This window comes from Levilactobacillus muriae, from assembly GCF_045862015.1.
Taxonomy (GTDB): Bacteria; Bacillota; Bacilli; order Lactobacillales; family Lactobacillaceae; genus Levilactobacillus; species Levilactobacillus muriae.
Genome location: NZ_BAAFRU010000001.1, coordinates 1 through 115,343 on the forward strand (window position 1 = coordinate 1; position 115,343 = coordinate 115,343).

Annotated in this window: 104 protein-coding genes and 2 pseudogenes (1 of these 106 running past the window's edge); 63 read left to right on the forward strand and 43 right to left on the reverse strand. The window is 49.3% G+C overall.

Annotation, left to right across the window (positions count from 1 at the left end; all coding sequences use genetic code 11):
• The first annotated feature begins 259 nt into the window (after positions 1 to 259).
• Both ACKTSF_RS00005 and ACKTSF_RS00010 read left to right on the forward strand, forming a co-directional pair.
• A complete protein-coding gene (locus ACKTSF_RS00005; protein ID WP_407885411.1) occupies positions 260 to 1,270 on the forward strand; it encodes an alpha/beta hydrolase in 1,011 nt (336 codons plus the stop codon).
• Between the two features lie 165 nt (positions 1,271 to 1,435).
• Positions 1,436 to 2,026, forward strand: a complete 591-nt coding sequence (locus ACKTSF_RS00010) for a DapH/DapD/GlmU-related protein (protein WP_407885413.1) — start codon at positions 1,436 to 1,438, stop codon at positions 2,024 to 2,026.
• A 189-nt stretch (positions 2,027 to 2,215) separates the two neighbouring features.
• Here ACKTSF_RS00010 and ACKTSF_RS00015 read toward each other — a convergent pair whose 3' ends face one another.
• Positions 2,216 to 3,097 carry a LysR family transcriptional regulator gene (locus tag ACKTSF_RS00015; RefSeq protein WP_407885415.1) on the reverse strand — a complete coding sequence of 294 codons (882 nt, stop codon included), beginning with the start codon at positions 3,095 to 3,097 and terminating at the stop codon, positions 2,216 to 2,218.
• A gap of 312 nt (positions 3,098 to 3,409) precedes the next feature.
• Here ACKTSF_RS00015 and ACKTSF_RS00020 point away from each other — a divergent pair, with 312 nt between their 5' ends.
• From ACKTSF_RS00020 to ACKTSF_RS00065, 10 genes are all read left to right on the forward strand, one after another.
• Entirely contained in the window at positions 3,410 to 4,369 is a 960-nt protein-coding gene (locus ACKTSF_RS00020; RefSeq protein WP_407885417.1) for an alpha/beta hydrolase, read from the forward strand.
• Positions 4,359 to 4,733, forward strand: a complete 375-nt coding sequence (locus tag ACKTSF_RS00025) for a MerR family transcriptional regulator (protein WP_407885419.1) — start codon at positions 4,359 to 4,361, stop codon at positions 4,731 to 4,733. The genes ACKTSF_RS00020 and ACKTSF_RS00025 overlap by 11 nt, the downstream gene beginning before the upstream one ends.
• Positions 4,720 to 5,571 carry an aldo/keto reductase gene (locus ACKTSF_RS00030; RefSeq protein WP_407885421.1) on the forward strand — a complete coding sequence of 284 codons (852 nt, stop codon included), beginning with the start codon at positions 4,720 to 4,722 and terminating at the stop codon, positions 5,569 to 5,571. The genes ACKTSF_RS00025 and ACKTSF_RS00030 overlap by 14 nt, the downstream gene beginning before the upstream one ends.
• A 31-nt stretch (positions 5,572 to 5,602) precedes the next feature.
• A complete protein-coding gene (locus tag ACKTSF_RS00035) occupies positions 5,603 to 5,980 on the forward strand; it encodes a DUF2255 family protein (RefSeq protein ID WP_407885423.1) in 378 nt (125 codons plus the stop codon).
• 17 nt (positions 5,981 to 5,997) lie between these two features.
• A complete protein-coding gene (locus ACKTSF_RS00040) occupies positions 5,998 to 6,942 on the forward strand; it encodes an aldo/keto reductase (RefSeq protein ID WP_407885425.1) in 945 nt (314 codons plus the stop codon).
• A gap of 120 nt (positions 6,943 to 7,062) precedes the next feature.
• Positions 7,063 to 7,704: an NAD(P)H-binding protein gene (locus ACKTSF_RS00045; protein WP_407885427.1), complete on the forward strand. Its 642-nt coding sequence runs from the start codon at positions 7,063 to 7,065 to the stop codon at positions 7,702 to 7,704.
• Positions 7,705 to 7,715: 11 nt separating this feature from the next.
• On the forward strand, positions 7,716 to 8,624 hold the full coding sequence (locus ACKTSF_RS00050; RefSeq protein ID WP_407885429.1) for an amidohydrolase family protein: 909 nt from the start codon (positions 7,716 to 7,718) through the stop codon (positions 8,622 to 8,624).
• A gap of 43 nt (positions 8,625 to 8,667) precedes the next feature.
• A complete protein-coding gene (locus tag ACKTSF_RS00055; RefSeq protein WP_407885431.1) occupies positions 8,668 to 9,252 on the forward strand; it encodes a DapH/DapD/GlmU-related protein in 585 nt (194 codons plus the stop codon).
• Between the two features lie 70 nt (positions 9,253 to 9,322).
• Complete coding sequence (locus ACKTSF_RS00060; protein ID WP_407885433.1) at positions 9,323 to 9,961, forward strand: putative quinol monooxygenase; 639 nt, start codon at positions 9,323 to 9,325, stop codon at positions 9,959 to 9,961.
• A gap of 291 nt (positions 9,962 to 10,252) precedes the next feature.
• Positions 10,253 to 11,260 carry an aldo/keto reductase gene (locus ACKTSF_RS00065; protein ID WP_407885435.1) on the forward strand — a complete coding sequence of 336 codons (1,008 nt, stop codon included), beginning with the start codon at positions 10,253 to 10,255 and terminating at the stop codon, positions 11,258 to 11,260.
• A gap of 251 nt (positions 11,261 to 11,511) precedes the next feature.
• Here ACKTSF_RS00065 and ACKTSF_RS00070 read toward each other — a convergent pair whose 3' ends face one another.
• Together ACKTSF_RS00070 and ACKTSF_RS00075 are read right to left on the reverse strand one after the other, a co-directional pair.
• Positions 11,512 to 11,793, reverse strand: coding sequence for a type II toxin-antitoxin system RelE/ParE family toxin (locus tag ACKTSF_RS00070; protein WP_407885437.1), 282 nt, complete (start codon positions 11,791 to 11,793; stop codon positions 11,512 to 11,514).
• Positions 11,786 to 12,085: a type II toxin-antitoxin system RelB/DinJ family antitoxin gene (locus tag ACKTSF_RS00075; protein WP_407885439.1), complete on the reverse strand. Its 300-nt coding sequence runs from the start codon at positions 12,083 to 12,085 to the stop codon at positions 11,786 to 11,788. Before ACKTSF_RS00075 ends, ACKTSF_RS00070 begins: the two co-directional genes overlap by 8 nt.
• A gap of 104 nt (positions 12,086 to 12,189) precedes the next feature.
• Here ACKTSF_RS00075 and ACKTSF_RS00080 point away from each other — a divergent pair.
• From ACKTSF_RS00080 to ACKTSF_RS00090, 3 genes and pseudogenes are all read left to right on the forward strand, one after another.
• Positions 12,190 to 12,480, forward strand: a pseudogene (locus ACKTSF_RS00080) (transposase); the annotation flags it as partial.
• A gap of 127 nt (positions 12,481 to 12,607) precedes the next feature.
• Positions 12,608 to 12,958, forward strand: a complete 351-nt coding sequence (locus ACKTSF_RS00085; RefSeq protein ID WP_407885443.1) for a hypothetical protein — start codon at positions 12,608 to 12,610, stop codon at positions 12,956 to 12,958.
• Between the two features lie 855 nt (positions 12,959 to 13,813).
• On the forward strand, positions 13,814 to 15,187 hold the full coding sequence (locus ACKTSF_RS00090; protein ID WP_407885444.1) for an LPXTG cell wall anchor domain-containing protein: 1,374 nt from the start codon (positions 13,814 to 13,816) through the stop codon (positions 15,185 to 15,187).
• A 55-nt stretch (positions 15,188 to 15,242) separates the two neighbouring features.
• Here ACKTSF_RS00090 and ACKTSF_RS00095 read toward each other — a convergent pair whose 3' ends face one another.
• The 3 genes and pseudogenes from ACKTSF_RS00095 to ACKTSF_RS00105 all read right to left on the reverse strand — a co-directional run.
• Positions 15,243 to 15,803, reverse strand: coding sequence for a L,D-transpeptidase (locus ACKTSF_RS00095; RefSeq protein WP_407885446.1), 561 nt, complete (start codon positions 15,801 to 15,803; stop codon positions 15,243 to 15,245).
• A 206-nt stretch (positions 15,804 to 16,009) separates the two neighbouring features.
• Positions 16,010 to 16,288, reverse strand: a complete 279-nt coding sequence (locus tag ACKTSF_RS00100; RefSeq protein WP_407885448.1) for a type II toxin-antitoxin system PemK/MazF family toxin — start codon at positions 16,286 to 16,288, stop codon at positions 16,010 to 16,012.
• Positions 16,285 to 16,371 (reverse strand): annotated as a pseudogene (locus ACKTSF_RS00105) (IS200/IS605 family transposase); the annotation flags it as partial. The gene ACKTSF_RS00100 and the pseudogene ACKTSF_RS00105, both read right to left, overlap by 4 nt.
• A 409-nt stretch (positions 16,372 to 16,780) precedes the next feature.
• On the opposite strand from ACKTSF_RS00105, the gene ACKTSF_RS00110 reads away from it, so the two are divergent.
• On the forward strand, positions 16,781 to 16,993 hold the full coding sequence (locus ACKTSF_RS00110) for a hypothetical protein (RefSeq protein WP_407885450.1): 213 nt from the start codon (positions 16,781 to 16,783) through the stop codon (positions 16,991 to 16,993).
• Between the two features lie 122 nt (positions 16,994 to 17,115).
• On the opposite strand, the gene ACKTSF_RS00115 is transcribed toward ACKTSF_RS00110, so the two are convergent.
• The gene (locus tag ACKTSF_RS00115) at positions 17,116 to 18,798 is read right to left on the reverse strand and encodes a hypothetical protein (protein ID WP_407885451.1); all 1,683 of its coding nucleotides are present in this window, start codon (positions 18,796 to 18,798) and stop codon (positions 17,116 to 17,118) included.
• Positions 18,799 to 19,125: 327 nt separating this feature from the next.
• Here ACKTSF_RS00115 and ACKTSF_RS00120 point away from each other — a divergent pair, with 327 nt between their 5' ends.
• The gene (locus ACKTSF_RS00120) at positions 19,126 to 19,764 is read left to right on the forward strand and encodes a helix-turn-helix transcriptional regulator (protein ID WP_407885453.1); all 639 of its coding nucleotides are present in this window, start codon (positions 19,126 to 19,128) and stop codon (positions 19,762 to 19,764) included.
• Positions 19,765 to 20,419: 655 nt separating this feature from the next.
• Here ACKTSF_RS00120 and ACKTSF_RS00125 read toward each other — a convergent pair.
• The 3 genes from ACKTSF_RS00125 to add form a co-directional block, all read right to left on the reverse strand.
• A complete protein-coding gene (locus ACKTSF_RS00125; protein ID WP_407885455.1) occupies positions 20,420 to 21,274 on the reverse strand; it encodes a polysaccharide deacetylase family protein in 855 nt (284 codons plus the stop codon).
• A gap of 66 nt (positions 21,275 to 21,340) precedes the next feature.
• Complete coding sequence (locus ACKTSF_RS00130; RefSeq protein WP_407885457.1) at positions 21,341 to 22,165, reverse strand: site-specific integrase; 825 nt, start codon at positions 22,163 to 22,165, stop codon at positions 21,341 to 21,343.
• 78 nt (positions 22,166 to 22,243) lie between these two features.
• Positions 22,244 to 23,284 carry an adenosine deaminase gene (gene add / locus ACKTSF_RS00135; RefSeq protein WP_407885459.1) on the reverse strand — a complete coding sequence of 347 codons (1,041 nt, stop codon included), beginning with the start codon at positions 23,282 to 23,284 and terminating at the stop codon, positions 22,244 to 22,246.
• Positions 23,285 to 23,961: 677 nt separating this feature from the next.
• Between add and ACKTSF_RS00140 the strand changes: the two genes are divergently transcribed.
• A complete protein-coding gene (locus tag ACKTSF_RS00140; RefSeq protein ID WP_407885461.1) occupies positions 23,962 to 25,899 on the forward strand; it encodes an acyltransferase family protein in 1,938 nt (645 codons plus the stop codon).
• 336 nt (positions 25,900 to 26,235) lie between these two features.
• Entirely contained in the window at positions 26,236 to 26,994 is a 759-nt protein-coding gene (locus tag ACKTSF_RS00145; RefSeq protein WP_407885463.1) for a hypothetical protein, read from the forward strand.
• A gap of 325 nt (positions 26,995 to 27,319) precedes the next feature.
• Here the strand turns inward: ACKTSF_RS00145 and uidA are convergent, their stop codons facing one another.
• Positions 27,320 to 29,125 carry a beta-glucuronidase gene (uidA, locus tag ACKTSF_RS00150; RefSeq protein ID WP_407885465.1) on the reverse strand — a complete coding sequence of 602 codons (1,806 nt, stop codon included), beginning with the start codon at positions 29,123 to 29,125 and terminating at the stop codon, positions 27,320 to 27,322.
• Positions 29,126 to 29,282: 157 nt separating this feature from the next.
• Here uidA and ACKTSF_RS00155 point away from each other — a divergent pair, with 157 nt between their 5' ends.
• From ACKTSF_RS00155 to ACKTSF_RS00165, 3 genes are all read left to right on the forward strand, one after another.
• Positions 29,283 to 30,365: an AraC family transcriptional regulator gene (locus ACKTSF_RS00155; protein ID WP_407885466.1), complete on the forward strand. Its 1,083-nt coding sequence runs from the start codon at positions 29,283 to 29,285 to the stop codon at positions 30,363 to 30,365.
• A gap of 484 nt (positions 30,366 to 30,849) precedes the next feature.
• Positions 30,850 to 32,544: an oleate hydratase gene (locus tag ACKTSF_RS00160; protein WP_407885468.1), complete on the forward strand. Its 1,695-nt coding sequence runs from the start codon at positions 30,850 to 30,852 to the stop codon at positions 32,542 to 32,544.
• 470 nt (positions 32,545 to 33,014) lie between these two features.
• On the forward strand, positions 33,015 to 33,182 hold the full coding sequence (locus ACKTSF_RS00165) for a hypothetical protein (protein ID WP_407885470.1): 168 nt from the start codon (positions 33,015 to 33,017) through the stop codon (positions 33,180 to 33,182).
• Positions 33,183 to 33,340: 158 nt separating this feature from the next.
• Here ACKTSF_RS00165 and ACKTSF_RS00170 read toward each other — a convergent pair whose 3' ends face one another.
• From ACKTSF_RS00170 to lepB, 4 genes are all read right to left on the reverse strand, one after another.
• The gene (locus tag ACKTSF_RS00170; protein ID WP_407885472.1) at positions 33,341 to 34,282 is read right to left on the reverse strand and encodes a LacI family DNA-binding transcriptional regulator; all 942 of its coding nucleotides are present in this window, start codon (positions 34,280 to 34,282) and stop codon (positions 33,341 to 33,343) included.
• 22 nt (positions 34,283 to 34,304) lie between these two features.
• Positions 34,305 to 35,630 (reverse strand): SLC45 family MFS transporter, encoded by a 1,326-nt coding sequence (locus tag ACKTSF_RS00175; protein ID WP_407885474.1) that lies wholly within the window; start codon positions 35,628 to 35,630, stop codon positions 34,305 to 34,307.
• A gap of 11 nt (positions 35,631 to 35,641) precedes the next feature.
• A complete protein-coding gene (locus ACKTSF_RS00180) occupies positions 35,642 to 37,294 on the reverse strand; it encodes an alpha-glucosidase (RefSeq protein WP_407885476.1) in 1,653 nt (550 codons plus the stop codon).
• A gap of 222 nt (positions 37,295 to 37,516) precedes the next feature.
• Positions 37,517 to 38,101, reverse strand: a complete 585-nt coding sequence (gene lepB, locus ACKTSF_RS00185; protein ID WP_407885478.1) for a signal peptidase I — start codon at positions 38,099 to 38,101, stop codon at positions 37,517 to 37,519.
• A gap of 183 nt (positions 38,102 to 38,284) precedes the next feature.
• Here lepB and ACKTSF_RS00190 point away from each other — a divergent pair, with 183 nt between their 5' ends.
• From ACKTSF_RS00190 to ACKTSF_RS00215, 6 genes are all read left to right on the forward strand, one after another.
• Positions 38,285 to 38,677 (forward strand): cytidine deaminase, encoded by a 393-nt coding sequence (locus ACKTSF_RS00190; RefSeq protein WP_407885480.1) that lies wholly within the window; start codon positions 38,285 to 38,287, stop codon positions 38,675 to 38,677.
• A 618-nt stretch (positions 38,678 to 39,295) separates the two neighbouring features.
• Positions 39,296 to 40,060, forward strand: a complete 765-nt coding sequence (locus tag ACKTSF_RS00195; RefSeq protein ID WP_407885482.1) for an ABC transporter ATP-binding protein — start codon at positions 39,296 to 39,298, stop codon at positions 40,058 to 40,060.
• Between the two features lies 1 nt (position 40,061).
• A complete protein-coding gene (locus ACKTSF_RS00200) occupies positions 40,062 to 40,796 on the forward strand; it encodes a multidrug ABC transporter permease (RefSeq protein WP_407885484.1) in 735 nt (244 codons plus the stop codon).
• Positions 40,797 to 40,798: 2 nt separating this feature from the next.
• The gene (locus tag ACKTSF_RS00205) at positions 40,799 to 41,515 is read left to right on the forward strand and encodes an antibiotic transporter permease (protein ID WP_407885486.1); all 717 of its coding nucleotides are present in this window, start codon (positions 40,799 to 40,801) and stop codon (positions 41,513 to 41,515) included.
• A gap of 292 nt (positions 41,516 to 41,807) precedes the next feature.
• Positions 41,808 to 42,158: a PadR family transcriptional regulator gene (locus ACKTSF_RS00210; protein WP_407885488.1), complete on the forward strand. Its 351-nt coding sequence runs from the start codon at positions 41,808 to 41,810 to the stop codon at positions 42,156 to 42,158.
• A gap of 2 nt (positions 42,159 to 42,160) precedes the next feature.
• Positions 42,161 to 43,642 carry a DUF4097 family beta strand repeat-containing protein gene (locus tag ACKTSF_RS00215; protein ID WP_407885490.1) on the forward strand — a complete coding sequence of 494 codons (1,482 nt, stop codon included), beginning with the start codon at positions 42,161 to 42,163 and terminating at the stop codon, positions 43,640 to 43,642.
• Positions 43,643 to 44,010: 368 nt separating this feature from the next.
• Here ACKTSF_RS00215 and ACKTSF_RS00220 read toward each other — a convergent pair whose 3' ends face one another.
• Entirely contained in the window at positions 44,011 to 44,256 is a 246-nt protein-coding gene (locus ACKTSF_RS00220) for a hypothetical protein (RefSeq protein WP_407885492.1), read from the reverse strand.
• 251 nt (positions 44,257 to 44,507) lie between these two features.
• Here ACKTSF_RS00220 and ACKTSF_RS00225 point away from each other — a divergent pair, with 251 nt between their 5' ends.
• Positions 44,508 to 45,050, forward strand: a complete 543-nt coding sequence (locus ACKTSF_RS00225; RefSeq protein ID WP_020090473.1) for a MarR family winged helix-turn-helix transcriptional regulator — start codon at positions 44,508 to 44,510, stop codon at positions 45,048 to 45,050.
• An 806-nt stretch (positions 45,051 to 45,856) separates the two neighbouring features.
• Here ACKTSF_RS00225 and ACKTSF_RS00230 read toward each other — a convergent pair.
• Positions 45,857 to 47,185, reverse strand: coding sequence for an MFS transporter (locus ACKTSF_RS00230; RefSeq protein WP_407885494.1), 1,329 nt, complete (start codon positions 47,183 to 47,185; stop codon positions 45,857 to 45,859).
• A gap of 167 nt (positions 47,186 to 47,352) precedes the next feature.
• Positions 47,353 to 47,871 carry a DUF1440 domain-containing protein gene (locus tag ACKTSF_RS00235; RefSeq protein ID WP_407885496.1) on the reverse strand — a complete coding sequence of 173 codons (519 nt, stop codon included), beginning with the start codon at positions 47,869 to 47,871 and terminating at the stop codon, positions 47,353 to 47,355.
• A gap of 267 nt (positions 47,872 to 48,138) precedes the next feature.
• On the opposite strand from ACKTSF_RS00235, the gene ACKTSF_RS00240 reads away from it, so the two are divergent.
• The 7 genes from ACKTSF_RS00240 (at position 48,139) to ACKTSF_RS00270 (ending at position 57,120) form a co-directional block, all read left to right on the forward strand.
• Positions 48,139 to 50,409 (forward strand): ATP-binding cassette domain-containing protein, encoded by a 2,271-nt coding sequence (locus tag ACKTSF_RS00240; protein WP_407885498.1) that lies wholly within the window; start codon positions 48,139 to 48,141, stop codon positions 50,407 to 50,409.
• 346 nt (positions 50,410 to 50,755) lie between these two features.
• The gene (locus tag ACKTSF_RS00245; RefSeq protein ID WP_057734670.1) at positions 50,756 to 51,145 is read left to right on the forward strand and encodes a tautomerase family protein; all 390 of its coding nucleotides are present in this window, start codon (positions 50,756 to 50,758) and stop codon (positions 51,143 to 51,145) included.
• Between the two features lie 434 nt (positions 51,146 to 51,579).
• Positions 51,580 to 52,425, forward strand: coding sequence for a GRP family sugar transporter (locus tag ACKTSF_RS00250; RefSeq protein WP_407885500.1), 846 nt, complete (start codon positions 51,580 to 51,582; stop codon positions 52,423 to 52,425).
• Positions 52,426 to 52,628: 203 nt separating this feature from the next.
• On the forward strand, positions 52,629 to 54,164 hold the full coding sequence (locus ACKTSF_RS00255) for a hypothetical protein (RefSeq protein ID WP_407885502.1): 1,536 nt from the start codon (positions 52,629 to 52,631) through the stop codon (positions 54,162 to 54,164).
• Between the two features lie 463 nt (positions 54,165 to 54,627).
• Positions 54,628 to 55,389 (forward strand): WxL domain-containing protein, encoded by a 762-nt coding sequence (locus tag ACKTSF_RS00260; protein WP_407885504.1) that lies wholly within the window; start codon positions 54,628 to 54,630, stop codon positions 55,387 to 55,389.
• Between the two features lie 120 nt (positions 55,390 to 55,509).
• Positions 55,510 to 56,571, forward strand: a complete 1,062-nt coding sequence (locus ACKTSF_RS00265) for a WxLIP family cell surface protein (protein WP_407885506.1) — start codon at positions 55,510 to 55,512, stop codon at positions 56,569 to 56,571.
• Between the two features lie 27 nt (positions 56,572 to 56,598).
• Complete coding sequence (locus ACKTSF_RS00270) at positions 56,599 to 57,120, forward strand: LPXTG cell wall anchor domain-containing protein (protein WP_407885508.1); 522 nt, start codon at positions 56,599 to 56,601, stop codon at positions 57,118 to 57,120.
• Between the two features lie 207 nt (positions 57,121 to 57,327).
• On the opposite strand, the gene ACKTSF_RS00275 is transcribed toward ACKTSF_RS00270, so the two are convergent.
• Positions 57,328 to 57,891 carry a hypothetical protein gene (locus ACKTSF_RS00275; protein WP_407885510.1) on the reverse strand — a complete coding sequence of 188 codons (564 nt, stop codon included), beginning with the start codon at positions 57,889 to 57,891 and terminating at the stop codon, positions 57,328 to 57,330.
• Positions 57,892 to 57,978: 87 nt separating this feature from the next.
• Here ACKTSF_RS00275 and ACKTSF_RS00280 point away from each other — a divergent pair, with 87 nt between their 5' ends.
• From ACKTSF_RS00280 to ACKTSF_RS00295, 4 genes are all read left to right on the forward strand, one after another.
• Complete coding sequence (locus ACKTSF_RS00280; RefSeq protein ID WP_407885512.1) at positions 57,979 to 58,629, forward strand: Crp/Fnr family transcriptional regulator; 651 nt, start codon at positions 57,979 to 57,981, stop codon at positions 58,627 to 58,629.
• Positions 58,630 to 58,826: 197 nt separating this feature from the next.
• A complete protein-coding gene (locus ACKTSF_RS00285; RefSeq protein ID WP_407885514.1) occupies positions 58,827 to 59,201 on the forward strand; it encodes a GntR family transcriptional regulator in 375 nt (124 codons plus the stop codon).
• Positions 59,194 to 59,907: an ATP-binding cassette domain-containing protein gene (locus ACKTSF_RS00290; RefSeq protein WP_407885516.1), complete on the forward strand. Its 714-nt coding sequence runs from the start codon at positions 59,194 to 59,196 to the stop codon at positions 59,905 to 59,907. The genes ACKTSF_RS00285 and ACKTSF_RS00290 overlap by 8 nt, the downstream gene beginning before the upstream one ends.
• Positions 59,900 to 60,664, forward strand: a complete 765-nt coding sequence (locus ACKTSF_RS00295; RefSeq protein WP_407885517.1) for an ABC transporter permease — start codon at positions 59,900 to 59,902, stop codon at positions 60,662 to 60,664. Before ACKTSF_RS00290 ends, ACKTSF_RS00295 begins: the two co-directional genes overlap by 8 nt.
• 242 nt (positions 60,665 to 60,906) lie before the next feature.
• Here ACKTSF_RS00295 and ACKTSF_RS00300 read toward each other — a convergent pair whose 3' ends face one another.
• From ACKTSF_RS00300 to ACKTSF_RS00320, 5 genes are all read right to left on the reverse strand, one after another.
• A complete protein-coding gene (locus tag ACKTSF_RS00300) occupies positions 60,907 to 62,256 on the reverse strand; it encodes a hypothetical protein (protein WP_407885519.1) in 1,350 nt (449 codons plus the stop codon).
• A 766-nt stretch (positions 62,257 to 63,022) separates the two neighbouring features.
• Entirely contained in the window at positions 63,023 to 63,685 is a 663-nt protein-coding gene (locus ACKTSF_RS00305; RefSeq protein ID WP_407885521.1) for an ABC transporter permease, read from the reverse strand.
• Positions 63,686 to 63,687: 2 nt separating this feature from the next.
• Positions 63,688 to 64,617: an osmoprotectant ABC transporter substrate-binding protein gene (locus ACKTSF_RS00310; RefSeq protein ID WP_407885523.1), complete on the reverse strand. Its 930-nt coding sequence runs from the start codon at positions 64,615 to 64,617 to the stop codon at positions 63,688 to 63,690.
• A gap of 10 nt (positions 64,618 to 64,627) precedes the next feature.
• The gene (locus ACKTSF_RS00315; RefSeq protein ID WP_407885525.1) at positions 64,628 to 65,254 is read right to left on the reverse strand and encodes an ABC transporter permease; all 627 of its coding nucleotides are present in this window, start codon (positions 65,252 to 65,254) and stop codon (positions 64,628 to 64,630) included.
• On the reverse strand, positions 65,251 to 66,456 hold the full coding sequence (locus ACKTSF_RS00320; RefSeq protein WP_407885527.1) for a betaine/proline/choline family ABC transporter ATP-binding protein: 1,206 nt from the start codon (positions 66,454 to 66,456) through the stop codon (positions 65,251 to 65,253). Before ACKTSF_RS00320 ends, ACKTSF_RS00315 begins: the two co-directional genes overlap by 4 nt.
• A gap of 450 nt (positions 66,457 to 66,906) precedes the next feature.
• Here ACKTSF_RS00320 and ACKTSF_RS00325 point away from each other — a divergent pair, with 450 nt between their 5' ends.
• The gene (locus ACKTSF_RS00325) at positions 66,907 to 67,380 is read left to right on the forward strand and encodes a Rossmann-fold NAD(P)-binding domain-containing protein (RefSeq protein WP_407885529.1); all 474 of its coding nucleotides are present in this window, start codon (positions 66,907 to 66,909) and stop codon (positions 67,378 to 67,380) included.
• A gap of 266 nt (positions 67,381 to 67,646) precedes the next feature.
• Here the strand turns inward: ACKTSF_RS00325 and ACKTSF_RS00330 are convergent, their stop codons facing one another.
• From ACKTSF_RS00330 to purH, 8 genes are all read right to left on the reverse strand, one after another.
• On the reverse strand, positions 67,647 to 68,882 hold the full coding sequence (locus tag ACKTSF_RS00330) for an MFS transporter (protein WP_407885531.1): 1,236 nt from the start codon (positions 68,880 to 68,882) through the stop codon (positions 67,647 to 67,649).
• A gap of 246 nt (positions 68,883 to 69,128) precedes the next feature.
• On the reverse strand, positions 69,129 to 70,364 hold the full coding sequence (locus ACKTSF_RS00335; protein ID WP_407885533.1) for an MFS transporter: 1,236 nt from the start codon (positions 70,362 to 70,364) through the stop codon (positions 69,129 to 69,131).
• Positions 70,365 to 70,757: 393 nt separating this feature from the next.
• Positions 70,758 to 71,714, reverse strand: a complete 957-nt coding sequence (locus tag ACKTSF_RS00340; RefSeq protein WP_407885535.1) for a Dyp-type peroxidase — start codon at positions 71,712 to 71,714, stop codon at positions 70,758 to 70,760.
• A gap of 236 nt (positions 71,715 to 71,950) precedes the next feature.
• Positions 71,951 to 73,117, reverse strand: a complete 1,167-nt coding sequence (locus tag ACKTSF_RS00345) for a MalY/PatB family protein (RefSeq protein WP_407885537.1) — start codon at positions 73,115 to 73,117, stop codon at positions 71,951 to 71,953.
• Complete coding sequence (locus tag ACKTSF_RS00350; protein ID WP_407885539.1) at positions 73,117 to 73,971, reverse strand: DUF3737 family protein; 855 nt, start codon at positions 73,969 to 73,971, stop codon at positions 73,117 to 73,119. Before ACKTSF_RS00350 ends, ACKTSF_RS00345 begins: the two co-directional genes overlap by 1 nt.
• A gap of 114 nt (positions 73,972 to 74,085) precedes the next feature.
• On the reverse strand, positions 74,086 to 76,158 hold the full coding sequence (locus tag ACKTSF_RS00355) for a hypothetical protein (RefSeq protein WP_407885541.1): 2,073 nt from the start codon (positions 76,156 to 76,158) through the stop codon (positions 74,086 to 74,088).
• 11 nt (positions 76,159 to 76,169) lie between these two features.
• The gene (locus tag ACKTSF_RS00360) at positions 76,170 to 77,192 is read right to left on the reverse strand and encodes a glycosyltransferase family 2 protein (protein ID WP_407885543.1); all 1,023 of its coding nucleotides are present in this window, start codon (positions 77,190 to 77,192) and stop codon (positions 76,170 to 76,172) included.
• Positions 77,193 to 77,386: 194 nt separating this feature from the next.
• Complete coding sequence (gene purH / locus ACKTSF_RS00365) at positions 77,387 to 78,919, reverse strand: bifunctional phosphoribosylaminoimidazolecarboxamide formyltransferase/IMP cyclohydrolase (RefSeq protein WP_407885545.1); 1,533 nt, start codon at positions 78,917 to 78,919, stop codon at positions 77,387 to 77,389.
• A gap of 599 nt (positions 78,920 to 79,518) precedes the next feature.
• Here purH and ACKTSF_RS00370 point away from each other — a divergent pair.
• From ACKTSF_RS00370 to ACKTSF_RS00390, 5 genes are all read left to right on the forward strand, one after another.
• A complete protein-coding gene (locus ACKTSF_RS00370) occupies positions 79,519 to 80,868 on the forward strand; it encodes a GH25 family lysozyme (protein WP_407885547.1) in 1,350 nt (449 codons plus the stop codon).
• 23 nt (positions 80,869 to 80,891) lie between these two features.
• Positions 80,892 to 81,539, forward strand: coding sequence for a hypothetical protein (locus ACKTSF_RS00375; protein ID WP_407885549.1), 648 nt, complete (start codon positions 80,892 to 80,894; stop codon positions 81,537 to 81,539).
• A gap of 646 nt (positions 81,540 to 82,185) precedes the next feature.
• On the forward strand, positions 82,186 to 83,361 hold the full coding sequence (locus ACKTSF_RS00380; RefSeq protein WP_407885551.1) for an AI-2E family transporter: 1,176 nt from the start codon (positions 82,186 to 82,188) through the stop codon (positions 83,359 to 83,361).
• 180 nt (positions 83,362 to 83,541) lie between these two features.
• Complete coding sequence (locus ACKTSF_RS00385; protein ID WP_407885552.1) at positions 83,542 to 85,011, forward strand: ABC transporter permease; 1,470 nt, start codon at positions 83,542 to 83,544, stop codon at positions 85,009 to 85,011.
• 12 nt (positions 85,012 to 85,023) lie between these two features.
• Positions 85,024 to 85,683, forward strand: coding sequence for an ABC transporter ATP-binding protein (locus tag ACKTSF_RS00390; protein ID WP_407885554.1), 660 nt, complete (start codon positions 85,024 to 85,026; stop codon positions 85,681 to 85,683).
• Between the two features lie 121 nt (positions 85,684 to 85,804).
• On the opposite strand, the gene ACKTSF_RS00395 is transcribed toward ACKTSF_RS00390, so the two are convergent.
• From ACKTSF_RS00395 to ACKTSF_RS00405, 3 genes are all read right to left on the reverse strand, one after another.
• Complete coding sequence (locus ACKTSF_RS00395) at positions 85,805 to 85,945, reverse strand: hypothetical protein (RefSeq protein WP_407885556.1); 141 nt, start codon at positions 85,943 to 85,945, stop codon at positions 85,805 to 85,807.
• 480 nt (positions 85,946 to 86,425) lie between these two features.
• Positions 86,426 to 86,920, reverse strand: a complete 495-nt coding sequence (locus tag ACKTSF_RS00400; protein WP_407885558.1) for a GNAT family N-acetyltransferase — start codon at positions 86,918 to 86,920, stop codon at positions 86,426 to 86,428.
• Between the two features lie 15 nt (positions 86,921 to 86,935).
• The gene (locus ACKTSF_RS00405) at positions 86,936 to 87,388 is read right to left on the reverse strand and encodes a MarR family winged helix-turn-helix transcriptional regulator (protein ID WP_407885560.1); all 453 of its coding nucleotides are present in this window, start codon (positions 87,386 to 87,388) and stop codon (positions 86,936 to 86,938) included.
• A gap of 146 nt (positions 87,389 to 87,534) precedes the next feature.
• On the opposite strand from ACKTSF_RS00405, the gene ACKTSF_RS00410 reads away from it, so the two are divergent.
• The 9 genes from ACKTSF_RS00410 to ACKTSF_RS00450 all read left to right on the forward strand — a co-directional run bounded on the left by ACKTSF_RS00410 (position 87,535) and on the right by ACKTSF_RS00450 (position 99,212).
• The gene (locus tag ACKTSF_RS00410; RefSeq protein ID WP_407885562.1) at positions 87,535 to 88,929 is read left to right on the forward strand and encodes an FAD-binding oxidoreductase; all 1,395 of its coding nucleotides are present in this window, start codon (positions 87,535 to 87,537) and stop codon (positions 88,927 to 88,929) included.
• A 257-nt stretch (positions 88,930 to 89,186) separates the two neighbouring features.
• Positions 89,187 to 90,824, forward strand: coding sequence for an alpha-glucosidase (locus ACKTSF_RS00415; RefSeq protein ID WP_407885564.1), 1,638 nt, complete (start codon positions 89,187 to 89,189; stop codon positions 90,822 to 90,824).
• Positions 90,825 to 91,151: 327 nt separating this feature from the next.
• On the forward strand, positions 91,152 to 91,574 hold the full coding sequence (locus ACKTSF_RS00420) for a MarR family winged helix-turn-helix transcriptional regulator (protein WP_407885566.1): 423 nt from the start codon (positions 91,152 to 91,154) through the stop codon (positions 91,572 to 91,574).
• A gap of 326 nt (positions 91,575 to 91,900) precedes the next feature.
• A complete protein-coding gene (gene pnuC, locus ACKTSF_RS00425; protein ID WP_407885568.1) occupies positions 91,901 to 92,653 on the forward strand; it encodes a nicotinamide riboside transporter PnuC in 753 nt (250 codons plus the stop codon).
• 803 nt (positions 92,654 to 93,456) lie between these two features.
• Complete coding sequence (locus ACKTSF_RS00430) at positions 93,457 to 94,377, forward strand: magnesium transporter CorA family protein (RefSeq protein WP_407885570.1); 921 nt, start codon at positions 93,457 to 93,459, stop codon at positions 94,375 to 94,377.
• A 350-nt stretch (positions 94,378 to 94,727) separates the two neighbouring features.
• Positions 94,728 to 96,488, forward strand: coding sequence for a pyruvate oxidase (spxB, locus tag ACKTSF_RS00435; protein ID WP_407885572.1), 1,761 nt, complete (start codon positions 94,728 to 94,730; stop codon positions 96,486 to 96,488).
• 336 nt (positions 96,489 to 96,824) lie between these two features.
• On the forward strand, positions 96,825 to 97,274 hold the full coding sequence (locus ACKTSF_RS00440) for a MarR family winged helix-turn-helix transcriptional regulator (RefSeq protein WP_407885574.1): 450 nt from the start codon (positions 96,825 to 96,827) through the stop codon (positions 97,272 to 97,274).
• Between the two features lie 4 nt (positions 97,275 to 97,278).
• Positions 97,279 to 98,679, forward strand: coding sequence for a DHA2 family efflux MFS transporter permease subunit (locus ACKTSF_RS00445; protein WP_407885576.1), 1,401 nt, complete (start codon positions 97,279 to 97,281; stop codon positions 98,677 to 98,679).
• A gap of 86 nt (positions 98,680 to 98,765) precedes the next feature.
• Positions 98,766 to 99,212: a hypothetical protein gene (locus tag ACKTSF_RS00450; protein WP_407885578.1), complete on the forward strand. Its 447-nt coding sequence runs from the start codon at positions 98,766 to 98,768 to the stop codon at positions 99,210 to 99,212.
• A 363-nt stretch (positions 99,213 to 99,575) separates the two neighbouring features.
• Here ACKTSF_RS00450 and ACKTSF_RS00455 read toward each other — a convergent pair whose 3' ends face one another.
• From ACKTSF_RS00455 to ACKTSF_RS00465, 3 genes are all read right to left on the reverse strand, one after another.
• Positions 99,576 to 99,827 carry a hypothetical protein gene (locus ACKTSF_RS00455; protein WP_125700934.1) on the reverse strand — a complete coding sequence of 84 codons (252 nt, stop codon included), beginning with the start codon at positions 99,825 to 99,827 and terminating at the stop codon, positions 99,576 to 99,578.
• 240 nt (positions 99,828 to 100,067) lie between these two features.
• Entirely contained in the window at positions 100,068 to 101,420 is a 1,353-nt protein-coding gene (locus ACKTSF_RS00460) for a sensor histidine kinase (RefSeq protein WP_407885580.1), read from the reverse strand.
• Entirely contained in the window at positions 101,410 to 102,111 is a 702-nt protein-coding gene (locus ACKTSF_RS00465; RefSeq protein WP_407885582.1) for a response regulator transcription factor, read from the reverse strand. Before ACKTSF_RS00465 ends, ACKTSF_RS00460 begins: the two co-directional genes overlap by 11 nt.
• A 181-nt stretch (positions 102,112 to 102,292) precedes the next feature.
• On the opposite strand from ACKTSF_RS00465, the gene ACKTSF_RS00470 reads away from it, so the two are divergent.
• Positions 102,293 to 102,586 carry a hypothetical protein gene (locus ACKTSF_RS00470; RefSeq protein ID WP_407885584.1) on the forward strand — a complete coding sequence of 98 codons (294 nt, stop codon included), beginning with the start codon at positions 102,293 to 102,295 and terminating at the stop codon, positions 102,584 to 102,586.
• Between the two features lie 181 nt (positions 102,587 to 102,767).
• On the opposite strand, the gene ACKTSF_RS00475 is transcribed toward ACKTSF_RS00470, so the two are convergent.
• Positions 102,768 to 102,956, reverse strand: coding sequence for a hypothetical protein (locus tag ACKTSF_RS00475; protein WP_407885586.1), 189 nt, complete (start codon positions 102,954 to 102,956; stop codon positions 102,768 to 102,770).
• 300 nt (positions 102,957 to 103,256) lie between these two features.
• Positions 103,257 to 103,907 (reverse strand): SDR family oxidoreductase, encoded by a 651-nt coding sequence (locus ACKTSF_RS00480; RefSeq protein WP_407885588.1) that lies wholly within the window; start codon positions 103,905 to 103,907, stop codon positions 103,257 to 103,259.
• A 372-nt stretch (positions 103,908 to 104,279) separates the two neighbouring features.
• Here ACKTSF_RS00480 and ACKTSF_RS00485 point away from each other — a divergent pair, with 372 nt between their 5' ends.
• The 5 genes from ACKTSF_RS00485 to ACKTSF_RS00505 all read left to right on the forward strand — a co-directional run bounded on the left by ACKTSF_RS00485 (position 104,280) and on the right by ACKTSF_RS00505 (position 109,627).
• Positions 104,280 to 105,482 (forward strand): NAD(P)/FAD-dependent oxidoreductase, encoded by a 1,203-nt coding sequence (locus ACKTSF_RS00485; protein ID WP_407885590.1) that lies wholly within the window; start codon positions 104,280 to 104,282, stop codon positions 105,480 to 105,482.
• An 86-nt stretch (positions 105,483 to 105,568) separates the two neighbouring features.
• A complete protein-coding gene (locus ACKTSF_RS00490) occupies positions 105,569 to 106,093 on the forward strand; it encodes a methylated-DNA--[protein]-cysteine S-methyltransferase (protein ID WP_407885592.1) in 525 nt (174 codons plus the stop codon).
• Between the two features lie 301 nt (positions 106,094 to 106,394).
• Complete coding sequence (locus ACKTSF_RS00495; protein WP_407885594.1) at positions 106,395 to 106,961, forward strand: TetR/AcrR family transcriptional regulator C-terminal domain-containing protein; 567 nt, start codon at positions 106,395 to 106,397, stop codon at positions 106,959 to 106,961.
• 292 nt (positions 106,962 to 107,253) lie between these two features.
• Positions 107,254 to 108,669, forward strand: coding sequence for an NAD-dependent succinate-semialdehyde dehydrogenase (locus ACKTSF_RS00500; RefSeq protein WP_407885596.1), 1,416 nt, complete (start codon positions 107,254 to 107,256; stop codon positions 108,667 to 108,669).
• Positions 108,670 to 108,877: 208 nt separating this feature from the next.
• On the forward strand, positions 108,878 to 109,627 hold the full coding sequence (locus ACKTSF_RS00505) for a glucose 1-dehydrogenase (protein ID WP_407885598.1): 750 nt from the start codon (positions 108,878 to 108,880) through the stop codon (positions 109,625 to 109,627).
• A 99-nt stretch (positions 109,628 to 109,726) separates the two neighbouring features.
• Here ACKTSF_RS00505 and ACKTSF_RS00510 read toward each other — a convergent pair whose 3' ends face one another.
• The 3 genes from ACKTSF_RS00510 to ACKTSF_RS00520 all read right to left on the reverse strand — a co-directional run bounded on the left by ACKTSF_RS00510 (position 109,727) and on the right by ACKTSF_RS00520 (position 112,407).
• Positions 109,727 to 110,278: a GNAT family N-acetyltransferase gene (locus ACKTSF_RS00510; RefSeq protein ID WP_407885600.1), complete on the reverse strand. Its 552-nt coding sequence runs from the start codon at positions 110,276 to 110,278 to the stop codon at positions 109,727 to 109,729.
• Positions 110,279 to 110,356: 78 nt separating this feature from the next.
• On the reverse strand, positions 110,357 to 110,896 hold the full coding sequence (locus ACKTSF_RS00515) for a GNAT family N-acetyltransferase (RefSeq protein WP_407885602.1): 540 nt from the start codon (positions 110,894 to 110,896) through the stop codon (positions 110,357 to 110,359).
• A 131-nt stretch (positions 110,897 to 111,027) separates the two neighbouring features.
• Positions 111,028 to 112,407, reverse strand: coding sequence for an Nramp family divalent metal transporter (locus tag ACKTSF_RS00520; protein ID WP_407885604.1), 1,380 nt, complete (start codon positions 112,405 to 112,407; stop codon positions 111,028 to 111,030).
• 620 nt (positions 112,408 to 113,027) lie between these two features.
• On the opposite strand from ACKTSF_RS00520, the gene ACKTSF_RS00525 reads away from it, so the two are divergent.
• Positions 113,028 to 113,882 (forward strand): DegV family protein, encoded by an 855-nt coding sequence (locus tag ACKTSF_RS00525; RefSeq protein WP_407885606.1) that lies wholly within the window; start codon positions 113,028 to 113,030, stop codon positions 113,880 to 113,882.
• Positions 113,883 to 114,779: 897 nt separating this feature from the next.
• Positions 114,780 to 115,343, forward strand: the 5' portion of a protein-coding gene (locus tag ACKTSF_RS00530; RefSeq protein WP_407885608.1) for a VTT domain-containing protein. It continues 78 nt past the right edge of the window; 564 of the gene's 642 nt are visible here — the first part of the coding sequence; the start codon lies at positions 114,780 to 114,782; the stop codon falls past the right edge of the window.

Below are 115,343 nucleotides of genomic sequence, written 5' to 3' on the forward strand. Positions count from 1 at the left end.
GAATTCTCCTTGTATATTGTTTTTTAGTCGACTCAATTATACTCGTGGAGCAATCCATGTCTATTTTTGTACAGTAAAAGCCCGACGCGTCGGGCTTTTACTGTACTTTTTAACTTTCAACCTTTAGATTAGTAATAAGTATGGGGGAAAGATCGTATGCGTAAATGGTATGAGAATACATACAATCTAAGTAATCGTAATTTTTCGTTGCAATCGGTAGAATGGAATTGTTGCAAAAAACGTTAGGAGGAATCAGGAAATGCGCAAATCAGTGAAACCAGTCTATCTAGCAGGTCAAGCCAACGTCACGAGTCGTAATCAGGACTTACCCACCGGTGATCAGTCACGAGGGGCCGATAATTGGTATGAAAGTGAGCAGGTCGTGAAGACGCCAATTCGGTTTAAGAATCTCTATGATATGGAATTAACCGGTAACTTGTTCGTCCCTAAGAATTTGGATCGGACAATGAGGCATTCAGCCATTATTGTTGGTGCGCCAAATGGTGCCGTTAAGGAACAGTCGGCGAACCTGTATGCTACGAAACTAGCCGAGTTTGGATTCGTCACGCTGTCTTTCGATCAAGTCTTCTGGGGAGAGAGCGCCGGATCACCTCGAAATGCCATGGCACCCGATCTCTATTCTGAAAGTTTCTCTGCTGCTGCAGACTACCTGACGACGCTGACTTATGTCGCGGAAGATCAGATCGGCGTGCTGGGAATTTGTGCATCTGGCAGCTTTTCGTTAAATCAAGCGAAAGTTGATACCCGATTGAAAGCGATTGCCACGGTCAGTCTGACCGATATGGGTGCTGTGGCTCGGGGAATGCGTGACGCTATGGGAGGCCACACCATGGTTGACCAAGCCGCCACACAACGGACCCAGGAAGAAGTGGGAGCTGAAGTACTCTATACTAGTGGGACGCCGGAAAAAATTGGGCCTGATTCCGATGCGTTCTCCAAAGAATTTTACGATTTTTACCGGACGCAACGAGGAGCCGGCAATACCACAACGCAACCAACGCTGACGAGCTTTGTGAAGTTGTTGAATTTTTATTCGTTAAGTGATATTGCGACGGTTTCACCACGGCCCCTACTTTTTATTGCGGGTGAAAATGCCATTTCGTTGGGGTTTAGTGAAGACGCCTACGCTGCGGCGACAGAACCTAAAGAGCTGTACAAAGTCGCCGATGCGGGTCACGTCGACTTGTACGACCGAACGGCATTAATTCCATTCGCAAAATTGAACGATTTCTTTAGTCGGAATTTGTAAGAGAATTGGATTCTTAACTGAAAACGAGACGGGCCACGCCTAATCTCGTTTTTTTTGAACAAATTTGTATGCTTAAAAGCTATAGTAGATGATTTAATTTAAGCATTTGATATAGGAAACGTCGCCGCATATACTAATTCTCAGTTAAGCAAAGGAGTGAATCAGATGACAAATCCAGCTATTTTTGAACGTGCCTTGTCTGGGGAAAAATTAGACTTTGCTGGAGAGGATTTTCAGGCAATCACGGAAACCGTTCAGCACACACAGGAACTTTTGAAAAAGTTCAATTATACTGATCAAACCCGAGAACAGCGCCGGGCTACGCTCAGTCAGGTTGTTGGGTACAGTGTTCCCGAATCGGCTGAAATCAATGCACCGATCCATAGCGATTTTGGTCCGCATATTTTCATCGGGGAGCATGTTTTCGTTAATCAAGACGTTATCTTCGTGGACCTCGGGGGCATCTACTTGGCTGAAGGGGCGCTGATTGGGCCAAGGGCAACGTTAATTACGGTTAATCATTTAGAAGATCCGGCCCACAGACGCGACATCCGGGCCCAAGCAATTCATATTGAAAAGAACGCATGGGTTGGTGCTGGCGCCCTGATTCTTCCCGGCATAACGGTGGGGGAAAATGCGATTGTTGGTGCTGGTGCCGTGGTAACTAAGGATGTACCAGCTAACATGATTGTTGTGGGGACACCGGCCAAAATTCTACGCCGGGTGAAGGGCACGTCTACGGATGACCAAGGCTAGTAGCCTTTTAACTGAGGGTTGAAAGTCCAAGTACACCTAGAAAGACCCAGCTAACAGAGATTTAATCCACAAAATTAGTTGGAAATTACCACCTGTGGCTGCCAGAGATTCCGGCTGCTGTGGGGACCGCCTGCGGCCTGAGAAGCGGTCCTCCGTCTCGGTTTGAAGCCTGCTATAAACCTTCAGTCTCTAATTAGCAGTTGGCACCAATTCCCCTTGAATCTGCGACAACAAGGCTTGGGCTGCGGCGGATAATCGTTGTCCTTTGAGCCAGACTAGACTTGAGCCAGAAGATATTCTGGGGGCCAATGGAATGAATGCTAGGTCAGATTGATTCGTATTGATGATGCCATCTAAGCCAAGGGCATTACCAACACCGGCCGAGACTAATAAAGACGCGTTGTAGAGGAGGTTGTAAGTCGCGACAACGTTGAGATTTTCCGTAGTGAAGCCGAAGACATCGTGTAGGCGTGCGTTACCCCCTTGTTGTGGCAAGATCAATCTTGTCTGTGCGACATCTTCTAGGCTAACAGTCGTTTGCTGAGCTAGGGCGGAACGACTTTGGACGAGTAAGCCCCAACGACTTTCACCTGGTAAACGTAGAAAGTCATAATCAGTCTTATCGACGGGTTCCATGACGACACCAAAATCAAACACCCCCGAGGTCAGCTGTTGGTGGATATCCGCAGCATCCATACTGACGAGGTTGACCCGTATGTGGGGATGTTGGTGATTGAGGTGGCCGATTGCTTGAGCGACCGTTAACATGCTCCGTGCCTCAGCACTGCCGACCAAGACTGAGCCGCTGACATCCTTTTCTTGGTGAATATTTGCTAGTGTCTTATCACTCAGTGAGAGAATTTGTCGGGCTTGATTGGCAAAGTATTCGCCGTCGGGTGTGAGCCGAATTGTACGATTTCCCCGCACAAAGAGTGTCGTGCCTAATTCCTCTTCCAGTTCCTTCAGTTGACGGGATACGGTAGGCTGGGATACATGCAAACGCGCCGATGCTTTACTAATATTCTTTTCTTGAACAATCATTAAGAAGTAACGTAAAACGCGTAACTCCATGGCTGTCATCTCCTATAGCTCACTTGAATAGTCTTCGAGTTAATCTAATCATTTGGTATATTAAAAGTCAAGTTGCAACTAAAGCACAGCAAAGTTAACAGTGGCCGTGGTGTACCAGTGAATTTAGGGTCAGCATGCTGTGCTTCTGGCAGGACTGCGAGTCGCAACAATCACGGTTGTCGCAGGTTGAAACTAGTATGCAAAAATCGAATGGCACAATATTAATTATAGGTATTAGACATTGAAATGAACTGCTCGTATGCTAAGGTTATTGATTAAGTAATTTATAGAAGAGAAAGGTGACTTATCAGTATGAATGATTACATTTTTGATTTAGACGCAGCCGTTATCCGCAAATCAGTGACCTACCCCAATCGCTTTGGTCTTACATTGGCCGCGGATCTCTACTACAGCAAAGATACCGATTTAAGTCACCAACATCCGGCTCTACTAGTGGGGTCACCCTATGGTGGTGTCAAGGAGCAGGGACCCGGGATCTATGCGCAGAATATGGCTAAACGGGGCTTCATTGTTGTAACTTTTGATGAATCGTATAACGGCTATAGTGGTGGTCAACCGCGTCATATTTCTTCACCGGATATTTTCGTGGAGGATTTTAGTGCTACTGTGGATTTTCTGGGGACGCGACCATTTGTAGACCGCGACCGAATTGGCGCAATCGGTATCTGTGGGAGTGGAAGCTTTGCATTGAGTGCGGCTGGAATTGATCCACGAATTAAAGCGGTGGTAACGGCTAGTATGATTGATATCTCTGCCACGGATGCCGTCTACACGCCGGAGCAGAAGCGGGCGACACAGTTGCAAATTGCTGAGCAACGTTATGTGGATTTTGAGACGGGCCACCCTGTGATGGGAGCCCGGGGGTATGCCTTACAGTGGGATGAAAAGACCAATCCGGTAGCTCGAGAATTTGGGGAATTCTATGCCACCACGCGAGGTTACCACCCCAATGCCATCGGTCAATTTAGCTGGTCGAGTGAACCGTCCTTTATGAACTTCAATCTGTTGGATCATGTGGACGATATTGCACCACGGCCAATCATGCTGATCGTCGGCACTGCGGCATTTTCTCGCAGTTTCTCTGATGAGGTTTACGCTAAGGCAGCGGGGCCCAAGGAACTGGTCGAGGTGCCGGGAGCGATTCATATTGATTTGTATGATCAATGTGATAAAATTCCGTTCGAAAAAATTAACGCGTTCTTTACGCAAAACCTAGCAAAAGCGGGGAAGGGGCAGTCAAATGAAAATTAACGAAGTGGCTAAGCTTCTACACACGAGTGCGTGGACGTTGCGGTATTACGAACAGGTCGGGGTGATTGCACCGATTGCCCGGACTAAAGGCAATCGCGATTATTTAGCGACAGACGTTACTCAGGTACGGCGAGTCTTAGACTTGCGTCGTTGTGGGTTGACGTTAGAAGAAATTAAGCGGTTGGTCCATTTACGGGCAACTACTGGAACGGCATCGATTCAGCAACAGATTTTACAGACCCGAGCAGCGAATCTCCGCCATGAGATTACGGGCCTGCAGTCTTCGCTGAATCGCTTGGATACAAAAATTATGGCAATTTCAGTTGAGACATCAAAGGAGTTGAGCGGTAATGGCACAAACTAAGCTAAATAATGGTGTGATGATGCCCTTACAAGGATACGGTGTCTTTCAGATCACGGATCTGGAACAATGTGAGCAAGCCGTCGTTGAGGCACTGCACACCGGGTATCGTCTGCTTGATACGGCGGCTACGTATGGGAACGAAGCTGCGGTCGGACGCGGTATTCAACGTAGTGGCGTTGCTCGCGAGGACATTTTCATTTCTTCTAAGGTATGGATTCAGGATGCCGGCTACGACAAGACTATGGCCTCCTTTGCCAAAACATTGGCGAACTTACAGACGGACTATCTGGATCTTTATTTGATTCATATGCCTTATGGTGACTATCAGGGAAGTTGGCGCGCGATGGAGGACCTCTATGAGGCCGGCAAAATCAAGGCAATCGGCGTTTGTAATTTTGAGGCGGATCGCCTCTTAGATCTAATTTTATCGAATCGGATCGTTCCAGCAATTGATCAAATGGAAATGCACCCATTTACGCAGCAAAAGGCCTTGCGTCACATTTTAGATCAGTATGGAATTAAGTTGATGGCATGGGCACCGTTTGCCGAGGGGCACAACAATCTATTTACACAACCGATTTTGAAAGCGATTGGTGATCAATACGGTAAGACGCCAGCACAAGTCGTTTTGAGATGGCTATTGCAAAGCGACGTTATTGCAATTCCCAAGTCTGTTCATGCTGAACGGATGGCACAGAACTTTGCCATCAATGACTTCCAGTTGACCGCTGCCGATCTGATTCAGATTGCTACGCTGGACACGGAGCGGCCACTAATCTTACAAATTCGCGCCGTATCTGAGGTATTTCGATTGCACGGGATTACGTTTGACCAGTAAACCTGACGTGAATCATGAAAGGATTTTTGAAATGAGTCAATGGACAGCAGAACAATTGAATGACTTTTCAACAGCCGATGATATGCGAGTCGCACCGTTCTATGCGGACGGCAAAACCTCTGGTACGCCCACTTGGATCTGGTCGGTCGTCGTTAAGGGAGCACTTTACGTCCGGGCCTGGAACGGTCAGCACTCTGGCTGGTATCAATCTGCCAAATCACAGAAGGCGGGCCGGATTCACTTGGCTGGTCAGAATTTTGCGGTGACCTATCTACCAATCACTGCTGACGACCAACTGACGGCCGCCATCAATCAAGCCTATGAGGCTAAATATGCGGGGAGTCCGTACCTGCCCCCCATGCTGGAGACCGGCCCCGTAAGTGCTACCGTTCGTTTAGATTTAAAATAAAAGGAGAAGTGATCATCATGACAACAACACAAGCTAAAATTGCATTGGGAACCTGGGCCTGGGGTGATACGCCTGAAGGCCAAGTCTTTGGAAATTATTTAACGGCCGCCGCTTTAAAGCCAGTCGTTAAGGCAGCAATGACTGCTGGATTCAATTTATGGGATACGGCCTACGCCTATGGTGCCGGAGAGTCTGAGGCGAAGTTGGGCGAGCTACTACAAGATTATCCGCGGGACAGCTACCAACTGTCCACGAAGTTCACGCCGCAGATGGCCGCTGGTGACAGTGACCACGAAGTTGCCGATATGCTCGAGGGTAGTCTGAAGCGTCTGCACACCGACTATATCGATATTTACTGGATTCACAACTCTGGTGATGTGGAAAAATGGACGCCGCAACTGATTCCGTTGGTTCAAAGTGGTAAAATCAAGCGCGTTGGGGTATCTAACCACAACCTTGATCAAATTAAGCGCGCTAATGAAATTCTGGGCAAAGCGGGCATTCACATTTCAGCTGTGCAAAATCACTTTAGTCTGTTATACCGTTCCTCAGAAGAGGCTGGGATCATCGACTACTGCAAGCAACATGAGATCACGTTCTTCGGCTACATGGTCTTGGAACAAGGACTCTTAACGGGACGGTACAACGTTGCTAACCCGTTGCCTGCTGGGAGCATGCGGGCGAACATCTACAACGATGTATTGCCACAAGTTGCGGCCCTAACAGATGAACTAAAGGTAATTGGGGCGAAGCAAGAGGCTTCTGCAGCTGAGGTTGCCACGGCCTATGCTTTGTCAAAGGGCGTGACACCAATCGTTGGGGTCACAAAGGATAAGTACATTCCAAGTGAAAGCAAGGCACTAGCATTAACGCTTAGCGCTGCCGATATCAGTAGACTAGAAGAACTTGCCACAGCGGCTAACGTGAATACCAAAGGTTCTTGGGAAGCGCCCATGGCCTAAAATGGTCTACTAGCGAAAGTGTGAAAACAGTTAGATGACGATTGGGTGAATTTAGGTCGGAACGCGGTGGTCATCATGCTATCGCAGGTAAAGAAGTTAGAGATATGGGAGGATTTGTGAATGACTAAAGTAATGATTGTCGGCGCACACGGCGCCATGGCACGATTGGTAACGGAACGTCTACTGAACGAAACGACGGACACACTGACCTTGTTTCTACGCGATGCCGCGCGGTTGAATCAGTATGCAGACAACGACCGGGTGACGCTCGTCGATGGTGATATCAAGGATACGGCGGCAGTTACGCAGGCGATGGCGGACGTGGATATCGTTTATTCTAATTTGGGCGGTGTTGATTTAGCTGAACAGACACAGAGCGTCCTGACCGCCATGGCACAGACCAGGAAGCACCGCTTGATCTATATCAGTTCGTTAGGCGCTCATCATGAAGTTCCCGGAAAATTCGGCGCGTGGAATGAACAAGCAATCGCTGCCTTTCTGCCGGGGTTCCGTAAGACCGCTGAACTGGTCGCCAATTCTGGCCTGACCTATACGGAGATTCGTCCGGCATGGCTAACTAACAATGACGAAGTCGCTTACGAGGAAACGCAGCTGGGCGAGGACTTTAAAGGGACCGAGGTCTCTCGGCAGAGCGTCGCAGACTTTGCCTTTAAGGTCATCACGCAACCAGACACTTATCAGAATGTCAGCGTTGGTTTGGACAAGTCCGGAACTGCTGGCGACCAGCCCAGCTGGGTTTAAGGGGCACACTCATGACAGTTATTGATGTTTTTGCGCATAGCTTAGCGCCTGAGTTTCTTGCTCAGATGAATACGATTCGGCCCCATATTTTGGATGACTTTCCCTATATGAAGAACGACTTGTTGACGGACGTGGGCAAACACCGTGCGTCCTTACCCGCCGATCATCAACAGATTCTCTCGGCGGTCAACTTGAACCCCGAGGATTTTGTTGGACCCGAGCAGGCGGCGGAACTTTGCCGCAGTGCCAATGCGGAATTGGCCGCAATGGTCCGCGATAACCGTGATGTCTTCCCGGCTGGGGTAGCGATGCTGCCGATGAATAATGTGCCGGCAGCTCTCAAACTGATCGATGAGCAAGTGGTTGGTAGCGATGCATTGGTTGGGGTGCAACTCTTCACGCAGGCGCTGGGGCAGCCGATTACGGCGGCCGTTTACGAACCGATTTTTGCCAAACTCGCCGCAATCGGCGCCCCGATTTGGCTTCATCCCGTCTTTGATGCGCGCAAGCCAGACAACAATCTGACGTTTAGCTGGGAGTACGAGTTGACTCAGGCTATGTACGGCATTGTAGCGGCGAAGTACTTTCGCAAGTATCCGGGGCTCAAGGTCATCGTGCATCACGCCGGGGCCATGGTGCCATACTTTAGCCAGCGCATCACGTACATTCAGGGGCCAGCAGACGTCGCTGACTTCCAGAAATTCTATGTTGATACGGCGATCTTGGGAAATCCCAAGGCGCTGGAACTCGCCGTTGATTTCTTCGGTAGTGACCACGTGCTCTTTGGGACGGATTCGCCATTTGGCATTCCGCCGGTCGGGCCGACAAGGGTTATTGAAGAGGCCGTCAATGCGATGGCCATCACGACGCAACAACGGCAGGGCATTTTACACGACAACTGGCAGGCGCTGATGGCGTAGCCTGGTGACTGCAACAACAAGCTAATAGGAGGCCACATTAACTATGAAGACGGAACACGAAAAGTTATTAGCAGGTCAGGATTACGATTACCGGGATCCCGAACTTCAGCAGCTCATTGCCCGGGGGAAGCAACTCCTCACGGTCATCAATGGCGGACAGGGTGCTGCTAGACAAGCGGCTATGCAGGATTTCTTTGGCCGCGTCGGTCAGCGGTTGACGATCAACGGACATTTTAGCGCAGTTTACGGCGTGCACATCCAGGTTGGTGATGATGTCTTTATCAACGGCAACTGTACCTTTCAGGATTCTAATCAGATTATTCTGGGTGACCGGGTGATCATTGCGCCAGATGTGAAACTTTACTGTGGGTCTCATGCGTTGGATGCCACGCAGCGGTTCGGTGTGCGGCCGGATGGCTCACGCTACTTAATAACCACGACCAAGCCCATCACAATCGGCAACGATGTTTGGATTGGAGGTAACGTGACCATTATCGGTGGCGTGCACATTGGCAATAATGTCGTAGTCGGCGCGGGTGCCGTGGTGGCCAAGGACGTGCCAGATAATGTCGTGGTTGGTGGCGTGCCCGCACGGATCATTGAGACGTTGCCGCCATTGGTCCGGTAATAGATTGCCCTTTGGCAGATAAAGGAAAGTGATGCGTATCGCAAACGACCAAGTAATACCGTTGTTTCGATTGTTCAAATTGACTATTACCGCCGCCCAGCGGGTTAACTTCGTTGCGGCAGGAAAACACAACCTAGAGACCTCAATTCAAAATGAGCCCGGGACGCTGGCCATGTATGCCATGCACGTGGCACCGGCTGGACTGGAGAATCGGGTCATCGAGGTCTATCGTGATGCTGACAGTTACGATCGCCATGCCAATTCACCACAGTTCAAGGCGTTCCGGGCAGTGGCGAAGGATGCGGTGAGCCAGCAGGCTGTGGTAAATCTCACGCCAATCGTGCTTAGAGAACAAGCAAAGCCCCTCAAAGTGAGTGGTGAGTCCCACTTCCTACAATTGACGGAGGTGACCCTAAAGCCAGGACAGGCGGCCGCGTATCAGGCGCTGGTCACGGCGTCGGGTTCGGCGGCGACAATGTCTCAGGCTGGCCGGTTGGTCATTGCCATCGGGCGGGTCGTTGATGATCCGCAAAAGTGGGTGATCTTTGAGGTCTATCAGGACAAGCTGGCCTATCAACGCTACCAGCAGACGCCGGCTAATAAACACGATCAGCGTGCGAGCCGGGCGCTGATTCAGACGACACAAACGACGGTTCTGTGTCCGGATACCTTGGTCAATCAGGGCGGATTGACGCTGGTTAATCACTAGGGTTAGGCATGATGACACCTTTGCGATCGTTGGATTTGTCACCGCTAGATTAGTGACAAGGGTCGCACTCCGGCCGCCAGGGATTCCGCTTGCTGTGGGGAACGCCTCCAGCCAAAGGACGGGCCGGGGGCTCGCCTGAAAGCCGCCAAGTTCAGGCGTCTCTCAGGTCGTCCCACGATGTAAGCCGGAAGTGTGCCGACTTACATCGTTGACACAACAGTCATAATGAGTATTTTGGAACTTTCGACCTTCAGTTAGGGATGAAATGGCAGTTTAGAAAGAAGTGGCACTATGGATTATACGAAATTTGGAAATACGGGATTAGATGTTTCGCGCCTGTGTCTGGGCACTATGGGCTTTGGCAATGCGTCGACGGGGATGTTTCCGTGGGCCATTGACGAGGAAAAGAGTGAACAGGTCATCAAGCAGGCGCTGGACCTTGGCATCAACTTCTTTGATACCGCGAATATTTATTCGCACGGCGACAGTGAACGTTTCGTGGGCAAGGCCCTGAAGAAGCTGGCTAACCGGGATGAGATCGTCCTGGCAACCAAGGTCTTCTTCACGCCGGAACAGGCGCCGAATGTGGCCGGGCTCTCGCGCAAAGCGATTTTTTCACAGATTGATCAGAGTCTGAAACGCCTGCAAACGGACTACGTGGATCTATACGTGATTCATCGGTGGGATTACAATACGCCGATCGAAGAAACGATGGAAGCTTTGAACGATGTGGTTAAATCCGGGAAGGTTCGCTACATTGGGGCCTCGGCAATGTTCGCCTGGCAATTTGAAAAGGCCCAAGCGGTCGCGGAACGGCACGGTTGGACCAAATTTGTCTCGATGCAAAATCACTTGAACTTACTCTATCGTGAAGAGGAGCGGGAAATGCTGCCGCTGTGCGCGGACCAGGGGATTGCGGTCACGCCGTATAGTCCACTGGCATCTGGTCGGTTGACGCGGGATTGGTCCGGTGAGACCAAACGCTATGCCACGGATAAAGTTGCGCGTTCGAAGTACGACGACAGTAAACAACTGGACTTACCGATCATTCAGCGAGTTGGTGAGCTGGCCGAGAAGTACGACGTGGATCGGGTTCAGATCGCGTTGGTCTGGCTGCTGCAGAAGCCAACGGTGACGGCCCCCATCATTGGTGCCACCAAGTCGTCGCATTTAACGGGTGCGGTCAAAGCATTGGACGTGCACTTGAGCGCGGATGATGTGGCATACTTGGAAGCGCCTTACCTGCCACATGAATTGGTCGGGCCATTGACGGCGGATGAGACGGATTATCAACGGTAAATAGATTAGGTGAGAAAATCGGTGACACCCCAGACAGGCGCGACATCGATTTTTTGATAAATAGCACAAAACACACTTAGTACCGTTGGGTTAGCCGGGGATTGTTCCCGTTGAATAAGGTGATCTGCTTTACTATAACTGACTTGTAGGAAAACACGGTGGCCAATCGTTGCACTTGATTTGACAATTCGCCAGTCAAAAAAAGACTATCGCCAATGCAATAGTCCAAGATTTTACTATTTAGAATGTCGTTACAAGATGTCATGCCCGCCTGTGTCAAGCAAAAGTAAGACAAGTTCATTATCATGAATGATCTGGTATAGGAGCAGCCAATTCTTATCTAGGTGAATTTCGTTGATTCCCGCAAGATTACCTGTCAACAGGTGCCAGTCAAATTGATGCACGAGTGTTTCATGATCTTCCACTAAAATTGTATTGACAGCCGCTTTTAGTCGTTTCATATCATAGTGCTTTTTGGCTAATTTCTTGTAAGCACGATCAAAGCGGGCAGTGGTAAGTGAACGATTAATCATCTACTGAATCCTCTAGTTTTTGTAGGTGTGAAAAAAGTTCATCAGCATTATTAAATTTCGTGACACGGCCAGCTTTGACATCAGCTAGTGCTTCATTGAGTTCTGATATAACACTGTTGGTGGTCGGCCTAAATGGCAAACCACTCTCTTTGACTAATTGTGCTATGAAAATATTGACTAAGTTAGGTAAATCTGTACCCATTTCCTTTGCAATCGCATCGGCGTCTTGTTTACGTTGATGATTCACTCGAATTGTCAAGCGATCTTTAGCTTGCTGATTTGGATTGATCACAAATACCCCTCCATTCATTTTGTTGTCTTATTGGTGACATTTTAACATTTGTTAGACATTCTTTCCAATGAAATCACTTTAAGTGCTAGGTGTCGCCTTGCTCTAAGTGGAAAGATGCTTATCCTAAAGTGATGAGCAAGCTGGAAAACAATCAGAATCTCTTGACTTGTTTTACGTTTCCAGCTGCGACCTGTAGCAGTATTTACAGCACTAACCTCATTGAATCCTTCAACAAGCAGCCAAAACGTCAGACTAAGAAGAAGGAACAGTCCCCCAACGAATCAGCTCTGGAACGGGTTTTAGTCACGGTTATCCGGAATTATAATGGCCGAAACTTTGAGCGAACACATCGAGGATTTAAGCAAATCCAGGACACGTTGGAATCAATGTATTAACAGCTAACTAATGGGAGAGGACTTTCATTTACACAAGATATTTGACACTCCCTTTTCTAGCCATACTTGCACACCTTATAGTATAATTTGATTGTGTAAATAACTCACGTTAAAGGGGAGATGTAACATGATTTCAGCTGATAATTTGTTTTTGCTGTACTTAAAGCTCACATTATTTAGTTTCGATGAAAATGATAATGCAATTGCATGTCTGAAAAACTTCAGTGTGATTAAGAGTAATTCGTTGATCATCTTTGAAATAACGAGAATAAATTCTGCGTTTCTCATTGCAGATGCTCTTGGAAAAATTGAAACTAATTTTTCACTCTCCTTGGATTATAGCTATCCAGTTGATCCGCATCGGGTTGTGCAATCGAAAGCTTTACCGGATTCTATTTTCTTCACCGTTGAAGGGTGGAACCATTTGAAGTTGAATAACCTCAAGAATAAAATATTGGATTTTGAACGTTTTTTATAAAATCATCTCCATCAGTTTTGAACTATAAACACATACAGTCCATAGTGGGGATTTCAAACAAATATGTTTTATTGGCGAATTTTATAATCAAGTTAGCCACTTATAATTTAGGGAAAAATACATACACTAAGACACAAATCTCGGGTATCATTTCATTCAACGGGTCGGTGAGATGACCAAGAAGTATGACGTGGATCGGGTTCAGATCGCGTTGGCCTGGCTGCTGCAGAAGCCAACGGTGACGGGCCCCGATCATTGGCGCCACCAAGTCGTCGCACTTAACGGGTGCGGTCAAAGCATTGGACGTGCACTTGGGCGCGGATGATGTGGCATACTTGGAAGCCCCTTACCTACCGCATGCGTTGGTGGGACCATTGACGGCTGATGAGATGGATTATCAACGGTAAATAGGTACGACTAAAAGCCGGTGTCACCCCCAGATAGGAGCGACACCGGTTTTTTTGATAATTATCAGCAGCCATACTTAGTAACGGTAGAATGCTATTGAAAGTAGTTCGGTTGTCAATAGTAGCTGATCGGCCAGTACGATAGGGTACATTGGTTTGATGCGTGCCCACTGGTCATTAGTTAGTTCGTAGCGCTTTGGTATAGTCATAATGGACGCCAATTTTTTTTGATGGCGTATACCATGAATCACTCTTTAGGAGCAGGACCTAGTCAGCATATTATTCTAAAACAACTGACAGATTGCCTATCTTAGTGGCAATTGTGCTTTAAAGATAATGTTGACTCGAGGAATATTTTAGCGTAATTTTTATGTATAGAGATTATCACACATCACTCAAAACGGATAGGTCGACAATCTTAGGTGCTTGAAATTGGAGGAAGTTCAGCATGTATAAAAAGTTGCGGGGAATGTATGATTGCCGCCCGAAATTTACTTGTCGCAGAAAATATCAGTATTGGGGACTATTGGGGGCCGCACTGGTCGCTTTGTCATTTAGCCAGCTACGGCCAGTTCAGGCGCAAGCGGATGCGACCGGGACAGCAGCGGAACAAGTCGTGACGCAAAGTAACCGTGATTCTGTAGGGGACGATTCGACTGAGAGCACGCAAAAAGCTGAAGAGCAGGCGAATGCAGAGTCTAATGGCGGTGCTAAGACAACAGTGCAGAGTAATCAGCAGATAGATAAGGTTGACTTTGATGGCACCTCTGCACCAACTAATCCGCAGGCAACGCATGGGTCAACACCTACTAGCAAGGTGGTGCACCCAACTTCTACGGACTCAGATACCGAGACAATCACGGTTTACCATTATAAAAAAGGAACAACGGAAAGCCTAGCACCAGATGATGAGCTACCGGTGACAGCTGGGCAGACATATAGCGCGAAACCTAAAGAAATGACGCATTATCGTCTGGTGAATCAGGTTAATACAACGGGAATTTATTCAGGCCAAGAGGCCGCTTACTTTTACTATGAGCCTAAATCGTACCAAATTAAAATTAAGTATCAGGTTAAATTTCATGGCGCTGAAGCAAGTATCGCAGGAAGAAGCGTCACAACGTGGACAACGAAGGTTTTGAATGTGCCTTATGGAAAAGTCTACACAATTCCGGTTTTGAATCTCGAGAGTTCGGGTTTGTATGTGGTTAAGCAGCAGTTACCCAAGTCGTTAACCGGCATAATGGAAGGTAAACCGCTTAACGTGACAATCACTTATGGCGGCTTAACCAGTCAAACAGTTTGGCATCGTCAAAATGACACCTTGACCCATTACCTAACAGAGCCCAATGGTACTTTACAATACGCCGAGCTGGATGAGAATGAATCGAGCCATACGCTGCTCATGTTCACTTTCCCGCAGAGTGGCAAACGTATTGAAATGGTTATGATCAATAATGACAATGGCGATCATGTTCAAAAGCTTTACTTGGTGGAAGGTCAGAGGTTAACCGTTACCTTACTAGATGGTAGCCGGCACATCATTCAAGTGAAAAATGGGGTCATTTATGACCGTGCTCTGGACTCGAAAAAGCAAGCAAAGAGCGGACGCCAAAAACGACCAATGGCAGTGCAGAAAATGGGAAAAGCGACAGTTACTCATCTAAATGGGACCGGTTATTTTAAAGATAAAACGTCGAAAAACAAAGTGTACCTACCGAAAACAGGAGATCAGACTAACGCGTGGCCGAGCATGGCTGGTTTAGGTCTATTGGTCCTAGCAAGTACGGGTCACTTTTTAAGTCGGAAAAAGCGTGACTAAAAATTCAAAAAATCCGGTATCACCCAGGTTCAGAGTGATACCGGATTTTTTGAATCTAGTGAATGACAACCTTCATCTTGTAAGGCACATGGCTGTAAATCCAGTGGGCGTCGGCAACCCGTAGTCGCACGCAACCGTGACTGGCGCGTTTGCCTAACTTCTTAGCTTCACTGGCGATATACTTGCCATGCGCATTGACGGGCACGGAGTGGAAGAGATAGGTCCCCCAGTACTTGAAGGACGTCCAGTAGTTGGCACCTTCTTTGGAACTGGCGTTGTAGAAGTGAGTTCCCCGATTTTGAATATGGAACGTTCCGGTAGGGGTCGGGGATGATTTCTTCCCGGTCGAGCAGATCATGGTGTAGAGCACTTTCTTCCTGCTAGCCATGATGTACACACGTTGCTTGGCAATGGACACCTTGATGAAGGCCTGCTTATGCTTCTTCAAATTCGGATAAGCCTTTGCCTCGGAAGGTTGCTTCCAGGACGGGGTCGTCGTCTTCGTGGTTTTGGCGCTAGCGGTGGCCGTCCAGGTAGGCGTTGCGAGTGCAGTGATACCGACGCCTAAGCCCAATATGGCCAACAGGCCGGCAATAAATATTTTTGGTTTATGCATGGAATTCCTCCTTGTAGAATACGTTATTATTCTATAAGTGTTGGGAAACACTGTCAATGTGGAGAACATACAACCGGTGGAACCATTGGATGGATGATTGTCTAAGCGGAGCCAGTTGGCTTTTTGTCGCACGTTTCAGCAATATAGTTTTGGAGAACCAAAACAAGCCTGGGGTTTTATCCCAGACTTGTTTTTGATGATAACAATCAGAGCATGCGTTTTACTAGTATGGGAAGCAGGTAGCGACTTTGCTCGTTTTTTGTCGTGATTGGGGAAACGATAGACATGCCGCCCTGGTTGTACTGATGATTTGAAGCAACAACGACTGGCCGACGAATGTTACCTAGGGTTTTGTTGTGGCCACCTTCTTCGTGACCGGCGTGAGGGTCCACATTTACCCAGTAGAGGTGACCTTGTTTAATACGAGTTAGGCAGAATTCCCTTATTTTCAAACAAGGGATGAATGCCATCATGCTTTTTGTCATTTTATGATATTGTTTTCCACGGTCTCCTTGCTCATGTCACCCGAGGTACTCATGAAGTAACTAGGAGACCAGAGATGCCCACTCCTGATTAGGTAAAGCCTTGACAACCATCTATTCAAAATCAAGATGATGTTGAAAATCACCCATCAGCCATAAGCCGGCATTATTAGTAATGTGGGGACCATCGTCACAGAAAGAAATACTTGAATTGAAGTCTAAGCAACGTTCGAGTATATTAGGCAGTAGGAAGTCTCCACGGAGGTGTTCCTTAAAGCTTCTGGCGTACGGACGGATCTTTCACGTTAAAGGTGGTAAGGATAAGTCATGGTCCTATCAACAAAAAATGACCTTTTCATTTTTCTCAGCATCTTTTTGCCCATATTCTTTGGACTGAATTTACGGGAATCATTGGGGATTAAGCTCTTAATTACCGCAGTGCTACTGACAGTGTCATTATTGGCGGTTGCTTATGCCACCAAATATCCTAAAAGAATGTGGACAGGGAAATATGGTGTCTACGCAATTGTGATGCTAGGTGTCATGGGCTGGGTCGTGCTGCTCTTATTTGAGTCGGCGTCGACGCTCTTAACCGGTTGGTTGTACTGGGCATGGTTGGTGGCAAGCATGCTATGTTGTGGGATTGTGATGGGTTTTGCCGCGATCGTGCATGATATAGTTGTCGATCGACGTCGGGTAAAAAAGTAACAAGTTTGCTATTGGCGTACGATGAGATGTAAAAACAGGTGTCCCTTCCTAATATGGAGGGACACCTGTTTTTGAGAACCATTACTATGAGTACATTGTGGCGTCTATGATTATCAGCAAGGCTACTTAAACGACTGATTCGTAAACGTCTCAACAGTCCCCGTTTTAGCAGCTTCGTTGACCCGACCGGTCAGTTTGACTTGGTCGCCAGCCTTCATTAGCACAGCCTTTGGATAGTCGGCGGTACCGACCGTCCAGAGGGTATCGTTACCCTTAACAGCGAACAGCACATTTTGGCTATCACCATTCGGGATGACCACGACCCGTTCGACCGCGCCCTTCAACTTAATGGTCTTGGAGTTCGTCGTTGAGCTAGCCGTTGACCCGACCGTCGCGAGTTGGACCCGGTACTGGTCAAGCGCTTGGGCTGCCGTGGTGGCGTATGCCTTCACACTTTGATCGGCCGCCTTGATGTAGGCGTAGCTCCGGAAGGCCCCCGTGGAGTCTAGCAGTGAAACGACCCAGGTTGGGGTGCCATCGATGTTATACATAATCGGCATTGTCGCAGACCATTTCTGGGCGACGTATTCCTTTTCGGCGATCTTCTTGGCCCCGTCACTGTCCATGACTCCGATATTTTTACCGGTGTAGTAAGTCAGGGTTCCCGTGCGGGCGTTGATCATGGAGTAACCCATGGTCGAGTCGGCACTGGTCTTAGGTGAGGTGAAGTCGTTGAAGTAGGAGATGTCACCGTGCTTGTCTACGACAGGGGTGACGCCATCCTCGGTCCCGTTACTATTTGGATCCTTGACGCCGGTCTTGTTAAAGTGGGCGTTGAAGTAACCGTTGCCGTACCAGCCGAAGATTTCATTCATTTCTGCCGCTGTTGAAGAGGCGATGGATTCGTTGATGAATTTCGGCGCGCCGGCCGCTGAGTAAAGCTTGGTATCACCGGTCTTGGCATTCAAAACGACCACGTGCAGGCTCTTGTAGTTGATTCGACTGGAAACGCCGCGCGCCTTGTAGACGGTCTGGATGAAGTAGGGTTCGCCGCTATCCTTGATTTCGAGTTGCGGTTGCCCTTCCTGGACCCAGCCAGGAAAACGGTTGTAGATGACCCGTTGTGCGTCTTCGAAGAGGTAGGCACTAGGGGTGTATTTCATGGATTGTTTGACGAAATGGGGCTCAGCGTTCACGTTGGTGGCGTCAATCATGAAGTAACCGGGTGACTGCCGCGCCCGTTGCCAGCGCCAGAAACCGTCGAATTCAACGGGGGCGATATAGACGGTCTTGCCCTTGACGACCTGCGTCTGCAGAGCACCTAACTTATAATAAGAGGTGTTCGGCACGGCACTCATGGCCTTGTTCATCTTGTTACGAACGGTCTTGGGTGCGATGGCGATTGGCGTCGCGTCCTTATCCAGCAGAGGTGCCGTCTTCATTGTCTTGATCTTCAAAGAGTTATAGACTGGCTTCACACCAAACTTGGTCTGAGCAGCGCCGAAGAGGCTGACAACGAAGAGTAGTGCCAAGATGCCAGCAGCTACGTTGAGACCTTTATTTTGGCTACGTACGTGGGGACGCTTATCCCCGCTGCCAGTCTCGACCGTCACGTTGGGACTACTGAGTGCCAGAAATGGCAGGTAGAGCACCCCGCTGATGACGTTCATGATAATTAGGCTGAATAGCGCCTTACTAGGTAGAAGCACGAAGACCACACCGACGGCGATGATGTAGTAAATGATGTAGACTCCCGCCAGCATTTGTAAGTGTTGGGGACGTTGCACGATGCCCATGATTGCCATGATGAAGGCAGATAGGGTGCAGAAAAAAGCAACTAGTAACATGAGATAAACCCTTTCCAATTTATGTCTAGAGAAGCATCCGAATCAACCCGTTGCGAGGACTAGTGGCAAGAAGCTTGCAGTGAACGCAGCGCATCAATATATGTAAAAAATAATAACCTCCTCTAGTTTACCCTATTTAGCGATGCGACTAAAGGGGAACAGGTCAATGCCGAAAGAAGGATGACCTGCAAAAGCCCGCTATAGCAGCATAGCAAGCAAACTTAGCGTGACAAAATAACGTGTATTTGCTAGAGTTAGGGCATACATACGTAGGGAGGGAACAGGATGACACTTGGGGAAAAATTAAAACAAGCCCGGTCGGATCATGCGTTGACCCAGCAGGCTGTGGCACAGCAGGTAACCGTTTCGCGACAAACCATTTCAAGTTGGGAAACCGGGAAAAGTTATCCGGATATTGATAGTCTGGTGGCGCTGAGCAATTTGTATGGACTGACACTGGATACGCTCATTAAGGAAGACACTGGAATGCTGCATTATCTGCGCAAGTCGGAAATTATGACGCGATTGCGGCCAATCCGCCAAGCCATGCTGATTTTGAACAGCTTGTTTGTGGTCATTCTAATTTTCTTTTTGCCAAGTCGTTTGGGTGGCGGAATTTTAATTGCCGCGGTGCTGGCTAACCTGGCTGGTTTTGCCTATTTGCAAAGATTTGAGGAGGCGCTCAGTGACCTGCCAATATGGGAACAGCGGTGGCAGAGAGGCTGGCTGCCGGGACTACTGGGAAGTTTAGCAGCAACCGGTGCCTTAATCGCAACCAATTGGTGGTCAGTCTCCGCGGCGGTTGCCAGTAACCTGGTCAGTATCACCTGGGTAGGCTGGCTGACGCTGTTACTGATCTGGATGGGTCACGTGATTGGACGGCTTAAGCAACAAGAAGAGAAAGTGGCAAGATCCAAAAAGTAGGGCGTAGGTCGGGGCTTTACCAACTGATAATGAGCGTCATCGGAGAAACACCTTCGCCAATTTAGGGTAGTGGGGTGTTTTTTGAGGTGGCATTGTGTACAAAACAAAAGGACTAGCCAATTCAGCCAGTCCATTAAACACGTTTATCTTCGAGTTGGGGTCATTAATGCTTAAACATGAAAATGCCCCGCACGATTTCGGCACCAATTAGAACCACCATGAATGACCAAGTAACGAGTGTTGCGACGCTTCCCATTTTAAAGACCTCCTCGATTTCGTCCGGTTTCTGATTACCTTTATTGTACGCCGAACACCGAAATGGCACAATAGGAACCGCTTACATTTTTTAATAAATCCATCATCAGGAAAAGTGGTTTATGCCACGTTTCACCTGGTGATGGATTTGATTTATGACGAATGTGGTTTAGTTAACATGGCATGTCGTACTTTGCCAGTTCTCGGAGTATTTAGATTAGCAATGTTGTTACTCACAGATTCAGAATTAAATCATTGCCAGATTATACGTTAGTTTAGCCGGAAGCAGTCAGGGATGGCGCCGGCTGTGACGACGCTGGAAGCCCGCTCTTTGGCTGGAGGCGGTCCCCACAGCGGCAGAATCCCTGGCTGCCGCAGGCGACTATAACGCGCAGTCTGATCAGCGATTGGTCACAGTGATGAGGCTGGCGAAGGTAGCGGTGCTCATGCCGGGGGTAACCCGCAGGCGTGAGAGGTTGTAGCGTCCCTGTTTCAGAGTGGCCATGCCCTCTTGCGTCGTCAGTGCCAGTGTATAGCCGCTCTGCTTAGCCAAGCGGTGAGTCGTAGCATTGGCCCGTCCCGCTGGATAGCACAGCATCCGTGTGTGTTGCGCAAGATGTGTGTCTAGCCACTTCTTGGAATTCACCAGTTCCTGTTTCTGCTGAGTCGCTGACAGTTCATCGAGATTCAGATGCTGGACGGTGTGGCTGGCGAAATCCACGTGGCCAGTGGCCTTCATCCGCTTCATTTCCGCTAATGAGAGGTGATTATGTTTGTGTGTAAAGCCCGTGATCACGTTAATCGTCGCGTGGAGGTTATATTTCTGTAAGGCAGGCAATCCATTGGTCAGATTGTCCTTATACGCGTCATCTAGTGTGATCCAGACCACCTTTTTTTGTGGTACGGTATTGGTGGTCAGTGCGCGAATCGCTTCGGTCGTGGTTAACGTTCGGTAGTGGTGCTGCTTAAGATAGGCCATTTCACTGGCAAACTGTTTTTTCGGTACGCGTAGCTGGTTGCCACTGGAGATACTGTGATACATCAAAATGGGCAACTTAAGTGGTTGCTTCAACTTGATCCAAGGCTTAGCTTTGACGACCTTGACCTCTGTGGATTCGGCGTCTTGCGTTTGAACCCGATTGTGGCGCGCAGGGCGACTAACGGTGTTGGGGCGCGACTGACTCCATACGAAACCACCACCCAATAAGGCAATCAAAACCAGACAGCCCCCCAAGAGCCACCATTTCCTCTTCATAACATACTCCCCCAGTTTGTTCGTTTACTATTTAGTATAGGGGGTTCAATGGCGGGTGGCACGTAATTAGTCTGTACGTTGGGCCAGCCGGCGATAATAATCGATAGAATCGGGCTCCAGATGGAGAGCCAAAATCGCTTCACGGTCGGAAAGCTGGGGGTGGCGTCGGAGATAGTTAACTAAATAACCTTGGTATAAAACGGTCGGACTCAGGGCAAAACCAGCCACCGATTCGTCTGGTTTTAGATATTTATGCAGCCCAGGCAAAGTTAAGTGAGGATCGGCCGCGGCACGCTGCTTCAGGAACCAGTCGTTGGACTGGAAACGTTGCTGCAAGGGCGTGAGAAAGGCCTGCAGTTCAGTCAAGAATTGTTGCGCCGAGGCTGACCAATTCTGGGTCTTCAGATGGGCTGTGAAATTGGGCTGGAGGAAGGCCTGTACTGGGTAACCGTGGGCCACGAGCAGGAGTGTCAGTCGGGTATATACGTGAAGCCGCGGGTCGGCCAACAAGCTGTCGAGGTCGTCGACCCAGCGGTAATTCAGTGGTTGGGCGGCCTGCTTGGGCTTACTCTTTAAATCCAGCGTGGGTAGGTAGGGTGTCCAGCTGTGGGAGAAGAGAAACTTAAAGTAGACGTTGAGGTGTGACAGGACCTTATTATAAGTCTGATTCTGAATCTGACGGGCATCCCCCAACATCGCCAAGTACTGTTCCACATCGGGCGTCTGAAGCTGATTGACGCGGTGGTCTCGTTGATAGGTGGGGTTGAAATTCTCCAAGTATTTGAAAAAGTCCGTGAGGGTCGCGTTGTACTCGTCTTGGGTGGCTTGCGCCATGGCCCGTTGCTGGAGCGTGCGGTTGAAGGCGTCTTGATAGGGATAGGATTGGGACATGGCAATAGTCTCCTTTGCTAAAAATTACGTTAACTTAGAGCGACGACCACGACCGTTAAGCCGTGGTGGTGAGGGGGGTCAGGCGGTCGTTGAGGTACGTGCGGCCTGAACCTTTTCACGTAAGTGTTCTTTCTGGTCGTCATCGATAAAGGCAGCGTCGATGGCGTTGAGTGTCAGGCGTTCCAGCAGAGACCAATTCAGGCCGAACTGCTTGCGAAGCGTGATGAATTCATCGGTTAAGGTGACGTTAGAGACGGTTCGGTCGTCGGTGTTGACCGTGACTTTTAGGCCAGCGCTGAGAAATTCTGACAGGGGGAAGTCGTCCCAACTTTGGACGGCCTTTGTCTGGATATTACTCGTTGGACAGATCTCGATGGTCGCACCGGCCGCCTTGGTTTGGGCGATCGCTGCGGGGAAACCACTCATGTGAACGCCGTGCCCGATACGTTTGGCGCCCATGGTCAAAGCAACCACAACGTTATCGACAGGGCCGGCTTCACCGGCATGTACCGTGAATGGCAGGCCAGTTGCTTGGCCCACACGGATAGCGTCGACTAGATCAATCGTGGGGTGGTTGTACTCATCCCCAGCGAAGTCCAGGCCAACGACGCCTTCGTGTTTAAAGTCGGCAGCGGTCTGGAAGACCTCGATGCATTCGTCTAGGGGACGGTCACGCATCGCGCAAACGATGGCGTTGACTGGAATGCCGAACTCGGCGGAACCAGCGTGCAGGCCTTCCAGTGTGGCGGCGATGGCTTCGCGAATGGAGAGGCCTTTTTCGGTAAAGATAGCGGGGGCAAACCGCGTTTCTAAGTAAATCAGACCATCTTCGGAAGCAGTCTGGACCATGTCGTAACCAGCAATTCGGAGCTGTTCCGGCGTTTGCATCAGATCGGTCACGACCTTGAATCGTTTTAAGTAGTCAATTAAGCTGACGGTATCAATGGGTGCCGATACCAAAGTCCGGAGTTCCGCGTCGCTGGCTGGCAACTCGGCACCGGTCACGGCCGCCATTTTCCGAAGCGCGGGTAGCGAGATAGAGCCATCGAGGTGACAGTGCAACTCAACTTTGGGATACTGACGTACGGCGTCTGCGGTAAAAGGGTTAACTTGAGACATGGTGAGGTCCTCCTTTGGAATACGATGCTTCAGTTTAGTATACCATGAGAGCGCTTAACTACGCGACCTTGCGGGATAAATTGTCTGTTCTGATACCTTGTCGGGTGGTGTCAATAACCCCGTGAGGTTGTGGGTGGACGTTCGGCGCAATACGCGGTGATTCGGCGGATAGGGGTTAAATTCAAATGGTACCATTCGCTAAAACTCATCCGACTTAAAGACTGTTCTAGCCATTTAGTAAATCTTTTCATTTTCAATCGGGCTACAAGGAAAAGTTAGCGAACAAACCGATCGGCTAAAACCGTGATATATTGCGGTTTGTCGTCCTATGTGCGTGCCAGTTAGATGTCAAATTTTACAAATTCAAATTTTTGTCAAAAAACATTGTGTTTCGCGACCAAACACTATAGAATTGATTTAATCGTTAGGGGGTTAACAAATGCCCCAGTACCAGAGTATTGGCACAATAAATAAATTTTAATAATGACTATTAATAGGATTGGCGACGTCATTTTGGGTAACGGAATTTTGGGGCATGCTCACAGGTGGCAGTCATTGGTTAAACGGTCCTTGTTGGATCGAGTTGACTGTTTGTAGATGGTGATGGTTTCCATCAGAGGTACGCACAGTCTGGCTTTGGGGAGTAACCGGGGCGTTAAAGAGAAGGAGTAATTGTGATGGATCATTTCAACACAGAGCTGACGCGGATGGGGGTCCGAGCGCGTCAAGCGGGCAAGCGCCGGTATATTACCGGCTTTGATGGCATTCGGACACTTGCCGTTTTGGGGGTTATCATTTACCATTTAGCGCCATCCACGTTGCAAGGGGGATATTTAGGCGTTCCCATCTTCTTCGTGGTTTCAGGCTACTTGATTACATATCTATTAATTCAGGAATTCGATACGCAGAATCACATCGATATTATTGGTTTTTACGGACGGCGGTTAAAACGGCTCTACCCGGCATTGGTGACGATGATTCTGGGGACGACCGCTTACATCACGCTGTTTCAACGGAGTCTCTTGGTTAACATTCGTGGTACGGTTATGACCAATCTGATTTACGGCTACAACTGGTTCGAGATTAATCATGGGCAGTCCTACTTTGATCGATTTAGTGGGGAATCACCATTCACCCATCTATGGTCGTTATCAATTGAAGGACAATTCTATCTGGTCTGGCCACTGGTCGTGCTGGGTCTACTGTTCTTTGTGCATAAAAAGTCGTATCGCTTAGGTATTTTGATGGCCGTTGCGGTAGCGTCCGCGATCGTTATGGCGGTCTTGTACAGCTCCAACAATCCCAATCGGTCTTACTACGGGACGGACACGCGGATGTTTGCAATTCTGATTGGTGCGGGAATGGCCTTCGTTTGGCCAGCACACAAATTAAATGCGGATATTGGCCGCCAGCAGCGGCTGACCCTGGATATTGTCGGGGGACTCTCGTTACTGGCACTGATCTACCTGTTCTTTACCATGAATGGGCAGGCCACTAGCACCTATCGTGGTGGGATGTTCTGGTTTACCATTCTTTCTGGTATCCTTGTTGGCACAGTGGCCCATCCCGGAAGTGATATGAACCGCCTGTTGACCAATCGCGTCTTTAGTTACGTGGGCCAACGGAGCTACGGTATCTACCTTTACCAATTTCCTGTGATGATCTTCTATGAAGCCAAGGTCAACATCGGCAACCACCCTCTGTTCAATGCGGTCATTGAAGTGGCATTGATTATGCTAGTCACGGAGCTGAGTTACCGGTGGATTGAGAACCCGATGCGGCACTACCACTATGGTCAGTTGACCAGCGACATTGTCCGTTATTTCCAGCAGCCCAAGACGCATCGGTTGGCCAATACCTTAGGTGTGGTCGCTGCACTACTCTTTGGTCTGACGGCAGTTGGGTTTATGCAACAACCCGCTGCGGCAAAACCAACGACTTTACAAAAGACTATTACGGCACGGCAGGCAGCGACGAAGCAAAAGAATGCCGCTGCCGTTAAGAAACAAAAAGCCTTAGCGGCAGCTTCTTCCAAGAAGAAACACGATAAGGCAGTGGCCTTTTCTAAACTATCAAAAACCAATCAAAAATTGGCGAAATACTATTATTTGACGCCGGATGAGGTTCTTAATAGTAAACAAACGCCCCTGACAGCCATCGGAGATTCCGTCTTGCTCGACGATTCCGGGGACTTGCAGGAAGTCTTCCCTGGGGCCATCGTTAATGGCAAAGTGGGTCGGCAAGCTGCCGATATGCACGATGTGATCGTCAGCATGGCCCAACAGGGACAGTTGGCCAAGAACGTCATGATTAATATTGGGACGAATGGTTACGTGACGCCAGAACAAGCTGATGACATTGTCCATGCCATTGGCCCGGGACACGAGATCTTCTGGGTGACGGCGCACGTGCCAACACGTGAATGGCAGAATTCCGTGAATAATCGGATCGCGAAGACCGCAGACAAGTACCACAATGTTCACGTGATTGACTGGTACACGACTGCCAAGAATCAGCCAAAGTGGTTCGTCAGTGATCACGTACACCCTAATAATTATGGGAACCGGCACTACACCTCGTTGATTGCCAAGGCTATCGCTAAGGTTAATCAGTAGAGTGGTCATAATGAAATGACAAACTGCGTTATCCAGAGCCTAGCCGGCGCGGGATAACGCAGCTTGTCGTCTACGGCTGGCAGTAATCTGTGTGTGGTGACGAAAGTCAATTACCCCAAAAATTGTCGTGAACGCTACTCATTTGCCATTCCCGTTTTTTCGCCAGAGACACCACTAACGTCTCGTAAGGTTAGTTCCATTAATTTACGGGTGGATCAGGATTTATGGCGATTTTTGAAGTAAATTGAGCGTTCATTTCTACTCGCAAAAAAAGGCCGTGTTATGATAGCAACTGAGTTCAGGGATGAATTCGAAATTTACTGGGGGGTAATTGTTATGATGAAAAAAGTTGCAATGATCGCAGCGGCAGCAGCTATGGTATTACCATTGGGGATTGGCGTTATTGCTCCGGAAGCCGGCAACGTGACGGCGTTTGCGGCTGCGAAACCAGCAGCCAAAAAAGTAACCCACACGTTAGTCAGTGCTACAGCCATCAAGAAGGCAGCGTTCCATGTCAAGAGTGGCAAACCAGCACTGTATAACGCAGCGTTTGCCGCTGACCAAGCAAAGGTCGGCATGACGAAGAAGGGCACCTTAGCCGGTGGTAAGACCTACTACGCAACCAAGAAAATTGTTGTGAAAGTTAAGGCTACGAAGACGACCAAGGCCAAGAAAGTTACCTACGCCTACATTAAGACGTCCAACGGCAAGATCAAGGGCTGGGTTGCACTTTCTAAGTTAACGGCTGGGAAGTTCATGGCCGCCGACGGCAATGCTGATGCTAAGAAGGCAGCCGACAAGATTGCAGGGAAGACTTACACGTTGATCAGCACCAAGAACCTCAAGAAGAGTGCTTTCCACTTCAAGGGGAACCAACCCGCAATCTACACCGGCAAATTCGCTGCGAACAAGGCCAAGGTCACGTTAACCAAGAAGGGTGTATTGCCACAGAGCAAGACCTTCTACGCGACCAAGACAATTACAATCAAGCAAGCTAAGAAGAACGTGAAGTACAACTATGTAACCAGCGGCAACACTAAGGGCTGGGTCTTAGCTTCTCAATTAACGGCTGGCAAGTTCCTGGCAGCTGATTAAGTGACATACTCCAGTATCTTTAAAAAAGACGGGTGGCTTACGGGCCATCCGTCTTTTTGTGTATTATGTGGCCTGTGACTGCTAGGGGAGCTATCCGGTGTGGAGCATTTCTGCCTTTTCAGAGTTAGTCGTTCCGCTGGCAGTTCTACAAGAGATTCCAAGAGAAATGAATGACGAGAAAAGAAAAGCTGATTCTTCCTCACGTTAATATGGGGAAGAATCAGCTTTTTAGTGACAGTTTTTGATTAGGCCTTGGGGGATGTCTAAAGTGAGGTGTGAAGGGGACAAAGCACCTCTGACTGTGAGTGACAACGGTCAACCATTTTTATTTCTTGTAATTAAAGTTAGGAATATTGTTCCACCGATGACTCAGCCAAATAGCGGCCGCCTTAGGTTCGCGGGAACGCGTGAAGATCCCTTTCTTATTCCCTTGAACCCGGTTAATGCCGAACTTGGTCTGGAAGTCGGCGAAGTTCCAGAGCTGTTCGCCGACGAAGTTATCGATCTTGTCGAAAATCTGAGCGTTCATGTCGTAGTAAGCCACCTGATACTCTTCTGAGAAGGGCTCGTTGTAAGCACTGTGCACGCCGGCAACGGTGTCAGCGCCGAATTCCGTGAACATAATGGGTTTATCTGGCCACTTCTCTTGCCAAGTGCGCAATTCAGCTTCTTCGGCGGCAGCCGCGGTCTTAAGGTCACCAGTCTGAAGGTACCAACCGTAGTAACGGTTCAGCGTCAACAGGTCGGCAAGGTCGGAACAGTTGTCGCGGTCCGGTGTGGACATCATGATATTGATGTAGGTGCAGGGGCGGTCCTGGGGATCGAGGTTACGGGCTAGGTCGAAGAGCGGTTTGAAGTAATCATGGGCCCCAGGAAGGAAGGTTGCGGGTTCGTTCGCAATCGACCAGATAACGACGGACGCGTGATTCTTATCGCGGCCAATCATTTCCTTTAGCGCCTGTTCGTGGGCTTCCTGCGTTTTGACCGTGGACCAGAATGGATTTTCAGTATCTTTGAAGGCACTGGACACGTCGAAGTTGAAGTCGGGCATCAGACCAACTGCAGGGACTTCGTCAATGACGACGATACCCTCGCGGTCACAGAGCCGCATCATTTCTTCAGAATAAGGGTAGTGAGAAGTCCGGAATGAGTTGGCGCCCATCTTCTTCAATAGATTCAGATCCAGGACGTTGACGGCTTCGTTCATGCCGCGCCCGTTGACGTAGGAGTCTTCGTGCTTCCCGAAACCTTTGAAGTAGAAGGGCTCGCCGTTGATGAGAAATTTACCTGACTTGATCGCAACGGTCCGAATCCCAAAGGGCTCTGTGTAACTGTCAAGGATAGTGTTACCATCCAGAATTTCTACGCGCGTCTGGTAGAGATAGGCATGGAGGGGTTGCCAGAGATGGATGTGATCTAAGTGAATGGTGTTCGTGGCACCAGTGGCCGTGGCGACAATCTTCTCAGCTTCATCCAGCAGCGTAACTTTGACCGTCGCAGTAGCCGTCGTCTTGACGGTCACCGCAATGTCGGCACTGTGGTTGGATAAGTCAACCTTGGGGGTCACAACGATATCTTCTACTCGGTTCCACGGCGTTGCCATTAAGTTGACATTCCGGTGGAGGCCTGCGTAGTTAAAGAAGTCGAAATTTTCATCGACATGAGCTACAATATTGCCGTCTGCATCCTTGGTTTCGGTGTAATTACCAACGGGTAAAGTTGAGTGGTCCAGTAAGTTACTGATCTTCACAGTCAAACGATTGGTTCCCGCCTGAACAGCATCGTTGATCGGTAATTCGAATGGCGTGAAGCCGCCCTTGTGATGGCCCACCGCGGTGCCGTTAACGAAGACCCAAGCCTCATGAGTTGCTGAACCAAAACGCAGACTCAGTCGTTGATCCATTAACGCTGCAGGGACGGTAAAGTTGCGTTCGTACCAGAAGTAGCCACTGTGGTCTCGCAGCTCTGGATTCGCTGTTTGGTCATTGAAGGAAGCCGGAACGGCCATGACGTCGGTGGTCTTCAGTGGCATAACGGGATCAATCACATCACCGGCCGCTTGCATCTTAAAGGACCAAATACCATTTAAGCTCAGTACGGAACGGGTTGTGGTCATCAAAGGGTATAACATTCAAATCACTCCTAAATTAATTTTCGATCACTCTTGCAATCGCTTACAAGAAGGATAAACTATAATTGAGAAACGTGCTTGAACAATATTGCGGTTTTAAATACTATCTTGACTTTGACCGAAATAATTTTAATCTTTGAAGGGAACGGTGATGACGATGGCGTTAACCGAAATCAGTCGGCTGAGTGCCAACTTAGCCCGTATTAGTGGCGTCAGTATGCGGGTGTGTGATGCCCAGTTAGCAACGGCCTCGTTGAGTGGGGATGACGCGGTACTGCCAGTCTTTCGGACATTGCCGACTCTTCCAACACAAGTCGAACGAGCGATTACGACGCAGGGGGACTTTCTAGCCGTGGGTATCTTCACGGGTGCTACGGTTACGGGGTATCTGATTGCTGGTCCCTGTGAATCGGAGAGCGGTAGTCTAGCCCAGATTCTAGTGGCTAGTCTGGCCGGTGCCCAACAGACGGCCACGGTGCACGATGACCACATCAAGGTGCCGCCACTGACGATAGACCTAGCTGCGACGGCTGGTGATGATGACGCCGTAATTACTGAGCGGTATGCGAACCAGAATCGGCTGATGCAGTTGATTACGCAGGGCGACACCGAACAACTGCCACAGGCGATTGAGGCGGCTGCCTCGGTGCACGATATTACGGTCTTCTTCTCCCGGGTTCCCAATCGACGGCTGCGCTCCGCTAAGAACATTCTGTATGTCTTCAACACAATGTGTCGCCTGGCCGCTGAGCGGGGAAATGTCAGCCCGGTCACGCTGGACCGCGTGTCGAGTCACTTCGCCATTGCCATCGAACAGTTGCCGTCGTTAAAGAATCACCAGCGATTGACCACGGAGATGGCGACGCAGTATTGTGAAATCGTGGCCGCACGTCGGCATAACCAGTACAGTAGCAAGGTCAATCAAGCATTGCAGTTCATTTACCGTCACTACCAGGAGGACTTGAGCTTAGCAACTGTGGCGACTGCGGCAGGGGCGGCGCCAACCTATTTGTCGCGGCTTTTCAAGGAAGAGACTGGCGAGACCATTTTTGAATTCATCAACCGTTATCGGGTGAAGATGGCGCAACAGTACCTCCGCCATCGCCCAGAGTCCGTAACCGATGTGGCGTTTCACGTGGGCTTTAACAACGTGACGTACTTTAATCGGATGTTCAAACGATACACGGAAATGACGCCGCTGGCCTATCTGCGGGGGAGTGAACCGGCGAGTCAAGGCTGAAAGCGAGTTGGCAGACCGTTTCTCAGGCTGGCGGCGTCCTACCCGCAGCGTTCCAGCTTAAATTTGGTGAACGGTAAGCCGGCTGGTTTAGACAATGTAGCCAATATTTCATCTTTCAACCTTTTGACTTTGTTATGTAATTGCGTGTCATGACCAATAAGGCGTTAAAACGATAGTTCTAGGCGATCCGCCAGGCGCGTGTTATGCTGAGACAGCATAACCAGCAGGGCGTGAGAAAGCTGGCTGAAAATAAGCCGATTTCTGAGACAATTACCGGTACAAGATTCACTGCAGGTTTTAACGATTTATATTGTCATCCACAGAATTACAATTGCAACACGCCCTGTTACAATGGCCGGTAGATTAAGGTTTCCTTGCGTTTCTTAGAAGTTGCTAATTACTTTGTGTAAACGCTTTACAATACATGACAAAGCAAGCATAATGAAGGCGTAAAGGGCTCAAAGAATCTACGGAGGTGTTTTTGATGATTAAAACAAAAGCAGTAATGATCGGTGCCGGTTTATCGAATATGGCCGCAGCGGTTTACCTGATTCAAGAAGGCCATTGGCGCGGTGAGAATATCACTTTTTACGGCGCTGATATGCATGGGGCTAACGACGGTGGCGAAACGACCGATTTCAGTGATGAATATTGGAACAAGGAACACCCGTTAGACAACCATACGGGGTACGTTGCCCGTGGTGGCCGGATGTTGAATTACCGGACGTACGTTGATTTAATGGACTTACTGGACCGGATTCCATCGGCGACTGAAGAGGGCATGACCGCGGCCGAAGATACCCGTGACTTTGACGCACACCACAGAACGTTCGATATTGCACGTTTGATGGAAGGCGGCAAGGGCATTATCGATGGGGGCAAATTAGGTCTGAATAACAAGGACCGGGTGCTGTTATCGAAACTCGTTTTGATGCCGGATGAAGAAGAAACGAAGCTGGATAACATTACCATCGCTGAATTCTTCAAGGATGATCCACACATGTTCCAGACCAACTTCTGGTTCATGTGGGAAACCACCTTCGCCTTCCGGATTCAAAGCTCCGTTCAGGAACTTCGGCGTTACATGCATCAAATGATTTACGAATTTACGCAAATTGAACATTTAGTTGGGGTCAACCGGACCCGTTACAACCAATTTGAAAGTATGATGCTTCCTCTGATCAATTACTTAAAGGATGAGGGTGTGACCTTCATTTCTAACCGGATCGTCACTGATTGGGAATTCGCCGACAGTGCAATGCAGGACGAAATTACGGTTACGGGCTTGCACGTGAAGAACGTGGAAGATGACTCCGAAGAACTGGTCACGATTGACGACGATACCGCAGTCATCTTCACCAACGGGTCGATTACCGACTCCGCCACGATGGGGGACTACAACACGCCGGCACGTGAAAACATGGAATACGGGATCAGTGCCGCACTGTGGAAGAAAGCGACGAACCGCTTCTACAACTTGGGAACGCCAGATAAATTCTTCGATGACCGGAAGAATTCCGAGTGGGTCAGCTTCACGTTGACTACGAAGAACCACCTGTTGTTGAACGAAATTACCCGGATTACCACGCAAGTGCCTGGGAACGCGCTGAACTCCTTCTTGTCGACGACGCCAATCACGCCGCTCGGGCAAAAGGACGTCAACATGTCGATCGTGGTTCATCATCAACCTCACTTTACGACCCAGAAGCCAAACGAATCCGTTATCTGGGGTTACTTCCTGTACCCACGCCGTCAGGGTGAATTTGTCCACAAGCAGTACATCAAGATGACCGGTAAGGAAATGGCTCAAGAACTGATTGGGCAATTGTCCAAGGTCGATCCTGGACCAAACAACATCAAGAACCGTGAAGCCGAAATTATGGATAGCATCATCAACAATATTCCAGTCTACATGCCATACGCCTCAGCCTTGTTCAACAACCGGGCTAAGAGCGACCGGCCTGAGGTCATTCCGGCACATTCCACGAACTTAGCCTTTACCGGTGAATTCGTTGAACAACCGTATCAGATGATCTTCACGGAACAGAGTGCTACGCGTTCCGGTGAAATTGCGGCCTTCCACTTCGCAGGTGTGCCAATGGATAATCTGGTTGATACACCACGCTATGACAAGGATCCGAAGACCTTGTTAAAGGCAACTAAGCGGATGTTTAGCTAAGATCTTAAAGTTAATAATCGAGAAAAGCGAGCTACTGGCCCGCTTTTCTCTTGGTGTGAAATTAGATGGATTGCTAAGAGTCTGCAAAAGTCTTTGTTACACTTGGGATTCGGTTTGATGATCATCACTGAATTGACCACGTTTGCCTGTCATCATGGGTAACAGCTAACAGGGATTCAATCCACAAAATTAGTTGGAAATTACCACCTGCGGCTGCCAGAGATTCCGGCTGCTGTGGGGACCGCCTGCGGCCTGAGAAGCGGTCCTCCGGCTCGGTTTGAAGTCTGACACAAATCGTCAGTCTCCAAACACGTCCCACGCTGTAAGCTGGTTCCCAGCTAACACCGTCGACACAGCTACCTACATCTCTGGCCGCCTCCGGTTATGACTGTTCTTCAACAGAACATTGCGGTGACAATCGCTGAACCGGCAACGTTAGTCCACGATAGTTGGTCACTGTTTACGTAGGCGTGAGTGAGCCAAATTTAGGCTCAGCCGTGGGATTTTCCAAGTGGGTTAACTTGGAAAATGGCGACTTTGAAACGCGGGTTGGGCGGTTCAAAGCGAGCTGGCAGACCGCTTCTCAGGCTGACGGCGTCCTACCCACTGCGTTCCAGCCTAAATTTGGTGAACGGTAAGCCGGCTGGTTTAGACGCCGCTGCCTAAGTTAGTCTCAATATCGTTGTTGCAACAGTCATAATGGGTATTTTAGATCTTTCAACCTTCAGGTAACAGCTAAAAAAATGCTAACCCTAGTCATCTGACGCGGGTTAGCATTTCTTTCGTGTAAGCCAGACTATTTAATTAAGAACAAGTGATGCTGAGAGAAATCCGCTAGTTCGAAGACCTTCTGTGCCGCAACTTCACCAATCTTACGTGGTTTCAGATCGAACGAATAGATATTCTTACGATCGGGAAAGCCATGCAAAAGATTGTTAAAAGTCACGATTGAGAGGGGCTGTTCCTCGTGAAGAAAGGCTTGATAGGCGAACTCGCCAATCTCATCTTGCGAGGCCACAATTCCATCGATATCGGTAAGCTTCTGCTGAATCGCGGTCAGTGCCTGACGGGGATTCTTGAGATCCACAGAGAGTGCAGTAACTTTTCGAGGGCTTGTCAGAACTGACTTGAGGCCAGTCAGACGTTCTTCCTCAAATTTGAGCTGACGTTGGGTCTGTAAGAACAAAACATGACGAGCTGCGGACATCGTCAACAGCTTTTCACCCGCCAGTTTGCCGAATAGCTGATTGTCGTTATCGATGAACACACGATTCGTTTGCGGGTCATTCCCGATAATCACGTAGTCTAAGTGATGTTGATCCAGGTAAGCCCGTATCGAATCGTTCTGTTCGAAATAAAGAAAAATATATTTGGTAATGTGGGCCTGATGCGCCATGGTGCCAACAATTTCCATGATCTGATCCGTGGAGTCGGCAAGGGCCACCGTAGAAACAAAACCACGACGGTTCAACTCGGAACCGATACCTGAGATAATTTCCAGGTAAAATGGATTGGTCTGATACCGTTCATTGGAGGGGAAAATAATGCCAACCGAACGGGAGCCACCAGTGGCCAGAGTTTTGGCGTTAAAGTTTGTTTTGTAATCGAGTGCCTGGGCAACCTGCATAATTCGCGTCTTGGTTGCTTGCAGAATATGCGGGTCATCGTTCAATGCCCGTGATACGGTAGAAGTTGATACACCGGCTTTTGCGGCGATATCCTTGATAGTTGCAGTCATGGCAACGGCGTCCCTTCAAACGTTATTTACCAAAATAGTCTGAGTTGACAAAGAAGACGGTTGCCGAGCCAATTGCCATCCCAATCCCAGCAACGATAATCATTGCGGTGAATGAGGAACCCACGAGTGGGAATAAGGCAAAGCTCAACAGTGAGGCGGCAATCTGAGGCACGCAGATACTGCCGTTAAAGAGTCCCAGATAGGCCCCCATGTTGCTACCGTCAATCGCGTTAGACACTAACGTGAATGGGAACGTATGCATTGAAGCCCAGGCTATTCCAATTAAGATAAATGATAACACAAGGGCGTACTTATTATGAATAGTTGCGATTAAAATTAAACCAACGGCACCGGCAACAAGGCTAGCAGAGTAGACCCGCTTGCTAGATTTATTGGTAACCCGCGTCAGAACGAGTGACCAGATAACGGCGGAGATGGCTTGTACGGCGGACATGATTCCATACCAATTGCCAGCGGCCTGAAACCCACTGGAGGCGGCGTTGCTGGTGTGCCAGATATTTTGCGCTAGGGCACCGTTGGCATAGGTCCACAGGTATTGGAAACCAAACCATGAGAAGAATTGAATGACACAGACCACCCAGAAGATCTTGGGGGCTTCTTTAAGCAGCATGAAGAAACTCTTGTGCTCCTTGAGATCCTCCTTGGTAATGTGGTGATAGGCGTTGTACTCTTCGGGAGCGTATTCCCGAACGCGAAGAATTGTGACCAGTGAGGAGAGAATCAGTACGGTCGCGCCGATATAGAAGGCAATCTTGACGGACGCTGGGACTTCACCCTTGGGGGCAACGTTGGCGATCCCCAGTGCCGTTAAGATAAACGGAATCACACTGGCTAAGATTGAACCGGAGTTGGAGAAGAAACCTTGGATGGAGTAAGCGAGTCCCCGTTGATCCTCCTCAACCATGTCGGCAATCATCATCTTGTACGGCTGCATGGAGACGTTGTTGGAGAGGTCCAGGAACGTAATGGCTAAGGCACCGAACCAGAGAGCCTGAATAAAGGTGAAGCCAAAGCTACCCGCATTTGGGAGCAATAGGAGCACGGTAAAGGCGACAAGGATTCCGGCAATTAGGTAGGGAATTCGCCGGCCCAGATGGGGAACCCAGGTTCTGTCGGAGAATTTACCGATCAGGGGTTGGATGATCAAACCGGCCAGAGGGGGCACCAGGAAGAAGAATCCGAGATTGTTGGGGTTGGCACCCAGCGTTTGGAAGATCCGGCTCATGTTGGAACTTTGCAAGGAGAAGGCCATTTGCACGCCCAAGAAGCCAAAGTTGATCAGCCAAATCTTGCGGACGGGAAGTTTGGGAAGACTACTTTTTTCCATTTTGTTCACTCCTATTTCTCAAATTTTAACAGGACAGCGCCCCAAGCAGCCAGCTCTAATTGCGCTTGTTGCGGGATGGTACAGCCATGATTGCCTAAGACGACCTGATAGGCATGATTGGCTAAGTCTGGTGGGAGCTGATAGGCTTCGACGTTATTTGACAGATTAGCCACGACGATCCAAGTTGCTTGATCGTCAAATCGCCGGTAAGCCATCACATTTGCAGCCGCTGTGGGGTCGAGGGCGTATTGGCCATCTTGAAGCGTTGCGTCTGTTTTCTTCAGGTTAATTAATTGACGATAAAAGTTCAAAACGGACTCTGGGTCTGCTTCCTCCTCAGCTACGTTGATTGATTTGAAGGAGTCAGCGACCTTGATCCAGGAGGTGTTTTTGGAGAAGCCAGCGAGGGGCTTGGCCGACCATTGCATGGGTGTCCGGGCATTGTCCCGACCCTTGAAGGCGACTTCGTGGAGTGCCATTTGGGTGTTATAGCCGGACAGAATTCTTTCCTGGTAGTGCCGGCGGCTATCTATGTCAGTCACGTCGTTGATTGAATCGATGTGATCGTTGATGGCACCTAGCTCTTGGCCTTGATAGATAAAGGGGGTGCCCTTCATCATGAAGTACATGAGGCCAACTGTCTTGGCCGACCGCTGACGATATTGCCGTTCTTCACTACCGAAGTAAGAGACTGCGCGAGGGAGGTCGTGGTTCTCAATGAATAGGCCTAAGTTGCCCTTTTGTGCCGCAGCCGACTGCCACGCCGTTAGCTTTTCTTTCACCGTGGGAATGGATTTTGTCGCAAAGTCAAATTTGTGGGCGTCGCCAAAGTTAACGTGATCGAACTGGAAGAGAAGGTCCATGTAGCCCGTGTCGGGATCGACCCACTTGATCGCCGATTCTGGCGGGACAGCGCCAACTTCACCAACGGTCATGACGCCATAGTCATCATAGATTTTTTTGAGTTCGCGTAGGAAAACGCCAATGCCGGGGATGTTGCGGGAGGCCTGATCGGGGTTATCGACGTCCGCGAAGGTCTGGAGTTTCTTGAGATGGGTGATGGCGTCCAGTCGGAAACCATCAATACCTTTTTTGATCCAAAACTTAATGATCTCGTGCATCTCATGGCGCAGTTCGGGATTCTCCCAATTCAAGTCGGGCTGTTGCCGGGCATACAGGTGATAGTAGTATTCATCGGTAGCCTGGTTGTACTGCCAAGCAGAACCGCCAAAGAGGGACGTCCAATTGTTGGGGGTACCGCCATCTTTGCCTTTTTTCCAAATATAGTAGTCATGATGCGGACTGTTAATGTCGCGCTTGGCATCTAAAAACCATTGATTCTGATCGGAAGAATGGTTGAGGACCATGTCCATGACGATTTTAATCTTGTGGTTATGTAATTCCTGGATCAGAACATCTAAGTCAGCCATCGATCCATACTGGGGATCAACGTCGCGGTAGTCGGCAATGTCGTAGCCGTTGTCGACACCGGGAGATTTGTAGATCGGGCAGAGCCAGACAAAGTCAATGTTCAGAGAATCCAAGTAGTCAATTTTTTCTTTAATACCGGCCAAGTCACCAATGCCATCGCCATTTGCATCAAAGAAACTTTTGGGATAGATTTGATAGCCGACACCGTGTTGCCACCAGTTTGTTTTTGTCACGAGTAACACCTCTCAGTTATTATGGGAACGCTTCCATGGGAACGTTCCCATAATAATCCATAACCATCGAAATTGCAACCACCGGCTGGGAAATGGGGATAATCACTGTGGCAAGATAACGCCGGTAAGGTTGATATAACAGTGTTTATGAATTAAAAAAGGCGCCACCAATTTCTTGGTGACACCCTATAACACTCACAAAATTTGAGAGTGGCAGCTTAGCTAGCTCGCCATCCCATTCACATTGATCCGGTGTTCCTTAGTTCCTTGCCAGAAGGGAACCTTCACGACCCCCATGATCTTGTTGGCTTCAACGTAGCCCCAGGCTCGGCCGTCCTCGGAGATACTCCGGTGGTCTCCCAGCACGAAGTAGTGGCCCTTAGGCACGGCATTGCCCTTGTAGGACCAGTTATGTTCCTTAGCCAGACTACTTAAGGTCCAGTTGCCGGTTCCAGTCGTTCGTTCAGACTTGCTGATAAAGGATTGATTGATCTTTTTGTTATTCACGTAGATGTAGCCATTTTTGCTCACGACCTTGTCACCCGGCATCCCAATGACTCGTTTGACGTAGTTCGTGTTCTTGGCGGCGTTGGGATCTTCCCCATAGGCGTCAAAGACGATCACACTCAGGCGCTTGACGGTGAGGGGCTTGACCACGATCATCCGTTCCGCATCGGCCAAGTTGGGTTCCATGGAGCCCCCGGAGACCTTGACCACTTCGACGCCATAGGTCCGCACGAGCAAGACCAGCGCTGCGGCGATCACAATGGGGACGATCCAGCTTAAGATGTTACGTAATATTTTCATTTTGACAGACGGCTCCCCTAGATAAGTTTAATGTTTTTAGTTTACCATGAGTCTCCCAATCTGTTGCGCGTTTAGTCAAAAGTTAAAGAATTCCCTAGAAATTTCGTTCAAATGGTAGCGCTTTCCGTGAAACTATGCAACAATTAAGAGGCATCAATAGACATACGCTAAGGAGGAAATACCATGGCAGAGCTAGAAGAATTATTGCAAGTTGCGACCAACATGTTGGACCGTTCTTACGCGCCGTACTCGAAATTTCACGTAGGGGCTGCAGCGGTCGGTGCCAGCGGTAAAGTTTACGGTGGGTGTAACGTTGAAAATGCGGCGTACGGTGCAACGAATTGTGCCGAACGGACGGCCATTTTCTCAGGGATTGCAGCTGGGGAAAAGCGGTTCACCGCGCTATTGGTTACTGGCAACACCGATGGCCCGATTGCCCCATGTGGCTCGTGCCGGCAGGTGATCAGTGAGTTCTTTGATCAGGACGCCGTTATCTACCTGACCAACCAGAAGGGATCCTTGGCCGAAACGACGGTGGCGGGACTCTTACCGGGTGCCTTTCTAGAGTTGAAGTAGTAAAACGTTTTTGTTACATACGGACTGGGATGATAATCCTAGTCCTTTTTGTGTTGGTGGTGTGCTTCAGGAGATGTTGGTGTGTGTATTAACGGGTGAGGACTGCAGTTGCCGCCAAAAAAGTTGGTTCTGTGACAAAGTAAACAAAGTTAGATAACAATGATAAATCAATTATCAAAGATCGTTTTCCCTTAAATATTAAAAGTATACTAGTTGTATGAATGGGGAATTGATGCTATTCAAATTAATTTTATGAGGTGGGTCGTATGACACGAAGCCTGGCAAATATTGTTAAAAGTTTTGATGGAAGTGCATATCTGATGTTAGAGGACACTCTCTATAGAGAATAAAATCATAGCTAACTGAGCCTAAACCTAGAGAGTGTTAGAAAAGCCCATCAATTCAAGTGATTGCTCAACCATTTGAAGATCCGGATAGTCGCATACAATTAGTCAATTGAGTCTCAGTTATTTATGGAAAGGTCAATCAGCTCGCTTGCATATTATAAGATACTTTTTTGGTTTCTGTTGATAGGTTGGATAGTTTCTTAAACGGGTATATTTTAATGACGGTGATTATAATCTGTTTTATAGCGCATTAGCGAAATAGGGTGATCTTATGACTGCAGTCCTTTCAGTTCGAAATTTAAGTAAAACCTTCCGCTCCAAAGGTGAGCAATTTAATGCTGTCGTAAATGTCAGCTTTGATATTCAAAAAGGTGAAATCGTTTCACTTTTAGGACCCAATGGCGCTGGTAAAACGACGACAGTTTCCATGATTGGCGGTTATTTACTTCCAACAAATGGGGAAGTTCTTATTAACGGAGAAAATCGGTTTCAAAAGAAGATGCCGCCTAAAGTTGGAATCGTATTTGGCGGTGATCTAGGATTCTATGGAAGGGCCACGGCATTAGACAATCTTTTATTTTTCGCTGACTTGGCCCGTCTACCACATCGAGAACAACTTGGCGAAGCTAGGCGTGTCATGGATATAGTAGATTTAACAAATGTTGCCAATAAAAAAGTTCAATTTTTTTCAAAAGGGATGAAGCAACGTCTGCATATTGCGCGTGCACTACTGGGTAATCCGCCGTTACTACTTTTGGATGAGCCTACAAATGGTCTAGATGTTGAAATTGCTAACGAAATTCATCACACCATCAAGCAATTAGCACAACAGGGTGTCTCCGTTCTTTTAACTAGTCACACAATGAGCGAAATTGAGTCGCTTACTGATTACGTCTATCTCATTGGGGCTGGGAAAATCTATACTTCTGGGACGGTTAGAGAGATTGTACAGCAATCAAACGTACATCATATCAATCGTCCAGCAACCCTAGAGGAATCGTACCTTGCTATCGCCCCACATTTACGGAGGTCTTAGTATGCGGTTCTTACGTCTTTTTTGGTTTCACCTTAAGATATATGCGACAAATCAGTATTTTCTTTGGCTTACAATTTCTAGCACCCTATCAATCTTTCTTCTCCAGTATGTTGCTGCCTATATCTCACATCAGCTGAATGACCCAACACTTTGGGTCCGAAGTGGGATTTTTGGGCTATGGTCATCTGCAACGACAGCGGCTGGATGTATTGGATTTCAACGTTATCAAGGAACACTGCCTTACTTAACAAATACGCGTATTGACGATCGCGTCTCACTGGTGGCTCTTTTGTTGCCTGCGGCCAGTTTCGGACTATTAGCTTTTCCAATTTCATATGTAATGGCTAGTTTTCTTGGCGTTTCACATACCAACGTGTCACTACATTTGATTATATCGGTAATTGCGCTCTGGGCCGCCGCTGCGCTGATGGATCTCCTGATTGCCGCATTTTTCTTGCTTACAACAAATGCAATAGTGTATGAAGAGCTGATCACTATTCCACTTTTACTTTTATCTGGCTTATTTTCACCTGCCCCCATACTTCAAAATTTTCTTTTACCATTTCAGTGGATAATTCCTTTAGCAGCTCCTATTCATAGACTTTTAAACGAGTCTCCGCGATTCGATATAGCAGCTTTTCTATTCAGCTGTTTACTATGGGTTGTGACCACCTTGCTGCTGACTAAGCGCGTACTCATGCTATCAAAACGTACAGGGAATGTGAGGTTGATGTAAAAATGAAAGTGCAGTTTTCTTCACTTGCTTATTTGCAGAATTGGCGGACTAGATTCGTATATTTTCTCCTGATGCCAATAATTAGCCTCAGTCTGCTCATTTTAATCAATGCACAATATACGAATAGTTTGCAATGGCCGGTGGCTGTCGCAACGATTGTTCTTTCGGGTGGTACATTAGCTATGACAAGCATCGCACAACTTTTTGTGATGGATCGGAATTTAAAAATCGATTTAGAAATGGTAGTGAACCGGCCACTATCGCTTCACTATTGGGGGACGAAAGTTGCAACTGCGATGTTAGCTGGTCTAGTACTGATTGGCATCAACTTGGTACTTCTAAGTGTTTTTCGGGCACCTTATCTATTAATTATTCGTGCACTAACGATGTCACCAATCATAGTGGTTTCGGGTACAATTGTTGGCTTCTTTTCAGCCATTGCGGCTTGGCAGAATAATAATCCTTATTTTTATTTGAATATAGTTAGTGCGTTAGCAACAATTGTAGCCGGAACTTTGATCCTAATCGATCACTACCCATTGTGGCTTAGAATCATAAGCTTGTTTTTCCCATTTTCACAGACAATTAAGTATGTTGTTGTCGGTAGCGGTAAACTTTATATCGATTTGGGGATCGATGCAATCTGGTTGTTGCTGGGAATAGTTCTCTACAGAGTTCAATGTCATACTGTCTTAAAGCGGCATCATCAGATTTGGTAGTGAAATACGATGCTAAAAGGCAAGAAAGACCTCATCAGTTTATTTGATGAGGTCTTTCTTATGGTGACAATTTAGGATGAAATTCAATGATACCGCCGAAATACCAATGACCTCCGAATAAATTTTTTGGAGTGTCCCTCACGTCTCTCACAGTATACTAGGAAGCAGAGCCTAGGGACGGGACAGACCCAAGTTAAAAAGTTAATTACTATTTCAGATAAATTACTTTGACACGCATAGTAGTATGTGATACATTATATCCAACAAAGAAAAGCTGAAAGGAAGTGGCAACATGGCTGAGGTGATCTCCAAGGATTTAATCCGGGGCCATACGGATACCATTGTTTTGAATATTTTACAGCAGGGTGATAGCTACGGATATCAGGTGGCCAAGCGGGTGCGTGAGCTCAGCCAGAGCCATTACGAACTCAATGAAGCAACGCTCTACACGGTGTTTCGACGGTTAGAGAAGAACGGCGCGTTGACTGATTATTGGGGCGATGAGACGCAGGGGTCGCGGCGGAAATACTATCACGTTACGGCCGTCGGGCAAGAGATGCTGGCAGACAAGAAGGCCGCCTGGCAGTTTGCCAAGCCGATTATTGATGAATTGATTACGGGTCAGATTACCGAGGAGGACTAAGCATGGACGATATGACAATGGAGATTCGCACGCGGTTGGACCAACTTTTCAGCCAGTACCAGCCATCGCGGGCATTAACGGAACTAAAAGAGGAGCTGGTCGGTGACCTGACTGAGGCCGTGGCCGATAAGATCAATCAAGGCACGACACCAGCCAAAGCCATCGATGAGGCCATGAGCCAACTCGGTGATATTGACAGCCTGCTTAAGGAAGTCGCCGCTGAGGACCAGATGGCTGATGCTGAAACGCAGGCAGAGAGTGGCAATGCTGACAGCACACGAGCCGATCGCGGTCGTACAACGACTAACACGGATACCAATGATGGCGTTAGTGCAGACCGGAACAGTCACTCACACGTCCAGATCGGCAAGCTTCACATCACTGATGACCAGGTCACCTGGGGTGATCACGTGGTCGTCGATGGTGATGACAAGGTTGATCTAGGCAAATTGGTTCAAGTCGACGGCGACCACGTCTCAGTCGGCAACGGTTTTATCGATGTCGATGGTGATGACGTTAAGATTAACGGTGAGCGGCCACAGCGGGCCTACGTTGGCGCACTCAAGCTCGTCAACACACAATCCTTCGCAGTAACTGATGTGACGGACGTCGTGATCGACTATCCCGATGCCGCGGTCAAGGTTGGCCAGGCCAGTGCCTCCGAAATTGTGGTCAACGAGTACATGAGCAGAGACAGCGAGCGCTTTTACCTCCGCAGCAAACAGTATGGTTCTCAGCTGGAATTGCGTCAGGGGGATCGGCCACGGCTATGGCCCCTGCACGTACGGACGGAGATCTTTATTCCCAGTACGCTGAAGGGCAATGTTCGCGTTCACGCCGGTAACGGTAGCCTAGAGGTCAGTGATCTACGGTCGAACGCCGACTTTGAGATTCACGCGACCAATGGAGCTGTGCGGGCATTCAACAATCAAGTTATGAACTTTAACGTGCGGTCAACCAATGGCTCGGTTCGCCTCAACCAGATGGTGGCCCTCAACTACCAAGTGACCAGCACGAATGGTTCGGTGACGGTGGACGATACTGAGGGAACCGGGAAAATCGACTCAACGAATGGGTCGATTCGTCTGACGAACCATATGGGGGATGCGGCGCTGAATTCTCGCAACGGATCGATTAAGGCTTCTGGTTTTACCGGTAAGCTGGAGAGTAAGAGTCGAAACGGCGCCATCCGCGTTCAGAATCTGACTGGTGGTGGGCGGCTGAGCTCCGGCAACGGTCGGGTCAGCGTGCAGGTCAGCGACTTAACTAGCGACCTGGTCATCGCTGGAAATGGCAGTACTGACGTTGAGGTGGCCAATGATGCCTATAACTTCGATGTGCGCAACGATGACGGCACGGTGCGGGTTCCTCGCGTAGCGCAATTAACGCTGAATGATAGTCATCATAAGATTGGTGCAGTCGGCACGACACCGACGGCCACGGTTAAGATCGACACAGTTCACGGTAGTATTCGCGTGGAATAGTGCGTCACTGACTGTCCTAACTAAAAGAATCCCCCTATACCATCGGCGACTACTAATGGTATAGGGGGATTTTATGTTTTAGGGTAATATTTTTGTGACGAGTCGGTTGAACCCTATCAATGAATCAAACTATGCAAAATTAAAAAAGTGACCAGCCGGAATAAAGTGGTGCACAATTAAATGACGATTGCGCGGTATAATCAAGGGGGTTCCACAGTGATTTTTGTCGCCTTTTGGGTTTGGGAAAAGAGTGAAAAAGCCGGTTAAAAGCAGAAAAGACAGCGTTTTCGGCAAATTGTAAATAAAATCCCAACAATTTGTTAAAAAAAGGTTTATTTTTTTGCCAAGAGAGGCGATACTAGAGGGAGTTACTGTGCGGTAGACTCATAGAGATACCACCAAGATTGAAATTGGTGTAGTTTGACCTGACTGATCTGGGTTAGGGGAATCTCGCGGGAACGGCCAGCGGTCAGTCCCAGGTAGACGGTCGCCGGTGAAATAAAATCGACGGTTCCCGTATAGGTAATGTTATGAACGTTTATTGTAGTAATTTGATTTCTTTGGTAAGCAATTTGAAGTAATTGCTTAATTTGTTGGTGCGCCTGGCTGAGCATGTTCATCACGTCCTCGATTAAATGATTAGTTCTATTATAGAACGTGTGTTCGATTTTGGAAACCTCTAAAATAAATTTTATTGGATAAGATGGTTTGATAGTGAAATATAAGTAGGGTTATCCACATTTTTCATATTGACCGGTGACGAGACCGTGCTTTTCGACTAAATTAAGACCCGTGGGCTGTACGCAAATTAGGACGTTAATAGGCAGCGCCCGGCGCTGAAACTAGAAGGAGTAATGGATTTATAATGACAGAGACGACGAATGACAACGTAACGGAAGCAGAATTGAAGAAAGAGTTTGACGATCTATACATGCATATCTTCAAGTATATCGGAGATTTCGTTTCGATTCCGACGCAAAAGTACAATCTGACCTTTGAAGCCTTCATGGTGATGGAAAATGTTGCCCGGAGTAAGAACGGACAAACGTTGGTTGAACTTGCCAAATTGGAGGGCGTCTCCAAGAGCGCTATCGCTCGCCAGGTCAACGTATTACTTAAGGAAAACTACGTAATGCAAAAAGTAGATCCTAACGACCGTCGGGTAAAATATATCACGTTAACGGCTGCTGGAAGTCGGGTTCAACGGAACTTGGCCCAAGCCACTGACGAACGGTTCCATCGCTGGTTAGGCTTCTTCGGTAAGGACGAAGCAGAACACTTCATCAAGGTCTTACACCAAGCAAACGACCGCGCTGTTGCCGCAGGATTTGTGGGCTTTGACAGCTTACATGATAAGCGTCGTAACTCAAACCGCGGCCGGACACACGGCGGCCGGACCAGTGACTAATTTTAAAGCATACGAATAAGTACCACGCTTTCGGTAGAGGTAGGGCCGGACGTGGTGCTTTTTTATTTATAAGAGAGTGGAGCAAGCCGTTTAGATTCTGAGCATTAACGTCATTAAGTGCCCGCTCGGTGGAACCGAGCCGGTGCTTAATGGGGTTAAGCGCAGGAATCTAGCTTGCGCAACTCGTTTCCAAAGCTGCAAGTTTCCGGACATCCTGGCGAGAGCAAGTTTGACGAACTATGTCGAAATAACCATTAACAGCCTCGCCGGACAGGAGTCACTTATTTTTCTAAGCGGAAGAGTCTGGCTTGCGGAACTCGTTTCGAAACAGAGTGTGAAGAAGGCGGTAGGTCCTGAGCATTAACGTAGATAAGTGCCAGATTGGCGGAGCCGAGCCGGTGCTTATCTGGGTTAAGCGGAGGGACCTGCCCGACTGAACTCGTTTCAGAAGCCGCAAGTTTCCGGACATCCTGACGAGAGCAAGTTTAACGACCCAAATCTACCTAGCCATTAAAAGCAAATAGCCGGACAGGAGACTTAGCTTTACAAAATACGTTCCGCAAGTCATAAATTGCCAGTTATCCCCATCTCAATACTTTAGGCAATCCATCCAGTTCGTAAACTCGCCTTACAATCAAAGCCACCCACCACTAGCAACGTTTTCCGCTAAGTGATGGGTGATTTTTTTGACTTAATTTTGAAAATAATGAGACAAATTTTCTGATTTTTACATTGGTATTAGTATACGGGGAAATCAGCCGTGCTAATTTCTAGTACTACCAGCAGGTCGTGTTGCCAAAAACAATCTAAGCATCACGGTCAACCGGTGTAATTCTAGCCTGCAATTCTCGCTCATTGTAGAGCAAGAGCACGGCAAACATCGCGACGTAAAGCAACAGGGGTAACCAGGCGTAGTTCAGGGTGATCATGTGCTGGGTTGCCACGTTTTGCGAGTGGTTAGCCGTATAGCCCGAGAGGTGGAAGAGTCCCGCTGTAATCAGGCCACCCAAGCCGAGGCCCACATTGACGCCAAAATCATCGGTGGAAGCCAGGATGCCTTCGGCTTGAATGCCCATTGCCATCCCGTAACGAATCGTGTCGGCGATCATGATGGAGACCAGCCCGATAATCAGGCCGTTGCCTACCGAGTTCAGCAGGATACCGCCAAAGATGATGGGGAGATGATTGCTGACGACCCCGCCACTCAGAATCAGTTGGCCAACCGCGGCAATCGCGATGCCACTCAACATGGTGCGCTTCTTGCCCCATTGCTGGGCCGAGTTAACGATCAACAGCACGCCGATTAAGGCTGCGAATGTGAAGCCATTAGCGTAGGGAACTAGAGCTTCACTGTGCTGAATGTATTTGAAATAATAGATCGTCGTTTGGTTCTTGATGGACGTCGTCACCCAGTAGAGGAGGATAACCACTGAAATCACCAACCAAGGCTTATTTTGCCGCAGCATCTTTCCCACGCTGTGCCATGACTGATGGGACTGTTCAGAATTGGTGAAGCGCTCGTGTACGTGGAAAAAGGTATTCCAGATCAATGCCAGTGAAATGGCACCAAACAGAATAATTGTTAACAGAAATCCCTGCTGTTGGTTACCGTGCCCGAATAGCGCCACCAATGGCAGCGTGAAGACGGCGACGATGATTTGCACGGAGCTCCCACAGAACTGACGAATCACGCCCAGCATCGTTTGCTCGTGGTCGTTTTGCGTCAGGGTCGGTAGAATTGAGGTAATCGGCAGGTTGACTGCCGTGTAGAAGAAGCCCAGTCCCAGGTAAGTGACGTAGGCCCAGATGAGTTTACCGGTGCCGCTAAATGGTGGCGTGACGAAGGTCAATACGGCAAATAGGACGTAGGGCAACGCATACCACAGAAAGAATGGTCGGCTCTTCCCCCACTTCGAATGGGTTCGGTCGATCATTAAACCAATGATGAAGCTTTCCACAACATCGGCCAGCCGCGCGACCACGAATAGAATTGCGGCAGAACTAGCGGACAGACCATAGACATCAGTGTAGAAGAATAACAGGTAGGTGGTCATCATCTGGAAGACCAGATTGTCGGCCGCATCGCTAAGGCCGTAGCTCAGGCGTTCCGGCCATTTCGTTTGCCAAGTTCTCATCCTTGGCGACACCTCCATAGTGAAATTGGTTGTCGGCGCTCGATACAGATGCAATGTTACCCGTGGCTTACCAGGTGGTCGTGAGGGACGGATATAGAAATTATCCGTCCAGAATTAAGGCTACGATTACGGCAAGTCGTCAAGTCAATTGGAAAGTAATTTAATTGCTATTTGTGCTTCTCTGCCACCAAGCGCCGGTAGACCTCTGCCCCGACGAGGTCGTTGGTGACCATCCAGACAATGTGGCCGAGGGCCTCCGAGACGTGCTCTTCCGTTGGTTGGTCCTTGGCGGCGGGGACGGTGCCCATCGCTGGCATCAGGCCGACGTGAAAGGCAATCCAGATAGTCAGGCCAAACCAAGTGCCGGCGTCCTTTTTGATGAAGGGCAACTTTTCGCCGATGATTTGGTAGAGCACGGCAAAGGTCGTGGAGAAGCCAAAGTGAATCACGTAGCTGACCCATGGTAGCTTGTGCCCAGAGTAAGTGTAGGTGGCGTGGGTCACTTTAGCAGGAATGCCGAATTGTTCCAATAAGGCCTGTGGGGGATTCGTTGCGTTACGTTCTTCGGTTCGGGGTGGCAGGACGTTTTCCCAGCCAAGCTTGACCAGACCGGATACAATGCCAGCAGCGCCGCCAGCGAGCACGGCAGCGGGTAAATCGAGTGGATGTTTCTTAAATAAGGACATTGAAGATTCCTCCTTAGGTAGTTGTAATCACAGGCTTGAGTATAGGCGTTTTGGCCCGAAGTTTGTGCAATTTTGCTTGCGAGTCGCTGAACTTTGGCGCAATTTTAGAGTGTGGTAAGGTAGTCGGGTAGGGCTCGTGATGATTGGTAATGTAAGTGTCGTTTCACTACCAGGCGAGGCACTGAAATGCTCTAGCAAGAATCGCAGCAACACGACCAACCACCAGCGGGACAAGAAGAAACGGCATAAGACGAAAGGAGTTCGGGCATGCAACCAACATTTGAACAAGGCTATATTGACATTCAAGACGCCACCCAAAATAATCTGCACCACGTGAGTCTGCGAGTGCCCAAGTACCAGACGACGGTGTTTGTTGGGCTATCAGGGTCCGGCAAGTCTTCACTGGTATTTGATACGATTGCCGCGGCATCGCGACGGGAACTCAACGAGACGTTTCCCAGCTTCACGCAACAGTATTTGCCGAAATACGGGCAACCGCATGTGGGGCACATTGACCACTTGCCGGTGGCTATCGTCATTGCGCAGCAGCGACTGGGAAAGAATGCGCGGTCTACGTTGGCGACGTATACCGGGATTTATTCGCTATTGCGGCTCTTATTTTCACGAATCGGCAAGCCATTTATCGGGTATTCCGATAGCTTTTCATTCAATCTGCCACAAGGGATGTGCCCAGCTTGCCAGGGCCTGGGATACGTCGATGACATTGATGAAAGTAAGCTGATTGATCCGGAGAAGTCGCTCAATCAAGGGGCGATTACCTTTGTGAGCTTTGGCCCGAACACTTGGCGTTGGCGGCGATACGCGACGAGTGGGTTGTTTGACGACGATAAGCCTATTAAGGCTTACACGGCTGACGAGTATGAAATGCTCATGCATGCCCCGCAACAGACCCTGAAGCACCCCGGGGAAGGGTTTCCCCGCACGGCACTGTACGAGGGTGTCGTGCCGCGGATTCGGCGGTCGGTCATTGGGAAGAAGGAAGCTGAACATCATCGTGAAGCGATCGCGGCGATCGTGACGCATAAAGCGTGCCCGGTCTGTCATGGCACACGGTTGAAGGCGGGGGTCTTGACCAACCACATCAACGGGCGAAATATTGCGGAAGTCGCAGCGATGGACTTACGCCACGTATTAGCCTTTTTACAGGCGATTACCGAACCGCTGGCGACCGATGTGGTGCGAGAACTGACCACCAAGATTCAGTCGTTGGTCGATATTGGTCTGGGCTATTTGACGCTCGATCGGGGGACTAGCTCGCTGTCCGGTGGTGAGGCGCAGCGCATCAAGATTGCCAAGTACCTGACCAGTGCGTTGGTCGACATGGTCTACATCTTGGATGAACCCAGTGTGGGCCTGCACCCGCACGATATTCAGTTGATCAAGCAAGCCCTGACAAAGTTAAAGGAGAAGGGCAATACCGTGCTGGTCGTTGAACACAATCCGGCAATGATCTCATTTGCTGACTACGTGGTTGAAATGGGGCCAGAAGCTGGTCAGGGTGGCGGAACGGTTACGTTTACCGGGACCTATCGGGAGCTGTTGGACTCTGACACACTGACGGGGAACTGGCTGCGGCGACCGCACGAATGGGGTCCCGAACGACCGGTCCGCCAGCGGCTGGCTCTCCGGCACGTGACTGAGAATAACTTACAGGACGTGAGTGTGGACGTGCCGTTAGGCGTGATGACGGTCATTTCTGGTGTCGCGGGCTCCGGGAAGTCGTCGTTGGTCACGGCGCTCAAACAGCAGTTACATGAGGACTACATTGACTTAGCTCAGACACCAGTTGGCATTAACATTCGGTCGACGCCGGCAACCTATCTGGGTATTTTGGACGAGATACGGAAGCTATTTAGCCAAGCAAATGGGCGCGTCGGCACCAGTATGTTCAGCTACAACGGTAAGGGGGCCTGCCCCCGGTGTAAGGGGAAGGGCGTTACCATCACCAACATGGCATTCATGGATCCGGTCGTCCAGACCTGTGAGCTCTGTCAGGGCAAACGGTATAGTGAAGAAGCCCTGCAGTATCACTACCGGGACAAAACGATTGCTGAAGTGCTTCAGATGTCGGTGACGGCGGCTGCGGATTTCTTCAAAGATACGCCAAAGTTAGCGCGTCAATTGGGAAATTTGGATCGTGTCGGCTTGGGTTATTTGACACTGGCCCAACCCCTGACGACGCTGTCGGGTGGCGAACTTCAACGGTTGAAATTAGCCGTTGAGTTGGGCAAGCAGGGAACCATTTACCTGCTGGACGAACCCACGGCTGGTCTACATCTGAAGGACACGGCGCGACTAATGAAGTTATTCAACGACTTGGTTGCGGCGGGCAATTCCTTGATTATTATTGAACACAACTTGGCGGTCATCAGTCAGGCGGACTGGTTGATCGACGTGGGCCCGGACGCCGGACGCTATGGCGGACACATCCAGTATAGTGGGACGCCGCGAGAGGCTATTACGCAGGCGGACTCCCGGACCGGGGTGGCACTGAAGGCTTGGTCGGCTGAAAATTAAACGTCGTGGGAAATGTCTGATGCTGGTAAAACTAGGAGCAAGTAAAATGGGCATGAGGTATACTGCGACCAAAGCCGTTGATTTGACAAGTCGGTAGTATAGTAAAAATTATCGAAAAACTTGATAATTATCAATTCTTTCTCTAGTGTTTCCGAGTAGACTGAATCTTGTCGTTAAGGGTTATGGCGCTAAGGCCACACCCATGCAAGTCACGTTAGCCCAAAAAGCAACGTGTTTCTGCTATATTTACAGGTAAAGCCGTGCTGGTGAATGACGCTGGGGCGAAATGAAGTCGTCTTGCTCAACCGGCCCAGTTAAAAGACAACGCAAGAAGGAGATAGAAACCATGCCATTAATGCGAATCGATATGTACAGAGGTCGAAGTAAGGCCGAAATCAAAACTATTTTGGACATTGCCTACAAGGTGGCCACGGAGGAGCTACATCTGTTGCCCCGCGACCGGTACCAGATTGTCACACAACACGACCCAGAAGAAATGATCGTTTGGGACGTGGGATTAGGCTTTGACCGGACGGAAAAGACGTTAATCTTCAGTCTGACATCCAGTCCCCGCGAAGAGGCCGACAAGGAACGGTTCTACGCGCGGTTAGTCAAAGAACTGGAAGCTGGTGCGGGCGTGCCCCCGACCGATGTCTTGATCAATATCACCAGCAACACCAAGGCCGATTGGAGCTTTGGGAATGGTGAAGCCCAGTTTATGAACGGCAAGCTTTAGGGCAAAGAACGTGCTTGCAGCCTAATCTTAAAAAGTTGATCTATACAAAGGTGGCGTTGTTGTTGGAAATTTAGACAGCACCGTCACCTTTTATGATGGTGACTAAAGGGTGAAAGCCAAAATGCTCGCTTTACTCTTGCGACTGTAGGAATTGTCACCGTTAAATTAGTGAAAACAGTCGCGCTCCGGCTGCCAGAAATTCCGCTTGCTGTGGGGAACGCCTCCAGCCGAAGGACGGGCTTCCAGCTCGCCTGAAAACCGCCAAATGCAATCGTCTCTCGTTGTCGACAGCTTCCCGCCAATGTTCAAGCGATTTGGGCTATCACCTAAGCCAAACCCTAAATTCAACGAAAAACTTATAGAATCATCATTGACAGCGCTTTCAGAAATGGCGTACGATTAAACCTATTGAAGTTAGAAATTAGGTGATCGGGATGAATATCGTCATTGGTCTACTGCCCGCGTTATTTTGGGGGATTTTACCCATTTGGATGCAGGGGAGAACTGGCGGCAACTGGACGGAACAACTGTTGGGAACCAGTGTGGGGGGCGTGATCAGCGCCATTGTTTTACAGCTGATCTTTCACTATGATTATAGCCTCACGGATTTCCTGCTGTACTTTGTCTCCGGGGTCTGCTGGAGTATCGGTCAAGGCGGTCAGTACTGGGGCTACGGTGCGCTTGGGGTTAACAACGCGGTGCCCTTTTCCACAGCGCTCCAGATCATCGGGAACTCCCTGATTGGTGGCTGGGTCTTCGGTGAATGGGTCGGCTGGCACGATAGCGTGCTGGGCGTGATTGCCCTCCTGATTATCTTGGCCGGGGTCATGATCAGCAATGGTGTGATCCACGTGTCACGCAAGGACCTTGGTGCCTATGCGATGCTGGTGGTGACCTGTGTCGGTTATTGGGGGTACTCCGGGTTCCCGCACTACACGGTGGCTAAGGGGCTCAACGGTTTTCTGCCACAGACGTTGGGGATGATGGCCGGGGCTCTAACGATTTACATAGTTGGGCGTAAACGAATTCCGGGGCAAGATCCCTGGGGATTGCGTAATATTACCTCGGGCTTTATCTTCGCCGTCGCGGCAGGAACTTACTTGATGTCGTTGAGTCTAAACGGCTTGGTTAACGGTTTCGTCCTGACACAACTGAACGTGGTGGTAGCAACTATCCTTGGTGTCGTGGTTCTGAAAGAAGCCAATCTAAAGCAGTTGATTCCCAAAGTGATTGGCCTGGCGATTCTGATTGGTGGAGCCGTAATGATGGTTCACATCTAAATAAAAATTGGCTTGATATCAAAAAAATGGTTAAAATGCCCCCCCAAGGTTGGACTCTCTGTGTCCAACCTTGGGGGGGCACTTCAGGACGGCAGAGATGTGCGCCCTTTTTTTGACGAAATATCGAAACGTATGTTCTCCGCGCTGATAAAATATGCTATGCTTATGAGACGACTTTTAACGCAGAAGGGAAATGTTTTTTCATGGCAATCACACTCCTCACGCCGGCTCAGAACCGGTTTCTCCAATTAACGCAACCCGCACTGGCTTTACCGGACTTGACCCGCGTCCTGCCGCTATTGCGCGAGCACCCCACAATCAAGGAGACCAGTGATTTTTTGACACGATCAGCACGTGAGGTGATTGCCGAACAACGGGTGGACTGGCTGGTGACCGGGAGTCTAGCGTGGAAATTGATGGCGCGCTTACCGTACGCCATCAATGCTAGCGAGAATCGGACGGACTGGCATCACTGTGCGCTGTGCCACAAGCCGGTCCGCTACGAATACCACGTGGTGTTGCGGGTGACCGGCCACGAGATTTTGGTCGGCTCGGAGTGCGTCAAAAAATTCATGAGCGATGAGATGCAGTATCTGATGGCGATCACCACCGAGGATAATTTCCACGCGGTAGCCCAGTACGATAAGCTCACAGAACATTATCCAGTGGTGCCAGAAATTTTGTGGACGGCGGATGCTTTGCCCAATTTGCCGGAGACGCATCGCGGACGGCAACGTTGGGTACACAATGGCACGAAATCTACGGTAACGGGATATTTACGCCATAAAACGCAGGAGTTACCGGACGCACAACTCACGCCGTATTTGACAGAGTACGGTCAGCTTCAAACGGCCGACCGGGATGTCGCGGCGGCACAGGAAGTTCTTGCTCAGGATAAACGCCAACGGGAGCAGGACTTGGCAGTCAAGGAGGAGCGGGCGGCTTGGGAAGCGGCCAATGCGGCCCAATCCAATGCGGAGCGTCAACTGCGAGATGCGGCGGACTATCGACAATATTTGGCGGCGGTCGCGGATTTGTTGACCCAACACCTGACCTTGGCCGTCTTCAAACAGGAGTTGGCGGCGATTAAGATGCCGGTAGCCCTGCGCAAACTGGTCAATTCCTATCAGTTGGGCGTGATGGCGACAGAGTTTGCCCGAAGCGGCCAGATCAAGGCGGCACGGTTACAGATCGTTCCCCGCTATTTGGTGGCGGACCTGAATCGGATCACCCGTCAGTTAGCGGCGCAACGGCAACGAGATTGGGACGATGATGTCTTCAACGCGGCGGTGGGTTTTGACCTGACGGCGGGACAGCGGCAGGCGCGATTGGCCCAGTTGCAGCAGACGTGGGAGGGGCGACAGGTTCCGATTGCGGTCTATCCGCAGCTGTTAACGATCAGGGCAGAACTCGCGGCCGGGCAACCGTTACCTGTGGATTGGCCAGCCAAGTTGAAACAGGCTTTCCAGCAACGACTCGCTCAGCAGCCGGCGACCGGATGGGTGCCAGCGCGAAAGAATCATGTGACCCCGCAACAATTACGGCGACTCGTGCACGGGGGTGACGACATGGGAACGGTTACAGCCGCTTATCATCGACTGTATGATTTACCGTCAGCAACGGCGGCAGTGACATTGTCGGCTCTTCATCAGTATTATCTACGCGTTCAGGATCGCCAAAAAGGCCGTTCTACCGCGACACAACAGCTCGTTGACCAGCTCTTGAAATCACAGGATTAAGTGGCAAAGGCCTCAGTGAGGGGGTCTTTTTTTCTGGATTTCGTCAAAATATTATCCAGGTAAATGACAATGGGGTGTCATCCCTTATCACCTGACTAATTTTTAGCCACATCTGTTAAAACGCTGATAAATTAGCGCTAAAATAAGTTTCCCTAACAAACCTGATAACGGTTACACACCCTGATATAACGGTTTTTATAGTGAAAACGCTATTTTTTTAAAAAAGTTTCACTTTTTGTTAAAAAAACTATTTACAGGCAAACCTTCCCACGTTATAATGAACTTGTTACATATTTAGTAAAGCGTAACCACCGACTAGGAGGCAGTTACGAAATGATTCCCCATTAACTAAGTGAAGCCAGTCTTCGCGGTGACTAGTGGTTATGGAGTAATCGAGAATTATTAAATATTTGTTGTTGAGAGACTTTGAGGGATTTAAACACAAAATGAGGGGTGCTTAATTATGAAAAAGACAGTAAGCAGTATTTTATTAGCAAGTGCATTATTATTGGGGGCCATTGCACCAGTTACGGCTAACGCGGCAACTACGGGTACTGGTACCACAGATAGTACGGTTCATTTCACTAAGCCAAATGAAAATGTTACACCAGTTGATCCCAACAATCCTGGGACTACTGTTGATCCATCTAATCCTGGCGGCAATGGTGGGACTACACCAAGTGGGGATTTAACATTCCTGTATGTTTCCGACAGTATTGATTTTGGGTCGGCTGATACACCAATTAAGTCACAAACTTCTGGGACAACCCAGACTATCAAGAATGGCAACAAGAATGCTGACGGTAGTACAAACGTCGTTACTGTTGGTAACACTGCTTTTTCTACAAACACGAACTTGATTTCTGAAGTTTCTGACACACGTGGTACTAATGCTGGTTGGACAGTTCAAGTGAACAGTTCAGCATTGACCGATACAAAGGTTGGGGACCTTAAGGGTGCTACGCTTGATTTGGATGGATCAGCAGCGACTGTTAAGAATTCGGCTGTTCTAGATGGTTCAACGATTGACAAGGCAAATACGACTGCATTAGCAACTGATGGTACTCCAGGTACTATCTACTCAGCCAAGACGGGCAACGGTGCTGGTGTTACCACAATGCAACTAGACCCTGCAAATGTTACTTTAACAGTTCCTACTAACGTTGCTACTGGTACTTACGTTGGTAAATTAAACTGGACCTTAAGCGACACCCCAGGTGCTTAATTTTCAAAATGCGATGAAAGGTGTCCATTCTGTGCGAATGAACACCTTTTTGCTTGTGAGTGTAGTATTATAAAGATATTACAAGATTTGCATTAACTAGGGTAAGGCAGAGGTGTAGGGATGTTAGGATTTAAGCGAGTTAGGTTAGTCTTGTTGGCGATTGTTGCGTTGATCGGTATGGGGCTATTCTCTTTAGGAGATAATGCACAGGCAGCCACCAACAATGTAGGCTATAGTGTAGCTGCTAAGCTACCAAGTAATCAAATGAATAAACAGAATTCATTTTTTGACTTGAGAATGAACTCTAATAAGACGCAGACGCTTCAAGTAAAAGTTTATAATGTTACGAATGAGGATATCACGGTTAAGACGGCCATTCACACAGCTTGGACCAGTTCTGCTGGGACGATTGACTATGTGAATTCGGCTAAAACTTTTGATTCCTCGTTGCGCTATAAGATGAGTGACCTTACGAAGATTCAAGGAAGTAAAACGATTACTGTTCCAGCGAAGGGTTATAAAGTCGTTACAGCTAACGTTAAGATTCCTAAGACTAATTTTAACGGCGTCATTCTAGGTGGATGGTATTTCCAACGGACTGACAGTAAGGTAACTGGTAATGTTAAGGGTGCTGGGAATTTACAAAGTCAGTACTCCTATGTTATTGGAATGAAGTATACGTTGGGCCAGGTGCCCGATCCATCAATGAGTTTAGGCAAGGTTGGTGCTGGTTTAAGTAACTATCACCGAGGTATCATTGCAAATGTTCGAAATACAACAGCGGTAATGATTCCTAATCTTAAGACCACGACGACGATTACGAATCGTGATGGTGGTAAGGTTGTTCAGAAGGCTCAGCGAGAGAATGTCCAAATGGCGCCAAACACGACTTATGGTTATCCAATGCTATATGGGAAGACGGCGCTAGCAGCCGGTCACTACCATCTTCATATGGTCGTTAAGAATACCGACCACGAGTGGGTGTTTGACCGGAACTTTACGATTACTCAAGCGCAGGCTGACAAGTACAATAAGGACTCAGTGGATAATCAGGGCCCTAACATCTGGTTACTTGTCGGACTCGGCGCATTGGCCATGCTGATCTTAGTTCTCCTGATCCTATTGATTATTTACCTCATTCGGCGTAAGCGACGTAAGGATGATGAAGAGGAAGAGAAGTAAAGGCAGTCTCGAAAGGAGGCGGCGGTCATGAAGCAAATCATTAGGCGACTTGTGGCAGTAGTTGCGGTTGCTCTGGGTCTTGGATTCGGAACAACGGCGCTTGCTGAGTCGACCAATACTGGCAACATGGGCAGTACCAGCATGGGGATTACGATTGTGAATAATAATCCCCATGGCGGTGGTTCTGGTGGAAATACCAGCACTGGTACGGATAGTAGTGGTGATGGTGATGCTGTGGATCCAAACACTCCAGGAAAGAAGCCAGCAGTTACAACTGGCAACGATGGTGACACCATCAACACCGATATTCCGAGTGGAAAGTATCCCACGACCAGTGTCACCAGTGGCCACGGTACGGCCAATAAACCGGCCGGCGCTGTCGCTAGTGTCGTTCACTCCGGTACAGCTGATCTCGTTGCGGGACGGTTGCCACAAACCGGTGAATCACAGGTGTTCTTAGCCAGCGTCTTTGGTATGTTCCTGTTGATTGCAATCGTTTTGTTGGCTGTCGTTCGGTGGCAGGCGCGGTTGCTCCGTGAGAATAAATAAAATTGATTTTGACCACAACGGTGTTGCCTTCGGGTGACACCGTTTTTTGTAGAACGGCCATAAAAACGGGACCGCCCATTTAGGGCGCCCCGTTATCGTATTAAAACTGAAAATAGATAAATGACGAAGTACGTAAAGAAAAGGTTGGAACGATTTGGACCTGCCAACGTTATGACAAAAAGGTTGTTCAGCTACAGGTGATCGCCGTTACCCCTCAGTGATAGCTACAATCTTCCCAACAGCGATTGGTAACGTGACATGGGTAGAGTAGTGGCCGACTGCGCCGGCTACTGTGTCCGGCAAGTCAACATCGTCGGTCACCCCATGAATGTAGATGATTCGTTTGTCCAAGGCCAACTCGCCGTCGTCAAATGTTGCCTTGAATTGGGAATTAAGGGCAGCTAGCGGTACGACCTTGGTGTAGGCGAAGTACCCATTAGCATCTGAGATGGGATAGTTATCGTTTGGAATATTCATTTCGTGAGGCGCTGCGTCGAAAGGAACCATGGTTGTGCCCGAGACGGCGCTGGTCTCGGGGAGGTCAACAAAGCCATCGTGGTTGACATCTTGGGCGTTCGTTGCAATGGCCGCGGCCTTACCATCGGGAAAGCCGTGGAAATGTTCCCAATGCTGGAGGTTAGCGGGCGTATCGAACATTTCAATGTGAATAGTCAACTGGTCGTCATTAATGATGAAGACGGCCGACCCGTGGGCTGCCGTACCAATGGCCTGTTCGTTAAGTGGCACGATTTTTGCTTGATAGATTTTCATAATGTAATGACCTCCTCGAAGTGATGGGTCTAGTGTATAATAAAAGACACATTAAAAAATTGATAATTATCAAGAAAGGGGTAAAAGATGACTCACGATCCGTTTAAATGTGTACAGAATGCGCCCATCTTTAAGGGATTGGCCGATGCTGATCTTGCTGAGCTCACCAAGATCTCTGTTCACCAACGGGTGTTCAAGCGGGGAAGTGTCCTCTACGATCCAACCAAGCCACTAGACCGCATGCTGATCATCGATGAAGGCCGCGTCAAGGTCTATCAGCTCAATGAGAATGGCAAGGAGAAGGTGCTCTATATGTTACGTGACGGTGCTATTGATAGCGAGGCCGCGTTGTTTACCCAACGAGCACATTTTAACTACGCCGAAGCCGTGGTGGATACCAAGATTTGCTCGATTGGCCGGGCAGACTTTCAGACGCTGCTCCATCGGGTACCGACCGTGGCCTATAACCTCCTGAATATTCTGGGAGACCGACTGACGGCGTTAGAATCCGTCAGCGCCCTCACAGGTAATCTAAAGTCCAAGAACCGTGTGCTAGCGTATCTCCAACAAGTTGGACAGGAACAACACACCAGCCAATTCACGTTACCGGAAAAGAAAAAGGAACTTGCCAGTTTCTTAGGCATCACGCCGGAAACACTGAGTCGCCAACTCAAACAATTGGTGGCGGACGGTCTGTTACGGATCGATGGCCGGCAGATCACGTTAATCCAAGGATAACGTCACATATCGTCAAAATCCCACTCGGATGATGACGATTTTTTTTGGCAAGAATTCTGCGTTAACCATGGCTTAGCGACTTTTAGAATGAGATGGTGGGCGCATAGCCGGCTATATCTCGACACCAAGACTTGCCAAACCAGAATATTAATGTTACAGTGTACTAGTAAAATATAACACTAGGGAGGCGACCGAACGTGAAGTTTGACGATAAGGTCCCCATTTACTATCAAATCAAGAATCATCTGTATCACGAAATGATGACCGGTCAGCTGGCGCCAGGGGCAAAGTTGCCAGCAGTTCGTCAATTAGCGGTGGACTTGACGGTTAACGTCAACACCGTTCAGCGCGCACTTGGGGAAATGATCACGGAGGGGATTATCACGTCCCAGCGAGGGAAAGGCAACTTCGTCACGACGGAGACGTCACGCATTACACAATTAAAGGAGCACTTAATCATGGATCAATTGGAACGGGCCTATGAGCAGTTACACGCTTTGAATTTATCGGATCAAGAAATCATTGCGAGTCTGAAACAATATATCGCACAAAGGGGGCAACAGGATGACTAATGTTCTAGCAATCAATCAAGTCGGGTACAAGCATAACTTTAAGACGATTCTGCACGATGTCGATCTGACCCTTGAACCTGGAAAAATCATTGGGCTACTTGGTGAAAATGGGGCCGGAAAGACGACGCTGATGCGGCTGATCACGGGGAGTGCGAAAGGTTTCGGAACCATCACCGTTTGTGGTGATACGTCTACCGCACACCACAAGAGCCACGTCAGCTTTACCGAGCAACTCAGAGGCTTTGCGGCCAGTACGCGGGTGGAGCGGGTAGCAGACTTCTACCGCACGGTCTACCCAGACTTCGATGGTACCCGTTTCGAAGAGCTAGTGACCTTCCTGCAGATTGACACGAGTCTGAAGCTGGCTGCCTTGTCCAAAGGAATGAAGGAAAAGGTAATTATTGCCTTGACCCTCGCACGACAGGTCAAGCTGTACCTGTTGGATGAGCCGTTTAGTGGTATCGATAGCATGAGTCGTAAGCGGATCATCAGTAGTATTTTGAAATGGAAACCGGCCGACGCCACGATGGTCATCAGTGACCACTACGTTTCGGAGATTGCGCCAATTCTGGATGAAGTTGTCATCGTGAAGGACCAAACCGTATACGCACATAAGGAAAGTGACGCGATCCGTGAGGAGTTTGGCTTGAGTATCGAGGATTACTACGAGAGTTTGTACGCTGAAGGAGGTGCGGACCATGACTAAATTTACAGCATTGTTGAAGGTGATGAGCCGCGACCGTTTCCGCCTGATCAACTGGCTATTGGTGGCGGACATTGCCGTGGTGGCGGTCACCTTGCTCTGGAGTTTTGCCACTCGGGGCATCCAACCCGGGGAAACCTTTGGGGTGGCGCTAGCCTGGTCCATGGTGGCCTTTGCCATCGCCTTCGTTCTGTTGTCCGTCCGAATTGAACGGGTCTACACACGCGATACATACCGGCTTTTGCCGCTGGGAGACACCAAGCTTTACTTAACGAATTTATTGTCATCACTGGTGATGTTCATCTACTTTGGGATCACCCAACTGATTATTTACCTGATTGCGGAGGCCGTGGATAACACGTATCTGACGGAGATGTTAAGAACCATAAGTGGGCCAAATTATTCCACAGCAGAAGCCACTAAAGTCTGTGTGGGACTGATGATTATGGGCCTGTCCCTGATTATCCTGGGATGGACGACAATCTCGCTGGTCCACTTGGCGATCAGTGCAACCAATAACTTCCTGCCAAGTGCCAGCCGGTGGCTGATCAACGTGATTCTATACGTGATCGTGATCTACCTGGTCGTGCGGGTCATTGGGTTCCTACTCTATGAGTTCAATAACTTCGGCCAACTGGTCGATGGTGGCGGAACCACGCACTTCTTGATTAATATTCTGGGTGTGTTGATTGTGGCTGGCATTGAAGTCGTCTTGAACATCTTTATTCTTAAAAAATGGGTCGAAACGATTCCAAACTAATCAAGCGTTATCAGTAAAATAGAAGAGAGCAATCAGGCACTCAGTCAGCGACAGATCGTCGTTAGCTGGGGGCCTGATTTTTTGGTAGGGTGCGTCATTATTATGGTGATAGGGCTTCATCAATTCGAGATTGAAACGAAAATGAAGTCAATTTAGCAAAATAATGAGACCAAATTCGAATTTTTTACATTGGTAGTAGTAGGGGGACCGTTTAGCAGTGGTGGCAACCAAAAAAACCAGCCTTATTCAGACTGGGTTTCAGTTTTTACCGGGGATTTCGATCGTAGATTACCCACGGATATGATCAGGGAGACGAGGACTAGCGGCCAACTCAGACCGTAGAAATACAGGGGAAAATTGCTGGTGTCACGCGGTTTGAAGAAGTCGAGGATCGATAGACCGGCCACGGCACTGACGGCCACGAGCAGGCCAAACATGGCCAATTGGCAGAGCAAACCGCCATACGTGGAGAAACGATACTTGTGGATGATGGCGCTGTCCGTGTCGATGCTGTCGAGGCCATAGAGAGTCTCGTTGAGCGTGGGGTTGTCATAGCCCACGTAGAGGGTAATCAGCAGTAGGCCCAGCAGATAGGTGCCCATCCACGGCACCAACAGGAGAACTTGACCGGTCATCAGGCTGATTAGGCTAAAGTGACGCGCGCGACGAGCATCGTGGTGGCCAAGTAAGGTGAAGACGGTGAAGCCCGTTTCAAATCCCAGCAGGTACACAGCGAAGACGGCGTACATCCCAGCGTTACCCAGATAAAAATAGGCAAAGAAACTGTTGAACAGGAGAACCAGGCTGACCAGGAACCCTCGATTGAGGAGCCGCATTTTATAGTTCGGCAGGACGTGCCAGTCGGCAACCAGTTCGACAATCAGAATCACCAGTGCCACGCCAATGATGGCCAGAATCAGCCAACTGGGGATGGTGACGGCGGCCTTACGCAGCGTGGTCAGCACGGCGATGACAGCAAAGAAGATTACGGAGAGCACCCAGCGCCAGGTTTGCGACAGACCGTGGACGTGGTGCGGGGTCGCCTGGTAGAAGTCACTGGTGAAGTTATGCAACAGGAGTCCGCCCGGCAATGCTACCAGATAGAGGAGACCCAGCAGGATGAAGGTCATCGTGTAGTTGAATTTAGCCAGCACGTCGGCGCCGATAATCAGGGCCAATCCGGCGAAGATCACCCAATAGAGGCGTTTCATCTTAAAATTGGCGATGTGCGTCAGGTGTAATTTAACGGTCAGAAAATACGGCCAGATAGTGGCGGCACTGTAGCCCCACAATAGGCTGCCGATAATCAACCAGCCCAGCAGGGAAGTGGCGGCGAAGATTAGACTTCCGGCCGCACCGAGGGTCAGACTGAGAATCAGATAGGTACTCGCCTTCAAGTTCAGGCGTTTGGTGTAGAAGATACTGGCCGCTCGGGAGATGTAGAAGGCCACGAGGGCAATCAGGTACGTCTCGCTTTGGGTTTGTTGCCACTTGGCGAGGATGAGAACGTAGGGCAGGATGATACCAATGTTTGCCAGAAAGTTCAACGTGCCTACGGAAAAATCGATAGCACTTTGTTTGAGTCGGGTCACGGGAAGGGGTCCCTCTTTCGTTTGAAGTTTGTTCCAGTATACCAAATTTTCACAGAACATTTGTCCCACGCGTTTGGCAGAGGGTAAATTGGGTTTTAATGGCGCCTTACCGGGTGGGGGAAATAGACTGGAACGCTAGGGCGGGCGCTTGGAGCCATAGAGCGGTCTCCAAGCTTGGGATTGAACCTCTGAGAAGCGAGTTTCAATCCCACCAAGTGCCTTAGCGATAAATCGCTAAGGCACTTCCCACGGCTGAGTCTATTTTCCCCACCCTCACGGCTAACACAGATTTAGCCCATGCCAAGGCGTGGTCAATTTCTGTGAGTATTGGAATACGTAATTGCCGATTCTTCCTTTTTCTAGTGCTTTACTTGGGGACTGGAACGCTAGAGCGGATGCTTGGACTTGGGTTTAGGTCAAAATAAATAGGGCCAACAGTGAACTGTCGACCCTACAGGAATAGTAGATTTGATTTAGGACTGGTAGGTATTTTTCCACCTCGAAGCGTGAGCGTCAAAGACGTTGGTCAGAGGAGCATCACTGTGTATGCGATTGAAAAATGTACAGTGAATTAGACTAATGGTCCTGGGCAAAAGATAGCTTAGCCGGAGGAGGCCAGGGATGCAGCCAGCCGAGCCGGAAGCCCGTACTTTGGCTGCAGGCGGTCCCCACAGCAGGCGGAATCTCTGGCAACCGCAGGCGACAACTTTTGCCCTCAGCGCCCCAGTCCAGTTTTCACCGGCCCGGAGGCAATGGCAAACCCAAGTTAGTTCTCCGAAGACGTCTTTGGCGTGAGGCGCTTTTCGATGAAGGAGAGGACCAGATCCGTGATGATTGCCATCAACGCGGTCGGTAATGCCCCCGCCAGGATAATCGCACCCCCGTTCGTGGCGTTGGTCCCACGGACGATGATGTCCCCCAGACCGCCGGAACCAATGAAGGATCCAATCACGGTAATCCCAATGCCCAAGACTAGGGCGTTTCGAATACCGGCGATAATTACGGAAAGCGATAGTGGAATCCGAATGGTCTTCATAATTTGAAAACGAGTCATTCCCATGCCCTTACCGGCGTCCAAGACGTCCGGATCGACGCTGAGCATTCCAGTGTAGGTGTTCTTGATAATTGGTAACAGGGAGTAAAGAAAGACGGTCGCGATAACCGTATTTTGCCCGAGTCCCAGTCCCAACATCAAGATGGATAGCATCGCCAGGGAAGGAATCGTTTGAATCACATTGGCGATCCCAATGATGACGGGGGAAAGCTTCCGGTTCTGTGAGATCCAGATCCCAATTGGAATTCCTACGATGGCCCCGAACAACACCCCATAGATGGAGACGAGGAACGTTTGGTTGAATTGACTGAGGACGTACATCCCGTTGTGCGAGAAGTAATAGATTAACTGACTGAATAAGCCCATGTCTTTCATGCCTAGTTCCCCCCTTCAAAGTAGTGGTGTTGTTTCAGAAAGTCGTTGGCAACCGTCTGTGGTTCTTCCAGTTGATCATCGACCTTGTAGTTCAGGTCCTGCATGGTCTTCAGTGAGATCTTGCCGACCAAACGATTCAAGACCGGCTTGAGTTCAGGATGTTTCTTCAAGATGGCATCAGTCGCCACTGGACTCGCATCATAAGGTGGGAAGAAGTTTTTGTTATCCTTTAACAAGGTTAGATGATAACTGCCGACCCGACCATCGGTGGAGTATCCCAGAATGGCGTCCATCTTATCGGCTTCCAAGGCGTCGTAGAGTAACCCAACTTGCATCGGGTAGACCGTGCCGAAGCTGAAACCGTAATCTTTTTGGAAGGCGGGATAACCGTCACCCTGTCGGTTCTGCCAGATTTGGTCGATACCGACGCGCATGGTAGGCGCTAACTTTTGCAAGTCACTGACAGTCTTCAAGTGATGTTTCTTCGCGTAGCTCTTCTTGACCATCCAAGCGTAGGTGTCGGCGAAGCCATAGGACTTGAAGTAAGTCATGTGGTAGCGACTCTGGAATTCGCGGGTAACGATACTGTTAACAGCCTTGGGATCCCGTTCAAATTTTTCATTTAAAATGGTGGTTAAATCGGTCCCGTTGAATCGAATAGAGGAGATGTCAGCATTATCGTTTTTTAAAGCGTTAAAACTAACATTCCCGGAGCCCAAGTTGTTGACAATGGTCGAATCTAACTTTGTGTAATGGCTAATCATGCCTTGAATCATGTAGGCCATGATCTGCTGTTCAGTCGTGTTCTGTGAGGCAATCCGAACGGTGTTATCGCCGGAGCCACTCAGACCGGGCAGACTACACCCGCCGAACGGCAACAAGACGATCGCAACCAGGAGTCCGGCTAGCCATTGACGTAAATGTTTTCGCATGACGGACCTCCTATCGTAATTGCCGTGGTGTCACGGTATTTTCCAGTTTGCCTAACAAATAGTCCACGAGTAGGGCCAGTAAAATAACGGGAATTGAACCGCCCAGAATCAAGTCGGAGCGATAGAGATTCAACCCGTTGAAGATAAAGTCCCCCAGGCCACCGGCACCAATATAGGATGCCAGTGTGGCCCACGCGATCACGTAGGTTGCGGACAGTCGAATCCCGGACATGATTACGGGAGCGGCCAAGGGAATCTCGGCACGAATCATGGATTGCCACCAGGTCATCCCCATCCCCTTGGCAGCGTCACGCACAGTTGGTGAGACGCCTTCCATCCCGAGGTACGTGTTGCGTAGGATGGGTAGGAGAGAGTAGATGAACAGGGCAACAATGGCTGGTGTGGACCCAATCCCGAAGATGGGAATCATCATGGCTAACAGCGCCATGGCGGGGATAGTTTGCAAGACCCCGGCTAGCGTGATAACCGCATTGGCGCCGTGTTTCATCCGGGTCAATAAGATCCCAAGTGGCACGGCAACGATGATTCCCAAGAAGAGGGCGGCCGCGGAAATGTAAAGGTGTTGGCCGGTCTTGTCGATCAGCTGCATGCCGTAAACTTGTAAGAAGTGAATCATTGTGAGGATTCGCCTCCCTCGTGAGTGGCGGCAGCATGGATGTCAGCGTTAATGGGTGAAGCTGGCTGCTCATCGCTGGCTGGCGCACCACGCAAGGCATCGTAAACGATATCGACTAGCGCGGTTCTCGTGACGATACCGACCAGATGTTTCTGGGCATCGACAACGGGGACGTTTTTAACCCCCTGTTTTAGAATCCGGTCAACGGTGTCCCCAATGAGGGCGCTGGCCTGAACGTAGAAGACTTCCTTGTTGGTGAAGCGGCTGACGGGCGTGGTGGCATCGGCGATTCGGTTGATGTCATCCAAGTCAACGTATCCTTGTAGCACGCCGTCCGCGTTGGTGACCAGTAGCGTATCAACCCGCCGATCATGCATCAGGTCGATGGCGTCGTCTAGCGTCTTATCAGGCGTGATAGCGGCAGGGTTCTTCAGCATGATCTGACTAACGGACAGAATGTTGGGTTGCGCTCGGATCAGCCGTTCCTCACCGATTAAGTTGGTGACGAATTCATCGGCCGGGTGCCGCAGAATATTTTCGGGCGTGTCAACCTGGACTTGTTTTCCGTGGCTCATGATGACCACTCGCGTTGACAGGTGAAGGGCTTCATCCATATCATGAGTCACGAAAATGAAGGTCTTCCCGAGATCTTTTTGTAAATGCTTGACCAGGTCTTGTAGGGATTCCCGTGTGATGGGATCCAAGGCACCAAAGGGTTCATCCATTAAGATGATTTCTTGGTCGGCGGCCAGGGCCCGAACGACCCCGATCCGTTGTTGCTGCCCACCGGAGAGTTCGCCAGGGTAGCGATTTAACATGTCTTCTGGCAATTGTGCCAAATTAATCATTTTCTTCGCTTGCTCGGCCCGTTTTTCTTTGGACCAGCCAAGTAATTTCGGGACAATTTCAATATTTTCTTGAATCGTCATGTGCGGCATCAAGCCAATGTTTTGGATAACATAGCCGATGGAACGCCGTAGCTTGACTGGATCCATCTTCGAAATATCCTTACCATCGATCTTGATGGTCCCCGAAGTCTGGTGCAACATGCGATTGATCATCCGCATGGTCGTGGTCTTCCCAGAACCAGACGTTCCGATGAATGAAATGAATTCACCACGATCGACTTCAAGGTTGAAGTCGTCGACGGCAATCTTTCCGTTGGGATATTCCTTACGTAGATGTTCCATTGAAAGTAGCATAGATTAACCTCCTGTGTAATGATGTCACACTTCCGGTAAAGGTGCCGAAAGCATAGAAATAACGACCGGTGCGTCCAAGTGGCGCACGCTGAGCGAGGCAACCTGGGGACCGGTCGTATTTGAAGCGCTAGGCTCTTATGAATATAGCCATTGTACACGAAACCTTAACGTTTTCCAAAAGATAACAATTTTTAGTGTTGATAATAGTCGGGGGTTGAAGTAGCTTACGCCAGTGGAGAAGTTCATAAATACCGCTGTTTCAGCTTTTCTCAGTTACCTTCCAATTTAAGCATAACATACTTATTCTGCTTTTTTATAAGAAACGCCTTATTAAACTGGCGGGAAAGGATGCTAGATTCGTGAAATTTTTTTGAAAAAAAGCTTGCCTTCGACCTACTATAACCCCTTATAATCTTATTTATCAGTTAATTTGGAAAGGGAGTTACGAACTTGAAACGAATCTTGATTGCTGGACCCTTAGACGTTACTAGTCAGGCGTTTGTCCGTCAACTCAATGAGAATACAGCACTTGACTTGACGGTTTATACGCCCAGTGACGTGGCCCTACCAGCAGGGATTACTGGCTTCACAGGAGAAGTACTGGACGAGGGCGGCCTAAGCGCTGTCATGCTGGATCAGGACATGGTCGTGGCTTTAGCGCCCACCATTCATTTGACGGAGATTGTCCAAACGGTCATCACTGCGGCTCAAGCGGTAGCGGTACCGCGTGTGCTAGTGCTAGTCAGTCGGACCGATGACATCGAAGACTTACCGGGCGAACTGCGCACGGCCCAACGGACATTACTGGCATCGGGCATTGAATCCGACTTGTTTGAAGGCTTAGGCAGTGTGAGCGCCATGCTGGGTGTGGCGCCAATTGTCGCCGAAGCAGTGCCACTTTTGGATGAACGATTCGCGGGCTAAACGCAAGCTAGACAGCTCTGGCTGCCAGAGAAACGATCTGCCAGCTCGCTTTGAACTTCCAACCTTTAGTTAAATAATTTCAAACGCAAAGGAGCCTGAGACAAAATCCCAGGCTCTTTTTTCGCTCTCCTAAACTATATTGCTGAAACGTGGGCCAGAAGGCAGCTGACTCCGCTTAAACCTGATAGCCAAACAATCCAAACCCGGGATTATTCCGCTATCAGCCTTAATGCTCGCCAGCTAACCGCCTTCTGGCCCACTCTTTACTATTCCGTAGAGGCTTGCGATGAATGGTGCCGAATCTCCGGTGCGAGCCACCAGAGCAAGGCCAGGTTAACCAGCATCAGCAGGGCGGTCGAGAAGAAGACGGCGTTGTAATTAAAGATTCCGGCGAGCCAACCGCCGAGGAGCGCCCCCAGCATGTTTCCGATTGATTGAAACGACTGGTTCCAGCTGAAAACGGTCGAGGTCAGCGTGACGGGGGTGTTCTTCGTCAAGAGAACCTGAATTTCGGGGAAGAGGGCGCCGTCGGAAATCCCAATCATGAATCGTAGAATTCCCAACATCCAGACGCTGGTCACGAAGCCTTGTGGGAAGTACATGAGCGTGGCAAAGATGTAGCCGAAGATCAAGACTTTCCCGGAGCCGTGTTGATCGCCGTAACGACCGAGCCGTGGGGCAGCGATGATGTTGGAGATTCCGGGTAACGCGGCGATGATGCCGGCGATTACGGTGATTGGTCCCACATTGTGCATGAGCTCCTTGACATAGAGACTGATGATCGGCGAGATTGAGGTGTTGCCGAACTGAACGAACATGGTCGAGCAGAGCAACACGATGATTAATTTTAGATTGGGAACCATGGCTAAGCGGCTGTGATGCTGTGCTTGCTTAGACTGTCGGGGTGCCGGCTTGAAGTCTTCCTTGACCAGTACCCAACTTAGGACGAAGGTCACTAAAAGCAAGCTGGCCGTCACGAAGAAGGTCATACGAATGGAAAAGATCTGCGCCAAAACGCCGCCGATGATGGGTCCTAGCAGATTGCCACTGGTTCCACCGGTCGTGAGGGTACTGAGCGCGGCCCCAGAGTATTTTCGCGGCGTCTGAGCGGCAATCAGTGCTTGGGCGTTGGGGATGTAGCCGGCAAAGATCCCTTGTAGGGAACGCAGGGCGACTAGCTGCCAGACGTTGGTCGCCAGGCCCATGAGGCCCATGGCCACGGCAATTCCCAGCGAGGTCCGCAGCAACATGAGCTTACGGCCTTTGCGGTCCGCAACCATGCCCCAGAGCGGCGCAGCGATGGCGCCGACAAAGAAGTCGGCAGCGTAGACGAGCCCGCTGTATATGGTGACTTGAGCCTTAGTGTAGTTGCCCAGGCTACTAACATATAATGATAAAAATGGCATAATTTCACTGAAGGCCATGCCAACGATGAACGAACAGAACCACAGAATGTGGAGGTTCCGACGCCAAGGTTCATGGTCCGTCTCAGTTTCACCCACGATGGGTCAGCTCCTTAACGCAAATAAATTGCGAACATGTCATTAACATACCGCGCAAGCCGCGAAAGGTCAATGTATAACGGGGACTTTTTTGCGCGCGCACGGAATGGCTCGATCGCGAACGTGGCTGGAATGTGACAAGTGACGGCGGTCTTGGCAGATTGTGGCAGTACAGGTGAATAAAAAACGACCAGGATCGAATCCTGGTCGTTTTGTGTGAATGTGATTAAAAAAACTAGATTAATTTTAGTCGTTGGCCACTTGAATCTGTGGCTTCCGGATTTCCGGAACCAACCACCAGACGATTGCGAGGTTGATCAGCATGAGCGCCGCGGTGGAAATGAAGACAGCGTTGTAGTTGAAGACCCCAGCGATCCACCCACCGAGTAGTGAGCCCATCATGTTCCCAATCGACTGGAAGGACTGATTCCAACTGAAGACGGTCGAGGTCAACTCGACCGGTGAGTTCTTGGTCAACAGCGTCTGAATTTCGGGGAAGAGGGCCCCATCGGAAATACCGATCATGAACCGTAAGATCCCGAGCATCCACACGCTGGTGACAAAGCCTTGTGGTACGTACATAATCGTTGCGAAAATGTAGCCAAACAGTAGAACCTTCCCGGACCCGTGGTGGTCGCCGTAACGTCCCAATCGTGGTGCGGCAATGATGTTGGAGATTCCGGGTAGCGCGGCGATGATGCCGGCAACCACTGTAATCGGTCCCACGTTGTGCATGAGCTCTTTGACGTACAGACTAATAATAGGAGAAATTGAAATATTTCCGAATTGAACGATTAGAGTCGATGACAGTAAAACCAAGATTAACTTGGGATTGGGGAAGGCAGCCAGTGGGTTGTGCAGCCGCTTTTGGTTGGGGTCACGAACGACCGGCTTGAACTGTTCTTCTACGAATCCCCAACTCATGAAGAAGGTTAATAAGAGGAGGGCCCCCGTGATAAAGAAGGTCAGACGAATCGAGAAGATCTGCGCCAAGACCCCACCAATGACGGGGCCCAGCAGCATACCGCTGGTTACCCCAGTCATCAGCGTACTGAGGGAGGCCCCGGAGTGTTTCCGTGGCGTCTGTGAGGCCACGAGAGCCTGGGCATTGGAAATGAAGCCGGCGAAGACCCCTTGCAGGGCACGCAAAGCCACCAACTGCCAGACGCTGGTGGCAAACCCCATCAGACTCATGGCCACCGCCATCCCAAGGGATGACCGAAGCAGCATGAGTTTTCGTCCCTTGCGATCGGCAACCATTCCCCAGAGTGGGGAGGCAATTGCGCTGACAAAGAAGTCGGCGGCGTAGACGAGCCCACTATACATAGTGACCTGTGATTTGGTGTAATTCCCCAAACTACTAATATATAACGATAAAAACGGCATGATCTCACTAAAAGCCATACCGGCAACGAACGTACAGAACCAGAGAACACGAAGATTACGGCGCCATGGCCCTTGCTCTCTTTCAGCCTCGTCCAAGATGAGTCAACTCCTCAGTGTCTAGATTGATTGGTGAGATTACCCAAGGTAACGCAAACCAATCGACATTAAAATCTTGATGGCAACCCCACTAACATACCCTCTTAAACGTGAAAGGTCAACGAAGAATGCTTATTTGTATGCGCTCGCAATTGTTTAGTACCATGCGGTAGCCGGAATTTAAAAATATTTGAGAGTGGCTTCAAATCGGAAGAGAACGGGCCACACTGAGGTTTGGCGGATCGTGGGCTTACTAAAAACCCCCGTGCCAGGAGGGCCGAGGGTTGAGTGTGTCAGCTTACAATTGGATTGTATAACGTGGTAAACGGGCAAGTCACTGACAAATGTCCTGTCGGTTATAGCTGACGCTAACAACGGTGGTCTCGTAGCTGCTCATTCAACTGGGAAGAGGTCCCCTTCAGCGATGCGTGCCAGCAATGGTCGGGAGGGAATGAAGAAGGCATTCCCAGTAATTGGCGTGCTGAAGTCGAGCAGTCGATCACTCTGTGTGAACATATTTTCCAGCATTTGCCGTGTCACCGTGAAGTGGCGGGCGTAACCGATGAAGTAGGTACCGGCGATACCCTCGCCAGGCTTGGCGTAAGGGACGTTCATCCGGACAATCTTATGTTCGATACCGTCCGTGTTATCTTGGGAGGCCAGGTTGTGTGCGTTGGCAAGCTTTTCATCATCGTCGAGTTCCCGGTCGGTAAATTTATGCCGGCCGATCGCTTTCTCCTGCTCTTCGGTGTGTAGGGCATTCCAGGCATCCATGTTGTGGGTGTATTTCTGGGCGAAGGCGTAGGCGCCATTGGCAAATTCCGGATCTTCGTCGCCAATCAGGGCGTACTCAGCGGCATCGTTTCCGGCCGGATTCTCCGTGCCATCGATGAAGCCAATGATGGCCCGGCCTTCAAAGTACCGGAAACCATGAGTTTCGTCAACCACGGTTGTCCAGTCACGCAGAAATTCTCGCGCCTGGTCCATGACCTCGAAGACGACCGCCATTTCTTTGGCCCGGACGTGCATGAACAAATCGCCAGCTGTCGCCGGTGCCGTGTAGCGTGGCCCCTTGATTGTTGTGAAATCAACCAATTCCTTGGGTTGACTTGCCGTGGGAAAGAGAAGCCGCCAGGCAGTGGCCCCGAGACCAAAGGCGACCTTGAGTTGCGCATCGGGGTAGCGAATCGCCATACTCCGTTCGATGGCTGCGAGTCGGTCGACGAATTCGGCTAGGGCATCACGGTCCTTAGCGATATTTTCACGATCAATGAGGTAGGTCGTAAATTGAATGTTGTCACCGGCATCGCGGTAGACATCCTGAGCGGCGCTGGGATTAATGGTTGTCATGGTTAAGTCCTCCTTGTAGTGGTCAGCACTATCGTTATCACTAGTATAGCAAGGATGAAGGATAAACCAGTTGGCGGGAACTTGTGAAGTTTGGAGAAAGTTGGCTGGGATAAAAAACGCGTTCAGGATTTTTCCTGAACGCGTTCTCTGTATTTTATATGAGATCGTTGCAACGTGTGCTTTTCGGTAAAGAACCGGTTGCCCTTTGTTGTGACACATCACATCGTTGTCGTTAATTACGCTTTTTGAAAATCAGTCACACCGGCGACTAACCGATCCAAGCCATCTTGAAGTCGCTCAGCTGGGCAGGCAACGTTGATGCGCACGAAGTCATGGCCATCGCCACCGTAGACTGAGCCCGCCGTAATGAAGAGACCGGTAGTCTTGCGAATAAAGTCGCACAGCGCCGTGGAATCCGTGGTGACATCGGTACAATCAATCCACACAAGGTAAGTTGCGTGGCCGGTGACGACGTGAAGCTGAGGCAATTTCTTGGCAATCAGTTTGGTTAAAGCCTGCTTATTCGCGGTAATTTGAGCATTTAGTTCGTGAACCCACTCTGCTCCGGTGGTATAGGCGGCAATACTCCCATCGATGGCGAAGGCGTTGGGCTCAGCCAATTCTTCGGTGTTGATGCCGCGGTCCACAATGTTCCGCATATTTTCATTGGGGATGATCAACGTCGCAGCGTGGAGTGCGGCGACATTGAAGGTCTTACTAGGGGAAACGGCAGTGATGCTGTTGTTAGCGCAAACCTCGTCAGCAGCGGCAAACGGCGTGTACCCATAGCCCGTCTCGGTAATATCTCCGTGAATTTCATCGGCGAAGACGACCACGTGATTGGCTGCGGCCAATTCACCGATCCGCTTCAATTCAGCGGCAGTCCAAATCTTGCCAACTGGGTTGTGCGGGTTACAGAGAATCATCATCGTGGTGAGCGGGTCAGCCATCTTAGCAACCAGGTCGTCCCAGTCGATGTCGTACTGGCCCTCGTGGTACTGTAGGTCGCTTGAAAGGACGTGCCGACCGTTATTAACGATTGAATTATAGAAGATATTGTAGACCGGTGCCTGAACCAGCACGTTGTCGCCGATGTGACTGACGCGACGAACGGCGGATGAGATGGCGGGAACAACACCAGTCACGAAGCGCATCCAGTCGGTATTGGGTGCCCAGTCGTGTTCAGTCGCATACCAGTGTTGGACGGCCTCAAAGTAAGCTTCGGGAACCTCTTCGTAACCGAAGATTCCGGTGTCGGCCTTACGTTTGATGGCGTCAACGATACCGGGTGCGGTGCGGAAGTCCATGTCTGCGACCCACATGGGAAGTTCGTTTGCAGCCACGTCCCATTTGACGGAATTTGTGTGCCGACGGTCAATCATTTCTGAAAAGTTATAACTCATTATGCGGAAGCCTCCTGAGTAGTTGAAATAATGGTCTGGGTTGGGTCAATCGCCGGGTCGTCAAAGATAACCTTGCCGATGGCCGGTGCCGTAATTTTACCATTAATTGGGTTCTTCACGCTATCGATAGTCGTATTGATTGTGGCGTCGATGTCGGAACAATACTCAAAGGAGAGGTCCGTATTGATCAATGAACAGTTGCGCAAGGTCAGGTGGTCAACATAACAGAGACCTTGATCACTTTCCAGCCAACAGTTGACGAAGGTAATATTCTTGGTGTTCCAAGCTAAATATTCGCCAATGATGGTGGAATCATAGACGGTCACGTTGTCACAGTTCCAGAAGGCATCGTGAGTGATGAAGGTTGAGTTGTGGACTTCCACGTTCTTACTCCCATCAAAGGCGTAATTGCCATTGATAGTCAGGTTGTTGGCCACCACGTTCTCACTATTCATACCAAAGTAGTCGCCGGTTGCGGTGACATTGTCGAGGGTGATGTCCTGACACCACCAGAGTGTCTCGCCGGCGTTGGCGAAGGTCACGTCATCCATGTGAATGTCCTGTGCGTGCCGGAAGGTCTTGGTGGCCCGGACGACACTGTGTTTCATGGTTAAATCTTTTGTATACCAGATGCCAGCGTGGGCGTCTGGTTGCCAGGTCGTGTAATCTAGGCTAGCGTGATTGGTATACCACAGTGGATACTTCCATTTGAAAATGGTGTGATCAATGGCAACGTTCTTTGCGTGTTTCAGTGGGGATTCGCCATCGACGAAGGTGCTATTTGTAATGTGGAGGTCGTGACCCTGAAATAGGGCACGTTCGCCAGTTAAAGTTTGTTGGTTGATTTCTTTCAATTTTTTTGGCTCCTTTTAAAAAATACCTTTTACTGGAATTAAATTGGGAATCTTACCCATGTTTCCATTCTAGTACCTTAGAGCCACTCGAAGGCAAGCCATTTGGTTATTTTTTCAAATATGGCGGCGATACCAGTAGAAACGGTCGATGATCACTAACCCCCCAAGCCAGAGGACCCCAATAATCAACCAAAGCTTGCTGGGGGTCAGGATGGGACTCACGCTACGCTGATCGATAAAGAATCGCAGATATTGATGGGGATGGGTCGTGAGTGGTTGGGCCAACAGCGGATAGTTAGCCGGCGCCGTACCGATTTTTTGCGGAGTAACCCTTTTAGCTGTGAGCGTCAGGGTGTAGCGGCCTGCCGGTAATGGCCGTGGTAGGTTCTGTGCCAGACTAACTTTTGCGCCACGCGTCTGCCAGACGAGCTTGCCAGTTGCCGTTCGAAGGGTGATCACACCAGTAAACGAATCACCGTTGTTGATCAGCACGTGATTAAAGGTCAACGATGCTGTGAAGGGTTGCGTCAGTTGTTGGTTTTGCTGAAGTCGGACCTTATGATTCTGGTAGTAGCGGCCCTCGTTTTGACTGATCACGCTGACGGGGTGGTTGCGGGGCTGGGTGACAAGACCGTAATTCTGCCGGGCACCGATCCCCAGAGCAGCGGTGAATCCGATTGCTAAACCGAGGGGCAGCCAGCTTGAGCGTTGCGACCACCGTAGAAGATTCAGCGGTTGCCGGTAACCAGCTGCGGTTCCGGCAATGAGAAGTGGTAAAAGCGGCAGAGCGTAACGTTCCTCTGTTTCCCAGAAGATCACGTGGAAACAGGTCAGACCAATAATGAAAAGTCCGCCCAACAGATACCCGGTGCTGAACTTGCGTCGACGAATCTGCTGAATGCCCCAGCCAAAATTGACGATGAGCAGTGCCAAGTAATTGATTTGACACCAATTGGCAAGGAGCCAGTCAACGGTGTTGCGATGCTGACGGTACCAGATAGGGGCGCGGTCGTAGGCTGGTGAAATTTGGAAGCTATCGAAGGTGCCCGTCGCAAGAAATAACTTGGCCTTGCGATAGAGATGCTGAATGATGCCGCGAGGGCCAAGCTGGTGCAGGTAATCTTTAAAGTCAGTCTTTGCCTGTGCTTGCTTAGTGGTCGCCGTGGGTTGCGCCATAATTAGGCCGACATCGTGACGGTTGTATTGCCCGTAGTATGCGGGATTCCAGCTCATGGCAATCCAACTGGTAGCAGGCAGTGCTTGGCTAGGATTGGACTGATAGCCGGCAGCCTGCTGCACGGTTCGATTGCTTGCCACGCCGCCGGCCAATACTGCCAGCAGGAGAAGGGTCACCCAACCGCGCGTCAAAAATGGCCGGGTCGTGGCGTTCGGTAACAGCCAGATAATCAGTACGGTGGCAATAATTAGGACGATGAAGTTGGCCTTCAATAGGTAGGTCAATGTCAGGATAATTCCGAGCCCTAGCGCCCGAGGGACGGTTTGCTGCCAAGTCTGGGCATGCAAGAGGCCGTGAACGAGGACGATGGTTAAGAGACCCATGGGCAGAACAAACGTGTCACTATAGGTGTTGAGGGCGTAGGCATACAGAGGGACTGTTCCCAGAACGATGCCTAGGAAAAGGTGGCCACGAGCAGGGTTCTTCTTAGTTAGGACCTGCCAGACTGCGAATAAACCGCAGTCGAGCCAGGCAAACTGAACGAGGTTCAACCACACACCGGAGTCACCACCCGTTAGCCAGCGGCCGACCTGAAGTAAGCCGCTTAATAGCAAGGTAAAACTCACGTTGTTTGGATAGGTATAAAAGTAGGAAGCCCAGTGATGACTGCCTGCTAATAAGGAAATGGCCTGTTGATGGACGAAGTATAAATCGGCTCGTGGCGCAGGGATCCAATTGACGGCTACAAAGAGTTGAATCGTCAATAAGAGGGTCCAAAGCGCCAGATTGAGATAGCGATGCTGAGGCTTGCTGAGTCGATGGAACCAACGGAAGGCCAGGCCCACGCCGCCCAGGTAGACACCAGCGCCAAGGATAATGACAAGTGGTGAGAGCCAGTCATGGTCGATCCGAAAGGTTACGGGTACCAGGCTAGCTAAGACACCGGTCAATAGAAACATTAAACTGATGAGGCCACATAAACCAAAGGCAAGCCGCTTTCGAATCGACATGGTAATCCTCCTTACTTAACGGATTGATGGTCGAAATGGAAAGTGGCCATTAGTGGTTTTGTATCGGTAAAACTAGAGGTGTAGGTATCTGTTTGAATGATAAAGCGTGGTCGATGCTTGGCTTCCGTAAAGGTTCGTCCCACATATTCACCAATGATGCTGATCGCGACGAGTTGAAAACCACCCAAGAACCATAGCGAAAGCATGATGGAACTCCACCCCGTGACAACGGCCCCGCGGATATGCTGAATGATGACCCAAAGAAAGACGGCTAAGGCGCCACCACAAATGAGAATGCCAGCATAAAGCACAGCTCTAATGGGAGCAACTGAGAATGATAGTAAGCCATCGAGTGCAAAGCGAATCATCTTGCGCAACGGATACTTGGAAGTTCCAGCCTGTCGTGGTTGCCGTTTATAGTAGACCTTCGTGGTGGGAAAGCCGAGTTGTGGGATGATACCGCGGATAAAGGGACTTGCCTCTTGGTATTGCATTAGTGCAGTGACAGCACGTCTGCTCATGAGCCGAAAATCAGAGTGATTCGGGACGATGTCGACACCCAGTTTCTTCATGAACCAGTAAAAGCTCTGTGCTGTCGTGCGTTTGAACCAAGTATCGGATGAGCGATCGTTACGGACACCATAAACGATGTCAAAGCTGTCGCGGGACTTCGCAACCATATCGAAAATGAGTTGCGGATCATCCTGTAAGTCGGCATCGATTGTAATGATCAGATCTGCATAGTGGTGAGCGACTTGCATGCCGGCCATTAAGGCAGCCTCTTGACCATAGTTGCGGCTAAATTTGAGCCCGGTAAATAGATTGTCGTTCTTTCGTAAGTCTGTAATGAGTCCCCAAGTTTGGTCCTTACTCCCATCATCAACGAACATAATCTTACTGTCAGTCGTGATTTGATGTTGGGTCATTAATTGCTGCATGATATTACGGAGTGTGTCAGCACTTGCTGGCAAAACCGGTTCTTCATTGTAGCAAGGAACGACCAGCGTTAAGCGTGGTGTTTTATTCTTTTCCATTGTCATCATTTCCCCCAAAAAGAATGATAAGTACTTATATTTCTGATTATAAACCGGAATTGGATGGATCATGGGGGTGGGCGCTTAACTTAAGCTACATTTAAGTAACTTTACCAATTGACTATTTTAACAGATGAAAGGCCCCAGTCGTCTATCAGTAGATTGCTGAGGCCCTTTGGAATGAAAGAATTCTTTTAGTGCCTGAAATGGCGGTTCCCGGTGAAAATTAGAGCCACACCCAGTGCGTCAGCCATCGCAATGGATTCTTTATCACGGATACTACCGCCAGGTTCGGCAATAACTTTAATACCGTGCTCGGCGGCATATTTGACACAGTCGTCCATTGGAAAGAAAGCATCGGAAACAAGGACAGCCTGGTCAAATTTTGGCTTGTTTTCGGCCTTACCGACTGCAATCTTCACGGCATCAATCCGATTCATTTGGCCGGGACCAACCCCTAACGTTTGGTCGCTAGTATTGATCAGGATGGCGTTACTTTTGACGAATTTAATGGCCTTGAGGCCAAAGGCAATCGCCGTGAGTTGTTCTGGGGTTGGCTGCGTGTGACTGACGGTTTGGAAATTAGCTGGGTCATCGCGAACGTCGTCACGTTCCTGACGTAGCAGGCCGCCACGGATACTGATGATTTCATCGGATTCTGGAGCCTGAGCGGTGGTGAAGTCCACGGTCATCAAGCGGAGATTCTTCTTTTTGGCCAACAGGTCGTATGCATCGTCATCAAAGGCGGGCGCGATGATGATTTCCAAGAAGAGTTGGTGCATCTTCGTGGCGGTGGCGAGGTCGACCGGACGATTCAAGACAATGATACCGCCGAAAATCGACATAGAATCGGCCGCGTAACATTTGTCCCAAGCCCGCTCGAGGATAGGGTCAGAGCCGATGCCGCACGGGTTCATGTGCTTCAGCGCAACCACGGACGGTTGCGTGGAAAACTCGCGGATTAGTCCCAGCGCGGCGTCGGCGTCCTTAATGTTGTTGAAGGAAAGCGGTTTGCCATGCAGTTGCTTGGCAGCTGCAATTGAAAATGGTACGGGCTGATAATCGGTGTAAAAGGTCGCCGTCTGCTGGGGGTTTTCCCCGTAACGAAGCGCCTGTTTGCGTTGATAAGTCAATGTCAGGGTATCCGGCTTGGCTTCGTCGGTCAGGTAGTTGGCGATAACGGCATCGTAGTGAGCAGTATGGTGAAAGACCTTGGCCGCTAGATGTTTGCGGAAGCGCATGTCATCACTGTGGGCATCGAGGGCTAAGCTGACCTGATCGTAATCGGCCACGTCGCACACGACCAAGACATCACGGTAGTTCTTAGCCGCCGCCCGAATCAAAGAGGGGCCACCAATGTCAATCTGTTCAACGGCGGCTGCTAAGGTGACCTCGGGATCACTAATGGTCTGTGCAAAGGGATAGAGGTTCACACAAACCAAGTCGATCGGCGTGATGTCGTGATCAACAAGTGTTTGCAGGTGGTCGGGGTCTTCACGTCGCGCAAGAATACCGCCAAAGACTCGAGGATTCAGCGTCTTGACTCGACCGTCTAGCATCTCGGGAAAGTGCGTCACGTCTTCGATCGGTGTAACGGCAATGCCGGCCGCGTTAAGCGCAGTCTGGGTGCCACCGGTTGAGACAATTTCAAAGTGGTGGGCAATTAAGTTTTGGGCAAATTCAACAATTCCCGTTTTATCGGAAACACTAAGCAAAGCACGGCGCATAAGCGAGACCTCCTAGAGCAATTTAAGTTAGTCCCATCATACGTGATTTTTTGTGAACAATCAACGGGAATAAAATATAAATATTCGTATATTACGTCTAAAACGGAGAAGCAAATGTGTCTAGCAATGATAGCCTATAAATGCCTATTCTGCCATGAAACGTTAACTACCACAACAAACTAATCGATTATGTCAGGAACCGCACGGTATTAAAATGTTTATTAAAACCGAACTTTATCCGAAACTAGGCATCTTGACAAGATCCCGTGTCACTTTCCAGCTTTAGACGTTTTCAATTTCCTTCTCATGTAGGAGATTTGTCGAACATAGCGGTTGAGAATACCAATGGTTTTACAACGAATAAGTGTTGGCTATCGTTGATTTAACGGCGTTTCTGTAATAAATATAATTGTAAAATCCAGTAATAAAATTGCAATCCCGTTGTTATCGAATGCACATTTTCTTCGGTTACTGTTAGTAAGGACCTAAAAAACAAGGTGGTGAGCAGTAAGCAAAGAGGAGTAGTAGCGCGGGGGAAATTGGACGCTGAATGTTAAGGGAGTAGGGCACACCAAATTTTAAGTTGGGAAGTGTCAAGTATGTCGAACAAGCATCGTTGGGCCAAACGGTTAGCGCAGTTGGTTGTGGCCGCTAGTGCCTTGATTGGGATAGCATGGGGCGAGCAGACTGTTGCCAATGCCAGTACGTTAGCCATTCCGGATATTTCCGAGTGGCAAGGAAAGTTAACCGCGAGTCAGGTTTCAAATTTGAAGAGTCAGGTCTCGTTTGTCATTAACCGGCGGCAGTATGGATCGTCCTATCAAGATCTTTACGCCACCAATAATACGGCGCTGTACGTGAAGTATGGCATTCCTTTCGGGGAATATGACTACGCCCGGTTTACCAGCGCAGCTAGTGCCAAGCAAGAAGCTGAGGACTTCTACAATCGATCGAACAAGAGCGCCGCGTTCTACGCGTTGGATTTTGAAGAGGACGATGTCACTTCTGGGACAACCAACGCTGCCGTCAAGGCGTGGTACGATGAAATGCGGTCGTTGACGGGTAAAAACTTAGTCTTCTACTCCTATCAATCGTTTGCCACGACCTATGCTAGCACCGCACGGACGAGCTTCGACGCTCAGTGGATCGCTAACTATTCGGCAACGCCAACAATCTCTTATGCATTGTGGCAGTATACGGATAATAACTACCTTTCAGCGCTGAATGAGTACACTGATAATAGCCAGGCAGTTACCTCGGTTCACCCCATTAGCTGGTGGACGGATAGTGTCTCGACGGCGTTATCGAGTGTGACTTACGCGTATAGTGGGTATAAAGCGGGTCAGCATATTTACCTACATAGTAATGCATCGAAATATGCAGACGGTACCGCAATTGCCAGTTCTGACCGGCAGAAGTTTTACGAGATCTCTAAGGTCAAAAGCCTGACTCAGTCGAAGTCCAAACAGGCGCTGTACATTAGTTCTCTGGGTAAGTGGGTGCTCTCACAAGACGGAACCGGGTACTTCGTGGGTCAACACGGATCTTATACGTTGACACACAAGTTGAATGTTTACTCAGATTCTGGACTCACCAAGAAGACCGGAAGTTACTATGTATCTGGTGATACGGTAGCCGGGAAGCTGGTCAAGGCGCCAAGTGGCAGCTCCTATCGGGTCAAGACCAAGTTGGGTTACATGTCTGCCAACGTGCAGTTTATGACGCCGGCCTACTATGAATCTCTGAGCGCCGCCAAGACGGTTACGACTAAGCAGAAACTCTACGAATACAAGAAGTCTTCGTTTGCCAAGGCCAGTCGTTCAACGGCTGTTGCCAAAGGAACCAAGCTGACAGTGACGGCCGTTAAGAAGCGGTCTACTGGGTCACGATATTTCGTCTTGAGTAACGGCAAGTTCATCACGGCTTTGAAGAGCTACGTGACAGAATAATCTGAGAAAGAAGCTGAAAAAATATGCAACGGAAAACAAAGATCATTATCGCGGTTACGGCAGCTTTGGCAGTTATCACGTTGGGATCTGGGACGGTCCTCGAGATGCACGCGGCCAATGATGTCAGCAGCGTGAGCCAGACGACGGCGCCCAGCACGGTGACCGCCGATAGTTCGAAATTAACCGCCGATAGTACCAGTGGCACGAAGCAGGACTACACGGTTAAATACACTGATAAAAGTACAGGCAACCAATCTGCTACCCTTCAAAAGAAGACGTACGGGTCCACCAGCAGTGCTGAGAACCAAGTGGATTACGTGGGTACCAATACCGAAGGCGTCACAGTCAAGCTGAATGGGAGCACGACCGCAGTTGTTCAGGGCGTCATGGGACATACCTACGTTCACTGGAACAAGGGTGATTGGTCGGTTACGGCGGTTGCCAGCAACGCCGACGAGACGGGCACACCTACCCAATTTGCTAAGCAAGTCAACAAGCAGATTACGGCGTCCAGCCTACCAAAGTCTGCCGATACCGGTGCAATTACGGTTTACAGTGGCACGGAAAAGGACGAAGCGAATTCAGTCAGTTGGCAGAATGGCAAGCAGCTTTACACAGTCAGCGGCAAGACCGCTGCTGGTACCGTTAAGTTAGCTCAGAATACAGACTAGCGGAAAGCATCTCGTCTTGCCAGATCGTGCAAATAAAACGGAATGCGGTGGACGGACATCTGGAGCCACAGAACGGTCGCTAGACTTGTTTTGAATCTCCAAAATCGACTTTCAAAGTCACCAATTCGCTAAGCAACCAAGCTACCAAGATAATTCCCACGGTTGAGTTTAGTTGCACGATGCACACGGCTAACGTGGATGTAAGCTACAGGTTCGAGTTCGTTTCTGACAGAGACGTCTAATCAGGTTTAAAAAGGTTGTCTGCCCGTAAAAATGGGGGAAGACAACCTTTTAATTTCTAATCAATCAGGAAGTAGCCAGGTTTGGTAAAAATTATAGTGAACAACGGTCGTAGCCGCAGGCAGTCAGGGATGGCGCCAGCCGTGACGACGGTGTTAGACCGGGCGATTGTTTTTCCCCGGTCTTACAGCGTGGGACGCGTTTGGAAACTCGCATGAATTTCGCGAGGTTTCAAACCGAGTCGGAAGCCCGTTCTTTGGCTGCAGACGGTCCCCACAGCGGCAGAATTCCTGACTGCCGGAGGCGACCTAGTTCACAACTTTTACCAAAACCCAAGCGTCCGGACTAGTCAACGACGCCGTTACGCCGTACACTAGGAGAGAAGCAACATCAGGGAGGGGTCAGCTTGAAAAATTTGCGTCAACCGGAATCGGGATTTTCCTGGTTCTACCAACGTTTCTTGAACAATCACATCACGATTTTGCTATTGAATATTTTTCTTTTATTGTTAGTTATTAACGAGATTGTTCAAAATGCTGGATTGTTGGATCCGATTTGGAAATTTGCCAGTATTACCATGCCAGCCATCGTGGTGGCGGGGATTCTGTTTTATGTGTTGGATCCGTTCGTCCACTTGATGGAGCGGCGACTACATATTCGTCAGGGATTGGCGATCACGATTGCCATGTTGGTGGCCGTTGGCGCTATCGTCCTAGTATTCCTCAATTTGATTCCGTTTCTCGCCAAACAGGCGGCCGGGGCTGTGAGTACACTACCTCAGGTGGCCAATGATATTTTGACGCGGCTGAATCACCTCAATCAGGTGCACCACTGGATCTCTAGCGATAATCTCAACGAGGTCAATCAGCGGGTCACCACATACTTCTCCAAACGTGGCCTGAATCTGTTAACCGGGACGTTGACGTCGATTGGCAACGTTGTGACGACCGTCAGCGACTGGATTATCACAATTATTACGGCGCCGCTGGTCCTGTTCTTCATGCTGAAGGACGGTTCGCGGTTTCCCCATTACGTGAGTCAGGTTGTCCCCACGGCTTATCGGGAACGCTTTATAGTGATGTTGGATCAGATGAACGTCAAAGTAAGTTCCTACGTCCGCGGGCAATTGACGGTAGCGTTGTGCGTGTTGATCATCTTCACCACGGGTTATTCTATCATTGGTTTGCGCTACGCCCTGTTGATTGGGCTATTGGCGGGCCCACTTAACCTGATTCCCTACTTTGGGTCGGCTATCGCACTGATTCCAGCGTTGATTATCGGGGCCATTACGAGCCCGTCGATGTTGCTGGGGGTTGTGATCGTCTACCTCATTGAATGGGTCTTGGAAACTCAGGTTCTGTCCCCCCTCATCATGGGGAACAGCTTGGCCATGCACCCGATTACCATCGTCTTCGTGCTGTTAGCGGCTGGGAAGATGTTTGGATTAGTCGGTGTGATCTTCGGGGTGCCCGGATTCGCCGTGTTAAAGGTACTGGTGACCACCGCATTTCAGTGGTATCAGGAGTATTCGGCGCTTTATCCCGACGTCTTCCCACCGGAGGATAAGCTGGGCGAGCCTTAACGGTTTATTAACGTCATCATTAACAAGTGAGTTAGCTGAAAACGGCGGTATCCTGCGGGATGCTGCCGCTTTTTTGTTGGGTTAGCGATGGTGACTAACGGTGGAAAACGCGGTGCTTTAGGTTTGCGATAAGCCAGATTTGCCATAATCAGGACATGTTATGAAATGGAGGCGACTCGAATGAATTTTTTCAAACGGGCCTGGTTAAATGTGTGGGCGAAGAAGGGCCGGTCAGTCTTACTGATCCTGGTCTCGTCCGCCATTTTAATGTTTGTGTTAGCGGGTCTATTGATTAGAAGTGCGGCAGTCAAGGCAACAGAGACCGCCAAGACTGATGCTGGGGCAACGATGACGCTGTCGGCCAATCGACAGGCGGCATTTAAGAAGATGCAGAGCAGCAGTAGTTCCAGCAGCTTCTCGAAGTCCAGTCGGCCTAAGCTGACGTTGACACCGGTCAAGTTGAGTGATGCTGAAAGTATCGCGAAGCTCAGCAATATCAAGAGTTACAACGTGACCAGCAGTACCACGGCAAATGCCAAATCCTACGACACGGTCTCGACCAGTACGGGGATAGGCGGCAGCAGTGGTGGTCCCGGTGGCATGAAGTCCACGAGCAGTTCATCTGGTGACACTCAGATCGATGGGGTCACCTCAACGGCGCTGACGACGGACTTTACCGACAGTCAGAGTAAGATTACCAAAGGGCGCGGTATCAAGGCGTCTGACAAAGGTACCAACAATGTCGTGATTGAAAAAGAACTGGCGAGTCAAAATAACTTGACGGTCGGCGACACGATGACGATCAAAGAAACGACGGGTTCTAAGAGTACGCTCAAGGTAAAAGTTGTGGGAATCTACAAGGCTAGCTCGACCAGTTCAGCCAGTGCGGGACCAATGAGTACCGATCCTTCCAACACAATTTATGCATCGTATACGCTGGCCAATACGATCAAGGGCAGCAAGTATGCTGGGACGGCAGATTCCGTAACGTTTAACGTTACGAATCCGGCCAAAGCTAGTGCGACCAAGAAAGCCGGTAACAAGCTGATCAGTAGTAAGTATTCTCTGAGCACCGATGATTCTAGTTACCAATCGATTAAGGCGTCGATGAATAATGTGGAAGGCTTTGCCAATAAGATTGTGTGGCTAGTAGCGATTGCCGGCACAATTATTCTGGCCCTGATCGTTATCCTGATGATTCGCGAACGGCGATTTGAAATCGGTGTGTTGCTGTCTCTGGGCGAAGCACGGTGGAAGATCGTGGCGCAATTCTTTACGGAAATGCTGATGGTTATTGTGATTGCTCTAGCCATCGCGGGCGTTGGTGGAAAATTCGTGGGGAATCAGTTGGGTTCGCAACTGGTCTCACAGAGTACAACCACGCAAACGACCAGTAGTAGCACGTCGGGTCAACCTAGTGGCAGCGGTCAACCTGGCGGGAGTGGTGGTAGCGGTATGCGCGGTGGGGCCGGTGGTCCTGGCAGCACGACGGCCAGCACCAAGACGAAGAATCCTGATCTAGAAATTAGCGTGAGTGCCGTCGACCTGGCGGAACTGGGTGGCTTTGGTTTGGCCATTACGTTCCTGTCAATTATGATCGCCTCTGGTGGTATTCTCAGACTGGAGCCGAAGAAAGTACTGATTTCCTAAGGAGGGACGCAGATGTTAAGAACTGAAGGCCTGGGTTATTGGTACCAGGATAAAGAACAACCGCTGTTTCAAGATATCAATCTCGAATTTGAAGAGGGGCAATCTTACGCAATTCTGGGTCACAGTGGGACTGGGAAGACCACGTTTCTCTCACTAATTGCTGGGCTGGATAAGCCGCGGGAAGGCGATATTTTTCTCAACGACCGCTCCCTCAAACAGATTGGCCTCACGAATTACCGGCGCCATGACGTGGCCATCGTGTTTCAGGCGTACAACCTGTTTAACTATATGTCCCCGTTGAACAATCTGCTGACAGCAATGGCCATCACTAATGCCAGCCATGCCGGGGATAAAGGCTATGCGCAGCGGGTGCTCAACGACCTGGGTATTGGGGATGACCTCATTACCAGAAATGTTCAACGGCTCTCCGGTGGGCAGCAGCAACGGGTTGCCATTGCCCGGACCATGTGCTGTGATGCCAAGCTCGTCGTGGCCGATGAACCGACTGGTAATCTGGACGAGGATAACACCAAGGATGTGATCGATCAGTTCCAACGGATCGCTCACGAACAGCAGAAATGTGTGATCATTGTGACCCACGAACCGGATGTGGCGGCGCGGTGTGATCACCAGTATCGCTTGGAAAATAAACAGTTTGTGCAGTTGGCCTAAATGGTTTGAGTAGCCCGGCTAATTGACTTACTGAGGGTTGAAAGGTCTAAAATACCCATCATGACTGTTGCAACAACGATAGTGAGACCAAAATTAGGCAGCGTCGTCTAAACCAGCCGGCTTACCGTTCACCAAATTTAGGCTGGAACGCTGTGGGTAGGACGCCGCCAGCCTGAGAAGCGGTCTGCCAGCTCGCTTTGAACCGCCCAACCCGCGTTTCAAAGTCGCCATTTCCCAAGCTAACCCACTTGGAAAATCCCACGGCTGAGCCTAAATTTGGCTCACTCGCGCCTACGTAGACAGTGACCAACTATCGTGGACTAACGTTGCCAGTCCGGCGATTGTCACGGAAATGTCAGGTTAAGGAACAAATCATAACCGGAGGCGGCCAGAGATGTAGGTAGCTGTGTCGACGGTGTAAGCTGGGAACCAGCTTACACCGTGGGACGTGTTTGGAGACTGACGATTTATGTCAGGCTTCAAACCGAGCCGGAGGACCGTTTCTCAGGCCGCAGGCGGTCCCCACAGCAGCCGGAATTTCTGGCAGCCGCAGGTGGTAATTTTCGACTAATTTTGTGGATTGAATCCCTGTTAGCTGGGCCTTTCTGGGTGCGTTGGGGCTTTCAACCTTCAATTGATTTTAAAAAAATGAATTAACGGATTGAAAAAAGGTCTGGAATTTTTTCCAGGCCTTTTCGTATGAACCGATTTTGGGTAAAGCGTAAGCTAGCCCGGAACAAGACTACAGTGACTTTTCCATTAAGTAGTCGGTCTGATGGTCATCACCCAGGTCGAATGCGTGGGCCCCGTAACGGTGATAGCCCATGAATTTGTAAAAGGCCAGGGCGTTGGTATTGTGTTCCCAGACGCCCAGAATGACCTTGGGAAGTCCGGCATCCCGAGCAACCTGTTCGGTGAATTCAAGGAATTTGCGACCGAGACCGTGATGCTGAAAGTCTTCGCGTACGTAGACGCGTTGAATTTCGAGATCGGTCGCGTGGTAAACGAGCTTGCCATAGCCCGCGAGTTCGCCGGCGACTTGGAGAAAATAGAATTTGGCGGCCGGGTCAGTGAGTTCCTGACCGAGTTGCTCGCGGCTAAGGTCGTGTGCCAGATAAGCGCGTAAGTTCTCAGGCGTATTAACGGCGCCAAAGGTTGTGGTGAAGGTTTCAATGCTGACGTTTCGGAGTTGTTCCAGGTCAGGGGATGTTGCGGGAATAATGGTGGTGTTTTTCATTGGTTGAAGGTCCTTTCAGTAGTTCCGGTGTTCGCCGTGTTTCACTTTAACCCAATCGGCGTTAATATTGGCTTCCACCCGTTTCAGATAGTTGGCAAGTTGGTCGCGTTCGGCAGGCGTGAAGCCTTGAAGGGCGGTGTTGTTGGAATAGGCATTTTCCCGTTTGATTGTGGGGTAGAGGACCTGGCCCTTCGCCGTGAGAAAAATCTGCTTTTGTTTCTTGTCGGTTGGGCTGGGGCGGCGTTCCAGAATGCCGTTCTTTTCCAACTTCTGAATAGCGCGTGCCGCGGTGGTCTTGTCGACGTGGACAATGACGGCGAGACGTTCCAGAATAATTCCCGGAGATTCGGCGACACGAACCAGGTAGAGGTACTGGCCGCGATTCAGGTTAAGCGCCTTGAATTCAATGTTGCTGATGCCATCGAGAGCCCGGGCAACGGTGCCGATGGGGCGTAAGATTTCTGCCAAGCTGGTTCACCTCGTTTCGTGGTAAAAATCAGTATATAACGATTTGGTTGTAATTGCAACAAAATTCAAGCTATTGGAGAAGTAATCGCGTTGAATTCCTGTTAGAATGACCAGTGAGCAATTCAAAAATAAAAGAGGTCTTTGTGATGACAGTGTTTAGTGCCTATTCTGACGGTGAGATTCTGGATTATTTAAAGTCTCAAGTAAAGACGGGAACGGTTGCCACGGATGAGGCGACGTTGCGGAAGCAATCCTTCAATCCCAATGCAACCGGTGGTGAAACAGGTTTAGCGCGGGCATTCGTCGAAGTTGCTAACGTTGACGATATTCAGGGTGTCTTGCGGACGGCGCGGAAGTTCCACATCGCCGTGATCCCCCAAACCACCTTTAGTAGTACGGTGATTGGATCCGATGGGCTGACTGGGGCAATTATTTTGTCCACGCGTAAGATGAATCAGATCCTGGAAATCAGCAAGGAAGATTCCGTAGCCGTTGTTGAGCCCGGGGTCGTCAATGGTGATCTGGATAAGGAAGCGCGCAAGCAGGGCCTGTTCTATGCCCCAGATCCAGGATCTAAGCCGTTCTCATCAATTGGTGGGAATGTCTCTACCAATGCAGGTGGGATGAGCACTGTACGTTACGGCGCGACCAAGGATAACGTGCTGGGCTTGAAGGCCGTGCTGGCCGATGGTCGGGTGGTCAAGCTTGGAGGTCGGACGTTGAAGCAGGCCTTTGGGTATGACCTGACGCAACTCTTTGTGGGTTCCGAGGGAACTTTGGGTATCATCTACGAAGTGACTGTAAAATTAATGCCGATTCCGTTGGGACAATCCGTCATGGGCGTGGCGTTCTTCAACGATATGACTGCGCTGGCTCAAGGCGTGACGGCCATTCGAATGTCCGGGGTCTATCCAACGATGCTGGAAGCCCTGGATGGCAATACCGTCGTGGCACTGGATAAATACGAAAAGACCCACTATGCTGAAAACAGCGGTGCCATGTTGATCTTCCGACTAGAGGGTGGCAGTCCTGAGAACGTTCAGGTCGTGCGCAATCTGCTGGATAAGTACCACGGACAAAACGTCACGGTTACCACGGATGAAACGGAACAGGCTGACCTGGAACGGTTGCGTCGGGATATGTTGCCTGCCGTCTTTGCCGGGCGGAATCACCTGATGGAAGACATGGCGATGCCGCTGTCTAAGCTGGCCCCCATGATGGATTACCTGCAGGATCTTGGGAAGAAACTGGGTATTACCATCTATACGGCCGGTCATGCTGGAGATGGTAACGTGCACCCGACCTTCGTCTGGGATAAGGATGTCGATGAAGTTCCAGAAGTCATTATTGAGGCGTTGCGGCAGACCTTTTGGAAGACGCTGGAACTCGGGGGGACAATCTCTGGGGAACACGCCGTGGGAATGCTGAAAAACCAGTGGAACAACCCCGAATTGGGTGAGACAGTCGATCAGCTCCAACATCAGATCAAGACACTTTTTGACCCAATGAACCTATTGAATCCTAAACGTAAGATTGATTAACGTCACGTTGACTGCCTGAGCGACGGCCGTTGGTACTCGGAATGTCGGGAACAGATGGTTAACCAATAATCAAACTTGAAAATTGCGTCCGGTCACCGATCGAAATGTTCGGGGACCGGACTTTTTTAAAGATAGGCATAAAACTTGCAAAAGAGGCCGACAAACCGGATAATTATTGTTACAATGAAAGCGAATGCAGGATTGGTATTCCCCGATAACAATCGGTTGCACAGTTCAGGAATGGAAGGAAGAAAGTCATGGGCGACACACAGTGGTGGCAACACGCAGTCGGATATCAGATTTATCCGCAGAGCTTCTTAGATACGAATAACGATGGTATCGGAGATCTTGCTGGTATTCAGCAACAGATTGACTACCTGAAAACCTTGCGGGTCGACTTTGTCTGGGTCTCTTCATTCTACCCATCAGGTGACGTGGATAATGGCTATGACGTGGTGAAATACCGCGGCGTGGCGCCACAGTTTGGAACATTAGCCGACTTTGACCAGTTGGTTGAGGCGCTCCATGCGGCCGATATTAAGATTGTAATCGACCTAGCGCTCAACCACACGTCGAGTGAGCATCCCTGGTTTCAGGCGGCTTTGGCCGACCCGACCAGTGCTTACCACGACTACTATATCTGGCAACCGACAACAGCGGACGTGGCACCAAATAACTGGGAGTCCGTCTTCGGTGGCTCGGCATGGACCTACCATGCCGCAAGTCAGGCGGCATACTTGCATACGTTTGCTCGGAAACAGCCTGACCTGAATTGGGAAAATCCAGCTGTTCGCCATGAAATGAGTGACATCATTCAGTGGTGGGCCGACCGGGGAGTCGATGGCTTCCGTTTGGATGGCGTCACCCATTTGAAGAAACAAGCTGATTTTGCCGATGTGGCCGTACCACGGACGGGTTATTACCGGGATCTTGCGGGGGTCGCCGCCTACTTGGCAGACCTGAAACCAGTCCTGCAACGCAATCATTTGTTTACCATTGGTGAGGCGGGCGGCATCGATATGCCGACGGCACAGCGTTGGCTGGATCCTGACACGGGGTTCTTTGACCTCCTGTTGGAATTTGACCATGTGCATTACTGGGAGAATGCGGAACCAAAGCTACCGATTGCTGCCTTGCGCCAGAACCTGACGCGCTGGCAGTTGGCACTGGCCGACAAGGGATGGAACGCGTTGTTCATTGAAAATCATGATTTACCCCGCGCTGTTTCATACTATGGGAACCCGGTGGATTATCGCCGTCGTTCCGCGAAGGCCTTGGGATTGTGGTACTTGTTGATGAAGGGAACGCCGTTTATCTATCAGGGACAGGAATTGGGCTTACCCAACGCTCGGTTCGACAGCATCGAGGACTACCGTGACCTAGATAGTCGTCTGTATTACCGGCGTCAGCGAGCCAAGGGTGTTTCAGAATCAAAGATTTTGACGCAACTGGCAGCCAAGAGCCGGGACAATGCGCGGACGCCGTTTCCATGGAATGATGAACCGAACGGTGGCTTTTCCGACCATCAGCCGTGGATTCAACCGACGCCAGTGGTGGAACGAATCAACGTGGAACGTGAAAGCCATGATCCATACTCGGTCTTCACGTTCTACCGCCAATTGATTCAGCTGAAAAAGACGGTACCAACCCTACAAAAGGGTCGTTATGAATTGATCGATACTAAAGACGACCAATTATACGTTTATCGCCGAACCTATAATGGTGATAATTGGTTGATCGTCGTGAATATGAGTAATGCTGCTGCAACCACTCAGGAGTTTGATTTAAATCCGAGCGAGCTGATCGTCACCAATATGCGGGTAGACGCGCCCTCGGACGAAACGCAGATTCAACCGTGGGAAGCACGGTTGTACCATTTACGAAAACTAGAGTGAGATTGAAAGCGGGGCGGTCCGGGTGAAAACGCGGCCGCCTTTTTTGTACAGTCGATTATGCAGCGTATTATAGCTGTTAATAGTTAGCCAAAATCATAATCGGAGTAGTTTAAACCATAAACTTTTTGACAAATTAGTGAAATCCTATTGCATTTCACTAGATTGTTCTTTATTATTAAATGTATAGATATTTCTATGGGGTCAACCATTTTGCGTATTGCTAATCGTGTTAATTATCTTAGCGGTTAGTAAGTAAAAGATAAGGATATGATGAATACTATGGCAAAGAGTAAGGTCGTACATGCGGAAAGTTTTTTCGAATCTTACATGGAATTAAAGCGAGAGTTAGAGAAATCGGCAACGCGGTTCCAACGAGCTATGGGGATTTCGGTGGATCAGTATGCGATTCTGCACCATATTTTAGAGAATCCAGGCAAGCTGACGTCAGCCACCGTTGCTGATAGTAGAGGCATCTCACGTGCGGCAGTTTCCCGTGGGATTTCACAGTTAATTCGGCGCGGTTACGTGCTGCAAAGCTATCAGAGCTCAGACCGCCGAGTGCGGCCGTTGTCATTGACCACGAGTGGTGAAGAGCTGGAGATGGCCTGCCATGAGCTACTGGTGAAGTCAGCTAAAATTATGAGTGGCGTTGCCCTTAATGCAGACGGCAGTCAGCTGACAGTGGGTGAACTGACCCAGATGTTGGCTGCTGCTACTGCACAATTAACGCCAGAATCACCGGAATCATAAAGTATTTTAAAATTTCCCTTAACCGGATCAGTCGTTCACGACTGGTCTTTTTTATTTGCACATTTTCCCTCAAACTATAAAATGTGTGCAATGCTGATGGGCTATCGGATTTTGTTTCACAGGGCGACTGACGGGTGTGTAACCGCTTTCTATTGCCGATAAGGTCATGAAACAAATTTGAATTTTCACCAGTTGGTAAGAAAATTGCGTGCTATAATCAAACCTGTTGTTCAAAAAGAACAACACAATATATTGTGTGATGTAGCCACCTCGCCGGCGAGATTGATACTATATGTGGTTAATAAATTATGAGGGAGCACATTAACATGAAGCATTATATTCAATTTTTATCTCACCAACTTAAGGGCTGGCCTCAGCAGAATTATTATTTGTTCTTTTTTAGCCTTGGCTGTCAGGTCATGACCTTGGTTAGCCAGCAGATTACGCTACTGACAGTGCTGACGTTCATTGGGACCACACTGGGTGTGCTATGTGTTCTGGCCATCAATGCGGCAAAGTCAGTTAACGGCTGGCTGGGTGTTCTTTCCGCTATTTGTTTCATCGTGACGGGATTTGCTGCCAAGAACTACCTCAGTATCTTCGAACAGTTGTCTTATGTGGTTACCTTGGATATTCCAGTGTTGTTGAGTGCAAGTTGGAACGTTAATATGGCCGCTAAGATTCGGAAGTTTACGGGAAAGAGCTGGGCAATTGCCTTAATTTCTACGGTTGCCGTTTACTTGATTTCTGGCTGGGCGATTGGAGCCTTTACGGATGATCCGCGGCCGTGGGTCGATGCCATCAGTTTTGCAATTAGCTTAACGGCAGGCATTATCTGTTTCTTACGTTTCAACAATCAGTATATCTGGTGGATTGCTTCTGGGTTGGCCCAAATGGTCTTATGGTTCATTTCGTTCCGGCAAGGTTCCGCCACGCTGGCCATGTTTATCAATAGTTCCGTTTACCTGATCAACGACGTGCTGGCTTTTACCGTTTCACCTTGGTACAACCAGAAGGAACGGGCACGGGTTATCAAGCAAGAGACGGCTTACGCTGCCAATCTAGAGAGTACCGACTAAGTTAAGGTTTAGTGACCAAAGGTTGAAAGCCAAAATACTCATCTTACTCTTGCGACCATAGGAATTGTCACCGCTAAATTAGTGACAAGGGTCGCACTCCGGCGGCCAGGGATTCCGCTTGCTGTGGGGAACGCCTCCAGCCAAAAGACGGGCTTCCAGCTCGCCTGAAAGCCGCCAAGTTCAGGCGTCTCTCAGGTCGTCCCACGATGTAAGCCGAAAAAAGCGCCGACTAACATCGTCGACACGGCTAGCTCCATCCCTGGCCGCCTCCGGTTCTGATTGTACACGTCAATCTCAAACACTGAATTCCATATGGTTGTTAGGGTCTAAGCACAAACCAACAACGTTTCTATAGACACAATTCAGGTTTCCACAGACCAACTACGTCAGCCGAGAGGTCGGCAGATATGGGCTCAGGCGCGTCGTTCTACTTGGTCAGGGGGCGATTTTCCCACTGGCTTAGTAGAAAACCAAGCTTGGAGACTCGGCACATTCGAGGCTTCAAGTTGTGTTCGCACCGTTCCAGCCCATATCTGCCGGCCGGTAAGGCGATGACTAGATGACGTTGCCCAATTTTAGTCTCCGTATCGTTGTGACAACAGTCGTAATGAGTATTTTGGAACTTTTAACCTTTAGTTTAGTGATTGGAGCCGCTGTTCCGGGCGTGGGGTCTGGAACAGCGGCTTTTATTGGCTTAATCTGTTATCAGATTAGCTAGTTTCTTTTCAAAATTGATTTTTTCCAGCGAGGGTCTAGGGGACGTGGTACACTAGGGGCATTGCTTGTATGAGGGAGCGGAGACCATGATAGTTGAGAAGAAGATTGGCGCGAAAGATCAAAACCTGGTGTGGGTCATGACCATGGTGGAGGAAGAAGCCGATCGAGATACCCTGAAGGTTAAATATGGCCTTACCGATGAAATTTTAACGTACGTGACCGACGAAAATGAACGGTCTCATTATGACCGCGACGATTTCTTGAATTCACAACTGATTGTATTGCATGTGCCAGTGGTGGTGGACCAGGTGTCTCAGCGTTATATTACCCGGCCGGTGACACTTCTATTGAAGGGAAATTGCGTCTTCACCATTACGACGAAGAACACGCACTGGGCCAATACACTCTTGAACGAGCGGCTCAAGCTGGATCAAATCTATGATACTAATGAATTATTGTTGGTCGGGATGTTTATCCTATTCGACCAATTTCTAGCGCCGATTCGAAAGATTAATGCGGAACAGAATCGCCTGGATAAGCAGCTCAATAAGTCGCCGGACAACAAGGATCTAATTGCGCTATCTAACTTGCAGCAGAGCTTGGCTTACTTCGTCAGCGCCACGCGTAACAATGCCATGATGGCGGTTAATTTAAGTAACACATCATTTGGCCGGCAACTCTCCGATACTAACCAGGAACGGTTGGATGACGCGGTGATTGAAGCTCGGCAGGCCTCCGAAATGACGTCCATTGAGGCCGATGTCGTCGATCGAATCTCAAGCACATTCAACAACGTTTTGAATAATAACCTGAATGATACGATGAAGTTCTTGACGATTTGGTCGTTAGTTTTGACGATTCCTACGATTGTGACTGGATTTTACGGCATGAATGTGCGGTTACCTCTGGCCAATCAGGGGAGTGTTTCGTGGCTGATTACCGTGGCAATTATGCTAGGAGTCATGGTATGGGTCGCGCTGATGCTAAAACACCGGCATTTCTGGTAAAAAATACTGAACCATTTCAGCTCCCATCTCGTGTGGGAGTTTTTTTTGCGTGAAAGTAGCAGTTGAGGATGTGGTTAACGGCGAAAGGTTTTCCAAGAACAAGGGCGGCCCAATCTGCTTGTTAGGTTTCGTGGAATCTCATGATTTTGTAATCTTGTGAATGCGCTTTATTTGCTGATAGGACGGCAATGATCGGTGGTTGTTCAGTCAACGGCATAAGTGATTGTTTTCACTAACAAAAAGTAAGCAGAAATGCTGGTATTTCATCTTGAAACGGACTATGATGTTACCAATCAATGATTTCGGGGTGCTTTTCTTTGGCGACACCTCATCAAAGGAGCGCGATTCAAATGACAAAGATGATTGCGGGTCAAGCATTGGTAAAAGTTTTGGAAGCATGGGGTGTCGATCACTTGTACGGGATTCCTGGGGGATCGATTAATCATACCGTTGAAGGCTTGTACTTAGAAAAGGATAAGATTCAATATATTCAGGTACGGCACGAAGAGGTCGGGGCATTAGCTGCGGCTGCCGACGCTAAGTATACCGGCAAAGTCGGTGTTGCCTTTGGTTCCGCTGGTCCTGGTGCGACTCACCTGATCAACGGGCTTTACGATGCTAAGATGGATCACGTGCCAATGTTGGCGCTGGTTGGACAAGTGCCAACGGCGACGATGAACACCAATTACTTCCAAGAAATGGATGAAACGCCAATGTTCGCCGATGTTGCTGTTTATAATCGGACGGCAACGACCGCGGAACAGCTCCCTTATGTTGTCAATCAGGCGATCCGGGAAGCATACCGGCAAAAGGGACCAGCTGTTGTTATCATTCCTGAAGATCTGTCATCGACCGAAATCGACTACGAGCCAGTTAAGACGCCGAACACCGTTTCCAATACGTTTACACAAACGATTGATCCTAAGGCCGTGACGGCAACATTAGAGCTGTTGAAGGCTGCTAAGCACCCCTTGATCTATGCCGGTCGGGGCCTCCTGGGTGCTCGTGATGAGCTGGTGAAGTTTAGCGAGCAGTTCAGCATCCCCGTTATCAATACCGTTCCAGCCACGGGAGTGATTCCAACCGACTATCCAAACGCTATTGGGACGTTTGGCCGCTTGGGTTCTAAATCCGGATTCGAAGCGCTTCAACACACTGATCTAATTCTGTTCTTGGGATCCGAGTTTCCATTTGCCCAGTTCTGGCCAAAGAATATCAAGATTATCCAAGTTAACGATAATTCCTTTGATATTGGGAAGATGGTGCCCGTTGACTACGCTGTGATCAGTGATGCCAAGAGTTACCTACAAGCCATGATTGCCACGGGTGAAACGTCGCCTGAAACAGACTGGCTCAAGGCTAACCGGCGCAACAAGCAGAATTGGAACAAGTGGTTGTCTCAATTAGCTGATGATGACACCAATGGCTTAGCACCGGAAGCCGTGACAAAGAAGGTCGCTTCCATGGTAGGTCCTAAGGATACTTACGGGGTCGACACGGGGAACGTTTCGGAATGGTCCGTTCGAGGCTTACCCATGAACAAGCAGCAACGTTTCGTCCTGTCTGGACTGTTTGCCACGATGGGCTACGGGCTACCCGCTGGAATGGCTGGGGCTTTGAGTGTTCCAGATGGTCAAGCTTGGTCGTTCTCCGGAGATGGTGGATTTGCGATGGTTGCTCCCGATATTATTACAGAAGCCCGTTACGAGTTGCCCGTTATCAACGTCGTCTTCAGTAACCGGCGTTTCGGGTTCATTTACCGCGAACAAGTCGACACGAAACAACACCTGTATGGGGTTGATCTGACCGATGCCGACTGGGCAAAGGTTGCCGAGGGCTTAGGCGGTATTGGTTTTACTGTGACCAACAATGCCGAAGTCGAAAAGGTCTTCGACCAAATCAAGGACTTGCAAGCAAAGGGCAACAAGAAACCAATTGTGGTCAACGCCGTCATCAAGAACGATGACCCAATTGGGACGGCCTTTATGCCCCTTGACGCCAAGCTCTATGGGCAAGAGACCGTCGATGCTTATGCTAAGGAAAATCACATTGACGTTCAGCAACAACCTGCTTTAGGGGAGTTGCTACGTGCTAAGGGCGATAACCTTTAATTGAAAACTTTAAAATTGTAAGTCGTTCCAAATCAGTCGTTGATTGGGAACGACTTTTTTTGTGATTACTGAAGGTTGCAAGGTCTAAAATACGAATTATGACTGTTGCAACAACGATACTGAGACTACAATTAGGCAACGTCGCCTAAACCAGCCGGCTTACCGTTCGCCAAATTTAGGCTGAAACGCTGTGGGTAGGACGCTATCAGCCTGAGAAGCGGTCTGCCAGCTCGCTTGATCCGCCCAACCCGCGTTTCAAAGTCGCCATTTTCCGAAAGGTGACTTGCAATTGTTGGTCAACCAGATTAAAATTGTTAGCTGACTAACAAAGGAAGGATGATTCAATTGCCCGACAGGAGATTGGGCGCTTGGCTGCGAGATGCCGAGCACCAAATGAACTTTGAAATGAACGAGTTTGCGCGGCCATATGGGTTAACGGGGATGCAGATGTCAGTCATCGACTTTCTCAGTCGTCGTGGGGCTGTCGACACCTTTCAAGTTGACGTGGAACGGGAATTTCACGTACAACGTTCCACGGCGTCCATCTTAATCAAGCGGATGGTGGAACATGGCTTGGTGACCCGTATCGTGGCAACCAACGACAGTCGTAAGCGGCAGCTTAGGTTAACATTACAGGGAGACCGGCTAGTGCCCATCGTGACGGCACACTTGGCACAACAGGATACCCGAATGGTGGCTGGCTTGACAGAGCGGGAGGCAATGGCCTTCCGCCACGCCTTAGAAAACGTGACGCAGTGGGGCAAGGCCCCGTCAGAGAGGGAGTAAGTGAATGGCAACAGAAAAAATTGAACCACGTGTAATCGGTGCTGTCCTGGCAACGGGGCTGATGTCTCTGAGTGGGGTCATCATTGAAACGGCAATGAACATCACATTTCCAACATTGATGAAACAGTTTGGGGTGACGACCGGAACGGTGCAGTGGATGACCACTTTGTACCTCCTAATTGTGGCCTGTATCGTCCCCATTTCATCGTTTCTGAAACGGCGCTTTAAAATGAGACAACTCTTCGTGGCCGCAAACTTGCTTTTCATCACAGGATTACTGGTCGATGCCCTTGCACCAGCATTTGTCTGGTTATTGGTTGGCCGGGCAATTCAAGCGGTTGGAACGGGGATTGCGTTACCACTGATGTTTAATATTATCTTGGAACAGGTGCCACTGAGCCGTATTGGCATGATGACGGGTGTGGGCACGTTGATTACCGCTGTTGGACCAGCGATTGGGCCGACGTACGGGGGAATCCTCGTGACCAGTCTAAACTGGCGGTATATCTTCTGGATTCTGTTGCCGTTCCTGATTGTGTCATTTTTCGTGGGACTCAAGACCATTCAACAGGTCTCACCTATCAGCCACGAACGGTTTGATATGCTGAGTATGTTGGCGGTCATTGCAACCTTGGGTGGTTTGATCTACGGCTTCAGCTCGCTGGGTAGCCAGCCATTGCTGAGCTGGTCCGTCCTGGGGGCTTGGATCGTTGGTATTTTTGGCCTGTTAGGTTTTGTGTTCCGGTCCAATCACGTGGAACATCCGTTGATCAATTTAGACACGGTGAAAAATTCCGCGTTTGCTTGGCATTTGGCGGCGTTTTTCTTATTACAAACGACGGCGTTAGGACTGTCCTTTATCCTGCCAAATTACCTACAATTGGTCGACAAACAAACCGCTTTCATTGCCGGCTTAGTCGTCTTACCGGGAGCTGTGATTGGTGCCGCATTTTCACCGATCGGGGGTCAGATTCTCGATCGTTTCGGTGCGAAAAAACCAATTGTTTTGGGGCTGAGTATCGTGACCGTAACCTTGATCTTGTTGACTGCCTTCGCTCGTCAATTGCCAGTCTGGGCTGTCTTGAGTCTCTATATTGCCTACATGATCGGTATCGGGACAGCGTTTGGCAACATCATGACAGCCGGTCTGAAACAATTACGTGGTGACTTGAAGGCCGATGGGAATGCCCTCATGAACGCAATGCAACAGTTTGCAGGTGCTCTGGGAACCGCCGTTGTTTCCATGATCATCTCCGCCAGTCAGGCGAGTGGTCAGGGGAGTACTGGTGTAAAGACGGCGGTGGGGTCACAGTGGGCCTTACTGGTACTGGTCGTCACGGGTGCTCTGGCACTGTTGAGTATGCTAATGGCTTTCAAGCTATCCCGTCCAACACGCACACGTTAGTATTGCTATTGGCTTTACCATAGCGACCGCGAGTTAACCTTATTTTATTAACCCCATGCTACACTTCACTTAATGAAGATGTGATTGTGTTGATTGAAAGTGAGGCGACCGGAATGCGGTATGACTGGCGGTATGGTTTTCATTCATTTTGGTTTCTAATGATGTTGATGCTAATGATGAGTCCCGTGATTTTTATCAATCAAGTGTCTGTCAAACACATTGCGATGGGCACGATGGTTGCGATTCTACTTGTCGACTATCTCTTTACTCGGCAATATCCATATTTTAATCGGTTTGGGCGCCAAGGATTTGGTGGCCTGATTAGCATCGGCTTCTTCATCATGATGGCGGCGGTAGCCCCCTACTTTGGGTACTGGTCACCGTCAGCTTGGGGATTTGTCAGCTTCTGTGTGGCAAGTTTTGGGGGTTCTCTGGACGGTCGCATTGCCCACCCAACCGATATTCTGGTCAGCCAGACGCGTGCCCAGTTACGGAAAAAAGCTGAGATCCTTCGTAAGCCAATGCCACGGTAAGCCTACAGGGTTTCTCCGGAAAATTTGACAGTTATGCTTGAATCGGAAAATATTTTCCGATTCTGACAGAAAAATAACCCCAGGTCAACGAATGGACGTTCGACCTGGGGTTATTTTGTGTCGCCATCTAAGGCTGAAAGGTAGTCGCCTAAAACAGCCGGCTTACCGTTACCAAATTTAGGCTGGAATGCTGTGGGGAGGGACGCTGCTAGCCTGAGAAGCGGTCTACCAGCTCGCTTTGAACCTTCAGCAATAGAAAAAAATGCGGCTGGTGCCGTTCTCACTGTAACGGTTAAACGCAGTCGCATCATTTTATATTTTTTTTAGAATTGAATTATTGTGGCTGAGCTCGACAGGTCGGCCTTAGTAGGCAGCCGAGTACGTCCAGTCGTAGGCCAATAATTGGTGGAACTTTTCCCCAATTGGGACCCACAGCTTGGCTTTCGCAATGTTCGCAATCGATTCCCAAAAGAGGGGATCCTTGCGTTCCTGGTCGCTTAACTTAATGTTGACGTAACTCCCGGCTTCCGTCTTGGCGATGACGTAAGGATAGAACACCTTCGTAATCTGGGCGGGAGTAATCGTTTTAATCTTTGGGTTGTCATCAATCAGCATAATTGTCCGCTTCCTTTCACTTGATGAACCCAGTATACCTGGAAAAGGTAGCGAAAGTCCTTGTTTTAAGTTAAGTTTTGTCTGAGAATTTCTTAGTTTTCCGATTGATGAGCGATTGTTGCCTGTAGCTGCAATAGATGCTGCCTGTCAGGGGGGGCCGCTTTCAGTCTGAGAAACGGACTTTCGGTGCGATTTGAAATTTCACCATTAAGAAAATTGAATTTTGAAATGATTTTGTTTTTAATCGGTCTGCAAGGTCACGGTGAACTTGGTGCCATGGGGGGGATTGTCGTTTACAGTAATTGTCCCTTGGTTAAGTTGAACCAGCTGTGACACAATGGCTAAGCCTAGGCCACTTCCCTCAATCTTGTTGGAACGAGAGGCGTCGACCCGGTAGAATCGTTCGAAGATATGGTCGCGGTCGGCCGCTGGAATGCCGGCACCCTGATCAGCGACGCTCAACGTGACCTGACTATGCGTTTGTGCAACAGTCACAACTATTGGCTGATCAGCAGGCGAGTACTTGTGTGCGTTATCCAAAAGCGCCGTCAATATCTGATGAAGCATATCGGTGTCACCCAGGGCCATTACCGGTTCATCAGGCCCGACGAAGGTCAGTGGCTGCGTCACGAGTGGCTGGTAATGGGTCACGACGCCCTGAGTCAGCTGCGCGATGTCTAGTGGCTGCAGGGCCACTTCGGCGCGGTCAGCCCGTGACAAGTGCAGAAGATTTTCGATTAAATGCTGCATACGCAACGACTCCTGGTCAATGAAACCCAGCGATTCGGGGATGATCTCGGGATGCTGATCCCCGCGGCGTTCGATCAATTTGAGGTTACCTCGAATCGTCGCGATAGGGGTCCGTAGTTCGTGAGAGGCATCGGAGATAAACTGCCGTTCACGCTGTAACCGACCGTTCTGGGATGCCAATAACTGATTGAAATCTTTAGCCAGCTGTGCAATCTCAACGGGTTCCTGCGGCTGGGGAAGTTCGGCCTGCGTCATTTCGGGATTGGCCGCAGCCTGTTGCGCTGCTTGCGCGAGTTGAATCGTGGGTTCACTGATGCGTTTAGCCAGTCGCCGTACGAAGAAGAGACCAATTAGGAGGCTAAAGCCGATGGCAATGATCAATACAGCAATCAACACGTGGAGGTTGCCGACCAGGACGTGCATGCCAATGTAAAGGTGATACGTGCGTCCGCCAGTCTTTAGTGTTTCTGCGAAAAAGAGTCCCCAGCCCTTGAAGTAAGTCAAGTGGGTAAAGGGGACAGACCAAGTGTTGGCGTTAGCCAGTGTACTGCCGTGGGGGAGTAGTGAAGTGGTCGACCCGTTTGCGTTCTTGATGAAGACAAACGTGTTGTGAGAGTTGAGCCCACTTGAGCGATTAATGGCTAGCCAGTCTTGAAAGTTCGTGACCTGCGATGTCTGAAGACTGGCGCTCAGCTGGGCAGCCTGGTTCTGTGCGCGGATCAGTTGATCCACGACCAGAGTTACACTAACGGTTAGCCCGATGACGATTCCAATCGTCACGAGCAGACTGGTAAATGAATGGCGAATAATATCCGCGTAAGTCCGGGGTTGTTTAACCGGCATTATCATCATCCTCTTTAAGACTGTAGCCGACGCCCCGAATTGTGTGGAACAGGTGGGGAGCGTCACCAACGTCAATTTTATTGCGCAAATAACCGATGTAGACATCGACTACGTTCTGTTGGCCGAGGAAGTCGACACCCCAGACGTTGTCGAGGAGTTCATCACGGGTAAAGACTTGACCTGGATGTTGTAAGAGAAAAAGTAGCAGATCGTATTCACGTTGGGTCAGCTGAATGGTTTCCCCGCCGCGATCGACTTGGCGGGTCTTGGTAACCAGCGTCAGGTCCTGCAGGTGATAGGTCTGATCGAGGCCACTCTGGTGAGCGGTCCGACGTTGAATCACCCGAATGCGGGCCAACAGTTCTTCTATCTCAAATGGCTTCGTGATGTAATCATCGGCACCGGTGTCGAGACCGGTGACCTTATCGCCGAGGTAATCGCGGGCCGTCATCATAATGACGGGCAGATCGTCATGCTTCCGAATCCGGCGTAATACTTGCATACCATCCATCTTCGGTAACATCCAGTCCAGAAGAATTAAAAGGAGATCGTCTTTTTCTTCCTGATAAGTCTCCCAGGCGGCTTCTCCATCGGCCGCGGTCAAGACGTCAAAATCTTCAAAGGTCAGTTCCTTAGCAACGTAACTCGCGAGGCCTTCTTCGTCCTCGACTAGTAGAATTTTATTTTTCATATTTAAGCGATACTCCTTGCTGTGACGTGGTTTATAGGCATGATACCACACGATGCTGTGGCAAAAATAAGAAATTCATATTTTAACCTTAACGAAGCTTAAAGATTAATGGCCTGGCCGGATGGTATAACTAATACATCGAAAGCGATAAGCCAAAACAACTAACTGAGGAGTGGTTAAAATGACTAAAATTAAATCAATGATGACTAAAGTAATGCTGGGTGCCATGACTGTAACGACCTTGTTAGCAACATCCGCGGGTGCTTCCGCTGCCACGGTGACAACGACCAGTACAGCAACTCCCGCTATCCGGACGACGGTGCAATTGGACTCCCGGCCAGCTGCCACGATTCAACCCATGAAGATCCACTTAAAGCGGGTGACCACGAAACAGGTTGCTAACCAAGTTCAGACGGTGGTTGATGCCAGTGCCTTAAACCTTGATCAAAAGCACAGCGACAGCCAATTGAAGTAAAGCGAATGTCTAGTGATTGTCTAAATTCCTCCAAACAAAATTGAACCAATCGCTTGGGCGTCATGCCCCTATAATGAATCAGTAGATATAGAAGCTAAGTTGCCAGTGGTGCCAGTGAGCGCGGCTGGCTTTTTAGATGGCGTCAAAAGAAATGTTGGTTACATTGTCTAAAACAGCCGGCTCACCGTTCACCAAATTTAGGCTGGAACGCTGTGGGAAGGATGCCGCCAGCCTGAGAAGCGGTCTGCCAGCTTGCTTTGAACCGCCCAACCCGCGTTTCAAAGTCGCCATTTTCCAAGTTAAGCCGCTTGGAAAATCCCACGGCTGAGTCTAAATTTGGCTCACTCGCGCCTGCGTAGACAGTGGCCAACCATCGTGGACTAACGTTGGCAGTTCGAAAATCCCCAATTAATTTTGTGGATTAAATCTCTATTAACTGGGCCTTTCTGCGTGCATTTTGACTCTTAAACTTCAGAATGTATTGAGACTAGAGACAGTTGCATACCATTCCCGACATAATTGGATAGAATTGAACGAGGGGGCAATACCAGTTGTTGAGACATCAACAAAAATTTTCCTTGTCTTGGGGAAAAAGTAAAGACTCTCCTCGGGCGTTCACCTTGTTGTGAACGTCCAAGGACAGCCTTGACTAGTTAACGTAAAATAATTGTTACTTCACGGCTGCAACAGCCGCAGTAATTGCCGTGTCACCATTTACCAATTCAATCGTTTGCTTAGGCAAGGGATGCTTGACCACGGCCACAACCGCCGCAGCAACATCTTCTCGGCTAATGGATTTGTTATCGCTATTGGCCGTGTCTAAGGTAATCTTACCGGTTGGTGCATCGTTGGTTAGGATGCCTGGCCGCACAATAGTGTAGTCCAAGTCAGTTCGGTGACGTAACCACTGGTCAGCATAGTACTTGGCCACATAGTAGGGCCGAATGCCGGATTTATCCCAGAAGGTTCGATCGTCTGTCCCCAGCGCACTAACGATGATGAAACGCTTGATACCAGCCTCTTCGGTAGCAATCATGGACTTGATAGCCCCATCAAGGTCGATATTCAGCGTCATATCGTCTCCGGTACTTCCCCCGGAACCGGCAGAGAAGACGACCGTATCGACGCCGGCCATTGCTGGCACCATCGCGTCAGCCGTGCCCATCAGATCGACGATTCGTGGTTGGCCGCCTAAGGCCGTAATGTTGTCGGCCTGAGTGGCAGAGCGGATGCCAGCATACACCGTTTCACCCGTTGCTGCGAGTTGCTTAACAATGTGCTGCCCCACGTGGCCGTGAGCCCCAATAATCAATGTTGTCATTCCAAATACCTCCTAAGTCTCGTTCACTTAACTAACCTCTACCATAAAGGTTTTGAGGGGAAGTTTCAGCTAAAACGACTCGTTAATTGGAAATATCAGTCACGGATTGTGGCCATGATTAACAGCACCGACAATAAATGCCGTTCGTTGTAGCCGGTTGGAAGATTGTGAAGGAAATTGCTAACCGTTATCAATAGCTTTTCGCATGATAACTCGTATAATAGAGGTAAATCATCCCTGATTGGTTAGTTCACCCACCGATTCCTCCGGGGGGAGTGATGGTTGGTTGAAAATGTAACCGGTTTAATCAACGAAAGTGTTAACGAGCTAATCGTGAATTGGGAAACTACAGTAGAAAAGGGGTCGTTTACAATGGCAACGGTTTTAGTTCTAGGCGGTGGCTATGCAGGCATGCGGGCTATTAAATTTTTACAACGTGAGGTTCCGAGTGATGATAAGATTATTTTGGTCGACAAGACAGGAACCCATGCAGAAAAGACCAATCTCCACGAGGTAGCGGCTGGGACGATTGCGCCCGAGCGGATTACCTATGAGATCAACGATGTAATCAGTAGTCGGGTTAACTTTATCCAAGACACCGTGACTAATGTGGATGTGGACCAGAAGCAAGTAACCTTGAAAGACCACGAGCCAATCACGTATGATTACTTAGTCTTGGCACTGGGCTTCCAGACCGAAACCTTTGGCCTCAAGGGTGCTGAAGAGAATGCGTTGCCGATGGATGACCTGAAGACTTCTGAGGCCGTGTACCGGCACATTGAGGATAAGGTAAAGGGTTACGCGCAGACTAAAGACCCTAACGATCTGACAGTGGCTGTCTGTGGGGCTGGCTTCACCGGCATCGAACTGTTGGGTGAATTGACGCAGTCTCTGCCAAAGCTTCAGACACGCTATAATACTCCGGAAATTAAGCTGGTTTGCCTGGAACGGTCGCCAGCTATTCTGCCGATGTTTGATAAGTCTTTGGCAGAGTATGCCATGCGCTTCATGGCCAAGCACGATGTGGAAATGAAGTTAGGTTCGAACATTAAGGAAATCAAGCCGGGTGCCGTGGTCTATACGGACGGTAACGATGAGGAACACGAACAACTAGCTAATACCATTGTTTGGACAGTCGGGGTGAGCGGTTCCCATGTTATTGCGGATTCCGGTTTTGACCAGCGTCGGAATCGGGTTGTAGTCAAGGATGACTTATCAATTGAGGGCCACCCCGAAGTTTATGTTGTTGGTGATGTTGCGGCTGTGATGGACGCTGACAGTGACCGTCCTTATCCAACGACGGCCCAGATTGCGTTGGCTGCTGGGGCCCAGGCGGCAAAGAACATTGGTCTGCAGCTACGTGGTCATGAGACGCGGCCATTCGTCTACAAGTCAGTCGGTACGGTTGCTTCACTGAGTGACCGAGATGGGATTGGCGAAATCTTTAGCAATAAGCGAAAGGTCAAGGGTTATCCGGCATCCGCATTGAAGAAAGTCATTACCGACCGTTCAATCTTGGAAAGTGCCCACCTGGGGACCGTTTTCAGCAAGGGCCGGTTCGATCTGTACCACTAAAAAATGAACAACTTTAAAGAAGTGAGTAGGCAATGTTGGCCTACCCGCTTTTTTAATGCTAAAATGAGCAAAAAGGGTGATGACTGATGCGACAGAAACAACTCACGACGCCATTGGGAACGATTACAGTTGCCAGTGATGGTACGGCCATTACTGGCCTGTGGTTCACCGATCAACGTTATTACGGGAGTACGATGCCAATTGAAACACCACGGGGAGATGCGCCGGTCTTCAGACAATTGGCGGATTGGCTGACGGCCTACTTTGCCGGGCAACGGCCAGTGGTGGATTTTCCGGTTCAACCGACTGGAACAGTGCTTCGTCAGGCAGTTTGGTCAGTGTTACGAACAATTCCATATGGTGAGGTTCGAACTTATAGTGAATTAGCAACACTAGTGACCCCAATAATCGGTCACAATCCCGGAGCCCGCGCTATGGGCAATGCGGTCGGTCACAACCCGATTAGTCTAGTCATTCCGTGTCATCGAATTGTCGGGCAAACCGGCGATTTAGTTGGTTACGCCGGTGGACTGACTCGGAAAAAATCACTGTTGCGACTTGAGGGAAGCCTAGCGATGGCGACTGAGCGGGTAGTTCTCGAAAAAAATTAGGCATTTTACAGGGAATTTACGGGTTTCTTACCTGTTGTGCACAAAAGTATCGTACAATGTACCGGTAGATATGCTATAATCAAGTCTGTCCAAAAACTAAATTGGAAGCATTGTTGATAGGTGTAACTACTGTAGTAAGGATCTGACATTTTTTCGCGAAAAGGGTTTCTTCTCACTAGAAGACGCGTATAATTTTAGTCAGCTTGGGATGTTAGTTAAGGTTACTAGCTTCCAGGGGGGGAATGCTAGTACCGCACAAAACATGAAATAAAATGTTGTGTGAATGATTGGAGGTATCACGATGGCTGCATCGGAAACTAAGGAGCGAATTGCGGAGGCCTTGGCTTCGTTGTTGAACCACAACACGTTTGATAAGATTACGGTCCGTGAGATTGCGGACGAGGCGGAAGTTCATCGAAAGACGTTCTATTACTATTTTGCCGATAAATATGAGTTGCTGACTTTTGTCTACCAACATTTTATCGTCGAAGCACCGCGTCATGAACAACCCGTATCTCTGACCTTAGAGAACTGGCGACCAGCAACGATTCAATTGCTGGAGCGAATCGCTGATAATTCTAAGATTTTCCTGAACGCTTATCCTTATGATGATGGCGTTTGGCGTCAATCCATGAATGAGTTTGTGGCTTCACGATTGTCAATTTTGCTCCACGCAATGCCCGAGTATCGTTACTTAAAGGAAGACGTGATCGACACGTCGGCAGAGTTCATTGCCGCTGGCGCGTTGGGAATTATTAATAAGTGGGCGAACGATAACTTTACCGCAAGTCCCCGGACGGTCCTCGATCAAATGACGACGGCTAACCGTCTGTTCAACGGGATTCTAGACCGTTGGAAGTTAAGTTAAAGTGTAAGGCTAAAATGGATGATGCAGACTGGATTCGGTCAGTCTGGGTCATCCATTTTTTTGTCCTGCCGAGAGGGAACCCGCTTTCATATTTTTTTGTGCACAAGATGAAGGGGACTCAGTCTAAAACTGTCAATTGTGAAGTGACAAAATAAATTTGTAAATTCACAAGCAAAACATGTCGGAACTATCACAATCTAACTGCTGGTATTTAACCAGTTATGCGGGTATAGTGTGCTTTGTAAAGGGTTACATTGTGAATGTGAAGAATTCCGACAGGAGGACGAACATTATGGCTTATCAAACGACCAATCCTTATACCAATGAGGTTGTTAAAACTTATGATGATGCAACACCACAGTACGTGGAAGAGAGCCTCGCTAAGGCACAAGCGTTGTATAAAAAGTGGCGCAATGATCCAGTAGCCACCCGAATTCCAGTGCTACGTAAGTTGGCTAAGCTCTTCAGAGACGAGACGGACAGTTTGGCTAAAGTTTTGACGGTCGACATGGGTAAACTTTTTGTGGAGGCGCAGGGTGAGGTGTTGCTGTGTGCCCAGATTGCGGAGTACTACGCGGATCACGCTGAAGAACTCTTGAAGCCACGGGCTATTGATACGATTGCCGGTGAAGCGCAGCTGGAAAATCATCCATTGGGTGTCCTGATGGCCGTAGAGCCGTGGAACTTCCCATACTACCAAATGATGCGGATCTTCGCGCCCAATTTTGCGGTCGGCGATCCCATTGTCTTCAAACATGCTGCAATCACACCAGCTTCGGCATTGGCCTTTGAAGACGCTGTACGGCGAGCTGGTGCTCCCGATGGCGCATTGACCAACCTCTTCCTGTCCTACGACCAAGTCTCCCAGGTGGTCGCCGACAAGCGGGTTCAAGGGGTCGCTTTGACCGGTTCGGAACGTGGTGGGGTTGCAGTTGCCGAAGTTGCTGGCAAGTATTTAAAGAAGAACACGATGGAGCTCGGCGGGACCGATGCCTTTATCGTAGCTCACGACGCCAATATGGCTGATGTGACGGCGATTGCACCACGAGCGCGACTCTACAATGCAGGGCAAGTCTGCACGTCTTCCAAGCGATTCATTGTCACCGAAAATAACTACGATGAACTGCTGACAGCGTTGAAGAATGCTTTTTCTAGTGTGAAGATGGGCGATCCGATGGACCCAGCAACCACACTGGCACCGATGAACTCTAAGAAGGCTAAGGAGCATCTCCAGACTCAGGTTGACACAGCCTTGGCTGGTGGCGCAACGGCTTACTATGTCCACGAGCCGATCGCTGATGAGGGACAGTTCTTCATGCCAACGATCTTGACGGATATCACCAAGGATAATCCGGCGTATGGCAAGGAAATGTTTGGTCCCGTGGCTCAGGTCTACAAGGTTAAGGATGACGCCGAAGCTGTAGCACTGGCAAACGATTCCGATTATGGTTTGGGTGGAATCGTCTTTGCCGGTAGTGCCGAATATGGTGCTGAGTTGGCTTCGCAGATTGAAACGGGTATGGTCTTCGTTAACACCTTCTTCAGTTCGCTACCAGAATTGGAATTCGGTGGTGTGAAGAAGTCTGGTTTTGGTCGGGAACTGGGTCATACCGGTATTTCTAGCTTCGTTAATCAGGAGTTAGTGGTTAAACGCGAACGGCCAAACGAAAACGAGTTTGGTGGGCTGGTCTTGCCACATAAATTTTAATGCAAGCCAAGTAGGGGGGGCGTGACGAGTGTCACGTTCCCTTTTCGTGTCGCCGGGTGCTGCCTGCTAAAATGTGCGGCGGAAGTGAATTGGCAGAGACTCTGTTAGTGAATCACTGAATGGGCATAATTATTCAGACAAAACATTTTCCTCGAGCCACGTAATGTGATATTCTGAACAATAGAAAATGGTGAAAGGATGATTTAAGATGACAGATCGTTTAAAAGGTAAAGTTGCGATTATTACCGGCGGGGTTGCTGGGATCGGCTTAGGTATCGCTGAATGCTACGTTCGGGAGGGTGCCAAGGTCGTGGTTACCGCTAACCATAACGTTGATGGCGGGCATGCCGCCGTTGAAAAGTTTGGGGACGACGTGAGTCTCTTCGTCCAACAAGATGTGGCCAAGGAAGCAGATTGGCAAAAGGTTATCGATGCCACGCTTGCCAAATTTGGCAAACTGGATATCTTAGTCAATAACGCCGGTATTGGTGGCGTCAACAGTGCCATTGAAGACCTGTCACTGGAAGATTGGCAGAAGGTCATCGACATTAATTTGACGGCGAACTTCTTGGGTGAAAAGGCCGGTATCAAGGCCATGCAAAAGACCAACGACGCCAAGGGATCCATTATCAACGTCTCTTCCGTTGCGGGCTTAATTGGGTTGCCACTGGCCCCAGCTTATTCCGCAAGTAAGGGTGGGAGCCGGATGTTAAGCCACGCGACGGCGCTGAACCTGGCCCAACGTGGTATCGATATCCGGGTCAACTCCGTTCATCCCGGTTGGATTGACACGGCGATTATTCCTGATGCCGCCCGTGATGCCATCGTGAAGACGGTACCAGTGGGCCATTTGGGTAAGCCACAGGACATTGGTGAAGTCTGTGTCTACCTGGGTAGCGACGAATCAGGGTTCGCTAACGGGGCAGAATTCACGGTCGATGGTGGACAACGGGCCTAGTTGTTCCACAACTCAAATCATGGCATCATCATCAGACAAATAAAGAGTGGTCCCTTCAGAACCTAAAGATTCTGAAGGGGCCACTCTTTGTGTTATGCCCTACTCTTTTATCGTTGCTATAAATTCATGAGCTAATTTTGAATAAATGACAGCGTCGCGGTAAGTCCCCTGGATTATGGGGATATGCTCACGAAGAACCCCATCCTGATGAAAGCCGCGGTGTTCAGCGACAGCTCGACTGGCATGATTTTCAGGCTCTGCAAGAAGATTGATGCTGTGCAGATCAAGCGTGTTAAACCCGATGGCCTCCACGATGGCAAGGCATTGCGTCATGATTCCCTGACCGCGGTGCGTGCGATCGAGCCAGTAGCCTACCGCAGCATGGTGATCCATGAATTCATGAAGGTCAATCATCCCGGCTGGTTGGTCAGCCACCCAAATCACGGCCAGCCAGAGTTGCTGGTTGGCGATGCGAGCCTGGCAGTATTTAAGGAAGGCGGTTTCGTCCGCCACTGTTCGGGTGGTTGCCACCCACGGCAGCCATTGCGAAAGAAACTCGCGATCAGCATCTATGCAAGCGAGTAACGCCGATGCATCGCTCAGCTGTGGTGATCTTAATTGGATCGTTTGAGAAACCGTATGTGTCGACATGGGCAGGACCTCGTTTAGGTAGTTTTGTCCATTAGAAGCCTCTTCGTGGGGAAAGTCAACTCGAAAAAGTTGCAAGCATCAGTGGGCATCATGGCTTAACTTAGAGTAGATGACAGCATCATTGTAGTCTCCCGTTGCGGTGAGGAGATGTTCACGCAGAATCCCATCTTGATGAAAATTACGGCGATGTGCTACAGCCTGGCTGGCGGTATTGGACGTTGCAATCAGGAGTTCGAGTTTATTGAGATCGAGCTGCCGGAATGCGACATCTTCAACGATGCCCAAGACGTGGGTCATGATGCCCTTGCCGCGAAAGTTACGACCGAGCCAGTAGCCGATTTCAGCGTGACGGTCCTTGAAGGTGTGTAGGTCGATGGTCCCCGCAGGTTGTGAGCCAACCCAGATGACGGCCAACCAGAATTGATTTGCAGCGATCCGTTCTTGTGATTTCAGCAGAAAGGCGGCCTCGTCTGCAATGGACTGAATGCTTGCAGTACGGGGCATCCAGCGCGAAAGTTCGGCGCGGTCTTGATCGATTAACGCAAATAGAGCGGGTGCGTCAGCGACGACGGGCGTCATCAAATGAGTCGTTAGGGTGGTTAGAAAGTGTGATTTCATCGGAAGGCCTCGATTCTGTAGTGGCAGGAAGCGGGGGGGATCGTCCACCCGCCGAGATATAAGTCTAGTTATACCTGGTGGTGGAAAGGAAGTCAAAAAAACACTCGACCTTTGCAAGTCGAGTGTCAGTTCTAGGCAGTAATGCCGAGAGTGTTTAGAATCAAGTAAATGTTTAGAATGATGAGGATGACGGCAATGATCCACCCCAAAACCTTGGACCAGGTTCTGTTGGCGAATTCGCCCATCAAGTCCTTATTGCTGGTGAACAGTACCAGTGGAATCATGGCAAATGGTAACGCAATACTCAGGAAGACCTGCGAGGAAGTCAGCAATCCTTCAATCTTCGCTTCATTACCATGGTAGATGATGGCGAAGATGATAACTGGCGTCACGGAGAGCAACCGGGTCAGCAACCGCTGCGCCCAGAGTGGCATCTTCAGGTTGATGAATCCTTCCATGATGATCTGTCCAGCCAGTGTCCCAGTAATGGTTGAACTTTGCCCGGAAGCCAACAGGGCTAAGGCAAAGAGCATACTGAGAATTGGACTGGCAATGGCGCCGACGACTTGATTGTCGCTTAAGGCGTTGAATAGGTCGACGAAGTGTCCCAAGTTACTGTTGCTGCCGAAGAACAGAGCAGCTCCCAGAATCAGTAAAAGACTGTTGACAACAAATGCAATCGTTAATTGAATGTTGGAGTCAATCGTGGTGAACTTGATGGCCTTAGCCACGCTCTTACGGTCGTTGCGGTCGAAGTTTCGCGTTTGTGAGATTGATGACCCCAGGTACAGATCATGGGGCATAACCGTCGCACCAACGATCCCTAAGGTCAAGTAGAGCATCCCATGGTTGGTTACGATGGCGCTGGAAGGAATATAACCTTCTAACATCTGGGTGACTTCTGGCTTGGCGAGCACGACTTCGTATAAGAAGACGAAGAGGATAACGGCAACCAGTGTGGCCACAATGGCCTCAATCTTACGGAAGCCCAACTTCATCAAGACTAACAGAATTAAAACATCGGCTGCGGTGATAATCAAACCCACAATTAAGGGGAAACCGAATAATAATTTTAAGGCAATCGCGGACCCGATAATTTCAGCGACATCCGTGGCCATAATAGCTAATTCAGTGATAATCCAGAGGAACAGTCCGGTCTTCTTACCGGTACGTTCTCGCGTGAGTTGTGCGAGATCCTTACCCGTAACAATCCCCAACCGTGCCGACATGGCTTGCAACAGCATGGCAACCAGACTGGATAATAGAACAACGGTCAGTAGGGCGTATTTGTATTGTGCCCCACCGGCGATTGACGTGATCCAGTTCCCAGGGTCCATATAGCCCACGGCAATCAAGGCGCCGGGACCTGTATAGGCCATTAGGGTTCTCCAGAAGCCCGCGTTTTGCGGTACTTCAACGGTCCCATTGACTTCGTCAAGACTCTTCTGGTCTGTGCCAGTGGATCCAATCATATGGTGCTTAGACTTTGGGTTGGTTTCATGATTTTTCATAAAATCCCTCTTTTCTATTGGCTTAGAAATTCAGGTAGTCAAGTGACTTCTGTCTTTCCTGGTAAGTACGTGGTCGGAACCAGTAATAGATGGTGCAAATAAGAGCAAAATCGGAAAACTGATGTCGATCACTCACTTCATTTCCAAACGTAAGTATAGGCTATCTGGCCGCAATGTCAACCTTGCCGGGGTAAAGTTTTGGTTCTCCAAAAAAATATTTATATAAGTAGAAGCCTTTTTCTTGCCAGGGTAAAAATGGCCCTGAAGCGTGTGCTTTGGAGGAGACACAACGGCATGGTGCCGGTTTCATGGTTGCAGTGATTGACTGTGTGAAGTGTTATTCAAAGTAGTCGTACTCATTGAAACCAGGATTAGTTGTGTGCATAGGTCTAATGGCAGAATTAGTTTCGACTTAATGGTAACAGGAAAAAAATTTTTTCATCTATGACTCAAGTTACATGCCAATCGACTTTTCTGCTAGCCCCACATAAGCAAATTTTCAGCTTAGTAAGGGCAAATATGGAACTAACGGTAGATGACCTAGTTCCCAAAACTAGATAGTTGCGTTATAATAACGACTATTATCCAAGAACGATACTAGGAGAAACGAGGTAACACCCATGCCACAAGAGAAAATTGCAATTTTAGTAGACTCATGTTCTGACGTTCCAGCGGCAGTTCTGGAAGCGACAGACATGGCCCTGATGCCAATGAACGTTATTTTTCGGGATCGTGCTTACGAGGATCGAGTGACGATTACCCCGGCAGAATTCTACCGGCGACAGGAGACTGAAAAGGCAACAACGGCGAGTCCTACTGGGAAACACATTATGGAAGCACTCGAACGGATTCAGGCGTCCGGCTACACCCACGTCATCGCCGTCTGCATTTCCGCAGGACTCTCTGGAACTTATCAGGAAACGCAACTGTTGGCCGCTGACACGGACTTGATGGTTCACGTGGTCAATACCCGGAGTGTGGGAATCGGCAGTGGCTTTGCGGCCATCTACGCGGCTTCCCTGCGCTCTGCTGGAAAGTCGTTCCAAGAGATCGTCGATGAGGTGGAGCGGGTGACAACCCAGACCAAGGTCTTCTTTTACGTGCCGTCTTTAAAGTATCTGCAAGCGGGCGGTCGAATTGGCAAGGTTGCCGGCATGGCTGGAACTTTATTGAACGTGAAGCCTATTATTTCTTGTGACGCGGAAGGTATCTATTATCCGATCGCCAAGGTTCGCGGTGAAAAACGGACGATTACCAAGCTATTGGCACTGGTCGATGAAGCCATTGGCGATGCCAAGCGAGTCAACGTTGCCGTCTGTGATGGGGTGAATCCAGAGCTGCGGGCAACAGTCCTTGAAAAGTTGAAGATCGCCCATCCCAACGTTTTGGAGTGGTATGCTGGCGACGTGTCCCCGGCATTAGGTGTTCATACGGGTCCCGGCTTAATTGGTGTCGGTGTGCAGGTGCTGGATTAGTCTAGGGATAGCGGGGATCAAAAAAAGCCACGATATTAAGGCTATCGCGGCTTGAGGGGGGATACGAGCAGAATATAGATACTTTGGGGGAGTGCTACTTGCTGCTCGTAAAAAGAGTAATAAGAATTTGGTACAACCAAGCTAGTAACATCCGTAGTTACTAACTTGCTTGTAGTGTAACGCCTCGACCTCTCAGGTGCAATTGATTGGTTCCATAAATTTACTAATAATAGGGCTATCCGTTGGGACACAACACTTTCGGCCGTTTATTGATCAGCAACTGAAAAATTAAATAACTGAAACAATCATCACACACAAAAATAATTTCATGCCGTTAAAGATAGTAATGACAACGTTTTGCGGCCCCGATAACTGAGTGGGTCGTTTTTATTTTGGGCTAAAAGGCCTGACTTTCTCCGAATAATCCGTATAATAGAGAAGCAAGTAGTAACGACGGTGGATGGCGACACTCTTACTGGTTTGAGCAGACCGTGTTGCCGGGTGAGTGGGATGGTTAGGACGAGTCGTTCTGAATGGCAAGATTTTTTCAGCAGATTGCTTGAGTGAACACCTGTTAATTATTTATACGCCACATATGTCAATCATAATGGTGGCGGCAACCATTCACTGTTTAGAGTCAGTTATTAAAGTCGCTAGCCATTGCGAATGGCACAGCTATTAAGTCGGCTGGATAGTAATCGTGCTAACTCTTTATGACTTTTAGGGCTGATCTGACTGCTAAATGTCCGGATGATTGGACGAAGCATAGTGACATAAGGCAGCGATAATCCGATTGTTCGCCTGATAAATGACCCATCGAAAATAGATGATTTGTAAAATTTGCGGGTCTTGGATTCTCACTGGCCTGACTTAAGTTAAGACAAAGGGAGCTACCGTATGACGTTTTTATTGGAAATTTGGGATATGATCTGGCATCCATTAAGTGTGCTGGTACCCTTGACGAATCAACTGGGGACAGGCATCTATCCTGTACTATTTTTCTTAATCTTCTTGGAATCGGGGATGCTGATCTTTTCCTTCATTCCGGGGCAATCGCTCCTGTTTATGGTGGGGTCGATCTCGGCCGATCCGAGTTCTCGCCTGAATATTTGGCTACTCGTCCTGATGTTTACTATGGCAGCCACGCTAGGGTCGGCGATTAAGTACCTGACGACGTTGCGTTGGCACAATACGCAGGATAAGCTGATCGAACGCTTGCCTGGCCAGAAAGTTGCAGAGGCGACGGCAGCCTTTAACCGCAATCAGGATCAGACCATGTTGGTCGGTCGGTTTATCCCGTTTGTGGGGTTGTTCGTGCCGATCATGGCGGGGACGGCTGAGATGACTTGGCGACAGTTTCGCTTCTATAACCTCATGGGGAGCCTCCTGTGGGTTGGAAGTTGCTGTGCGGTAGGTTACTTCTTCGGTAATACGCCATTCGTTAGAAACAACTTCACCTGG

Coding starts and splice junctions, on each gene's coding strand:
- ACKTSF_RS00005 (WP_407885411.1), top strand. CDS start 260: ATGCGCAAATCAGTGAAACCAGTCTATCTAGCAGGTCAAGCCAACGTC.
- ACKTSF_RS00010 (WP_407885413.1), top strand. CDS start 1,436: ATGACAAATCCAGCTATTTTTGAACGTGCCTTGTCTGGGGAAAAATTA.
- ACKTSF_RS00015 (WP_407885415.1), bottom strand. CDS start 3,097: ATGGAGTTACGCGTTTTACGTTACTTCTTAATGATTGTTCAAGAAAAG.
- ACKTSF_RS00020 (WP_407885417.1), top strand. CDS start 3,410: ATGAATGATTACATTTTTGATTTAGACGCAGCCGTTATCCGCAAATCA.
- ACKTSF_RS00025 (WP_407885419.1), top strand. CDS start 4,359: ATGAAAATTAACGAAGTGGCTAAGCTTCTACACACGAGTGCGTGGACG.
- ACKTSF_RS00030 (WP_407885421.1), top strand. CDS start 4,720: ATGGCACAAACTAAGCTAAATAATGGTGTGATGATGCCCTTACAAGGA.
- ACKTSF_RS00035 (WP_407885423.1), top strand. CDS start 5,603: ATGAGTCAATGGACAGCAGAACAATTGAATGACTTTTCAACAGCCGAT.
- ACKTSF_RS00040 (WP_407885425.1), top strand. CDS start 5,998: ATGACAACAACACAAGCTAAAATTGCATTGGGAACCTGGGCCTGGGGT.
- ACKTSF_RS00045 (WP_407885427.1), top strand. CDS start 7,063: ATGACTAAAGTAATGATTGTCGGCGCACACGGCGCCATGGCACGATTG.
- ACKTSF_RS00050 (WP_407885429.1), top strand. CDS start 7,716: ATGACAGTTATTGATGTTTTTGCGCATAGCTTAGCGCCTGAGTTTCTT.
- ACKTSF_RS00055 (WP_407885431.1), top strand. CDS start 8,668: ATGAAGACGGAACACGAAAAGTTATTAGCAGGTCAGGATTACGATTAC.
- ACKTSF_RS00065 (WP_407885435.1), top strand. CDS start 10,253: ATGGATTATACGAAATTTGGAAATACGGGATTAGATGTTTCGCGCCTG.
- ACKTSF_RS00070 (WP_407885437.1), bottom strand. CDS start 11,793: ATGATTAATCGTTCACTTACCACTGCCCGCTTTGATCGTGCTTACAAG.
- ACKTSF_RS00085 (WP_407885443.1), top strand. CDS start 12,608: ATGATTTCAGCTGATAATTTGTTTTTGCTGTACTTAAAGCTCACATTA.
- ACKTSF_RS00090 (WP_407885444.1), top strand. CDS start 13,814: ATGTATAAAAAGTTGCGGGGAATGTATGATTGCCGCCCGAAATTTACT.
- ACKTSF_RS00095 (WP_407885446.1), bottom strand. CDS start 15,803: ATGCATAAACCAAAAATATTTATTGCCGGCCTGTTGGCCATATTGGGC.
- ACKTSF_RS00100 (WP_407885448.1), bottom strand. CDS start 16,288: ATGACAAAAAGCATGATGGCATTCATCCCTTGTTTGAAAATAAGGGAA.
- ACKTSF_RS00110 (WP_407885450.1), top strand. CDS start 16,781: ATGTGGACAGGGAAATATGGTGTCTACGCAATTGTGATGCTAGGTGTC.
- ACKTSF_RS00115 (WP_407885451.1), bottom strand. CDS start 18,798: ATGGCAATCATGGGCATCGTGCAACGTCCCCAACACTTACAAATGCTG.
- ACKTSF_RS00120 (WP_407885453.1), top strand. CDS start 19,126: ATGACACTTGGGGAAAAATTAAAACAAGCCCGGTCGGATCATGCGTTG.
- ACKTSF_RS00125 (WP_407885455.1), bottom strand. CDS start 21,274: ATGAAGAGGAAATGGTGGCTCTTGGGGGGCTGTCTGGTTTTGATTGCC.
- ACKTSF_RS00130 (WP_407885457.1), bottom strand. CDS start 22,165: ATGTCCCAATCCTATCCCTATCAAGACGCCTTCAACCGCACGCTCCAG.
- add (WP_407885459.1), bottom strand. CDS start 23,284: ATGTCTCAAGTTAACCCTTTTACCGCAGACGCCGTACGTCAGTATCCC.
- ACKTSF_RS00140 (WP_407885461.1), top strand. CDS start 23,962: ATGGATCATTTCAACACAGAGCTGACGCGGATGGGGGTCCGAGCGCGT.
- ACKTSF_RS00145 (WP_407885463.1), top strand. CDS start 26,236: ATGATGAAAAAAGTTGCAATGATCGCAGCGGCAGCAGCTATGGTATTA.
- uidA (WP_407885465.1), bottom strand. CDS start 29,125: ATGTTATACCCTTTGATGACCACAACCCGTTCCGTACTGAGCTTAAAT.
- ACKTSF_RS00155 (WP_407885466.1), top strand. CDS start 29,283: ATGGCGTTAACCGAAATCAGTCGGCTGAGTGCCAACTTAGCCCGTATT.
- ACKTSF_RS00160 (WP_407885468.1), top strand. CDS start 30,850: ATGATTAAAACAAAAGCAGTAATGATCGGTGCCGGTTTATCGAATATG.
- ACKTSF_RS00170 (WP_407885472.1), bottom strand. CDS start 34,282: ATGACTGCAACTATCAAGGATATCGCCGCAAAAGCCGGTGTATCAACT.
- ACKTSF_RS00175 (WP_407885474.1), bottom strand. CDS start 35,630: ATGGAAAAAAGTAGTCTTCCCAAACTTCCCGTCCGCAAGATTTGGCTG.
- lepB (WP_407885478.1), bottom strand. CDS start 38,101: ATGAAAATATTACGTAACATCTTAAGCTGGATCGTCCCCATTGTGATC.
- ACKTSF_RS00190 (WP_407885480.1), top strand. CDS start 38,285: ATGGCAGAGCTAGAAGAATTATTGCAAGTTGCGACCAACATGTTGGAC.
- ACKTSF_RS00195 (WP_407885482.1), top strand. CDS start 39,296: ATGACTGCAGTCCTTTCAGTTCGAAATTTAAGTAAAACCTTCCGCTCC.
- ACKTSF_RS00200 (WP_407885484.1), top strand. CDS start 40,062: ATGCGGTTCTTACGTCTTTTTTGGTTTCACCTTAAGATATATGCGACA.
- ACKTSF_RS00205 (WP_407885486.1), top strand. CDS start 40,799: ATGAAAGTGCAGTTTTCTTCACTTGCTTATTTGCAGAATTGGCGGACT.
- ACKTSF_RS00210 (WP_407885488.1), top strand. CDS start 41,808: ATGGCTGAGGTGATCTCCAAGGATTTAATCCGGGGCCATACGGATACC.
- ACKTSF_RS00215 (WP_407885490.1), top strand. CDS start 42,161: ATGGACGATATGACAATGGAGATTCGCACGCGGTTGGACCAACTTTTC.
- ACKTSF_RS00220 (WP_407885492.1), bottom strand. CDS start 44,256: ATGCTCAGCCAGGCGCACCAACAAATTAAGCAATTACTTCAAATTGCT.
- ACKTSF_RS00225 (WP_020090473.1), top strand. CDS start 44,508: ATGACAGAGACGACGAATGACAACGTAACGGAAGCAGAATTGAAGAAA.
- ACKTSF_RS00230 (WP_407885494.1), bottom strand. CDS start 47,185: ATGAGAACTTGGCAAACGAAATGGCCGGAACGCCTGAGCTACGGCCTT.
- ACKTSF_RS00235 (WP_407885496.1), bottom strand. CDS start 47,871: ATGTCCTTATTTAAGAAACATCCACTCGATTTACCCGCTGCCGTGCTC.
- ACKTSF_RS00240 (WP_407885498.1), top strand. CDS start 48,139: ATGCAACCAACATTTGAACAAGGCTATATTGACATTCAAGACGCCACC.
- ACKTSF_RS00245 (WP_057734670.1), top strand. CDS start 50,756: ATGCCATTAATGCGAATCGATATGTACAGAGGTCGAAGTAAGGCCGAA.
- ACKTSF_RS00250 (WP_407885500.1), top strand. CDS start 51,580: ATGAATATCGTCATTGGTCTACTGCCCGCGTTATTTTGGGGGATTTTA.
- ACKTSF_RS00255 (WP_407885502.1), top strand. CDS start 52,629: ATGGCAATCACACTCCTCACGCCGGCTCAGAACCGGTTTCTCCAATTA.
- ACKTSF_RS00260 (WP_407885504.1), top strand. CDS start 54,628: ATGAAAAAGACAGTAAGCAGTATTTTATTAGCAAGTGCATTATTATTG.
- ACKTSF_RS00265 (WP_407885506.1), top strand. CDS start 55,510: ATGTTAGGATTTAAGCGAGTTAGGTTAGTCTTGTTGGCGATTGTTGCG.
- ACKTSF_RS00270 (WP_407885508.1), top strand. CDS start 56,599: ATGAAGCAAATCATTAGGCGACTTGTGGCAGTAGTTGCGGTTGCTCTG.
- ACKTSF_RS00275 (WP_407885510.1), bottom strand. CDS start 57,891: ATGAAAATCTATCAAGCAAAAATCGTGCCACTTAACGAACAGGCCATT.
- ACKTSF_RS00280 (WP_407885512.1), top strand. CDS start 57,979: ATGACTCACGATCCGTTTAAATGTGTACAGAATGCGCCCATCTTTAAG.
- ACKTSF_RS00290 (WP_407885516.1), top strand. CDS start 59,194: ATGACTAATGTTCTAGCAATCAATCAAGTCGGGTACAAGCATAACTTT.
- ACKTSF_RS00295 (WP_407885517.1), top strand. CDS start 59,900: ATGACTAAATTTACAGCATTGTTGAAGGTGATGAGCCGCGACCGTTTC.
- ACKTSF_RS00305 (WP_407885521.1), bottom strand. CDS start 63,685: ATGAAAGACATGGGCTTATTCAGTCAGTTAATCTATTACTTCTCGCAC.
- ACKTSF_RS00310 (WP_407885523.1), bottom strand. CDS start 64,617: ATGCGAAAACATTTACGTCAATGGCTAGCCGGACTCCTGGTTGCGATC.
- ACKTSF_RS00315 (WP_407885525.1), bottom strand. CDS start 65,254: ATGATTCACTTCTTACAAGTTTACGGCATGCAGCTGATCGACAAGACC.
- ACKTSF_RS00320 (WP_407885527.1), bottom strand. CDS start 66,456: ATGCTACTTTCAATGGAACATCTACGTAAGGAATATCCCAACGGAAAG.
- ACKTSF_RS00340 (WP_407885535.1), bottom strand. CDS start 71,714: ATGACAACCATTAATCCCAGCGCCGCTCAGGATGTCTACCGCGATGCC.
- ACKTSF_RS00345 (WP_407885537.1), bottom strand. CDS start 73,117: ATGAGTTATAACTTTTCAGAAATGATTGACCGTCGGCACACAAATTCC.
- ACKTSF_RS00355 (WP_407885541.1), bottom strand. CDS start 76,158: ATGTCGATTCGAAAGCGGCTTGCCTTTGGTTTATGTGGCCTCATCAGT.
- ACKTSF_RS00360 (WP_407885543.1), bottom strand. CDS start 77,192: ATGGAAAAGAATAAAACACCACGCTTAACGCTGGTCGTTCCTTGCTAC.
- purH (WP_407885545.1), bottom strand. CDS start 78,919: ATGCGCCGTGCTTTGCTTAGTGTTTCCGATAAAACGGGAATTGTTGAA.
- ACKTSF_RS00370 (WP_407885547.1), top strand. CDS start 79,519: ATGTCGAACAAGCATCGTTGGGCCAAACGGTTAGCGCAGTTGGTTGTG.
- ACKTSF_RS00375 (WP_407885549.1), top strand. CDS start 80,892: ATGCAACGGAAAACAAAGATCATTATCGCGGTTACGGCAGCTTTGGCA.
- ACKTSF_RS00385 (WP_407885552.1), top strand. CDS start 83,542: ATGAATTTTTTCAAACGGGCCTGGTTAAATGTGTGGGCGAAGAAGGGC.
- ACKTSF_RS00390 (WP_407885554.1), top strand. CDS start 85,024: ATGTTAAGAACTGAAGGCCTGGGTTATTGGTACCAGGATAAAGAACAA.
- ACKTSF_RS00400 (WP_407885558.1), bottom strand. CDS start 86,920: ATGAAAAACACCACCATTATTCCCGCAACATCCCCTGACCTGGAACAA.
- ACKTSF_RS00410 (WP_407885562.1), top strand. CDS start 87,535: ATGACAGTGTTTAGTGCCTATTCTGACGGTGAGATTCTGGATTATTTA.
- ACKTSF_RS00415 (WP_407885564.1), top strand. CDS start 89,187: ATGGGCGACACACAGTGGTGGCAACACGCAGTCGGATATCAGATTTAT.
- ACKTSF_RS00420 (WP_407885566.1), top strand. CDS start 91,152: ATGGAATTAAAGCGAGAGTTAGAGAAATCGGCAACGCGGTTCCAACGA.
- pnuC (WP_407885568.1), top strand. CDS start 91,901: ATGAAGCATTATATTCAATTTTTATCTCACCAACTTAAGGGCTGGCCT.
- ACKTSF_RS00430 (WP_407885570.1), top strand. CDS start 93,457: ATGATAGTTGAGAAGAAGATTGGCGCGAAAGATCAAAACCTGGTGTGG.
- spxB (WP_407885572.1), top strand. CDS start 94,728: ATGACAAAGATGATTGCGGGTCAAGCATTGGTAAAAGTTTTGGAAGCA.
- ACKTSF_RS00440 (WP_407885574.1), top strand. CDS start 96,825: ATGATTCAATTGCCCGACAGGAGATTGGGCGCTTGGCTGCGAGATGCC.
- ACKTSF_RS00445 (WP_407885576.1), top strand. CDS start 97,279: ATGGCAACAGAAAAAATTGAACCACGTGTAATCGGTGCTGTCCTGGCA.
- ACKTSF_RS00455 (WP_125700934.1), bottom strand. CDS start 99,827: ATGCTGATTGATGACAACCCAAAGATTAAAACGATTACTCCCGCCCAG.
- ACKTSF_RS00460 (WP_407885580.1), bottom strand. CDS start 101,420: ATGCCGGTTAAACAACCCCGGACTTACGCGGATATTATTCGCCATTCA.
- ACKTSF_RS00465 (WP_407885582.1), bottom strand. CDS start 102,111: ATGAAAAATAAAATTCTACTAGTCGAGGACGAAGAAGGCCTCGCGAGT.
- ACKTSF_RS00470 (WP_407885584.1), top strand. CDS start 102,293: ATGACTAAAATTAAATCAATGATGACTAAAGTAATGCTGGGTGCCATG.
- ACKTSF_RS00480 (WP_407885588.1), bottom strand. CDS start 103,907: ATGACAACATTGATTATTGGGGCTCACGGCCACGTGGGGCAGCACATT.
- ACKTSF_RS00485 (WP_407885590.1), top strand. CDS start 104,280: ATGGCAACGGTTTTAGTTCTAGGCGGTGGCTATGCAGGCATGCGGGCT.
- ACKTSF_RS00490 (WP_407885592.1), top strand. CDS start 105,569: ATGCGACAGAAACAACTCACGACGCCATTGGGAACGATTACAGTTGCC.
- ACKTSF_RS00495 (WP_407885594.1), top strand. CDS start 106,395: ATGGCTGCATCGGAAACTAAGGAGCGAATTGCGGAGGCCTTGGCTTCG.
- ACKTSF_RS00500 (WP_407885596.1), top strand. CDS start 107,254: ATGGCTTATCAAACGACCAATCCTTATACCAATGAGGTTGTTAAAACT.
- ACKTSF_RS00505 (WP_407885598.1), top strand. CDS start 108,878: ATGACAGATCGTTTAAAAGGTAAAGTTGCGATTATTACCGGCGGGGTT.
- ACKTSF_RS00510 (WP_407885600.1), bottom strand. CDS start 110,278: ATGTCGACACATACGGTTTCTCAAACGATCCAATTAAGATCACCACAG.
- ACKTSF_RS00515 (WP_407885602.1), bottom strand. CDS start 110,896: ATGAAATCACACTTTCTAACCACCCTAACGACTCATTTGATGACGCCC.
- ACKTSF_RS00520 (WP_407885604.1), bottom strand. CDS start 112,407: ATGAAAAATCATGAAACCAACCCAAAGTCTAAGCACCATATGATTGGA.
- ACKTSF_RS00525 (WP_407885606.1), top strand. CDS start 113,028: ATGCCACAAGAGAAAATTGCAATTTTAGTAGACTCATGTTCTGACGTT.